This window comes from Bradyrhizobium sp. Gha (assembly GCF_900113735.1).
Taxonomy (GTDB): Bacteria; Pseudomonadota; Alphaproteobacteria; order Rhizobiales; family Xanthobacteraceae; genus Bradyrhizobium.
In genome coordinates, this window is record NZ_FOQM01000004.1 from 57,672 (window position 1) to 173,014 (window position 115,343).

Below are 115,343 nucleotides of genomic sequence, written 5' to 3' on the forward strand. Positions count from 1 at the left end.
CTACACCCTTGGCGTCGTCGATTTACTCTACCTCTATAACAAACTTGTGCAGCGCACGCTATCTGCTAACTTTCGAAAGGTTAAATTGAGAGGGGCTATGAAGGGGATCATTCTCGCCGGCGGCACGGGCTCGCGCCTCTATCCGGTCACGACCGTCGTATCCAAGCAATTGCTGCCCGTCTTCGACAAGCCGATGATCTACTACCCGCTGTCGACGCTGATGCTGGCGGGCATCCGCGACATTCTCGTCATCTCCACGCCGCAGGACAAACCCCTGTTTCAACGGCTGCTCGGCAATGGCTCCGAGATCGGGCTCCGCTTCGAATACGCGACGCAGGAGACCCCGCGCGGCCTCGCCGATGCTTTCATCGTCGGTCGCGACTTCGTCGGCTCGGATTCGGTGGCGCTGATCCTCGGCGACAACATCTTTTACGGCCACGGACTGCCGAGCCTGCTGTCCAGCGCGTCTGTGCGCAAGACAGGCGCCACCGTCTTCGGCTATGTCGTCAATGAGCCGCAAGCCTATGGCGTCGTCGAGCTCGACGGCACCGGCCGCGCCCTGTCGATCGAGGAGAAGCCCAAACAGCCGAAATCCAACGTCGCGGTGACCGGCCTGTATTTTTACGACAATGACGTGCTCGACATCGCAGCCAACGTCAAACCCTCGGCGCGCGGCGAGATCGAGATCACCGACGTCAACAGGGCCTACATGGAGCGCGGCGACCTGTTCGTCGAGGTGCTCGGCCGCGGCTTCGCCTGGCTCGACACCGGCACGCATGCCTCGCTGGTCGAGGCCAGTCATTTCGTGCAGATCCTGGAGCAGCGCCAGGGCCTGCGCATCGCCTGCCCCGAGGAGATCGCGCTCAGGCAGGGCTACATTTCGTTGCGGCAATTCGAAAACGTTGCCGAGAAGTCCGCCAAGAGCAGCTACGGCGAATATTTGAAATCGGTGGCGCGCAGCTATGCGCGCTGAACGAGCGGCAGGAGAAGCTTGATGCGCTTCAAGGGTTCCACGATCTTCGTCACCGGCGGCGCCGGCTTCATCGGGTCTGCCGTGATACGCCACCTCCTGCGCGACACGCATGCGCGAGTCGTCAACGTCGACAAGCTGACCTACGCGGCCAATCTGGAGTCGCTGCCGGGCGCAACGGGCAATCCGCATTACGCCTTCGAGCAGCAGTGCATCTGCGATGGCGCGGGCCTGAGGAAGCTGTTCGAGAAGTACCAGCCCGACGCGGTGATGAACCTCGCCGCCGAAAGCCATGTCGACCGCTCGATCGACGGGCCCGGCGAGTTCATCCAGACCAACATCGTCGGCACCTTCACGATCCTGCAGGAGGCGCTGCGCCACTGGCGCTCGCTCGCCGGCGAGAAGCGCGACAATTTCCGCTTCCTTCACATCTCGACCGACGAGGTGTTCGGATCGCTCGGCGCGGATGGCCTGTTCACGGAGAGCAGTCCTTACGCACCCAACTCGCCCTACTCGGCCAGCAAAGCCGCCTCCGACCATCTGGTGCGCGCCTGGCGGGAGACCTACGAGCTGCCGACGCTGCTGACCAACTGTTCCAACAATTACGGGCCCTATCACTTCCCGGAGAAGCTGATCCCGCACATGATCATCAAGGGCCTCGCGGGCGAGAAGCTGCCGGTCTACGGCGACGGCCAGAACATCCGCGACTGGCTCTATGTCGAGGACCACGCGCGTGCGCTCAGCCTGGTGCTGGAGCGCGGCGAAATCGGCGAGACCTACAATGTCGGCGGCCGCAACGAGCGCACCAACCTGCACGTCGTGGAGACGATCTGCGACCTGCTCGACCAATTCGCCTCCCGGCCCGAAGGCCGGCGCCGCGACCTGATCTCCTTCGTCACCGACCGCCCCGGCCACGACCGCCGCTACGCCATCGACGCCAGCAAGCTCGAGCGCGAGCTCGGCTGGCGCGCCGAAGAGACCTTCGAAAGCGGCATCGAAAAGACGGTGCGCTGGTACATCGACCAGCAGCCCTGGTGGCAGGCGATCCTGGAGCGGGGGTATCAGGCGAAGCGAGTGGGGTTGAGCAAGTAGGGGACTAGGCAGTTTGGTACTCAGCAAAAATGGAAAAACAACCCCATGCACAGTAGCCGTCAAGGCTGAATGCTGAATTTTGATATTCCGAAATATTATTGACCCGACGGGCAAAACAGGGATAAAGTTAGATCGTTGCGGATCCGTGACGGGCTCACGTCGCAACCATGTGTTGGCATACGATGCGGGCAACGACCGTTGGCGACACAACTATTCGGCCCAGAGAGGGATTTCGATGTCAGGTGCTCAACCGGGAGAGACTCAGTGCTTCGCAGGCTACTGCCCCGTCTGCGAGAAACAGACCACCTTCGTTCTTAGAAATCCCAACATCTACCGATCGACGCAGTGCCAAAATTGTCAATGTGGACCCCGGCAGCGCGCTTTATTTTGCACGTTGAACCGTTTCTTTCCGACATGGCGAACGATGGCAGTGCACGAGAGTTCTCCAGGCTGGGACAAAGTGAGTCAGCGGCTCGTCGCCGAGTGCAACAACTACACAGCGTCTCAGTGGGAGCCTGGGGTGCCTGGTGGGACCCTCGTCACAAATACGAAACTGCCTTGCAAGAAGTATTATGTTCAGAATCTCGAGGCGCAGACCTTTGACGACAATATTTTCGATCTGGTTATCACACAGGATGTGTTTGAGCACGTATTTAGCCCCGATAGAGCCATAGCGGAAATCGCGCGGACATTGAAGCCAGGCGGCGGGTACATCATGAGCGTACCTGTGGTGCGCCGAGCCCAGTCATCGCGTAGGCGCGCTCGGCTAACGAAAGAGGGATCAATAGAAAACATTCTTCCGCCGGAGTTTCATGGCAATCCTGTTAATGGTGAAGGCGCGATCGTAACGATCGACTGGGGCTTCGATATCGGCGCGTATTTAGCCGCCGCATCTGGAATGCACTTTCTTATGCTTGAGATCGACGATCTCGCGAGAGGCATCCGGGACGAATGTAATCTTACGCTAGTTGGGTTCAAGCGCCCGCTGCCCGATTTAAGTTGACGCGCCGGGAGTCGACGAGACCTTTACAGTTCAATAACAGATGCTCTCATCATCCTTTTATGACAAAGTGTCGCCTGGAGCATTTATCGTCCTCAATGACTATGGACCAGTTGTCGATGCTCGGCGCCCCGTCGATATTTTCAAGCCGAGCGCGGAATATGGAGCAGATGTACGTCGCGATGCCGACGGGGTATTCTGGAATACGCGATAGCAGTTCGCTCGTGGCCGCGATACTCTTAGAGGCGGATTGCTCTTGTTCCGCTCGAGAAATTCCCGATGACCTTAAATCCCAAAGAACTATGTCGCCGATCGGTATTGGCTGTGCTGGCCGCGCATGTCGCGCTGCCAAGAGCAGCTCGATCCGAACAGGTCGACTCACAGCGGCCTCTCGTAGGCGCGCTCCGATGGGACGCCTGGTACGCTCCCGGATCAACAACGACTGACGCTCTCCAAGAATCCTTGGCGCCAGAAAAGTACCGATGGCGCGTTCCCTTTTTTGCTGAAGTTCAGCCGGGGAAGATGCCCAAGTTTCCACCGATCTCACAAGCTGAGATGGATCTTGAGATCAGGCAGGCAAGCTTTGCCGGCCTCGATTACTGGGCATTCGTTGCGTACGGCAACGATGATTCAATGTCACTGGCGCTTTCGAAATACCTAACGAGTCGCAATCGAGACTTGGTTAAGTTCTGCCTGTTCACGGAGCTCAGCCATTGGGGAACTGTTAGTCATCCGGCCAAGTTGATTTCCGAGCACATCGCACTAATGGGCCGCAAAGAATACGTTAGGGTACAAGATGCGCGACCGCTTTATTTTCTTGGCTTTATTGACAAGAAATCTGTGACCGAGCGATGGGGCAGCAACGACGGCTTGCGAAACGAGATTCAAGATTTTCGAAGTCGCTGTGTGGCCTCAGGGGCCGGAAATCCATTCATAGTACTCGCGGGTACAGCTTCAGAGATCGAAGATTGGTCGTCTTTGCCAGGTGATGCGATTGGAGCTTACGTCGTCAGTGATCCGCGAGGAAGTGGCAGCTATGCCTCACTGACACAGTTGGTTGAGCGACGATGGCAATCGATGGCCCGCCACGGCCTTCCCGTCGTCCCCACAGTCGTTACAGGCTGGGATCGCAGACCAAGAGTTGAGCATCCGGTACCTTGGGAACACAACCAAAAGCCAGGCGAAGGCTCAGAATTTTATTTTGATGCACCAACAGCGGACCAAATAGCTGCGCACCTTCGAAAAGCAATTCAATTCGCGTCGGCGCGGACCGACGGCAAAAAGGCTCCAGCGATCCTAGTTTATGCTTGGAACGAAAATGACGAAGGCGGCTGGCTGGTGCCAACCAGCCCGTGCGATACTCAACGACTTGAAGCCTTCCATAGCGTCCTATCTACGGAGCCACTGAGTCACAATCCGAAATGTAAGATTATCGAATAGATTACTAAGGCCGGTATCTGTGGCCTGGCTAGGAGTACGCCAGAACGCAAAATACAGACTTTAGAAAATTCCCTCGAACTCCCGAGGAATGCGCCACAGCGCGTCGCTTCGAATATCAGCACCCACGCTCGCGTTGGACATTTGCTCCAATAGGGGCCTGATCGGCATGTCACCTATAGAGAACCGCTCAGGGATCAACTTCGGCATCTCCGACGCGGCCCTCATCAAGTTTGTAAAATCGGAGTCTGCGATACGCTGGTGAGCGGCAGCGCTCTCATCCCGTGATGTTGCCCTCGCCAACTCCCGCGTTTGGTTCAAGCGGCGCAAGCCGATAGCCAAATCAAAATAGCGGAGATGAAACAAATATACATCGGCGAAATTCGTAGGCTGATCGCAAGTATGAAATCCCCTCCCCCACTTGATGGGTGTACTCGTGATAAGGGGCTTACACATTGGCGAAACAAAGCGCACCCAATGCCGTTGTTGGGTTACAGGCCTTGCCAAATCGAGCATATCTTCGTCGCCGAGTACCTGATGCACGTTCAGTCCCACGGCCGTAACGGTTTTCACCTCAGTCTTCGAACAGAAGTCAAGTAATCCAGCATATTTGGTCGGACTTGGAACAACTATCTCATCAACATCTGTGTAAATGACAACATCGTAGTAATTCAGCAGCAATCCGGCGAGCCTCGACATGCTATCGACGCGCTTGATTTCGTCTTGAGGAGTACGGGGCAAATAGAACGTACTTGGATGAGAGAGGAGCCGAACTGATTGATCATCGGATCCGTGATCGACGACGAAACAGTTGTCCGCACCAATTTGAGACGAGTAGTATTTGAACCAGATGGGGAGATATTCTGGCTCGTTGTAAACCATAGTAACTGCAGCAATTTTCATCTGTACACGACCTGGGACTGATGGACGCATTGATCACGAGGATGTGGCCCCCCGCATAATCTTTAGAAGCGCAAATCCGAGAGGACCTTATTCGCCCGTCAAATTTCCGCGTCCTTGATTCGGAGTCCATTGCTCCCAAGGAACTCGACGTAAGAGGGCCACAGTTCGCCATAGCGGTCTAGGATGGCAACCGGATCAATCTTTGAATAGAGAGTAGCCACATCGATTTGTTCGACATTCAATATAGAAACCCAAGGGACTCCAAGAAATCGGCACATGTCCTCTGTCCTCGTATCATGACAGACAACCAGCGCAGGTACACCGCGCTGCAGAGCGATCATGCAACCGTGGAACCGAGTACCGAAAACGAAATCGAAGGCTTCAATCTCCTTGAGCCATTCGTCGACATCGAAAAACACTCGCATATGGGCCTTCGCCCAATCACACGCCTCATCATCAGGAACAACGTCGCGCATAAATCCGACGATCGTATTCAGTGATTCGCCGATGCCGATACCTGCACGATCCTCTGCAACTCTAATCTCCGCTAGCTCGCTTTGCGCAATGAAGTCAGCCTTCCAAGTCGCGCCTAGCTTGTAGATATCCAATACAACACGCCGCATTGTTTCTTTGTCGAAGGCATGACCAATGACGTCGCGCGACGCATTTACTGATATGCGCCTCAACTCTTCGAAGGGCCGCCTGACGATCTGAGGGCCTCTTGGCCCGCTCATGTAGTAGGATGGACAGCCGGTCACAGTCACATTGTGAACACCGCGATGGGCCAGGACATCCTTGGTGTATGGTCCCCGCACTCCGATGCTGACTGCACGCTCGGCAATCACTTTCACGAACCTTTCGGTCCCTGGCATTAGCTCGATATTGGGGTCGTAATTGTTCGATTGCGCACCAAGACCAACGATGGCCACGGGCAAATCGGCACGCTCGATGTAGTCAGCCATCCCGCCAAAGTCGAACTTCGGAAACAGGAAATTGGCGGCGGCAATGACGATCATGTCATAGCGCTCGTGCACCTCCTTCGGGTCGACACGATAGTCCCACGAGATATCGTTATATGCGATCTGACTCAGCAGCCCGTGCGCTATCAGCTGGTTTCCCGTATTGCCGCCCGTTTTCGCGAGCTTGGAGATCGGGTCCTCTCCAGGCTCCGCGGAAATGCTGGGCGTCGCTCCGAGCAGGAAAATATTCACAGGTCTCCTCCGGCCACCTTCAATCTAAAACCGGATCTTACCAGCTTTATTCCCACCGCGGCCCGGTGATCATCATCAGAAAGCATCGTTCTCAGCAAACGTCCCACAGCTAAGTCCCTTTAATGGCCGACTTCCACTGCGCGGCGTCGCCTTCATACTCCGGAGCCGGGCACCGGCCTTCTCCGCCGCCAATTGCATGGAAATGGGTCTCGGCAGACTTGATCTTGCCCTCACGTACCGCAGCAGCAACATCGGGGTACTGGCTGAGATACCAATCGTTATCGACAGAAGGACCGCCTCCACGCCGCCCCTCAAAGTACCCGAAACCGATATAGTGGAGGCGCGCACTCTCGACTTCTCCGCGAGCGATGGCTTTGGCGACGTCCGCATTTTCGCGTAGATAGGAATCTTCGTCGAACTCGGCAGCCGACAGCGCAATCTGCAGCAGCATCTTCAGGAGCCTGGCAGGTATTTTAACCTGACCATTTCCGTCAAGCACCGACTTGTTGCTGTTCAGCGCGCTCATCAAAGATTCAGCGGAAGGTACGAACATATTGCCCCCGAAATGCGTTATGTTTTTGACTGAGAGGTACGATCTTAACTGGCGCGTGCGCCCGCTTTGCTCGGCTTCTTTGGTGGCTCTGCGTCTGCTGGCGGTCCGAGGAGTTGCGCCGACACCTCCTCGAGATAAGTGGCCTGAGACTTTATCTCCGGACCTGAAAATTCAAACCGCTCCCGCGCGACGCGGTGCATGCTCTCGATTTCCTCGACGTGCTTCTGCGCCTTCAGCGAGTGCGTGACGCTGGCGGCATGGCGACGATGGACGTTGAGGGGGTCGGCGACATAGGCGATCCTGGCGCCGGGCACGGCCAGGCATTCCAGATAGATGCGCCAATCGCCGGCCATCCGCAAGTCCTTCAGATCCTTCCGGCAGGCAGCCAGCGCATGTAGCAGCGCCTCACGGCGCCACAGCACGGACGAGACGTTGAGGATGGTGTTCTTCACGCCGAGGAAACGGGCGACGAACTCGCGGCCCGCAAACACCTCGGTCTTCGACAGCGCGCCGGGCTCGATGCTGGCGTAATAGGGCTTGTAGCTCTCATAGACGTGCTGGCCCTCGGCGTCGATCGACTTGGAATCGGTAAAGCCGAAGGCGATGTTCGGGTCGGTCTTCATCTGCGCCAGGAGGCTCGACAGGAAGGTCGGCTCGGAGAGATCGTCGGCTTCGGCGATCCACAGGAATTCGCCCCTGGCCATCTCGGCCGCCTTGGTCCATTGCGCGAACACCGAGCCGGAATTCTCCTCGTTGACGACAAGCGTGAGATCACGCTGGCGCTCCTCCGCCACCTTCATGATGACGGAGATGCTGTCGTCCTTGGAACAGTCGTCGAGCACGATGACTTCCTCGACCGGATGGTTCTGGTCGAAGATGGTGTAGAGCCGCTCGGGCAGGCAGTGCGCGTAATTGTAGTTCGGGACAGCGACCGAAATGGACGGCAACGCCGGCACGGCAACGCGCAGGAGGTCGCGCACGTAGTCCGGGAAGTTGAAATTGTCCTCGATGATGGCCAACATCCGGCGCCGCTCGGCCTCCGACGGCGGCCACTGCAGGAACTCGACGATGGCGTCCGCCATCGCCGGCACGTCGCAATATGGCACGACCCGCCCCACCTTCTCCTTCAGCAGAAAGCCCGGAATGCCGCCGGAGTCGGCGAAGGCGACCACGGGCACCCCGACGCTCAGGGCTTCCAGCGCCACGGTCGGGAACGGATCCTCGCGGGACGTCAGCGCGTAGACGTCGGAGGCCGAGTAAAGCCCCTGCATGTCCGAACGATAGCCGGCGAAATGAAAACGTCCCGTCGCCTTGGCGCGTTCCAGCTCCGGCCCCAACCATTCCCGGAGTGCGGGATCGATGCCGCCCGCCCAACAGAAATGGACGTGCGGATGATCCTGCCGGATCGCGCTCCAGGCCTGGAGGAAGAGATCAATACCCTTGCGCAGATCGGCATAGCCGACGCCGAGCACCATCTTGTCACCGGGAACGAGGCCGAACTCCTTGCGGATCGCAGCCGCCTCTTCAGGCGCCGGCGCAATCTGCTTGTAGCTGCCCTGCGGCCGGATCAGGAAACGCTCGTCGGCCGGATCCAGCTCGAGCATTTCGACGAGCTTGTCGCGAACGAAATCGGAGGCGAACACGACGTGCTTCGCCTCGCTGACCGCCATGCGCGCGTCGTCCTCGAGGTTCTTTTCGCGGAGGATCCGAGGCAGCTCGTGCACCAGCGAAATGGCGCGGAACCCCATCTGGGTTGCCAGCTTCACGGCGCGGCCGCTCGCCGTCGTGTTGACGATCGCCGCAGTAAAGCCCTTGTCCTTGAAGTGCTGGAGGGCGGAAGGAAGATCGGACAGCTTGCCGAGCACGGTCAGCGGTCCGGAGGCGCGATAGTCGGGCTCCATCACACCTCCGGAGAGGAGGAGGTATTCGGTCTCGATGTTGAAGGCGCTGCGCAGGGTCTTGCCGATGTTGAGCAGCAGATGCTGCGCGCCGCTCGGGAACGCGTCGTGCCCGATCAGCAGAACCTTGGGTGACGACAGATCGCGGGTCAGGCCCGTCGCGGCCCGCGCCGTCGCATTCAGATAGGCCGAGCCGAAATGCAGATCGGGCTCGAGATACGCACCCTCGCACCATTCGTTCCACGCATTGACGCAGACGAACGATTCGCCGAAGAACGTGTGACGCTGCGCGCCCTCGACCAGGGCCGACAACCACGCTTCGTACTTCTGCGGCGTCGATCCCTGGATGACGAGGCCGGTGCCTTGCCGGCGCGCGTCGTTGTCCCAGCTCGGAACGGCGGTCTTGATCAATGGAAAATTCGGCCTGCTCTCGTCGAGCGAATATTTCACGACGTGGTCATAGCTGTAGATCTGTCCCGAAAACGTATCGTCCAGGATCTTCGCTTCGGACGTCACCAGCGGCGTGTATTTGGTGATCTTGTGCGGCGGAAACTCGATCGCGCCGTCGAGACCCATCACGGTCGGATCGAAATCATCGAAGCTCTGGCTCATGATGATGATGGGATCTTCGCGAAACTTCTTCGCGAAGATGGCGCGCCATCGCGCGATCACTTTCGCCGTGTCCGGGATGAGACGCGGGCGGTAGATCATCAGGAGCGGACGGCCCTGCACGCGAATATAGCGCGGATCCTTGAAGTGACGGCAGAAATCGGCAAGCAGACGCTCGTCGTCCTCACCGAGATAATCCTGCGAGATCAGGACTTCGCTCTCCATGCCGTCCCAGCGCCGGGTCCAATTCTCGTTGGCCCACATCAGGCAGAACGGCATCTTGATGTCGCGCGCCTTCAGGAACTGCTCCAACGGGCGCTCCATCAGGCGCTTTCCGTTGAACCAGTAGTAGTAATAGACGAAGCCGTGAATACCGGCCGCCAGCGCGAGCTTCACCTGCTGTCGCATCACCTCGATATCGAGCAATGAATAGAAACCGAGGTCCCGCGGCACGCGCGGCTGGTAGTGATCCTTGAAGCGCGGCACACCTCGCGTAATGTTCGTCCATTCCGTGAAGCCCGTGCCCCACCATTTGTCGTTCTCGGGGAAGGCATGGAATTGGGTGAGGTAATAGGCCAGCACTTTGGCGCGCGGCTTCGTGCCGGCAGGCAGCGGGCGCAACTCCTCGAACAGCGGACTCGGCTTGGTGAAGCGCTTGATCTCGGCCGGAATCGTCGCCTCGTTTTCCGGCGGCGAGGGATAAATACCTTCCTCATGCCGGTGCTCGAGATAATGCAGCAGCGGATTCTGGTCGGTTTTTCCCTTGAAATAGCGCTGGATGTAGAACTTCGTGTCGAACTCGGCGGAGGGATTACGTCCCTCCTTGTAGCCGTGGAAGATGAAGTGCTCGAACGGATCAACCCCGGCCGCCGCGACATCCTTGTAGGTGTCGAGATAATAAGCCGCATCGAATTCCGGAATGGGACCGAAGGGACCGAGCCGGTTCTTGAGATAATGAGCAAGCGGGCTCTCGTCCGCGGGAATGGCATACTTCTCGCGATACCAGGCCGGCTGGAAGTACGCGCTGGGCCTGCGACCCTCGGGTTCGCCATGCCGCGCATAATGCAACAGGGGCTGAACGTCGCCGTCCTGAACATCAGGATAGGTCGCAACGTACCACATGGGATCGAAGATCGGATTGGGCTTGCGACCTTCCTTGTAGCCGTAGAGGAAGAAGTGTTCGAACGGTTGCGCGCCGCCCGCGATGACGTCGGGATAAGTCTGTCCGTAGAACACCTCGTCGAACAAGCCGAGGCCTTCGAGATAGCGCCTGATGGCGGAAAGATCTTCCGCCGGTTTCGGAGCGGGAGCTTCCACGACGGCGGAGGACTCCTTCACGCCGTCGTCGTGCTTCTCCGTCTTCACGGCGATCTTCGCCTGTGAACGGCCATTCGCTGCGGCTGTCTTTCTGGGCTCTTTTTGTCCAGCGTCCCGAGCAAGTTTTGACAGGAAGTCAGCCATTTTCACACAATCACAGGTCGTTTATGGGTTTATTCCGCGAAGCCCACCGTAATGCAAGGTTGCTGTCACGGATATGAAAGGGAGCGTTAATCCTGCTCACAAAGCGGCTTTGAGTTGCCCGAACTCGCGTCGGTGAGCTCATAATTCGGGCCACGGCTTCGCAAAGGAAGCGGCACGCCGAAACTAGACTTTCGCATGAGCGGCTTCGCCGCCTGCCTGCGCCAGTGTCGACAATCTCTGTTTCGCAATTTCATTCCCCTGCTCCGCAGCCCTGCGATACCAGCCTTCCGCCGCGGCGGCATCGCGCGCCGTTCCCGCCGCCGTCATCAACGCATCACCCACCGAGACCTGCGCCGCTGCAAGCCCCTGCTCCGCGGCCTGCAAAAACCACTCGAACGCCTTTTGCGGATCGGCATCAACGCCCTGCCCCTTGGCGAGCATCACGGCGAGATTGTACTGGCCGATGGCGTGGCCCTGTCGCGCGGCGGCCTCGTACCAGGCAACCCCGCGGGCGAGGTCCTGCTCCACGCCGTTGCCGGTGCAATACATCACGCCGAGCTGGAATTGGGCGAGCGGCTGACCGGCCTGGGCCGCCTTCTCGAACCAGAACGCGGCGCGCCCGGGGTCGGCAAGGCCCGTCGATGCATCGAGATGGGCGCCGCCGAGCGCCAGCATGGCGTCGACGAGGCCCGCCTCGGCCGCACGCGCGTAGAGCCGCGCCGCCTCCGGCCAGTCGGCCGCGCCGCCGAAGCGGCCGGCGCGCAGCTGCGCGAGCTGGAGGGTCGCGCCGGCATGGCCACTGGCGGAGGCACGCTCCAGCAGCTCGGCGGCGCGCCCGCGCGCGGACTCATCCTGGCCCGATTGCAGCATGAACATCGCATAGGCAAGGCTCGCCTCGGCATCGCCGCCGGCTGCGGCCTTCTTGAGCCATTCCTCGGCACGGGCATGGTCGCGATCGACGCCGGTGCCGGCGGAATAGAGATGGCCAAGCTGGACCTGCGCGGCGGGAACGCCGGCATTGGCCGCGAACTCGAACCATTTCAGCGCGGCGGCGATGTCCTGCTTCAGGCCGGTGCCCTTGAGATGGAATACGGCAGCGTTGTAGGCGGCGGCGGCGTGACCGTTCTCGGCCGCCTTCAGGAACCATTTGCCGGCCTCGCGCAGGCTCGGCGCATGGCCCTGGCCGGTGGCATAGAAACGGCCGGTGAAGAACTGCGCCTGCACGTCGGCACGCTCGGCGGCCTGGAGATACCAATAGGCGGCCTCGCGCAGGTCGGGCTCGGTGCCGACGCCCTTGGAATAGAACTCGCCGAGCGCCTGGATCGCAGGCAGATGACCACGACGCGCAGCCTTGCGCAGCGCCGTCTCGGCCTTGTCCACCGAGCGCGGCACGCCCTCGCCGCGCAGATAGAGCTGGCCGATGTTGAAATGCGCCGTGACGTCGTCGTGACGGGCGGCATCCGCGAACAGGCGCGCGGCCTCGGTCACGTCCTTGGCAACGCCGTCACCGTTCAGATGCAGGTAGGCCAGCGCCACCTTGGCGCGGACATGGTCCTTTGCAACCGCCTTGCGATACCAGGCCGCGGCGGTCTCGGCGTCCTTGGGCACGCCGAGGCCCTGAAAATGGATGTCGCCGAGGCCGAACTCACCAGCGGCCGAGCCCTGCGCGGCCGCCTTCTCGTACCATTCGCGCGCCGCGCCATGATCCTGCGTACAGCCGCGCCCATGGCGTAGAAGCTCGCCGAGCAGCGCCTGCGCCTCGGCATCGCCGGATTGCGCGGCACGCTCGAGATAGGCGAAGGCGCGCTCCGGCTGCCTCTCCACCGCGAGGCCGCGCGGGAAGATGACGCGGGCGGTGGAGGATTCACCGACCTCCGCACTCCGAGCCTTGGCTTTTTCCTGGGCCGCCCGCCGCCAGACCTCGGGCGCATCCGGCCCGATCGGTGCCGCGATGCCTTCAAGCAGGAGACGCCCCAAAATGATCTGGGCCGCGGTGTGGCCGGCCTCCGCCGCCTGCTCATACCAAGCCACCGCCTCGGGGAAGACGCGGGAAACGCCCTGCCCGTTTCGGTACAACTCCCCAATACGGAAAGCCGCATCCGCCGAACCGCGCTCGGCGGCGTAGTGCCAGTGCTCGAACGCTTCCATGAACGCGCCGCGAGCATGCGCGGCTGCGCCGCGTTGAACCAGCGCCGCGGGGCCGAGCACGGCACGCGGGCGCAGGCGACGCAGCAACGTCGGCATACGCAGGTGAGCGGCCATGGTCACTGCGCCTCGCGCATGGCCTGGCCGAGCCCTCTCAGCATGTCGCCGATCACATACATCGCTACCGAACGTGTGCCGACATGGACATCGCCGGTGAGCGTCATGCCCGGGATCAGGCGGAAGCCCGCCGGCACATCGCGGAATTCGGTGCGGTCGACCGAGCAGCGCGCCTTGTAATAGGAGTCAGCCGGCTGGCCATTGTCGTCCACCGTGAAGGCGCCCTCGCTGATCCAGCGGATCTTGCCCTCGGCGGTGCCGTGTTCTGCGAAGTTGAAGGCGTCGATCTTCAGCGTGCAGCGATCGCCCGGCCGCACGAAACCAACGTCGCGCGAGGCGATCTTGATCTCGGCATCGAGCCGGGTCCTCAGCGGCATCAGGGTGATGAAGGGATCGCCCTGCTTCAGCACCGAGCCGACCGAGAGCTTGGCAAGCGTCAACACCACCGACGGCTCATCCGCGGTCAACCGCACCAGATCCTGATGCTTGACCGCCTTCTCGTAGGATGCGTTCGCTGCGTCCAGCGTGTTCTGCGTGGTGACGAGGTCCTGGCTGAGCTGGGCGTTCCACTGCTCGATGAACGCCTTCCGGTCGGCTTTGAGTGAATCGAGCTGATGTTGCGCCTCGAGCAGGCTGTTGTGGGTGTTGTCCATCGTGCGCAAGAGTTCGAGCCGGGCGTCCTGCGAGATGTACAGGTTGAGCTTCGAGCCGCTCCCGCTGTCCGCCAGCGTCGACCGCATGGACTCGATCTTCTGAAGGACATCGTCGCGCTGGGCATAGCGCTCGTCGTCCTTCTGCAGCTTTTGAATGGTCGCCTCGGTCTGGCTGATCTTGGAATCAAAGCTGGTGACCTGGGCGGCATATTGGGCCTTGCGCTGGCCGTACAGCGCCGTTTGAAGCGCCGCGTAGTTCTTGAATTCCTTGTCGCCGCGATCGGGGAACGACAGAGGCGTGCCGTCGAGTTCGGCCTTGTCACGCAACACCTGCGCCTCCAGGCTCGCGACCTGCTGCTTGTACTGCGTCACATCGGCAGACGCGAAGGTGGAGTCCAGCGTCGCGAGCAATTGTCCCGCCCGCACCTGCTCGCCCTCGCGGACATCGATGGTCTTGATGATGGAGGGATCAAGCGCCTGCAGCACGTTGATGGAATCCAGCGGCACGATCTTGCCGCCGACGCTGGAGACGACGCGGTCGAGCCGGGTCAGGAACATGATCGCGATCAGCGAAACCAGGAAGGCGACCAGCACCCAGAGCGTGATGCGCACCAGGATCGGCTCCGGCGCCTCGCGTATGGCGTCGGTCTCGGACTGGAACTGGCGGACGGTGGAGAGCGCCTGGGCGTTACGAGACAAGGGTCGGCCCTCCCGAAGCGGCGCGCGGACGGCGCGCCTGCATGGCGTGGTTGTTCTGCTGGTGCCAGAGGCTGGAATAGATGTCGTTGCGGGCGAGCAGCTCCTCGTGGCGGCCGATGTCGTCCACCGTGCCGCGGTTCAGCACCAGGATGGCATCGCAATCGACCAGCGAGGACAGCCGGTGCGAGATCACGATCATGGTGCGTCCATGGGCAATCCGCGAGATGTTGGCATTCACGATCGCCTCGCTCTCGGCGTCGAGCGCGCTGGTCGCCTCGTCCAGGATCAGGATCGGCGGATCGACGATCAGTGCGCGCGCGATCGCGAGGCGCTGCCGCTGACCGCCCGAGAGGTTCGGCGAACCTTCGTAGATGTAAGTCTCGTAACCGCGTGGCAGCTTGTCGATGAACTCCTCGGCGCCGGCGAGACGCGCCGCGCGCACCACCTCGTCGAAGGTCGCATCGGGCTTGGCCGCCGCAATGTTCTCGCGGATCGTGCCGGTGAACAGGAAGTTCTCCTGCAGCACGACGCCGATGCTGCGCCGCAGATGGTCAACGTCGTATTCGCGCACGTCGATTCCGTCGATCTTGATCAGCCCGCCGTAATCGGAGTGCAGCCGCTGCAGCAGCCGCGTGATCGTGGTCTTTCCCGAGCCGCTCTTGCCCATCACGCCGAGCGTCGTCCCTTGCGGGATCTCGAACGAGATGTTGTTCAGCGCCGGCGACACCGCGCCCTTGTACTTGAAGGTGACGCCCGAGAACTCGACATGCCCCTTCAACGGAAGCTGCACGCCGTGTCCGGTGCGACCTTCCTCTGGAGCCTGGTTGACCAGATTGCCCACCAGATTCACCGCCGTCCGCGCCTCGTCGAGCTGATTGACCAGTTGTGCCATCTGCATCAAGGGGGCGGCGACCCGCTGTGACAGCATCAGGAACGCGAACAAGGCGCCGATATAGACCGGATCGTTGGTCGTGATGGCAAGGTAGACTCCGACGGCATAGGGTCCGCTCACCGCCAGCCGCTCCAGGGGCTTGACGACAGCCTGGATCGTCACGCCGGCCAGACCTTCTGCAAGCCGCGCCTTGGCGACGCGCGCGACGTGGACGTCCCACATGTGCTTCTGCCGGGCATCCAGCGCAAGCGACTTCACCGTGCGGATACCGCTGAGATTCTGCACCATGAATGCGCCCTGAGCGCCTTCCGCAGCCATCACCGCACCGGATTTCTTGCGGTAGTTCGGCAGCATGAGCAACAACCACGCCAGGATCAGGCCAGCGACCCCGAGCACCATGAAGGTCAACAGCGGGCTGAAGAAAAACATCACCGGCAGGAAGAAGATCAGCGTCGCCGAATCCAGGATGGTACCGAACAACTGGCCAACCAAAAAGGTCCGCACCCGGAAGATCTCGCGCATGTCGCGCGCGATCAGGCCGATCTGGTTGCGCTCGAAATAGTCGATCGGCAGGCTCAGCACCTTGTCGAAGACATAGGTCGAGAGCTTGACGTCGAGCCGGGTGGTCAGCGTGTGCACCAGATATTGGCGCAGGAAGAAGAACATCGTCTCGAACGCGATGATCACCACCATGGCCAGACACAGCACGTAGAACGTGTTGAACGCCTTGTAGTAGATGACCTTGTCCGACAGGAGCCGCCAGAACATGATCGGCGCCAGCGCGAGCAGGCCAAGCACCAGCGCCGCCACCGCGACGTCGCGGACCATGCGCCTTTCGCGGAAGATCAGCGCCGTGATAAATCCGAAGCTGAAGGGCTGGGTCTCGTCCGATATGTCGTAGTCCCGCTTGGCAAGAATGACCTCACCGGTCCAGACATCCTGGAAGCGGACGCGGTCAATCACCAGAAGGGCGTCTTCGTCGACACTGGGATCGCGTAGCACGACGCGCGGATTGTTCACGTCGCCCTCGAGGCGCAGCAGCACCATCCTCGCACCGTCTTTGAGGCTGACGATGGCGGGCAGCGCCTTCTTCAAATGACCGAGCCCCTCCCAGTCGAGTTGCACGACCTTCGCCCGCATCCCGGAATTGTTGGCGCATTTGACGATCTCGGCGGTCGTGACCTCGCTGCCGCCAAGCACGTTGTCATGGATGAGTTGGGACGCGGTCAGGTGGAGCCCGTGCTGCCGCGCAACGATAACCAAGCATTCGAGACCGGTTGCAACCGCTGACTCGCGTACGTCATCGTTGTAAACCGATAGTTCAACGCTCATATCCGCCTCAAAGGTATTTTCTTGACATTCCGCCGCAGGCGGACTCCTAGGAGAGCATTATACCACTCAAATTTCGCAACCGCAGCAAATTTGACAACACGCTGAAATCTAAGGGTATTTGGTAAAGAAGGCCGCGCGAAGGGTGTGAGGCACCACAACCTTAGATGCAGAATCCAGCTGGCACCGCGCTTAATCCCCTGGCGGCTGCAAGGCGCTGGAGGCCGCACAGCCTCGGCGGTTCGAGGACCACTTTATAAACCGTTGGGTGCGCTTTGCAAAAACACCGACGAGAAAGAGACGGGATGTTCCTGGCTGCCTCCGAGGCAGATATCAAACCGGCCATGAACCCATGCCTATCGCCGAATGCAGCCGCAAAAATTGTCCTACCCCTTCGCTGCCGCACGGCTCCGAAAGACGCGAACCCGGCCGCTTCCGCTTCGGATCGGCTCCTTCGCCGGCGGCTCGGCCGCGCCAGGGCCTGAAGCAGCCTTTGCTGCCGAGCTGCGGGATTTGCCAGAAGCCGTCCGCGGCAATGCGGGTTGTGACAACGAAGGCGCCTTTGTCGATACAATCTGCAAGCGCAGCCCTACCAGGGGTTCGCGGCCAGTCGGGCCGGATACCACGACACGCTGACCGGTGACTTTCATTTGGGGGGAACCAAGAAAGATCGCGTCGGCCGTGATCTCATAGTGCTGAGCGGCGGCCCCGAAGACCTCAAAGGTAGCCGCGGTGAGCGGCAGCGCTCGTCCCCGGCTTCCCGAATACCCGCCAGCCTCTACAAACTCGGTAGCCCTGGGTTCCCCAGGGCCACCCAAACGAACTGCGTGCCGCAGGCCAAAGTTGTGTGGCCGCCCAGCCCAATCGATCCCAACCCCCTCGATCCGGGTTGGCGCCATGGGTCCGCCCAGCCACTCGCCGAGGCCGACAAGCGTATCACCTCGACCGGCCAAATGACCGAGCAGCCGAAGGCCGGAAAAATCGACCGGCGGCTCGTCCAAAGCGGCAAGGCCAAGCGGGTCGGTCGAAAGGGCGGCTGATTGGATACGGGCGCCGAGCGAACCTCCAGCCGACCGCGCACTGAGTTCAAGATGAAGGCGCGCTGGCGCGGTCACGCGAACGACGACATTGGCGCCCGGCGACCACAGCACCGGCTCCTCAACCTCGGGTGGAAGAAGGAATTCGACGTTTCGAGCGCTCTGGGGATCGAGCGAGAGGGTGACCTTGGGCGGTTGTGCTGTATCTTCGGCCGAGTCGTACCGAATGAGGAACAGCCCCTTCTGCAGATCGAGCGATTTCTGCAGCGATGTCGATGTCATGGAAGCCCCCTGGGAAAATATACCGCATCATAACCAAGGCGAGGTGGGCTAAGCAACATGCAGACCAGGCGTTGGCAAACGGACCGATTTTAGCGTTAAATTGTGTTGGCTCTGCAGGGCTCGATTTGCGGTGCTAAGACGGGTTGTCATATGCCGCCGCGAAGGACCTATGCAGAAGATTCTGTTTGTTCATAATAACTTTCCCGCCCAGTTTTTCCCGTTATGCAACGCGCTTTCGGGTCGGGACGACATTCAAATGGCATCGATCGGTTCGCCGACGGCGCGGGCCGTGCCGGGCGTCTCCTTGAAGAAGTACATGATCCCCGATGGCGAGCTGGCAGCCGCCCACCCCTTTGCGCGACGCTTTGAAGCGGAGTGCCGCCGGGCCGAACAGGTGCTCTATTCCGCCTCCAATCTGAAACAGCAGGGCTTCGATCCGGACCTCGTCGTCGCCCACCCCGGCTGGGGCGAAATGCTCCCGCTCCGCCCGCTCTTCCCCAAGTCTCGCATCGTCGCCTATTGCGAATTCTATTACCGCTCAGAGGGTCAGGACGTCGGCTTCGACTCCGAGTTCCCCGACATGGGCGTCGACGGCCATGTCCGGATTCACCTGAAGAACGCTGCGACACTTCTTGCCCTCGACGACGCCAATGCCGGTCTGTCTCCGACGCTATGGCAACGCGCCACTTATCCAGACGTCTTCCAGAGCCGAATCGAGGTCATCCATGACGGGATCGATACCGAGGCAATCCGCCCACGCGACGACGCAGCGTTAACACTGCGCTCGGGCAAGGTCCTGACCAAGGCAGACGAAGTCGTCACTTTCGCAACCCGAAGCCATGAGCCGCTCCGCGGCTTCCATTGCTTCCTGAGATCCTTGCCGGCCATCATGGCGGCCCGGCCCAAGGCTCAGATCCTGATCGTCGGCGGTTCCGGCACGGCTTACGGCTTTTCGCCGCCGGAGGGACAGACCTGGCGCTCCTACTTCTTCCGCGAGATCGAAGGCAAAGTCGACGCCAGCCGCATTCATTTCGCAGAGGACCTCAACCGCGAGGACTTCCTCAAGGCTTTCCAGATCTCGAGTGCTCATGTTTATTTTACCTATCCCTTCGTCCTATCGTGGTCACTTCTGGAAGCCATGAGCGCGGGATGCCTGGTGATCGGTTCGGACACCGCGCCGCTCCGTGAGGTCATCGATGGCAGCAACGGCATCCTAGTGCCGTTCTTCGATATTGCGCAGCTCTCCGAGAGGGTCATCGAGGCGCTTGCCAACCCCAAGCGCTTTGCCGGCATGCGTCGCGCGGCCCGCGAAACCATCGTAAGCCGATACGATCTCGAGACGGTCTGCCTGCCGCGCCTGATGGACTTCTACGGGATTGCAACTCAAGCCCGCGTCGCACGGCCCAGGCGGGCTGCGACCGCGCGCAAGCGCTAGCGCCGATGGGCGTTTTGCCCGAAAGAATTGCTGCACTCTTCGATCCGGAGCAACACGCGGCTGCGCTGGAGAAATCAGCCGTCGCAAGCCTTGCCCGCGGCGAGTTGAAGGACGCGTTTCGGCTCGCCGACCGGCGGTGCCGGACTCTCCCGGTTGCGCAGGCTCGTCACTATACGTTGCGCGCCGAGATCGCATACCGGCTCGACTTTGAGGCCGCGGCGCTCAGGGACATCATCAAAGCGCTGGAACTTGCGCCAGACGACCTCGCCGCGAACCGGCGCCTGTTGCAGTGGGGTACTCAAGAGCAACGTGCCGGCGCAGCACGTCGCCTGATCAGGCGCGATCGCGACATGAACGTGTTGGCAGAAGCGCTCACGATATTGAAGACTGCCGGCGAGACCACTCTCGGTGCGCTCCACCAGGTCGGCGAGGTCATGACCGGCTGGGCTGTCTGGCGAGGTCGCGGCAAGCTGATCCTGCGGATCGAAGACGGGGCCGACGTTTTTCATCATTCAGTTGAAAGCGATCCCCAGCATCTGCTAGCAGGCCGCGCAGAGCATGCAGCAAGCTTCGCTTTAGAGTTCCCGCCGTCAGCTGTGCGTCGCGTGGCGCGCCTGATGATTGGCAACCACACCATCACTGAAAGCACCTATCCTCCCCCGCTCGGGGGCCGTCTCCGAACCAAGGCGCCGGCCACGAGCAAGCTCGTGCGAGGACCAAAGAAGCGAGCTGCAGCGATCACGATCATCGTGCCGGTCTACGATGATTTCGAAGCGACTCGTCGATGCCTCAATAGCCTCAAGAGAGCGCTGCCCGCGGATGACACCATCGACGTGATCCTGGTCGACGACGCCACGCCCGACAAGCGCATCGCCTCGTTGCTCGATACTTTCGTGGCGCCGCCAGGATCTCAGTTTCGACTGCTGCGCAACATGCATAATCTGGGCTTCATTGGCGCCGTCAACCGCGCGCTCGAGGAGACTCCGTCCGGCGATGTAATCCTCCTCAACTCAGATACTGTCGTGCCGAAGGGCTTCGCAAGACGGCTCAGCGAAGCAGCCTGGGCCGCCCCGGACATCGGCACGGTGACACCGTTCTCCAACAACGGTGAAGCCACGAGCCTGCCGCAGCCCTTTACGGCCAATCCGTTGCCGTCGATCAAGGAGATCGAGCAGCTCGATGCGATCGCCGCGCGCGTCAATGCAGGTCGCGTGGTCGACATGCCTGATGGCATCGGCTTTTGCCTCTACATCACCCGTGCGTGTCTTGACGCTGTCGGAGGCCTGTCTGACCATTATCATCGCGGTTATTTGGAAGACGTGGATCTTTGCCTGCGCGCTCGGCAGCACGGCTTTCGCAATGTCTGCGCGACGTCTGTGTTTGTCGGACATGCGGGCTCGGCGTCGTTCAAGGGCGAAAAGCGCGCGCTGGTCGTTCTCAATCTTGAACGGCTCCGCCTTCGCTTTCCCAATTATCGCGTCGAAAGTGCAACGTTCAAAGCTCAGGATCCTCTGAGGCCAAGCCGCGGCGCTATCGAGCGGGAACTGATCTCCCGGAGGAAGGGGGCGGAGGTCATCCTCTCGAGCTCAGGCACGACGCTGGAAGTCGCAAGGCAGTTTGCTCTCGGAAGAGACGAGCCAGTCCTTCACGCAACGCTCGATCGGAGTGGCACCCGCTTGTGTCTGCGTGATTCCGAAGGCAGTTTTCCGCAATCGATCGAATTTTCGCTTTCTCCCTCTCAACGTGCTCTTGAAGATACACTTGCTGTCGTAGCCCCTTCACGCATCCTGCTTGCGGATCCCGGCGGCTGGCTTCGGAATCCCGCCGGTGCTCCAATGGCGATGTTGCGCGATCTGCTCGATAGGCCCGTTGTGCTCGATCTTCTTGTTGCGGATGCAAGTTTCTGGTGCCCGCGCGGCAGCATTGACGAGAAGGGGGATATTTGCCGCGCGATTTTGCTGAGCAAGGATTGCGCATGTGGGGGCGAGATCGGCAATGGGCTCGATCTTTTGAGCCGTGATAGCCTCATCTTCGCGCCCGACACATTCGCCAAAGCCTTCGTCAAACGTCTGCTGCCCCCAAACCGCGCCAAACAGATCCGGCTGGTCCATGATGCTCGCAGGCCGCATTCTTTGGCGAGCAGAGGCGCGGCGCTTGGCTTGCTTCCCGCAGGCCACGGCGCGTCCGAGTTTGCCTTCATGTGTGAGACCGTCAGGCAGTTACGCCGGCACCGTACGGACCTGGAGGTCGTGATCTTCGGCGAGACGCTCGACGATCTTGCGCTGATGGCGCTCGGCAATGTGACCGTTACGGGAGCCATTTCTTCAGACGAAGTGGACGACATTGCAACCTTGCACGGCATCGGTGGAATCCTGGCGGGGCGGCGTACCCCGTTGTTTGGCCATCCGCTCATGTTGTCGGCCTATGATCTCGATCTGCCGCTTGCGTTCTTCGACTGGTCGTCAGGCGAGGTGGATGCGCATCGATCGGACCTCGCTCTTGATCCAGCGCTGTCCGCCGCGGGTTTGGCGGAGGCAGTCCTCAAGTGGAGCAACGATCGATGGTAAAGCTCCGCCGACCGCCTCTCGCCACGGCTCCCGATGCGACCGCAGTGCCAGCTGCCCGTGAAGGACAACTGTGCCTGGCATTTGAGCGCACCGATGAGGCCGGTTTTTCGGGCTTCATCTACGATCCGAACGATCTGAGCCGGCGATTTGTCGTTGAGCTCCTGCTTGACGGCATTGCCCTTCGATTGGCCCGTGCTGAGGCCTACGTTCCCGAGCTTGCTTCCGAACTGATCGGTGATGGTTGCTACGGCTTCTCCTTTGTTTTGCCGCCTGACCAGGTCGGCGAAAACCAGATCGCCGAGGTTCGGCTCGCCAACATGCCGGGAACGCTGGGAACCTCGCTTCATCTTGGCAGCGGCTCCAAAGGATCCGTCGATAGCCGGGGTCCGGGGGCGGTCGAATGGTTGGGCGGCTTGCGCTTTCGGGGCTGGGTCCGCTGTCCGCCGGCCGAATCGCCGGTGGTCCGGGCCGTCGTCGATGGCGAGACCATTGCGGAGGGGCGCGCGAGTGGTTTCAGCCATGTCGGCGGCATCGAGAATGCCAACTTGGTCAAAGCATTCGATCTCCATTTGCCCTCCGATTGCGCCGATGGCCGGGTGCGGCGGGTCCACTTCATCACCGAGGACGAGGTGCAGTTGACGGCTGCGCCACTGACATTCGTCGCATTTCCGGACGCGGTAGAGCAATTTTTCGCCGACTTCAGTGAAGTCGAATCCGAGCGGCTGCGCGGTCGAATGCTCGATCGTCTGCTTCCGGCATCGGCACCCTTCACGGCGTACGAGGACTGGAGTTTGCGCTGGCCGTTCACCGGCTTCGGCGAACGAAACGATGGCAGGGTTGTCCGCGCCGCAGCGGTCGTGTTGATCGCCGGAGGCAACGAAGACGTCTCGCTCAGCAGTCTGGAACATCAGCAGCACGACAACTGGGTCGCAGCCGCTCTTCCTCCGCTCGATGGAAGCGGAACCTTTGACCCCGACGAGTTGCGCGATTTTCTGCTCAAGGACGGAAGTGCAGCCGAGATTGTCGTCTTCGCGTTAGCCGGCACGTTGTTCAAGGAGCACGCGCTGGCTGACTTGGCGGCGGCATTTGCTTCGCAGCCCGACGCCCACACCGCCTATTGCGACCTGGAGGTTGGAGGTGAAGACGGCCGTCCCTGGCCGCTGGCCCTTCCCGGCTTCGACTACGAGCGGATGTTGGAGCAAGGCTACTGCGCGCAGTTTTTTGCCATGGACCGCAGCACCGTCCTGGCCGCGCTCCGGACCCGGCCGACGAGCCTTTATCGCCTGTTCAATTGTCAGTTCGACCAGCAAGATCCCTCGCGAAAGCTGCAGGTTCTGCACCTACCCTCCCCGCTCGGGCGCTTGCCAAATCTCGACACTGTTGCGCATAGCCGTCTCCTGGCCAAAGCGAGCCTCGCTCACCTGTCGGCACGCGGCATGCGAGCAGACGTTCAGGCCCAGCGCGGAGCATTGTTGCCCGCGGCCCGCATCACGAGAGTGTCGACGTTGCGCACCCTCACCGTGATAATCCCGGTGCGCAACCGGAAGGACCTCCTGCAAGCGTGCCTTTCGAGCATCGCTCCGGCCCTGGCGGACACTCGGGCGAAGGTGCTGGTGGCCGACAACGATAGCAGCGATCCAGACATGCTCGAGTATCTGGAGACCATTCAACGCAGCGGCACAGGGGTGCTCGCCGTTCCCGGCCCTTTCAACTTTGCGCGCATCAACAATCTCGCCGTGGAGGCTTGCGGCAGCGACGACATTCTTTTGCTCAACAATGACGTCCGGGCAATGGAGGCGACCTGGCTCAGTGAGATGAGGAGCAGGCTCGCAGACGCTGATGTCGGCGCCGTCGGCGCCATGCTGCTGTGGCCGAGCAGCATGATTCAGCACGCAGGCGTTGCCTTAGGCCCGAGCTTCGCGGCCCAACACATCGGCAATGACAGGCTCGTCAGCGATCCCGGATATGGCGACATGCTGAAGGTGGCCCGAGAGTGCGGCTCCGTCACAGCTGCCTGCCTGTTGACCCGTCGCAGCGATTATTTAGCCGCCGGCGGCCTCGACGAATTGCTTTTTCCGGTCAATTTCAACGATGTCGATTACTGCCTGAAGCTGCGCGCTCAAGGAAAGCGCATCGTCTGGACGCCGTTTGCACGGCTTTATCATGATGAATCCGCAAGCCGCGGAAAGGATCAGCGTGACGATAAGGCGTCGCGCTTTGAGCGCGAACTGCGAAACCTGCGTAACAAGTGGGGCGAGCATTTGCTGGAGGACCCCTACTACAATCCGAATCTGTCGCTCGACGCCGTTCCGTATTCCGCGCTCAGCTGGCCTCCTCGCACAAGGACGCCTCGTCTCAATCATCCTCCCACACCTGTCGTTCTTCCGCCCGGATTTTGACCCAGAGCATTGAATCCACGATAAAATTCGACTACTCAGCTCTGCCCACGGGGTCGGCGAGAGCAACGTGTTAACTCCCGGGAATAGGGACCATGTGCATATTGTTCTTGGATTGATTGCAGAGATGGTTGGTTTTGTAGGTTCGGCGCTATGAAAAAGAAGGTACTCAACGCTGGAAGCGGGCCGGTGAACCCCGAGCGATTGCAGCGCAGCTTCCGCAGCGAAAACTGGCAGGAAGTCCGCATGGACGTCGACTCTCGCGTGTCGCCAGACATCGTTGGCTCGCTCGAGGACCTCAGCCCCGTAGCAGACAAGAGCTTTGACGCGGTCTATTGCTCGCACAGCCTCGAGCATCTTCATCCACATGACGTCCGCTCAGCGCTGCGGGGGATCTTCCGGGTGTTGAAGCAGGACGGGTTTGCGTTGATTACATCGCCGGATCTGGAGCCCGTGGCAGCTCTCGTCGCGCAGGGCCGCGGAGATGAGGTCGCCTACCAATCCCCACTCGGTCCGATCACTGCGCTCGACATGATCTACGGACACGCTGCCTCGATCGAGCGAGGCAACTTCTATATGGCGCATAATAGCGGCTTCACCGAAGAGCGTATCGCTCGCCTGCTCCTCGAGGCGCGCTTCGAGGAAGTGCTCGTCATCAAGGGAAATTGCTACGACTTCTATGCTCTGGCCCTGATGCCACAGGCCAATAGAGCTGAGATCCTGAGCGAATTGCTCAGAGGCGGCCTCAACTTCATGGAGTAATGACACTCAAGCAATTGACGTAGCCGCTGATGGAACAGCGGGCAAATTGACGTCTTCCCAATTCGATCGGCATCACATGAGTCCGATCCCATAGAACCCCGCCAAAACATACTTGTCGCCGTAAGGCTCTCGTCAGTCTGTCGCCCTAGTTTCCTCGAAGACGGGGGATCAACGTTGTATCGCGCCACGAGACGGCATGGCTGATTGTGCTCGGGCTGCTTGCGCTCGGCTTTGCCGTGGACTCGCCGTGCACCACGATCAATCGCTGAGGCGGCGACGCGTCGCGACAGTCTTTTCGACGCTCCTCGTGGAGTGGACAAGGCCCCTGGCTCAGGACAAACTTCCACCGACACAGACGGGAGATGAATGATGCCCGATGCACCAGGGTCAATCCGGGTCCTTTCGACGCGCGCCCCCATCGCGGACGAGGATGGCAAGGACATTACCATTCCACTTCAAACCGATCAGAACGGGATCATCGAGGCAGTCTTTTCCCGCGAAGCTTTGACGGAAGTTGCCTTCCAATTGGGTCAGGCCGCGCGGCAGCACGGCAGCCCGGCACGACTGTCGATGATTCCGCGTCGGATCAGTGTCATCAAGGATCACCGTTCCCCTGATACCTTTCTTCACATGGAAATCGACGACAGCACCACGTACATCGTGCCGGTCGGCCCACGGCTGCTCTCGACTTTAATCGATGGCTTGGACCGCGCACGACGGGTGACGCCACCTGTTTCGACGCGCCAATAGGCCGGCCTCTCTCAACATGGGGGCGCACGAGCCAAGGCGGCACTCCACGAAGGCCCGAACGAAAAAAAACGCCCCCTGAAGAGGGGGCGTTTTCGATCGACGGATAGTTAGGGTCAGGAAGGCTTGTAGTCGGTGTTGCCGAAAATAATATCCTGCACGTTCGTGAACGTCAGCGTGTGGCTGCCGTCCGTGACGGTGGTAACGCCAGCAGTCGTGTTGATCGTGACATCGGTCGTGTTGAGGCCGTCCATGTAGGCGACGTTGCTGCCCGCGCCGCCGTCGATCGTGCTGTTCGTAAGCGAGGTGACCTCGAATTGATCGTTGCCCGAACCGCCCGTGATCGACGCGCTGCCCGAACCGGTGATGAACAGGTTGTTGCCCGAGGACGTGCTGGCATTGATCGTGTCGCTGCCCGAACCGGCCCAGACCGTGTTGGCGCCGCTGCCGGTGATGGTCGCGCTCGCAACCGACGCACCGTCCAGATGAGCCTGGTTGCCCGAACCCGAGATGTTGATGACGTCGATGCCCGAACCACCGAACAGCGTGTCGTTGCCATTGAGCGTGAACGAGTCGGTACCGGAGCTGGCACCCGCATACATCAATGTTGCACCGGACCCCGCCACGAGAGTGTCGTTGCCGCTGCCGTTGGCGTACATCGTGTCGTTGCCGCTGCCACCGGTCATCGAAACGTTGCCTGAGCCGGATGCATAGAACGTGTCGTTGCCGCCACCACCGTTCATCGTGGTGTTGCCACCAGCACTGGAGATCAGCGACTCATTGCCGGTGCCGCCGGTGATCGTATCGTTACCGGAGCCGGCAATCAGCGTGCTGTTGCCGGAACCACCGACGATCGAATCGTTACCGCTGCTCGATGACTGGATACGGTCGTTACCACCGCCCGAAATCAGCGTGTTGTTGCCAGAACCAACCGACGTGATCACATCGTTGCCGGTGCCGCCTACCAGCGAGTCGTTGCCGGCACCACCGAACAGCGTATCGCCACCATTTCCAGCAATCAGGGTCTGGCTGCCGCTACCCGCATAAAGCTGGTTGTGGCCCGTGCCGCTCGCTTCAAGCGTATCGGCACCCGAACCGCCGTACATCGTATCGTTGCCGCCGCCACCGAAGAAATGATTGGCACCGCCATGCGTATCGACGAAGAGGTCGTTGCCCGTTCCACCATAGATCGAGCTGTTGCCCGTGCCTGCGATCAGGACGTTGTTGCCACCGGCGCCGTAGATGGTGTCGTTGCCACCGCCTGCGGTGATCGTGTCGTTACCTGACGATCCCCACACGATGTCATTACCGGTGTCGAGCAGCGTAATTTTGGCCGGCCCGCCATCCTCGATGACAATGCCGACGCTCTGGGAACCGTATACCGCGAGGTTTCCACCGGGCTCGACGCCGATCAGTGCGTCGTTGGCGTCAGTCGTGATGGCTGCGGGCGAGTCGCCATCGAAAATGACGTTCGCACTGGGATCAACCGGCTGATAGCCATTTACCCCTTGCACCGCGATCGTGCTGGTGGGGGTCCCGAAAAACCCTTTCGAAATCAGATAATTATCGATTTCCGTCAGGGTCTGTGAATCGACGTGAGCTCCAAGCAACGCGTTAAATTGAGCTTCGGTATAATCGTAGGTAGCCATAATCACTGCCCCATTCCAGCTCGAAGGCGAAACATGCCTATCGGCTCATTTCCAACGTCGGTCACCCAACGTCACTTAGCTCGTAGGCTGCACCTTCCGCCCGAAGAACGGGCGGATTACGAGCTATGCTTCATTTCCGACGTCGGTCACCCAACGCCACCTAACTCGTCAGCTGCACCTGTCCGCCCGAAGAACGGACGGATTACGAGTTATGCTTCATTTCCGACGTCGGTCGCCCAACGTCGCCCAACTCGTAAGCTGCACCTTCCGCCCGAAGAATGGACGGATTACGAGTTATGCTTAACTTGCCGTTACCTGGTCGCATAAATGCCGTATAGTTTCCAAGGAGTCAATGCTCGCGATTGTGCAGCGCGATCAAAAAAATTTCTATTTGATTTCAACCCGTTAGCTTCCGCCGCGCGTCGTCAATGCCTCAATCCCGCGCGCATCTGCCCAAGGGTGGAGCAGCGAATCTACGGATATGACAAATCCGTTCATTTACGGAAGTTTTACTTTTTGCTATGCGGCGGCTGCAAGGCAACGGGTTAACTAACCGGCAGGCACGATCCTCAGCTCACCTAATAGGCAGACGCCTTGAGTGCCACGACCGAGGTCTTGATCAAGATTTTGATGTCGAGCCAAGGGCTCCAATTGTCGATATACCAAAGATCGTGATCGACCCGTGCCTTCATCTGAGCGAGCGTCGTTTCCCCGCGAAAACCATTGACCTGGGCCCACCCTGTCAATCCGGGTTTGACATGATGGCGATGTGCATAATTGGCGATCAGCTGGCCGTAATGGTCGGTATGGGCCGCAGCATGCGGGCGCGGCCCGACAAGCGACATCTCACCTCGAAGAATGTTGATCAGTTGCGGCAATTCATCGAGACTGCTTCGACGCAGAAAGCGACCGACGCGGGTCACTCGGTCATCGTAGCGCGACACCTGACGCACGACCGGCCCGTCATCCATCGTCGTCAGCGTTCGAAATTTGAAAATCCGAAATGATGTCCCATTGAATCCGGTGCGCGTCTGCGTGAAAAAAACGGGCCCGCGCGAAGTCATTTTGACCAAGATCGCCGAGATCAACATCAAAGGCAGCGTCGCCATGAGCAAGGCGCTCGCCACCACAACGTCAAGAGCGCGCTTTGCAAGACGCTCCCAAAGGCTCAGCGGTGCACGCTGAATTTCCGCCGCCCACACACCACCAACCGCCCCATCTTGCTGCCCGAGGAAGCGCGCAAATTTGGGATCGGGAAAGAGTCGTATCGGCAGGGGTACCGCGCGAAGCAGCTCCGCCAGCTCGGCGATGCGATCGGGCCTTCCCCAGTCCATCAGGAGAAAATAGCTGTCGACACGATGGTGGGGCCGCGCAGCCTCGATCAGTTCATCACCCACCTCCGCGATCTTGGTCGATGGCGAAAGCACGAAGAAGCGCGCCACATCATACCCGTTGAGTGCAAGGTCCTCCAAATGAGGTCGCCCCTCCTCAATGCGCTGATCGCTGATGACAACCACCTGTCGGGGCGCAATGATTTGCCGGGCGCGGCGGCCGAGTTGTGCGCTAAGCAACCCGCGCGACGCCGCGATGGCACTCCACCCCGTGACGAAGAACGTGATTGTCGCCCCACGGGACACGTTGGGACCAACCTTGAGCAGGAACGCCAGCGTCACCAACATCAGAAACACGGCGACCCAGGCGATGCTGACCTCACGGCACTGCACGAGTGGCTGCATCAAGCGCCGAACCGAGTATCCGCCGCGATACGCGAGGAACGCCCCGACATAGAAAGCGACCGCGCAGGCAAGGCCGACGAAGGTCGAGAGGTCCCCAACTTCCTGCAGCATTACGCCGTGATAGCCAACAGCCGACGCGACGCTGGCCAGAACCAGCACGCAAAGGTCAGTGAAGAACACCGCCGGCCCAACCAGGTAGCCAGGAATTCCGAATCCTCGCCCCGCTCCTGTCTCGAGGCGGCCGGCCTCTCCCGAGACCCGATAGTCGGTAATATCAGCCACGACGAACAACCTGGTCCGGATGAAACCGAATTAAGGAATAATTAACCAGGCCTTATAGGACCAATTTTCATCCGTGGCGAGTCAAATGCCGCCGGCCGACAGTTCGTCTGCGCCTGCCGGCCGGTCACAAGATTGCAACACTCCGTTCTCAACGAGAAAGGCGCAATCAGCGGGACTTGAATATGAATATCATTCGTAAGATTGATGGAGACGGTCGGCGAAACCAGCGCGGCTCCAGGCAAGAGAATTAAGCAAATGCGCTCGGTGATATCAGTTGTCCAGCGGAAGGGCGGCGCAGGCAAGACGACGATCGCGATCAGCCTTGCCGGAGATCTTTACCGACGCGGCATGTTGGTAGACGTCATCGATGCCGATCCGCAACGGTCCGCCGCCGAATGGGCCGCACCAGGCCGGCTTCCGTTTCGTGTTTCGGAGGTCCCGTTGCAATACGGCCAAGCTGGTAACTGGGCAAACCTCATCCGCTCGGCGCCGGGATCGATCACGATCATCGATACTCCGCCTCATGAATATGCGGTCGGCGCGGCCGTCGCAGTCGCCGACGTGGTCGTCTTGCCGTGCACGCCGTCGGGTCTCGACCTGAGCGCGACGGAAGAAACCATCTCGGCTATCGCGTTCGCGCGCAGCAAGCGCGACGCAGACGTTCCAACCTTCCTGGTCCCCAATCGGGTCGATCCGCGCACCTTGGAGGGCCAGCAAATCGTTGACGCACTTAGCGATCTGGGCGAAATCGTCTGCAATCCCATTGCATCTCGGCTGGCCTACGTCAGAGCCTTCTCAGCCGGCATACTTCCCAAAGGTCAAGCCATATCGATTGAGCTCGCTGGACTGAGTGAGCCCGTGCTTGAAGTCATAGCGAGCTGAGGGGCCGTCAGCGGGTACGGTCTCGACTGCGGCGCGTTCGCTCGAGCGTCTCTGATGAAATCAACGTTCGGAGCGGTGAAGCCCCTGCCCTAGCTGCTGAGCCGTGGCTTGAAATCGGGAAAGCGGGAGAGCAGAGCTGCTTTGATGAACTTCAAATGTGACACCGTGGCCCCAAGCTCCTTGAGACGGCGCTGGCCGTTGGAAATGTCGGCTGCGAAGAGATCCTGATGGTGATTGTCGAGCGGCTCACGCTCCAGGTACTCATCCGAACCGTTGCCGAAAGTCACCGCAGCGCGCGCCAACGCATCATCGACCCGCCTGTTCAGGCCGGCTTGCTCGCGCTCTGCAGCGCCCAGCGCACCGTCAACGGCCGCAAATATGGACGCAATGCGCGCGTGATCGGTTTCAGCATCGCGTTCGGCCGATCGCGCCTTGAAGTGCTTCTCTCCAGCGCGATAGTTCAGAAGATTATGCGCGCGAGCTCTGAGAAAAAGCTGGAACATCTAGCAATTTCCGGTTCCGATGCCGTGGGCCAGGAGCATCAATCGGTTATGGTTAAGAATCCTTGAAGCTTTCTGCAGATCCAGCCCGGCTTTGTGCGATCCAGAGCCGCCAAGCTGCATCATGTTTGATGTAGAGCTCTGACCAGCGCATCTCGAGCATCTCCCGGGAACGGCCGTCGCGTTCTCCGCTCCGATCGTCCGCGGCTGAAACGTGCAAGCCATCCAAAGCCTCGAACTCGGTCGTCTCTTCGAGCGAAAGACCTATCATGACGCGTTGACCGAGACCGTCGACAAAATAGCGACGGGGCGCGTTAATCCTATAGTCAAGCATATTATAGCCTACATAAAAATTACGCCAGCTGTAGAGAAGGCCTCATCAAGGGGACCCTCACAAAACGTATGCCGTCAAGAGCTCGACGCCAAGACACGGGCGCATCTAAAATAGCCGGTGCTAAAAGCTCGAGTTGCAAAAACGTGCACACCCTAGAAGACCGGCGTCTTCCGGACAATCGGACTTTCGCGTTAGTGTAACTTCGCCGGGCAGTCCTATGGACGTTCAGGATGCGCTCGTGACGAGCGCATTGTCGAACGCGTGAACCGTTGTCTGCTGGGACGTGAACCATCATTCGCAGCCCACATTGGAGCGGCGTCTTCGAGCCAAGATGGTTACCTCACTCAACGCTCCTGCGGAGAATACTCGTACTTTTCCGGCCTTCCACGCCTGTTTTCAGTGCCGGTAAGGTTGAGCGGTTAGCTTAATCCGCGCTCTTTGTTGCGCGTTTTATCAGATCACTTATCCCTGTGCGCACCGGGCTTCCCCAAGGCTCGGCCCACCCGTCGAGCGAACATGGGTCTTGCTGGACGGCTTTGTACTTTGTGTCGCGAGAGAGGATTTCCAGCGTTATGGCGCGCAAGCCCTGGTCGTTCAAGGAAGACCGTCGATTGATTGAGCTGGCAAAGGGTTCGATCACATTGGAAGAGGCGGCCAAGCAACTCGGTCGATCGCCCGATGCCATCAAGAGGATGGCAATGCGCCTTGGCCTCTCCCTCAAATCCAAACTCGGCACGAAATAGACGTTCCCGGGCCTCGATCCGGATAGGTCCGAGCGGTCTAAACCTAATCTTAGCGCCTGGCGAGCTAAGGCTTGGGTCAACGGATTTAACCTCTCGGGCCGGATGACACTACGGCGGCCAAACCTCGTGCTGGCGGCGCTCGTCCTTGCGAGCACGGCTGCGTTTGGCTTGGCAGGTAACTTCGCCACGACCGGTTTCATCCATCATCAGCAGGCTCGCCAGCTCAACGAGCTGAGCGAGGTCGTGCTCCGCCGATCCGAGGTCGCGGTCGATCTGGCAGCGGCAAGTCTCGACGAACTGGCCGGGCGCGGTTTTGCGAATTGCGATCCGACCGCGTTGCAGGCGGTCCGCCTCCATATCTATCAGCGCTCCGCCATCAAGGACGTCCGGCTCGCCAATCCAGACGGTTCGGTGATCTGCTCGGCGTATTCCGAAACGCTCGAATTCGACAAGGGTTGGGTCGATCGCGCGGACATGCTGAGCTCAGACGACAAGAAGTTGTTGTTGTTCCGGGTCGAGCAATTCGGGGGCGATGCACTCGGCATATTGAGAGACATCGACGCGAAGAAGGCGTTGGTGGCCATTGTCCGCATCAATGCAACCCTGTTCGACATCATGCCGGCCGATTTACGGGACCATAGTGAAGTGTTGCTTGCCTTGAACAGCGGCGAGACCCTCGGCGAATTCGCTTTGGGTACGGACAAAGCACTTCCATCGCCGATCGAATTTCAGAAAACCTCCACGCGCTTTCCCCTTCGAACGACAATCCGCGTCGACCGTGCGGTGCTGTCGCATTGGAACGCCGAAGTCTATTGGCCTGCGATGGCAATCGTCCTGGTCCTGGGCGCGCTTTTCGGCCTGTTGCTCGCGCGGAGCCGGCGGACGGAAGGGCCAATCGCCGACCTCGACCGCGCAATTGCGCGCAGCGAGTTCAAGCCCTACTTCCAGCCGATCTTCGATCTAAGGACGGGCGCAATCAAAGGATGCGAAATCCTGGCACGTTGGCAGCGGGAGGATGGATCCGTGGTTCCTCCCATGAATTTCATTCCGCTCGCGGAGTCCAGCGGGCGCATCCAAGTCATGACGTGGCACCTCCTGCAGCGCGCTCTGTCCGATCTTCGACCACATCTGCGTGCCCACAAGGACTTCAAGCTGTCCCTCAATGTCGTTCCAAAGCATCTGCTGAGTGCCGGGTTCGTCGAAACGCTCCGCCGCACCGTTCTCTCAGCAAGGGTCTCGGCACGCCAGATCATGATCGAGGTCACCGAGCGCGACGAGCTCGACGATCTCGCCCGCGCAGCAGCTCTGGTCGCTCAGCTTCGCAGTTACGGGTTCCGCGTTGCCATAGACGACGTTGGCGTCGGTCACAGTGGCCTGTCGCGACTCAAGGGCTTGGGCGCGAACACAATCAAGATCGACAAATATTTCGTCGATACGATTGCGATCGACGCCTCGACCACCACGATTGTAGAAATGTTGGTCGTTCTGGCGAAGGACCTCGAGATGACGGTGGTTGCTGAAGGAATCGAGACCGAGGACCAGCGCCACGCGCTCATGGCTTGCGGCGTCGAGCAAGGCCAAGGTTATCTGGTCGCAGCACCCCTGCCGTATGCAAGATTCATGGAGCTTCTGGAAGAGCATGCCTCTCGGCGTCGATCGGAGACATCTCACTCAAGCAATGCCATGGTGGCCTAGGCAAGGCCCGAGCTCGCTCATCGGCGGAAAGGTCAAGCTATTTCCGCTTTCGCATCAACCTTGCAGTTCGCTCCGTGGTCCTCGCTGGGCCCGACTCGAGCGCCTCCAATATTCCGACGAGAAATTCCTGGAGCTTTTGATCGGAGCCGTGCCCCTTCTCGGTCGTTGCGCTCCGAGGGCGCGCGGCCTTCAATCGACCCGTCTGGTGCGCCTTTCGTCTCATTTTAAGTTGCTCAACATCGGTTGCGCCTCTCGCAGAGCGATCTGATGACAACGGCCTTGGCAGCACAAGTGCACATTCAGGAAATGATTAAACGGAACCCGGAATCAACAACACAGCGCTCTTGGCGAAGGCTTGCAGCTTGTTAATTCGCATTCGACATCAGCATCGCGGACAAGCTTGCCGCGAAGGCGGCGTCCCGCAGCTTTCTTAACCACGATACGTTCACCCCGCGCAGGTGCAGTTTCTAAATCTGCAGCGGTCGATGCCATTTAGCCGGCCCCTTCCAACGAACCGTCTCCATGGAGAAAAAATAAAGATCTCCTGCCGCTCGTGCTTTCGATCGACTCAAATCGTTCCGTCAAAGCTACAACGCACGGCCTCTGACGTCACGAGAAGACCGGACCGGGACTGCTTGTGGGCCTTTTGCCGGCTCTTGGCCATCTCTCCCTTAACTTTCTTGCGAAGTGAGTTGCTAGTCAAGATTGTCTGGCGCCCAGAGGAGTGGGAGATATATCCTGGATCAAGCCACCTTGCCGTTGAGCACCTTTGCCATGACAGACGCCCCGCCCAAACCTACTCGGCCACCCGTAAGGCTCGTATTGGTTCCGCGTCGCGTTGACGTGGTCAAAGATGGGAAGACCACCGACACCATTTTGCGCATGGAGGTGGACAACGATTTGGTGCTGGTCCCAATCGGCCCGAAACTCACGGCAACCCTCATCGAGGGATTGCAACGCGCACAGCAGATTGCAACAGAGCCTTCCTCCCAACCGCCAACCGACGAGTAGCGCTGGAACCTCAGCCCTTCATTTGGGTTGATGCAAAATGAGCCTGCGACCGTTGTTCCTGGTACTGGCGATGATGGCGATGATGATCGCGCCGTCCGGCGCAGCAGAGCAGATCGGCAGATCGGGGCAGCCGGTTCCGACCCAGCAGAACCGGATCTTCTCGAACCCTCTGGCCAACGTGGCCCCTCCCTGACGCCCTATTGTTCGGCCGCAAGGGGTTGCAGCTACAACCATCCCATGCCTGCACGGCGAAATAGGCCTGGATAGCCGAAGCCCGAGCTTTAACGATGTTCTCGCCTTTCAAAGCCAGACGTCGTCAAAGTGGCTACATTGGGCGATGCGCCGAAATCATCTCATCGCAGCAGCGGGCGTGTGCCTTGCACTCATCGTTTATGCGACGCTGGCAACGCTCTCAGGCAGGCCGGTGCTGATAGGCCATGCTGAGGCCTATTGGGTCGTCGTGATCGAGCGGTTCAGCGCCTATTGCCTGTTGGGCTTCCTTCTATCCTTCCTGCTGCCGGGACGCCTCAGGCTGGCTTGCGCTTTTGTGATCGCAGTCGCCATCGGACTCGAGGTCCTGCAGATGCTGGTGCCCGACCGCGATCCGCGATTCATCGACGTGATGCAAAAGTCAGCAGGCGGAATCGTCGGGGTCTTCCTCGCCCAGACCATTCTCACGTTTCTGCCCAGGCCGCCATCTTGACGGATAGCGGCGTCCATTCACACCGCAGGTGCGAGCGCCATTTCGTTCGACAGATTATTTTGCCATCTGTCCGCGCAGCTCACCGCCCGGATTAGCTGCGGTATGGATGTTCGCATACCATTTGCCAGCGAGCAGGTCCGCAGCCTGCGTCTCCGTGAGAGTTGCCGTGCCATGGATCGGGGTTTGTGCAGACTTGAACGGCAACACGATGCCGGCGTTCTTGCCCGGTTCACTTGGTCCGTGGAAATGCGCGCCCAGCGCGGGACCTGTCAGATCTGAATAGGTCACCGTATAGGTCAGAACCTTGGTGTCGGTGTCGAAAGAAGCCTCGGCCTTCCCAGAACCCTTGCTCGCATTTGGAGGCACCTCGTTGGCGCCCCTGAGATCGGCGTGCAATTTGACCACTTCGGCGCGGGCCGGCGCCGCAGGACAAAGCGGGAATGCAACGACCAACGCGCCCGCCAGGCATACGGCTCTATTCATGGCAACCTCCCAGGTCGGATTGCGTTGGCCTCGATCTGCTCCGGTGTGAAACACCACAGGTCGCCCCAAATTCCGGGCGAGCAATTATGCCTGATTCGAGCCAAAACACGGCGACGCGAAGGCGAGGCTGACGCAGGTGTTTCCATCTCGGCTCTCGCGATCCCCACAACCTTTTGGCTGCAATCGCCAATCAACCCGCTTGCGTGGGGAGCCGATCACTCTATGCTTCGGTGTGTGCTTGCCGGGGGCGCGCCCAGATTTCTTGATATCGAAGGGGATTCGGTTGAGGCTGCGCGAGCTTCGATCTGTTGGTGTTGCAGCGGCAGCCTCTTATCCAGGCCATATTCCCGTTGGAATAGCTCTCGCACGCGGCCGCTCAGCGCCCTTGCGCCGCAAGGAACCAGAGTGGCTCTCGATAGCGCTGCTCGTGTTTTGCGGCGGTCTGCTCGTGGCAAGGCTGGCCTGGATGATCGCTGCTTTTGCGTTGGGGTGAGGGAATATGACAGACCGACCGACTATCCTCGTCACGGGAGGCGCCGGCTATATTGGCTCGCACGCCTGCCGCGCGCTTGCCGCTGCCGGCTATCGGCCCGTCGTTTATGACAATCTGACAACAGGGCATCGCAGCTTCGTCGCCGGAGAGCTGGTGACGGGCGATCTGCTCGATGGCGCGACGCTGGCGCGCACCTTCGCCGACCACACGGTCACGGCGGTGATGCACTTCGCGGCGGCGAGTCTCGTCGGCGAGTCCATGATCGATCCGCAGAAATACTACGTCAACAACGTCCAGGGCACGCTGTCGCTGCTCGGGGCGATGCGCAACGCGGGCTGCCATCGCATCGTCTTCTCTTCGACCGGCGCCGTTTATGGCAATGCCGATTCCAAGGCGCTGTCCGAAGATTTTCCCTGTGCACCGATCAACCCCTACGGCGCTTCGAAATGGATGATCGAGCGCATGCTCGCCGATTATCGCGCCGCTTACGGCTTCGGTGCGTTCTGCCTGCGCTATTTCAATGCCAGCGGCGCCGATCCGGCCGGCGGCATCGGCGAATTGCGTGACAACGAGACGCACCTCATTCCGCGCGCCATGATGGCGTTGCAGGGCCACGCCGAGTTCGCGGTGTTCGGCGACGACTACGACACGCCCGACGGCACCGCGATCCGGGACTATATCCACGTCACCGACCTCGCCGCGGCTCATGTCGCTGCATTGAAACTGCTGGAATCGGGACATGTCGGCGGCAGCTTCAACCTGGGCACGGGCTCGGGCTTTTCGGTGCGCGAAATCCTCACCGCGATCAAGCAGGAGACCGGGCGCGAGGTGCCGCACACCGTGAAGCCGCGCCGCGCCGGCGATCCGACCTATCTGGTCGCCGACCCCACGGCTGCGCGAAAGGTGCTGGACTTCGTGCCGCGCCATTCCGACCTGCCGAGCGTGATCCGCACCGCCTGGGCCTGGCATCAGAAAGCGCATCCGCTGAAATAAGCCAGCCTGGCTTGTACACCGGTGGTGAGCGCCGCGCTTCTCGCGGCTTCAACGCGGTCAAGTTGCGCGCCACGGTATGCAGCCAATCTGGCTGTTGATCATACCGATCCGAGTGGCCCGGACGAGAAGGGCGACCGGAGCCGCGACCGGCCATCGAGCCCCTTCGGCAATTTGTCGGCGTTGAGCTTCACGGCCGCGCATTTGGCGTCAGCGGCCACGGAATCATCCTGGCTGTAGATCAGCGTACACTCGAACCTGACGTCAGGTGCCTCCCTTGCCGTCCCCCAGCACGTCGCCACTGCGCCGTTGCATTGGCCGGAAAGACGGGCCTCGACTTCATCAGGACCAAACACGCTCGTATTACCTTCTGCGTGCCGTTTCACCGTCAGCACGGCCGTGAAGCGCTGCTGATCGACCTGATAGGAGCCGCCATAGGTGAAGAAGCCATCGCGCCCCGAGATCCGCCCGTCTAGCAATTCGACAAGGCCTGTGCCTTGGCCACGCTGGGTCCTGAACCAGGCAGCGTATTTGCCGTCTCTGAGCATGAACAACATCCGTCGCAAAATTCAAACGTATTTGCGACCAACTCAGGGGCGCGACAATGACTGATATGACGCGTATTCCGCCAAGGTTAACGCCCGGCAAAACCATTTCGTCAAATTACCGGCGCGGCATGGCGGCAGTTCGACCCGGCCCGCGTCGAGGCTTTTCTCTCGCGCTGGGACGAGGTGGTGGCGATCCCCGCGCACACTGCGGCGTCATTGCAGAAATCCCAGGCCGGCTCGATACCCTTTGCATCGGACGTGATGGGGAGCGGTCCGAAGCTGGATCGCGCCCCCGAATCCGCTGCGGCGCATTGACATGCTTAGAGAGTAACCCTTTGCCACGGCGCTATTTTCTGCCATCACGGATTTGAACCTGTTCGTGCCAGTGGTGCACCAAGACCAAGAGTGATTTTCATCACTTGTCTGGGCCGTCTCCTGCTAGGCTCGCGCGACGTGGATTAGCGGGATCTGAATCAGTGGACTATCGTTCGAACTGGAAGAGAGAGACATGAGAAGCCTGATCGGCGCCGTGGTCGGCGTGTTTTGCCTCACGGCCCCCGCCATCGCGGAGAGCCCGGCCGCCATCGTCGAGGATGTGCAGGGCAAGGTCGACGGCGTCGAATTCATGGACTATGTGGCGCCCGGCAAGATCATCAAGCTCGGCCCAAAGGCGGGCATCACGCTCAGCTACCTGAAATCCTGTCTGCGCGAGACCATCAGCGAAGGCGTCGTCCTGGTCGGCACTGAGCAGAGCACCGTGCAACTCGGCAAGGTCGAGCGCATCAAGGTGCCGTGCGACACCAACGCCGCGCAGCTCTCCGAGCGCGAGGCGAACCAGAGCGCAGCGACCACGTTCCGCGGCTTGCGAGCCGAAGCCAACAGCCCGCCGGCAAAGTTGCCGACGATCTACGGTGTCGCGCCGCTGATTCAGGCCAAGGCTGGCAGCACCTTGGTGATCGAACGTACCGATGGCAAGGAGCCGATGATCACGCTGCCGCTCAAGAGCGACATCTTGGTCGCCAGAAAATTCTACGACCTTTCGAAAGCCGGCAAGTCGCTGACCGCTGGCGGCAGCTATCTCGCGAAGCTCGGCGCCAAACGCTACACGTTCCAGGTCGACGCCGGCGCCACCGCATCGCCGACGCCGATCGTCGGACGTCTGCTGCGGCTCGAATAGACGGCCCGCGACAGCAACGATGCGGCGGATCGGCAGGCGGGACATCGTTGCGGCGATCCTGATCGCGCTCGTCACGGGCGCGGCTTTTGCGTCCCCCCCGTTTCAGAGACTGCAAGGACTTTCGCTCGACATCCTCACGGCCTTGCGCTGGACCCTGATCGGCGATCACCGTGATCCCGCGACATCGCCGGTCGTCGTCGTCGCCATTGACGGGGAGACCTACGAGACGCCGCCTTTCAAGGGATCACCGACCCAGACCTGGACCCGTGAGATCGCCCGGGTGCTCAACAGCATCACCGAGGGTGGCGCCAAGGTCATCGGGTTCGACGTGATCTTTCCAAGCTCGATCGAGCAATCAGAGATTCCCTTTGGCGATGCATCGTTCGGCAGCCGGGTGAAGGGATTTGACCGCGACTATCTGATCGCGCTCAGGCGGCTCTCCGACGGCGGCAAACTCGTGCTCGGCGAGATTCTCAGCAATGATCATCCGGACAGGCCCGATCACGCGCAGCAACTGGCCGTGAACGGCAACATCCGCGCTCTCAACGTCGATACCGACCCCGACCACGTGATCCGGCGGATGCCCCTGAGCTTTTCCATCGAGGGTCAGCCGGTGCCCGCAATGGCCGTCGAACTTGCCGCAAAGTCGCTCGGCGCCAGGCCTGAGACCGGACCGACCGGCGTAACGGAACTGTCCGGCTACGCGATTCCAGGCACGGTGCCCAACACGCTCTCGCCCAACTTCCGCGGCATGGGCCGCGACATCCCCGCTTATTCCTTCGCCGATCTGCACGCCTGCGTCGAAAAGAGAGACACCGACTTCTTCCGCCGCGCCTTCGACGGCAAGATCGTGCTGCTCGGCAGCATCCTCAATTTCGAGGACCGTAAGCTGACCTCGATGCGCCTGGCCGGTGGATATGACGGGGGCCCGGCGGCGCGATGCGCGCTGCGCGCGCCGGCGAGCTCCGCGCAGCAAGCCCACGGTGCGGTTGCCGGCGTGTTCGTCCACGCCACGGTCGTGCGAAATCTGCTCGAGCATGATGCCGTTACGGAGTTAGGCTTCCCATCGCGGACCATGCTGACGATCACGTTCGCGGCAATCATTGCCTGCGCGGCCTGCATGCTGGCGCCGAGCGGCGCCCTGATGAGCTGGTTCGTGCTCTCCGTCGTCTATGCCGCCGTCGCCGTCGGCACGTTCGTCCATGCGCTTGCACTGCCCCTGACGGAACCCGTTCTGGCGAGTCTCGCAGCGCTCGCCATGATGATCGGCTACCGCTTCATGATCGCCGACCGCGAAGAGCGTTTCCTGCGCAAGAGCTTTGCGTTCTACCTCGCACCGGAGGTGATCGACGGCATGGTCGCCTCCGGCAAGATGCCGGTGCTCGGCGGAGAGACGCGTGACATCACCATGTTCTTCTCCGACCTCAGCGGCTTCTCCTCCGTTGCCGAGAAGATGACGCCGGGCGAGCTGGTCGCACTGATGAACGATTATCTGTCGGCAATGACCGATATCATCGAAAGCCATGGCGGCTATGTCGACAAATATATCGGCGATTCCGTCGTCGCCATGTTCGGCGCGCCCGCTGACGATCCCGATCATGCACGGAACGCGGTCGCGGCCGCGCTTGGATGCCGCGATCGGCTGGTCGAGCTCAACGAAAGCCATCCCGCGTTCCGGGGCCGCGGCCTCGCCCACCGCATCGGGCTGAACAGCGGCGAAGCCGTGGTCGGCAATATCGGCTCGCGCCGGCGCTTCAACTACACCGTCATGAGCGACACCGTAAACCTCGCCTCGCGGCTCGAAGGCGCCAACAAATATTTTGGCACCGTGATCATGGCGTCGGAGATGACCGTGAACCAGAGCCGCAGCGCCTATACCTGGCGCGAGCTCGACATGGTCAGGGTGCAGGGGCGCGACGAACCGATCAGGGTGTACGAGCCGCTAGCAGAGAAGAACCGGGAAACACCGAACCAAGGCATCCGCGCCGCGACTTACGCCCGAGCACTGGAATGCTGGCGCGCGCGCGACTTTGCCAAAGCGGCCGAACTGTTCGAAAGCGTCGCCGGCGACGATCCGCCGAGCCGATACTTCGCCAGGCGTGCCCGGCTATTGACTGAGAATCCACCGCCGGCGGACTGGACGCCGGTGAATGCCCTGGAAGGCAAGTAGGCGCCTCCTAGAACGGCAGTCCCACATAATTCTCCGCAAGCAACCGCTGCGCCGTGTCTGACGACAACAGGTATTCCAGCTCGGTCTGCTGGAGCCGATCTTCGTATTCGGAACGATCGGGAAAACGGTGCAACATCATCGTCATCCACCACGAGAATCGCTGCGCCTTCCAGATCCGCGCCAGCGCCTTGGCGGAATAGCCCTTCAGCCCGGAATCGTCGCCATCCTGATAGTGCGCGAGCATGGCGTGGTAGAGATAATAGATGTCGGAGCCTGCGCTGTTCAATCCGCGTGCGCCGGTCGGCGGCACGATGTGGGCGGCATCGCCGGCGAGGAACAGACGGCCATAGCTCATCGGCTCGGCGACGAAGCTGCGCAGGGGCGCGATGCTCTTCTCGATCGACGGGCCGGTGAGCAGCCGCGCCGCGACCTCATCAGGCAGACGGCGCTTCAGCTCGGCCCAGAACGCATCGTCCGACCAGCCCTCGACGTTGTCGGTCAGCGGCACCTGGACGTAATACCGGCTCAGCACCTGCGAGCGCAGCGAGCACAGCGCAAAGCCGCGTTCGTGCTTCACATAGATCAGCTCCGGCGACACCGGCTTGGTACGCGACAGCACTCCCAACCAGCCGAACGGGTAGACCTTCTCGTATTCGCGCAGCACATCCTTCGGGATCGATTTGCGGCTGACACCGTGAAAGCCGTCGGCGCCGACGATGTAGTCGCAATCGATGCGGATCGTCTGGCTGTTCGACCGGTACGTCACGTACGGCCGGTCCGACGTCAGTTCATGCGGTGTCACGTCCTCGGCATCGTGCACGACTTTGCCGCCGAGGCGATCCCGCGCCTCGTAGAGGTCACGCGTCAGCTCGGTCTGGCCGTAGACCAGCACCGAATTGCCGCCGGAATGCTTGTGCAGATCGATATGGGAGAGGACCCCGTCATGAGCGATCGCGAATCCATTATGGATCTCACCCTCGCGGTCCATCCGCTCGCCGCATTGCGCCTCGCGCATCAATCTGGCAAAACCGTGCTCGAGCACGCCGGCGCGGATGCGGGCCAGGACGTGGTCGCGGCTGTATTTCTCCAGCACGACGGTTTCGATGCCCTTGAGGTGCAGGAGCTGGGACAGCAGCAGCCCGGACGGCCCACCGCCGATGATGCAGACCTGAACTTTCATTTTTCCGTCCTCCATCCGGTATTTTTTGCAGATCACCAGGCCCGGACCGATGGAGGGATCGGCCTTTGTCTTGTACTATTCGAACATGAGAACCGCCGTCCCCGCCCCGGCCATCCGGGTCTATAATCTGTTCGGCGAAGCCGGCGACCTGCCTGACGTCGTCCATTGCGAGACGATTGCGGCGCGCTCGGTGCTGCACGACTGGACACTTGCCGTGCACCGGCATGCCCGGCTGCATCAGGTGCTGATGATCGAGCGCGGCGGTGGCGAGGCAACGCTCGACGGGCGCGTGGTGCCGTTGAAGCCGATGCAGATCGTCAACGTGCCGGTCGGCCATGTCCACGGCTTCCGCTTCGTGCCCGGCACCGAAGGCTGGTCCTGACCATCGCCGCGGAAATCCTCGACGAGGCGCTGCTGGCCGCCGAAGGCCTGCGCAGCGTGCTGTCGCGATCCGCCGTGGTGCGCGGCACGCCGCAGATCCGCGCCACCATGAAGCAGATCTTTGCCGAACACGCCGCGCGCGATTTCGGCCGCGCGCATGTGCTGCGCGCATTGTCGGCGGCCATGATCGGCCTCGTGGCACGTGCGCTCGCGGGTGAGAGCGGCAGCGGCGGCAACTCTGAATCGAACCTGTTCCGTCGCTTCGAAGGCTTGCTCGAACAACATCATCTCGAGCGCTGGACCGTGGCGGGCTACGCCGACGCGCTGGCGATCACGCCGACCCATCTCAACCGCATCACACGCGCGGCGACCGGCGACACAGCCTCGCACCTGATCCTGAACCGGCTGGTCCGCGAGGCACGGCGCAATCTCGTCTATACCAACCTGCCGGTCTCGACGATCGCCTACGCGCTCGGGTTCGAGGATCCCGCCTATTTCAGCCGGGTCTATGCCGCCGCCACCGGGCTGTCACCACGCGCTTTTCGGGCGCAACTCCACGGCGATGAAGGCTGACCCGCGCCCTATTGGTGCGCTCTTTCCGCAGACCCGGCCGATGCTTCATCCGGATGGCGCTTCTCATAATGCAGGAAGAGATCGAGGAGCGCCAGGAGCACGATGAAGACGCCGAAGCCGATGCTTAGATGCATCGCCCGCGTATGCGGAAATCCGAGCAGCCAGGGCGACGCGATGAGCCAGACGCCCATCAGAACGTTGATCCATTCCTCCCAGTCCCGGTAGGCGATTATCGCTGCCAGCGAAAGCACGACGATGATTGCGCTCGTAACCCAGAGGTCGACCTTGCCCTGGCTGTTGGTCAGCTTGAACAGCCACGGCGATATGAAGAGGACGGCGGCGAGAAACAGATTGTAGACGTCAGGGACGGTTTCGCGCTCTTGCAGCTTGCCCATGGCAAACCCTCCGCGAGAGATTTATGGAAGCCAAGATCGGGAAGGCGATTTGGTTCCCGTTCGGCGCGGGCCGGCTGGCTCGACTTTGGTCGCACCTCGCGCGCAACACCCGATTCTCGACGGCGGCCATTGCCGCCGCGTCCATCTACCTTGGTATAGAGGATCGAATCCTTGGGATGAGGCGCCGTTTACTTCCGTACAATTGAGCATGGAATGCGGACGCCTTAACGTGGATGCATTCGGCGCGCTGGCGTCGGTCGCCTCAACCTCCCTCCACCTTGGCGCATGACGGCCACACCCTGTCCGGCCGTCTGCGCCGCCTTTTTCAGTAAAGCCATCGCGACCTCAGTGTTTTTCGGCAGGCAGACAGTCCTCGGGGGGTGAACGTGCGGGCCCATAGGCAGAACCGGAGATCCGTGCACTATGTCTTCGTTTGAGAAGATCGCCCTCTTCATCGATGGCGCCAATCTCCACGCTACCGCAAAGGCACTCGGTTTCGATCTCGATTACAGACGTCTGCTCAGCGAATTTCAGGGCGGAGGTAACCTGCTGCGAGCGTTCTACTACACGACCGTCGTCGAGGATCAGGAATATTCATCAATCCGGCCGTTGATCGATTGGCTCGACTACAACGGTTACACTGTCGTCACCAAACCCGCCAAGGAGTTCGTGGACGCCACCACTGGCCGCCGCAAGATGAAGGGCAGCATGGATGTCGAACTCACCGTCAACGCGATGGAACTCGCCCGCCACGTGAATCACATCGTGCTGTTCTCGGGCGACGGGGATTTTCGTCCGTTGGTAGAAGCGGTGCAACGCCGCGGCGTGCGCGTGACGGTTGTCTCCACGCTAGCCAGCCAACCACCAATGGTCGCCGACGAGCTGCGCCGGCAGGCAGACGTATTCATTGATTTGGCGGGACTGAAGCCAAGGGTGGGACGCGCGCCCTCCGACCGACTCCGAGCGCGCGAGACAACAATGACTGAACAGTTCGCCCCGCGCGGTGGGATGGGTCGAGGCGACCGGGTGGAATGACCCTGCGGCGATGGCCGGATGTCAGACGTCGAAGAAGACCGTCTCCTCCGGCCCCTGCAAATTGATCGTGAAGGAATACACGACCTTGCCGGCACGCTCGCTACGCGTGGCGATCAGCGTCTTGCGACGCACCGGTGGCTCGACCAGATTGAGGACCGGGTCGGCGGCATTCGCAGCTTCCTCGTCGGAGAAATAAAGCCGCGTGTTGAGGCCGATATTGATGCCGCGGGCGACAATCCAGATGTTGACGTGCGGCGCGCATTTGCGCCCTGCCCTGTCGACGATCGCACCCGGCTTGATGGTCTCGAACGTCACCAGCCCGCTCTCGAAATCAGAGCCGGCGCGGCCCCAGCCACGAAACTCCTCGCCCACTGCGCCGGCGGAGCGATCGGCCGGATGATTGTAGCGGCCGGCCGCATTGGCCTGCCAGATTTCGAGCAAGACGTCGCGCAGCGGCGAGCCGCTGCCGTCGAGCACCCTGCCCTCCAGCGTGATGCGCTCGCCTTTCGCATCCGGTGTCACCAGCACGTTGGAGAAATTCTTCTCGAAGATGTCGAAGCCTGCCATGGCCGGGATCAGGCCGATATGGACGTAGGGGCCGGCGGTCTGTGACGCGGTTTCCTTGAGATAGTTGAGCGGCTGCGGCATGGCTCAGTTCCCCTCCGGGCGATTCTCGAAATAGGTGGAGCGCTGACCACGCAGCACGATGTCGAAGCGGTAAGCGAGCGAGTCGAGCGGGATCGAGGCGTTGAGGTCGAGCGGCGCCACCAGGCGATCGAGCGCGTCCTTGTCCGGGATCGTGGTCAGGATCGGGCAAATCGGAATCAAGGGATCGCCCTCGAAATACATCTGCGTGATCAGCCGCTGCGCGAAGCCTGAGCCAAACACCGAGAAGTGGATATGGGCAGGACGCCAGCTGTTGACGAAATTGCGCCAGGGATAGGGCCCGGGCTTCACGGTGCGGAAATAATAGTAGCCGGCATCGTCGGTCAGCGCGCGGCCGCAGCCGCCGAAATTGGGATCGACAGGCGCGAGATATGTGTCCTTCTTGTGCCGGTAGCGACCGCCGGCATTGGCCTGCCAGAACTCGACCAGCGTATTTGGGACACCACGGCCGGTCTCGTCCAGCACGCGGCCGTGGACGATGATGCGCTCGCCGACGGGATCGCCGTCCTTGGCGTAGTTGCGGATCAGATCGTTGTCGAGCGGACCGAGATCGTTGTGGCCGAACACCGGCCCCGTGATCTCGGAGACCGAGTTCTCGATCGAGAGCAGCGCCTGGCGCGGCGAGCGTAGCACCGAGGATTTGTAGCCCGGCGCGTAGGCCGGCGGATGGATCGTGCGGTCGCGCTGGAAGAAGCCGCCATCACGCGGCGTGAATGGCTCGGGGCTGTTGAGGCGGGGATCCCTTGAGGCTGGTGCCTGGGCATTCATCGGCGTTGTCTCTCCCTGCGGCCGCGACCGGGCGCGATCTGTTGACAGGATCATGGGCCGGCCTATTCCCCAAATAAATAGATCGATTATAATACGTTACATGAAGAAAATCGATCATTTGGCCCTCGATGGCCGTGCGCTCGAACTGTTCCTTGCCGTGCTGGAGGAGGGGTCGGTGACGGCGGCGGCGACGCGTCTCGGCTTGACGCAGTCCGCCGTCAGTCACGGGCTGAACAAGCTGCGGCGGATCGCCGGCGATCCTCTGTTCGCCAAATCAGGCCGCGGCATCGTCGCGACCGCCCATGCCCAGGCCTTGGCCGCGAAGGCGCGCGCGCTGATCGACGACATGCGCAGCTTTGCCGGCGGCGTCACGTTCGAGCCGGCAAGCGCGCAGCTATCGCTGACGATCGCCGCCAACGATTTCCAGCGCGACTTGCTGCTGCCGCACTTCTTCGACCATGTCGCCGCTCAGGTGAAAAGCCTGAACCTGCGCGTGATCCCGTCGCAGTCGCCCTCCCCCGGAATGCTGCGCGAAAATCGCTGCGATCTCCTGATCACGCCGCTGCCGCCTGTTGGCATCGACATCGTGCAGAAGCGACTGCTGAGCGATCATTACGTTTGCTATTTTGATCCCAACGCTCGTGCCGCGCCGAACGATCGCGGCGCTTATCTCGCAGCGCGCCACATCACCGTGGTCTACACCGACAACGAACGGCTCGACTTCGACCGCCGGCTCGCCGCGAACGGATTTCACCGCGACATCGCCATCTCCGTCCCGAGCTTCTCCGGCGTGCCGTCATTCCTGCGCGGCTCGCAGATGCTGGCGAGCATGCCGAGCCTGCTCGCCCCCGGCGTGATGCGCGGCTTCGCCCATGCGCGGATTCCGCTGGCCTCACGCACGCGCACGCTGGCGGAGTTGCCCATGTTCATGGTGTGGCACCAGCGTTATCAGAAGGACCCGGCGCATCGCTGGATCAGGAATCAGCTCGAGTCGGTTGCGGCAAGCGCCGCGAGCTGAATACGGCGCGCGGCGAGGTCGTTGCGCGCTTGCCGCGCGGGGGCCTGCCCTTCGCCAAACCCACTGGTTGCGCGCGCGCGACCACGCTAGAATTCGGCCATGACAGTGACCGACATTGCGAGCCGAACCTACAATCACAGCTGGCGGCTGGACCCCATCATCCGCAGCCTGCTCGATACCGACTTCTATAAGCTGTTGATGTTACAGATGATTCGAGAATCCTACCCGGATCAGCAAGTAACGTTCTCGGTCATCAATCGCTCGCGCCATGTGCGGCTTGCCGAGATCATCGACGAGGGCGAGTTGCGGGCCCAGCTCGACCATGCCCGCACCATCCGCTTCACCAAGAAAGAGCTGATCTGGCTTGCCGGCAACACCTTCTACGGCAAGACCCACATGTTCTCGGCGGACTTCATCCGCTGGCTCGCCGAATTCCGCCTTCCCGAATACGAGTTGCGCAGGGTCGAGGGCCAGTACGAGCTGCATTTCCACGGGCCGTGGACCCACACCACGATGTGGGAGATTCCGGCGCTCGCCATCCTCAACGAATTGCGCTCGCGCGCCGCGATGAAGGGGCGCGGCCGGTTCGAGCTCGACGTGCTCTATGCCCGCGCCAAGGCCAAGCTGTGGACCAAGGTCGAGCGGCTGCGCGCGCTGGAGAACTTGAAGCTTTCGGACTTCGGCACGCGCCGCCGTCACGGCTATCTGTGGCAGCGCTGGTGCGTCGAAGCGGTGAAGGAAGGGTTGGGACCGTCCTTCATCGGTACGTCCAATGTGCTGCTTGCGATGGACAACGATCTCGAGGCAATTGGTACCAATGCGCATGAGCTGCCGATGGTCGCGGCCGCGCTGGCCAAGGACGACGAGGAGCTGCGCTGGGCGCCCTATCGCATTCTCGACCAGTGGCGTCAGACCTATGGCGGCAATCTGCTGATTGCGCTGCCTGACGCCTTCGGCACGAAGGCCTTCCTGCGCGACGCACCGGAATGGGTGGCCGACTGGACCGGCTTCCGGCCCGACAGCGCGCCGGCGATCCAGGCCGGCGAAGAGATCGTCGCGTGGTGGCAGAAGAAGGGTCGCAATCCCAAGGACAAGCTGCTGGTCTTCTCCGACGCGATGGATGTCGGCTCGATCGAGGAGACCTATCACCACTTCGCCGGCCGCGTGCGGCTCTCGTTCGGCTGGGGCACCAACCTCACCAACGACTTCGTCGGCTGCGCACCGGATGGCACGTTCAATCTCGATCCGATCTCGCTGGTCTGCAAGGTGTCGTCGGTCGACGGACGCCCCGCCGTCAAGCTCTCCGACAATCCGGAGAAAGCAACCGGCGTGCCCTCCGAGATCGAGCGCTATTTGCGCGTGTTCGGCGATGCCGGCCGCGTGCGTCAGCCGGTGCTGGTCTGACGTCAGGCTGAAACTCTCTCGATCGGGTTAATCGCGAAGGCCGAATGCGTGACAGTGCCGCGCGAGTTCCGGCTCGGTAGCATTTGCGACGATCTGCGCGCATCGGCTTCATGGCGTTTTCACCCTGAGCCACGGTCTCTGCACCATTCTAGGTCGAGTTAAGCAGCGTTCCCGCGTAATCCGCGTTATCAGCCGACGCTCCGTTGGGATCGTTGAGTGGATTTGGGGAACGCAGAGTGTTTCGCAGAACAACAACCTCGGCGAAGGAACGCAGCTTCCTTCACGTCATCAAGCTTGTGTCGCCGTTCGTCATGGTCGTCGTGCTGCAAGCGATGATCTCGGGCTTCAGCCTGGAAGTCATGTCATCGGTCCGAGCCTATGTCGCGGGCGAGGCGATCTGGTCGCGCTCGCAAAAGAACGCCGTCTATTTCCTCAATCTCTATCTGCATTCGGGCAACGCCGGCCAGTTCGCGCAGTACCGGACCTCGCTCGCCGTCCCCATCGGCGACGAATATGCGAGATGGGCGCTCGAGCGCGATCCCGTCGATGTTGAGCTCGCGCGCATCGGTTTCCTGCAGGGCGGCAACCACCCCGATGACGTTCCTGGGCTGATCTGGCTGTTCCGCCATTTCAATCAGGTCAGCTTCCTCCGCGAAGCGATCCGGGAATGGGCAGCCACCGATCCAATGCTGCTGGAGCTCAGCGTCTTCGGTGAGGTCATCAAGAGCGAGCTGAGGGACGGCCCCATTGGGGACGGCGATCGCGTGCAATTCCTGTCGTCGCGGCTCTCCGAGCTGAACAGGCAGTTCACGCGGCATGCCGAACGGTTCTCGACGGTGCTGGGCGAAGGCTCCCGCGCCATCAAGCTGACGCTGACATGGCTGAACATCGCCACCGCCGCGACCTTGATCCTGCTGCTGATCTGGCTCACGAGGCGACTGGTGCTGCAGCGCCAGGCCTTCGAGGATGCGCTGCATGCCGAAAAAGAGCGGCTCGCCTTTCAAGCCTCGCATGACTGGCTGACCGGCATCGCCAACCGGCGAGCTTTCGAAGCCCGCCTGCAAAGCGAGCTCGATGGTCACAAGGAAGGTTCGCTCTGCCTGCTCCTGCTCGACCTCGACCAATTCAAGGGCGTCAACGACAGCTGCGGCCATCTCGCGGGCGACCGGCTGCTCTGCCACGTCGCGCAATTGCTGCAGCAGAACCGGGGAACGCGCGATGTGGTTGCCCGGCTCGGGGGTGACGAATTCGGATTGATCCTGCCGCAATGCGCTCCATACGAGGCAATGGACATCGCCGAACGGCTGCGGCGGTCGCTCGAACTGTTCAACTTCGCCTGGGATGATCGCTGCTTTGCTGTGACCGCCAGCATCGGCGTTGCCTGCATCGTCGACGGCAACACGACGCCCGAAGAGGCGATGCGTCGGGCGGATGCCGCCTGCTATCGCGCCAAGGAGAAGGGGCGCAACCGGGTTCAGGTCGACACTGGGAAACCGGAAATCATCCTCGTGGCGGCGAGACGGGAAGCGGCGCGCGCTTGACGGCACCCTTCGCCGTTAGCGTGCCGGCCGGATCCCGAGACCCAAAAGATGTGTGTCGAGAAACTGCGTAACCTGCTGGCGCAGCATCTGCGGCGGCACGGCGACCATGCGTTCTTCGAGGCCAAGCGAGATGATGCCGTGCACCGCGGAAAACAACGTGCGCGACAGCAGTGCGATCTTCACGTCGTCCGCATGCGGTAACACCCGCACCAAAGGCGGATGCATCAGCGCGAAGGCGTCCATGACCATCTGAAGAATGTCGTCGGGATAAGGACGATCGTCCTCCATCCGATGCTCGAACAACGAGCGCAACAAATTTGCGTTCGCGGAGAAGAACTCGAGATAGGTCTCAGCCAGACCATAGAGTTGGCCAACCGGATCCTCGGCCGGAACCGCGCGCAATCGCGCAGTCAGCGCCTGTACAGTCCCTCGGTTGACAGTCAGGATGACCCCGTCGAAATCGCCGAATTCATTGTAGACGCTGCCGACCGAGCAGCCGGCAGCCTCGGCAACGTCTCGAACCTTCAATGATCTCAATCCTTTAGATGCGATAATGCCGCGGGCGATCTCCAGGATCTGGAGCCGTCGCCGACTTTTTTTCTGGTGCCACAGCGATTCTTCTTGAACATTGTTCATTTTCAAGCTACTCATGTGAACATTGTTCAAATTAATCCGGAGATCGACAAAATGCAAACCTTGGCTGTTGATATCGCCTTCACCTTCGTCGACGACGCTGCGGCGCTCGCGAGCGGCTTCGTCCGAACAGTTCTGCGGCTTGTGATGGCCCCGATCGATCGCATCGCAAACGCCTGCGACATTGCCGGCGTGCTGACTGAGCGCCGCGCGACCTTCCGGATGTGGCGGGCCGACCGTGCCCGTGCCCGCCACGAGGGCCGCCGTTTCAGCCTGCTCGGCCGCATCAACCCCTTTCGCCATCTCGCTCACCTCACCTGAGGACATCAAGATGCGCATGCGGGTCCACTCGAATGCGAAGCCCCGTCGCAACCAAGGACTTACCATGTCCGGACATTCGGGCCGATCGCCCAACTGTCCACAGTTCGGTTCAGCTTTTCCTTATCAATCGGGGCGATATCCCCATAAACGCGGCATTTTCGCCCGAAGCTGCAGCCGCGACCGGATATTTGCGAACCTAACGAGACAAGCTGGAGACCAACGGGATCGGAGGAATCGCGGGGGCACAGCGAGCCGGGCGACCATCATAGGCCTGCAATCGCTCTTACAACGCTCTTTCGGTCCTGGCGTTTCATCGACAAATTAACAACCTCAGGCTGCCCTTCCAAAACAGGACTCGTCATGATCAGGGATCTGCTGTCGTCACGCCGCTTCGCGCCGTTGTTCTGGGCGCAATTCTTCTCGGCGCTCAATGACAACGTGCTCAAGAACGCGCTCGTCATCATCCTGCTTTACAGCGCCGCGACAGGCCACGGCGACGCCCTGGTGACGGTCGCGGGCGCCGTCTTCATCTTCCCCTATTTCATCCTGTCAGGCCTCGGCGGGCAGCTCGCCGACAAATACGTCAAATCCGTCGTCGCAAGGCGATTGAAATTCGCCGAGATCTTCGCGGCAGCCTTTGCTGCAGCGGGCTTCTTCCTGCACTCGGTGCCGCTGCTGTTCACCGCGCTCGCATTGTTCGGCATCATCGCAGCCCTGTTTGGCCCCGTGAAATACGCCATGCTGCCGGACCAGCTCGAGCTCGGCGAGCTCGCGACCGGCAACGCGCTGGTCGAAGGCGCGACCTTCATGGCGATCCTGCTCGGCACCGTCGCCGGCGGCCAGTTCGTGGCCGGCTCCGCACATATGGGCTGGGTCGCATCGGCCGTGGTCGTGCTCGCCCTGCTGTCCTGGGCCTTTGCCTCTCGCATTCCCGCGACCACGCCGTCCGCAGCGGATCTGCCAGTCGATGCCAATCCCTGGACATCGACGCTCGGCCTGTTGAAGACTCTGTATGCGGATCACCGTCTGTGGGACGGCACCGTGATCGTCTCCTGGTTTTGGCTGGTCGGCGCCATCGTGCTGTCGCTGCTGCCGGCGCTGGTCAAGGATGTGGTCGGTGGCAGCGAAGGCGTGGTGACACTGTGCCTCGCGATCTTCGCGATCGGCATTGCCATCGGCTCGCTGTTTGCTGCCAGCCTGAGCCACGTTCGGCCCAATCTTGCGCTGGTGCCGATCGGCGCCATCATGATGGGATTTGCCGGCATCGACCTTGCCTGGGCCATCGGCACCACGGTGAAAGGGAACGACATCGCCGCAATCGACTTCGCAACCTCTTTCGCCGGCTTGCGCATGCTGGTCGACTTCGTCGCCTTCGCCTTCGGCGGCGGCCTGTTCGTCGTGCCCTCCTTCGCCGCGGTGCAGGCGTGGTCGGAGCCAAACGAACGTGCCCGCATCATCGCCGCCGGCAACGTGCTGCAGGCCGCCTTCATGGTGGCCGGCTCGCTCTTCGTCGCGCTGCTGCAGGCAGGCGGCGTCCATATCGGCTGGATCTTCTTCGGGCTCGGCGTCGCCAGCTTCGGCGCGGTGTGGTTCGTCCTGACCAAGTGGGGCAAGGAAGGCGTGCGCGATTTCGGCGGCCTTCTGTTCCGCGCGCTGTTCCGCACCGAAGTGCGCGGCCTCGAGAACCTGCCGCCTCCGGGCACGCGCATGTTGATCGCGCCCAACCATGTCAGCCTGATCGACGGCCCGTTGCTGCACGCGGTGCTGCCGATCGACGCGAGCTTTGCAGTCGATACCGGCATCTCCAAGGCTTGGTGGGCGAAGCCGTTCCTGCGGGTGGTCAAGCATTACACCATGGACCCGAGCAAGCCGCTGGCCGCACGCGACCTGATCAAGCTCGTTGCCGCGGGCGAGCCGGTGGTGATCTTCCCGGAAGGACGCATCACCGTCTCCGGTTCGCTGATGAAGGTCTATGACGGCACCGCGATGATCGCCGATAAGGCCGACGCCGTGGTCGTGCCCGTTCGCATCGAGGGCGCGCAACGCTCTCATCTCAGCTACCTCAACTCCAGCCAGATCAAGCGCTCGTGGTTCCCGCGGGTGACCGTGACGATCCTGCCGCCGGTCAAGCTGCCGATCGACGACGCCCTCAAGGGCAAGGCACGCCGCAACGCTGCGGGCGCGGCCCTCCAGGACGTCATGATCGATGCAATGGTCAAGAACGCCATGCTCGATCACACGCTGTTCGAGGCGCTCGGACACGCCTGTCGCGACCGCGACACCGGCAAGGTGATCCTCGAGGACGCGCTAGGCACCAAGCTGACCTATCGCAAGCTGATCCTCGGCGCGCAGGTGCTGAGCCGCAAGCTCGAGACCGGTACCTCGACCGGCGAGAATGTCGGCGTGCTGCTGCCGAACTCCGCAGGCGTCGCCGTCGTCTTCATGGCACTGCAAAGCATCGGCCGCGTGCCGGCCATGCTCAACTTCTCGGCCGGGCCGGTCAACGTTCTCGCCGCCATGAAGGCCGCGCAGGTGAAGACCGTTCTGACATCGAAGGCCTTCATCGAGAAGGGCAAGCTCGACAAGCTGATGGCCGCGATCTCCGCAGAGGCGCGCGTCGTCTATCTCGAGGATGTCCGCGCCTCCATCGCCACGGCCGACAAGATCAAGGGCCTGCTCGCCGGCACCGCGCCGCGCGTCGCTCGCCAGGCCAACGATCCGGCCGTCGTGCTGTTCACGTCGGGCTCGGAAGGTACCCCCAAGGGCGTGGTGCTGTCCCACCGCAACATTCTCGCCAACGCGGCGCAGGCGCTGGCGCGGGTCGATGCCAACGCCGATGACAAGGTGTTTAACGTGCTGCCGGTGTTCCACTCTTTCGGCCTCACGGGCGGCATGATGATGCCTGTTCTCGCGGGCATTCCGATCTACATGTATCCCTCGCCACTACACTACCGCATCGTGCCGGAGTTGATCTACCAGACCGGCGCCACCATCCTGTTCGGCACTGATACCTTCCTCACCGGCTATGCTCGCTCGGCGCATGCCTACGACTTCCGCACCCTGCGCCTGGTGATCGCCGGCGCCGAGGCGGTCAAGGACCGGACACGCCAGGTGTTCATGGAGCGCTACGGGATCCGCATCCTCGAAGGCTATGGCGTCACCGAGACGGCGCCGGTGCTGGCGATGAACACGCCAATGGCCAACCGCCCCGGCACCGTCGGCCGCCTCTCGCCGCTGATGGAAAGCCGCCTCGATCCGGTCCCCGGCATCGAAGAGGGCGGACGCCTCTCGGTGCGCGGCCCGAACGTGATGCTCGGTTACCTCAGGGCCGAAAACCCTGGTGTGCTCGAAATGCTGCCCGAGGGCTGGCATGACACCGGCGACATCGTGGCGATCGATGCCGCGGGCTTCATCACCATCAAGGGCCGCGCCAAGCGTTTTGCCAAGATCGCAGGCGAAATGGTCTCGCTGTCGGCGGTCGAGAGCATCGCGACCACGCTGTGGCCGCAGGCTGGGTCGATCGCCGTGTCGATCCCGGACCAGCGCAAGGGCGAGCGCATCGTGCTGCTGACGACGGAGAAGAATGCCGAACGCAGCGCGATGCAGGCCCAGGCCAAGTCGATCGGTGCCTCCGAGCTAACCGTTCCGGCTACGATCATGGTGGTCGACAAGGTGCCGCTGCTCGGCACGGGCAAGACCGACTACGTCACGGCGACGACGATGGCGCGCGAGCAGGCGTCCTCGCCGGAGCGCGAGGTTGCGTAGCAGAGATGCGCGAGGCGCCTGAAATGGGCGGCGCGCGATGTCCAGGAGTGGTTCTGCTTCACGGCATCGCGCGCGGCTCCTCATCCCTGAAGAGGCTAGAGCAGGCGCTTCAGGTGGCGGGATTCGCAACGCTCAACATCGACTATGCCAGCCGCAAGAAGCCAATCGCGGCGCTCGCCGACGATATCCACCCGGCGATCGCCCGCTTCGCCGAACGTGAGGCTCCGCTCCATTTCGTCGCACATTCGATGGGCGGTCTCGTGACCCGCGCCTATATCGCGAAACACCGGCCGGACCGGCTCGGCGGCGTCGTGATGTTGGGCACGCCGAACGGCGGCAGCGAGATTGCCGATCTCCTGAGCGAGGCGCGGCTTTACCGCGCGTTCTACGGGCCAGCCGGGCTCGAGCTCACGACAGCGAACCGATCCGATGCCTTGCCCGTCGTGGACTATCCCGTCGGTGTGATCGCGGGTAGCCGCTTCATCGATCCCGTCGCCGGCCTCTTCGTTCTGCCGCAGCCGAATGACGGACGCGTGTCGGTGCAGAGCGCGATGCTTTCCGGCATGGCCGACCATATCGTCGTGAACGCTTCGCATACCGGACTGCCGCGTCACGGCGTTGCGATCACGCAGACCATTGCATTTCTTCAGCACGGCCGTTTCAGCCTGGCGTGAAGGTTAGGCAGCTGTCCGCCGCTCCTGCGCATAGCGCACCAGCGCCGCGAAGCGGTAGATGCCGTGCACAAACTTGCCATAGGGCATGGTGATGAACAACGCGAACACCGCGCCCAGATGCAACGCCAGCAGTGGCCCCATGGCGCCGGTTTCGCGCAGGACGAGAAGCAGCATGCCGGTGAGCCCGGTCAGCAACAGCATGGCGTTGAAGCCGACATCCATACCGTAGCGCTGCTCGTCGAGCAGCGCCGGATCGCGCCGCATCTTGGCCGCGAACAGGCCGACCGGTCCGATGACGAGACCGATGCCGCCGAGCGTGCCTAGCAGCACAGGCAGGTCCCACCACGGATACGGCGCCTCGCGTCCGAGCAGATAGTGATAGAGCGTCGCCACCGAAGTTGCGGCAAAGCACAGGACGAAGCCGTAGAACGTCAGGTGATGGAAGAGCTTGCGCCGGTCAGTCGGCTTGTCGTCCTCGTTGTAGCAGCCGACGCCGCCGCCATGAAGATAGCGCAGTTCGCCTGCATCGCGCATCGCCTGGAAGATTGAGCCGCCGTCGGCTCGGCCGCCGATCGGCGGGCCGATGTCACGCCAGAACGCGCGCACGCTCATCACCAGCGCAAGGACGGCATAGAGGAACGCAGCGCCGAACAGCGCGGCCATCGCATTGTGCGGCATCAGCTTGTAAAATGCGCCGGGGCCGGTGTGCACGCCGAACAGCACGCCTCGCTCGTTGAGCGCGGCGAAACCGAGGATGAAAGCTGCCATGCTGAGCGCAGCGACCATGCTGATGACGAGACCATTGCGGGCGAACGCGCCGGACAGCGCCTGCGGCCAGGCATAAGCCGCATAGGATTCCGCGCGCGCGACCGCCAGCGTCTTGGGAACGTTGACGTTGAACTCGTGCGGCGGCGAGAACTGGCAATCGACATAGCACGCGCCGCAGGCATGGCAGAGATTGGCGAGGTAGTTGAGATCGCCGTCGGAGAAGGCGCGCCGCATCTCCATCGCGGGGAACACCGCGCAAAGACCCTCGCAATAGCGGCATGAATTGCAGACCGTCATCAGACGGTCGGCTTCATCAAGAGTTCTAGTTCCGTGCATGTTTCGCCGCTTCCCGTCCTGCGATCCGCCCGAACACACTGCCGATGGTCATGCCCATGCCGGCGGCATACCCCTTCCCGAGCACGTTGCCGGCCATGATCTCGCCGGCCGCGAACATGTTGGCGGACGGTTTTCCGTCAGCCATCAGCATCCGTGCCTCCTTGTTCACGCGCGTGCCGAGATAGGTGAAGGTGATGCCGGGCCGCACCGGATAGGCGAGATAAGGCGGTGTCTCGATGCGCCGAGCCCAGTGGGTCTTGGGCGGCGTGATGCCTTCGGTCACGCAATCGTCCAGAATGGTGTGGTCGAAGGTGCCGTGCCGCACCGCGGCGTTGAATTCGGTGATGGTCTTCTCCAGCGCGGCCGGATCCAGCTCGAGCTTGCCGGCGAGCTCGGCGATCGTCTGTCCGGCGATCGGCGCGAACAGCGTCGGCATGAAGCTCGTAACGACGGTCGAATCGAAGATGATGTAGGCGATCTGATCCGGCTGCGCCGCGACCAGACGACCCCAGATCGCGTAGCGCTTCGGCCAGATGTCCTCGCCCTCATCATAGAAGCGTTGCGAATGCCTGTTGACGACGATGCCGAACACCACCGAGTCGTGGCGCGTAATGATGCCGCCGTCGAACTTCGGCGCGCGGGCGTCAATCGCGACTGCGTGGCACTGGGTGGGATCACCGACCTCCTGCACGCCTTTGTCGAGCAGCATCTTCAGGATCGAACCGCGGTTATAGGGCGTGCCGCGGATCAGGAAATTGTCGGCGGCCTCGCCCCAATATTGCTTCAGCCATTCGATGTTGGCTTCGAATCCGCCAGCCGCGGCGACGAGCGAGGTCGCCCGGATCTCGGTCTCGCCGTTGATCGGCCGTTTGAGGCGCGCAGCGAGGAACATGCCGTCCTCGATTGCGAGGTCCGTGACCTCGGCGTCGTATGCGACATCGACGCCGAGCCGCTCGGCGGTGAGATAGAGCGCATTCAGCATCGCGCGTCCGCCGCCGAGAAAGAACGAGTTGGTGCGACCGAGGCTCAGCGTGCCACCGAGCGAGGGCTGCCAGCGTACACCCTGTTCCACGATCCAGTTCAGGATGTCCTTGGACTCCCGGATCATGTGGCGGGCGAGAACCTCGTCGGTTTGCCCGCCGGTCACGCGCAACAAATCCTCCCAGAACTCCTCCTCGGTGTAGGGCCCGGTCAGGATTTCAGTCGCGGCATCATGGGCACAGCGCATGTTGCGGGTGTGGCGGGTGTTGCCGCCACGGTAGAACTTCGGCGCACCTTCGAGGACCAGCACGGATGCACCGCCACGGCGTGCCGAGATCGCCGCACACAGCGCCGCGTTGCCGCCGCCGATCACCAGCACATCGTATTTGCTGCCCATGCCGTCAGTCCGATGCGACGAAGTTGGAGACATTCTGCCCGCTGGCGGCCTTGGTCAACCCCGACAGCCATTGCGTACTTTTGTATACAAAGATATACATAAGCTCTGCAAGCGGCATCTCTGCATGGGCAGGATGCATATCGAGGATTCATGGCCAGACGCCCGGCAAAGGCAAGCGGATCGATCACGCGCGGCAGCGGCGTGGCACTCGGCGAAGCCGTGTTCCGCTCACTCTGCGAGGCGCTCCAGGCCGGCAGCTACCGCGCCGGCGACCGCCTGCGCGAGGAGGAAGTCGCGCAACGGCTGAAGGTCAGCCGTACGCCGGTCCGGGAGGCGCTGGGCCGGCTCGCCGCCCGCGGTTTCGTGGCGCCCGCCGCCGGCCGCGGGCTGATCGTGCGCAACCTCGACATATCAGAAGTGCTCGAGCTCTACGCCATGCGCGAGATCATGGAAGGCGCTGCCGCGCGCCTCGCCGCCGAGCACGCCTCTGCACCCGAGATCGACGCGCTCGGGGATATCGAGCAGGCCTTTGTGGAGGCCTCCGCGAGCAACGCTCCTGAAATGGCAAGGCTCAACCGTGCCTTTCACGAAGCGATCTGCCGCGCCGCGCGCAACCGCTATCTCGACAACGCCTCGCGCGAGCTACAGGACTGGATCGCCCTGCTTGGCCCGACCACGTTCACCGTGGCAGGACGTTCCGCAACCAGCCATAGCGAACATCTGGTCATCATCGAAGCCATCGCCGCGCGCGACGGCGACAAGGCGGAGCAGCTCGCGCGCGCGCATATCCGCGAGGCGCTGCGTTGCCGGCTCAAATTGTTGCAGAAGCAGTAGGCAAAACGCTCACGCCAACACGTCCGCGACGACCGCGTTCGCGATGTCCCGCACATCAATTGGCTTCATGCGCACCTGCAGGCCGCGCTGACCGCCATTGAGATAGACCAGCTCATGCGCAAGCGCACTCTGCTCCATCACCGTGCGGACCTGCTTGCGCTGCCCGAACGGACTGATGCCGCCGACCTTGTAGCCGGTGACGCGCTCAGCCTCTGGCGGCTTCATCATCTGCGCCGACTTGCTGCCGACGGAAGCGGCGAGCTTCTTCATCGAGACTTCCTGGTCGGACGGAACGATCACACAGACCGGCTTGCCATCCACCAGCGCCATCAGTGTCTTGAGGACACGCGCGGGATCCTCGGCCAACGCGGCGGCCGCCTGGAGGCCGATACTCTCGGCATCAGGGTCGTAGTCGTAATTATGGACCGTGAAGACCACGCCTGCGGCTGTGAGCGCGCGGGTGGCCGGGGTGACTTTGGACATGCGTCACATGTAGCATTGCCGGGCAGGCTCGCACTACACCCGCACTGTCATCGCCCGATTTAATCGGGCGATCCAGTATTCCAGAGGCGTGCGTTGAAGAGTTCGCTCTCGCTGCATTCGCCGCGGCGTACTGGATGCCCCGGTCAAGCCGGGGCATGACAGCAAATTCCGCAGCAGGCCTCGTGCAGGGCTAGCCCTTTTTACTCCGCCGCGTCCCGCATCTCCGCACGTTCGGCGCGCGCCGCGCAGAACTTGAATTCCGGGATCTTGCCGAACGGGTCGAGCGCCGGGTTGGTCAGCAGGTTCGCCGCCGCCTCCGCGTAGCAGAACGGCATGAACACCATGTTCTCCGGCACGTCGCGGTCGGAGCGGACCTTGACCTCGACGGCGCCGCGGCGGGTCTCCAGGCGAATGAAATCACCGGGCACGAGCTGCTTCTTGCGCATGTCCTTCGGCGACATGAACGCAACGGCTTCCGGCTCGATCTGGTCGAGCACCTGCGCGCGGCGGGTCATCGAGCCGGTGTGCCAGTGCTCCAGCACGCGGCCGGTCGAGAGAACCATCGGATATTCGGCATCAGGCAGCTCGTCCGGCGGAATGACCTTGGCCGGCACGATCTTGCCGCGGCCGCTTTCCGTCGGGAAGCCGGTGGTGAAGATGATCTCGTTGCCGGGCTTGTTCGGATCATCGGCCGGATAGGTGACGGCGCCTTCGCGCACCAGCCGCTCCCAGCTGATGTTCTTCAGCGACGGCATCAGCTCGGCCATCTCGGTGTAGACCTCGCCGGGGCCGGAGTAATTCCACGGCAGGCCCATGCGCTTGCCGATCTCCTGGATGATCCAGAGATCCTGCCGCGCATCGCCGGGGGGCTTGATCACCTGGCGTGCGAGCTGCACGCGGCGATCGGTGTTGGTGAAGGAGCCGTCCTTTTCCGCGAACGCCGAGGCCGGCAGGATCACGTCGGCATGGAACGCGGTCTCGGTGACGAAGAGATCCTGAACCACGAGATGATCGAGCTTGGCGAGCGCGCCGCGCGCATGCTGCAAATCGGGATCGGACATCGCAGGATTCTCGCCCTCGACATACATGCCCTTGATCTCGCCGGCATGGATCGCGTTCATGATCTCGACGACGGTCAGGCCGCGCACGGGATCGAGCTCCTGGCCCCACAGCTTCTCGAAGGCGCCGCGCATGTCGTCGCGGCCGACCGGCTGGTAGTCCGGCAGGAACATCGGGATCAGGCCGGCATCCGAAGCGCCCTGCACGTTGTTCTGGCCGCGCAGCGGATGTAGGCCCGTGCCGGGTCGGCCAACCTGGCCGGTGATCAGCGCCAGCGCGATCAGGCAGCGCGCATTATCGGTGCCGTGGACGTGCTGGCTGATGCCCATGCCCCAGAAGATGATCGAGGATTTTGCGCGGGCATAGGTCCGCGCCACCTCGCGCAGCGTTTGCGCCGGGATGCCGCAGATCGCCTGCATCTTCTCAGGCGTGAACTCCTTGATCTTCTCCTTGAGGTCCTCGAACCCCTCGGTGTAGCCGGCGATGTATTGATCGTCGGTGAGGCCTTCCGTGATGATCGTGTTGATCATCGCGTTCAGCATGGCGACGTCGGAGCCGGGCTTGAACTGCAGATGCTTGGTGGCATGACGCGACAACGTCTGCCGGCGAGGATCCATCACGAACAGCTTGGCGCCGTTCTGCTTGACCGCGTTCTTGATGAAGGTCGCAGCGACCGGATGGTTCACTGTCGGGTTGGCGCCGATCACCCAGATCACTTCCGCGTCCATCGCCGCCGAGAATGGTGCCGACACCGCGCCGGAGCTCAGGCCCTCGAACAGCGCCGCCACCGACGAGGCGTGGCACAGGCGGGTGCAATGATCGACATTGTTCGACCCAAAACCGGTGCGCACCAGCTTCTGGAACAGATAGGCCTCTTCGTTCGAGCCCTTGGCCGAGCCGAAGCCCGCCAGCGCCCTCACGCCCTTCTCGTCGCGGATCTTGACGAGGCCCTTCGCGGCGAGGTCGAGCGCCTCGTCCCAGCTTGCTTCACGGAAATGCGTGAAGGGATTGGCGGGATCGACCTGGTCGTTGGCGTCCTTCTTCGCATTCGGCAGCCGCACCAGCGGCTTGGTCAGGCGATGCGGATGATGGATGTAGTCGAAGCCGAAACGACCCTTGACGCAGAGGCGGTTGTGATTGGCGGGGCCGTCGCGGCCCGCGGCATAGATCACCTTATCGTCCTTGACCTCATAGGTCACCTGGCAGCCGACGCCGCAGAACGGGCAGAGTGAATCGACCTTCCTGTCGGCATAGGTGACGCGGGTCTGCGCCTCGTCCAGCATCACGGCCGGCATCAGCGCGCCGGTCGGGCAGGCCTGCACGCACTCGCCGCAGGCGACGCACGTGGACTCGCCCATGGGATCGTCGAAATCGAACACGATCTTGGCGCCGTGGTTACGGTAGGCCATGCCGATGACGTCGTTGACCTGGACCTCGCGGCAGGCGCGCACGCAGAGGCCGCACTGGATGCAGGCATCGAGATTGACCCGCATCGCCGGATGGCTGGCGTCGGTCTCCCAGCGCTCGGCCGCGGGAAAGCGGCTCTCGGTGACCCCTGTGGCTTCAGCCCAATGCCAGAACTTCGAATCCGGATCGTGGCTGGTCTCGCGCGCCGGCTGGTCGGCGACCAGCAGCTCCATCACCATCTTCTGCGCGGCCGTCGCGCGCGCGGATTCGGTCTTTACCTTCATGCCGACCGATGGTGTGCGCTTGCACGATGCCGCCAGCACGCGCTCGCCCTCGATCTCGACCATGCAGGCGCGGCAATTGCCGTCGGGGCGATAGTCGGGCGCAGGCGAATAGCAGAGATGCGGGATGTCGCGGCCCTGGCGTTTGGCGACCTGCCAGATCGTCTCGCCGGCATTGGCCTCGACCTGCTTGCCGTCGAGCTCGAACGTGATCTTCGTCATTCGGCCGCTTCCTTGAACTCGTCAGGGAAATATTTGATCACGGAGGACAGCGGATTCGAGGCCGCCTGTCCGAGGCCGCAGATCGAGGCATCGCGCATCGCCTGGCTCAATTCTTCCAGCAATGCGCGGTTCCAGACCGGCTTTTGCATCAGCTGCGCCGCCTTCTGGGTTCCGACCCGGCACGGCGTGCACTGACCGCAGCTCTCGTCCTCGAAGAACTTCATCAGGTTGAGCGCGGCTGCGCGCACGCTGTCTTTTTGCGACAGGATCACGATCGCGGCCGAACCGATGAAGCACCCGTATTTCTCCAGCGTGCCGAAATCGAGCGGGATGTCGTCCATCGTTGCGGGCAGGATGCCGCCGGAGGCGCCGCCCGGCAGGTACGCATAGAACTGATGGCCGTCCGCCATGCCGCCGCAATATTCGTCGATCAGCTCGCGCACGGTGATGCCCGCCGGCGCGAGCTTCATCCCGGGTTTTTTAACGCGGCCGGAGACCGAGAAGCTGCGCAGGCCATGTCGCTCATGACGGCCGTTGCCCTTCCACCAGTCGGCACCCTTCTCGACGATGTCGCGTACCCACCACAACGTTTCGATGTTGTTGATCAGCGTCGGCAGGCCGAACAGGCCGACCTGGAACGGATAAGGCGGCTTGTGCCGGGGCAGGCCGCGCTTGCCCTCGATGCTTTCGAGCAGCGAGGACTCTTCTCCGCAGATATAGGCACCTGCGCCGCGCCGCATGTGCAGCGTCGGGCCGCCTGCGGGAAGTTTTGCGATCTCGCGGGTCAGGATCTCGCGGGAGGCCGGATATTCATCGCGAATGTAGATGTAGACGTCGGAGGCCTGCACCACATGCGCACCGATCAGCATGCCCTCGATGAAGCGATGCGGATCGCTCTCCAGGTAAACACGATCCTTGAACGTACCGGGCTCGCCCTCGTCGCCATTGATCGCCATCAATCGCGGACCAGGCTCGCCGAGCACTGCGCGCCATTTGCGCCCGGTCGGGAAGCCGGCGCCGCCGAGGCCGCGCAGCGAGGCGTCGTCGAGCGCCTTCAAGAGATCGTCCTTCGACATCTCACCGGAGCGCACGCGATTGAGCAGCTTGTAGCCGCCGCCCGCAACATAGGCATCGTAGTCGACATACTTTGGCAGTTGCGCGTGGGTGTCGCCGGCCTGCGCCGCAGCCATCACGTCGGCAACGGTGGCATGGTCTACGAAATTGTGCCCGACTTCGGCAGCAGGCGCGGTATCGCAGCGACCGACGCAGGGGGCGCGCACGACGCGGATGCTGGGACCCGAGGCTCGTTGCAAATCCTCGAGCAGCTTTTCGCCGCCGAGCATGGCGCAGGTCAGCGAATCGCAGACACGGATCGTCAGCGGCGCGACGTCGGGCTCGCCCTCCTTCACCACATCGAAATGCGCGTAGAAGGTCGCGGTCTCGAACACTTCGGCGAAGGCAAGCTTCATCTCGTCTGCGAGCGCGGCAAGATGCGCAGCCGATATCTGGTGATACGTATCCTGGATCAGGTGCAGATATTCGATCAGGAGATCGCGCCGCCGCGGGCGATCGCCGAGCAATTGCTCGATCTCATGCAAAGCGGTCGGATCGACCTGCCTGCCCTTGGGCGTAGCCTTGGCGCGCCGGCGCCCCTCGCCCGGATGCTCGAAGTCCCTGACCTTGTGAACGTCGTCGTTGCTGCTCATGAAAACGTCGCGTTCTCCTCAAAAGCGCAATGATCTCGGAGCGAGATAACCCATCGCGATCCGCCCTTACCTCCACGCCTGACAATCGGGAACCGCATTGCCCGCCGCGCAGTTCAGGCCTCATTCCAGGCCAACTCTAGCGCCTGGCATACCAGATGCCAAGCGAATTTAGAGCGTCTCTGTAATCATTTAGGGGGCGGGCAGCCGCCCTGCCACGCCCCCCCGAAGCGAGTTGATCGCGAACCTCGTCAGGTCTTGTCCATGCAGTCCTGGATGTAGAACCAGCGGTCATCGCCGGCCAGTCCCTTGGCCTTCACCTCGGCGCGGCACGCCTTCAGCTTCGGTTTGTTGGCGGCCCATTTGGCCTTCATGTCCTTCAGCTTCTGCATGGTGAGCTTGATCTTGCCCGGCGGCTTCGCGGTGGTCGTCGCGGCAGGTGCCGGATTAGCCGGCGTGGTTGCCGTCTGTGCGGATGCGGTGTGAAGGCCTGCGGCCAGCAGCGCGGCGGCAAGGCAGATACGAGTACCAAGCATCGGAATCCCCTAGTCCCATGATCGATTTGGAAGTCAGGTGTCGCGGGATGCCGAACAGTCCGGCATCCTGCAACGATTTGGCTTCAGAATATCTGCCAGGCGCTCTGGAGCGTCTTGTACACACCCCAAATCAGCGGAACGCCGACGAAGAGCCAGAACAGCGCAGCCTTGCCATCCAGGCCGCCAGTGCCGATCCCGAACGAGCCGGTCTGGACCGGACCCGCGCCGGCCTTTGACGCCTGCAACTTCGCGACCTCCGCCTCGCTCATATACCACTTCGAGTGAACCGGCTTGATCAGGTAGTTGCAGATGATACCCGCGATCAGCATCGCGCAGAGAATGTACATGGTCGTGTTGTACAGCTGATCACGCGGTACGCCCGCCGCGAGCTGAAACTCGCGGATGTAGTTGACCACGACGGGGCCGATGATCCCCGCGGTGGACCATGCCGTCAGCAGCCGTCCATGGATGGCGCCGACGAACTGGGTCCCGAACATGTCGGCGAGATAGGCCGGCACGGTCGCAAAGCCGCCGCCATACATCGACAGGATGATGCCGAAGCCGAGCACGAAGAGCAGCTTCGAGCCCATCGCTGCGAAGGTCGGCGCCAGCGCGTAGAGCAGGATGCCGAGAATGAAGAACGTATAATACGTATTCTTGCGGCCGATATAGTCGGACAGCGACGCCCAGGCAAAACGGCCGCCGATGTTGAACAGCGAGAGCAGACCGGCGAAGCCCGCCGCAATGCCGGCGATAACGGTCTTCTGATCGGCCGAGAGCTGACTGAAGGTGAGCTCGGGATGTCCGATCAGCTTGCCGGCGAAGATTTCCTGCAGCATCGGCGAGGCCATGCCGATGACGCCGATACCGGCCGACACGTTCAAGCACAGCACCCACCAGATCAGCCAGAACTGCGGCGTCTTGTGCGCGTTGTCCAGGTGGACATGATGCTCGGTGATCATCGATTTCTTTTCGCTCGGCGGCGTCCAACCCTCAGGCTTCCAGCCAGCTGGCGTCACGCGATAGGCGAAGGCACCGATAGTCATGAAGATGAAATAGACGATACCCATGACGACAAAGGTCTGCCACACACCGACGTCGCTCGACGACTTGAAGTAGTTGATCAGCAGATTGGCGAATGGCGCGCCGATCATCGCACCACCGCCAAAGCCCATGATGGCCATGCCGGTCGCCATGCCGCGCCGATCGGGGAACCACTTGATCAGCGTCGAAACCGGCGAGATGTAGCCGAGGCCGAGCCCGACGCCGCCGATGACGCCAGCCCCGAGCCACATGATCCAGAGTTGATGGACGTAGATGCCGAGCGCGCCGATCAGGAGGCCGCCGCCCCAGCAAAGCGCGGCAACGAAGCCGGCCTTACGCGGACCGGCCCGCTCAAGCCAACCGCCCCAGATCGCGGCCGAGACGCCAAGCAGGACAAAGAACAGGGTGAACATCCACCCGAGGCTTGCGACTTTCCAGTCGCAGGTCGTGGTGAAGAGCTCTGACCACAGCGACATATCCGGGCAGGCCTTGGGCGCGGTCAATCCGATCGCGCGCGACAACGGCAACCAGAACACGGAGAAGCCATAGGCCATGCCGATGCAGAGATGGATGCACAGCGCCGCTGGCGGCACCAGCCAGCGATTGAAGCCTGCGGTCGCGATGGTTCGCTCGCGATCGAGAAAACCTGCGCCAGCGCCCGAAATTCTTCCAGCGCTCTCGATAGTCGTCATGCACTCCTCCCCTGCAGTTGCCCTTCTGAGCAAACCTGCCGCTACGATCCTGTTCCTCAGCCCGTTGCGGCTCAGCCGTTGTCCCTGCTGCTCCGCACAATCACCCGACACGCGCCAGGATCGTCACGCGCATCTGAAAAGTTAACCCCTCGACGGGGGCTCTATGCCCGATACGATATGCAGGCTTGCGTGCGTGGCCCGCTGCTCCGCACATCGCGGAAAAGACTGGGACCTCCGCGCCCGCGCGGACAAAGTCAATTGGGGCAGAAGCTGTGATCGATGTCGATAGATAAAAGGTCGGTATCGGCGCAGTGACGCGCCTAAGAACGCAGCGCAGCATTGGCGCTTTCTATCGAACCATTCGTCTTTTCTATCAAGAACACGATGCGCGCCTCGTTGCGCTCGGTGATCTCCACCGTGTCGCCCGTCTCGCGGACCAGGTTCGGAATGTCAATCACCGACAACGGATCCGTGCAGTGGACTTCAAGCTGATCGCCCGGCTGCAATGGTTTCAGCGCCTTGCGTGTCTTCAAGGCTGGGAGCGGGCATTTCAGCCCGGTGAGATCGAGCGTCGTTCTGGTCATGGGCGCAACATGGCGGGAGGGATCAAGGGCGTCAACGCAACGGTCTCAGATGAGAGCTGCATAGGACAGAAAACCTACGCTCTCGCCCGGCTCCACGCGCGCGATGTCCTCCCCCAGCTCGATCAGGCCGTCGGTCTCCACCAACGACGACAGGAGGCCGGCGCCTTCGCGCGGAAACTTGACGGCTTCGAGCGTACCATCTTGTCCACGCCGCAAGGAGGCACGCACATATTCGCGGCGGCCGAGCTTTTTCTTGTACGTGAACGCCGCGCGCAGGGGCATCGGCACCAGCGGCTCCGGCAGACTGCCGGCGAGCGCGAGCACCGTTGGCCGCACCACGTGGACGAAGGTGACAAAACTCGCGACGGGATTGCCGGGCAGCCCGATCAACGGCGTGCCATTGATGATGCCCATCGCCACGGGCCGGCCCGGCTTGATCGCCATCCGCCACAGCACCAGCGAACCGACGCTTTCGACCGCAGCCTTGACGTGATCCTCCTCGCCGGTCGAGACACCGCCGGTGGTGAGGATGAGATCATGGTCCCCCGCGACCTGCTTCAATCCGTTCGCCAGCGAGGTGCGTTCATCGCGCAGAATGCCAAGATCAGAGACCTCGCAGCCTAGACGGCGCAGCATCGCCATCAGCATGAAACGGTTGGAATCGAACAGCTGCGACGCCGCACGCGACTGGCCCGGCGAGGCCAGCTCATCGCCCGTGGAGAACACCGCCACGCGAATACGCCTGACGACATCGAGCCTGACAAGGCCGAATGCCGCCGCAAGCGCGACATGCTGCGGCCGCAGCCGCTGGCCGGCGCGGAGCGCGACGTGGCCAAGGGGAATGTCCTCCCCCGCCGGGCGGACATTGGCGCCGGGCTTCAGCCCGGACGGCAGCACGATCTTGCCTGCTGCATCGATTCGGACGTCCTCCTGCATGAAGACCGTCCCGGCCCCCGGCGGCATCGGCGCGCCGGTGAAAATGCGCGCGGTGTGACCAGGCTTGATCGGCGCTTGTGCAGAGCCGCCGGCCTGGATACGCCCGTCAACCGGGAATGCCTGTTCCGCTTCTTGCGGAACGTCGGCATTGCCGACTGCGTAACCATCGACCGCGGAGTTGGTGAAAGGCGGCAGCGGCAGCGGCGCTGCGATATCGTGCGCCAGCACGCGCCCGTCGGCATCATCAAGCGCCACCGTCTCGATGTCGGCAATCGCGCTGACGCGTGCCGTGATCAGGCTCACGGCCTCGTCGACCGACATCATCGGTCCGCCGAAAGCAAAGCAATCGTCCGACAGTTGCGCCATGGTGCCTCGTCAGCGCCTCGCCGCGCTTCTTGCCACCGCTTCCTCGGCCGGCATCGCCGCACGAAGCAGCAAAGCCGCCGCAGCCTCGATATCGTCGAGATGGACAGTGGGCAGCCGGGTTTCAACCGCAGCGTCGGTTGCAATTCCGACAATACCGGGATCGTCAGGAAACAGCAGCGGCTTGCCGTTGCCGGCGCGATGCACCTCGATCTTGCGATGCGGCTCACGCTTGAAACCCTCGACCACGACGAGATCGGCTCCGGACAGCTTGCTCAGCAGCTCCGGCAACCGCGGTTCGGCTGCACCGCGCAATTCATGCATCAGCGCCCAGCGCTTCGACGAGGCCACCAGCACCTCGGCCGCACCGGCCTCGCGATGGCGCCAGGAATCCTTGCCGGGCACATCGACGTCGAACTGGTGATGCGCATGCTTGATCACGGAGACGCGCAGGCCCTGCGCGTTGAAATGCGGGATCAGTCGCGTCAACAGCGTGGTCTTGCCCGCACCGCTCCAGCCTGCAAGGCCGATGACTTTCATAACAGTTCGATCTCCGCCAGCCGCATGACGCCGCTGGAACCGCCTACTCAATCGTTGTGGGCATGCTTATATCGGCTTGACCCGAATGTCATGCTAACGTCGCGGCCATGATGAAGATCGACAAAGCCCCGGTGCCCCTGATCGTTCCCAATCCTGACGACCCGCGCCTGACCCAGAGCGTGACCGGGACCGACCAGACCGGCGCCAGGGTCGAGATCAAGGTGCCGATGGAGCGGCCGCTGACGCTCTATCTGAATTCGCAGGAGATCGTCACCATGATGACGATCGGCGATTATCCCGAATACCTGGCCCTCGGCTACCTCCTGAACCAGAACATGCTGAAATACAATGACGCGGTCACCGAGGTCGAATACGACGACGACCTCCAGGTCGTGGTCGTGCGCACCGGGCACCACACCAATTTCGAGGCCAAGCTGAAGAAGCGGACGCAGACATCGGGCTGCGCGCAGGGCACCGCCTTCGGCGACCTGTTGGAAGCGGTCGAAAGCGTCGCACTGCCGAAGGCCGCGTTGCGCACCTCCTGGCTCTACCAGATGACCCAGACCATCAACACCATGCCCTCGCTCTATCTCGAGGCCGGCGCGATCCACGGCTGCGTGCTGTGCAGGGAGGGCGAGCCGCTCTGCTACACCGAGGACGTCGGCCGCCACAACGCCGTCGACAAGATCGCGGGCTGGATGTACCGCCACGGCGTCGATGCATCCGACAAGATCCTCTACACCACGGGACGCCTCACCTCGGAAATGGTGATCAAGACGGTGCGCATGGGCATTCCGATCCTGGTGTCGCGCTCCGGCTTCACCGCATGGGGCGTCGATCTCGCGCGACAAGTGGGCCTGACGCTGGTTGGACGCACCCGCGGAAAGCGCTTCATCGTACTCGCCGGCGAGGAGCGGATCGTCTACGACCAGAATCTCGCTTACATCGAGGAGGAATCGGCAAGGCATAAGCGCAAGGGTGAAAGCGGTGACGACTGAAATTCCGCTGACGCAAGGCGTCCTGCTCGCCGGCGGTCTCGCACGCCGCATGGGTGGCGGCGACAAGCCGATGCGCACGATCGGCGGACGCACCATTCTGGAGCGCGTGATCGCGCGCCTCGAGCCGCAGTGCGACGGGCTGATCCTCAACGCCAATGGTGACCCCGCACGCTTTGCTGCGTTCGGCTTGCAGGTCATTGCCGACGATGTGCCCGGGTTCCCCGGCCCGCTCGCCGGCATCCTCGCCGCACTCGACTGGACCGCGGCGAACCGGCCGCAAATCGAATGGGTGCTCAGCGCCGCCGGTGACTGCCCGTTCCTGCCGCGCGATCTCGTCGCGGCCCTGCATGACGGGCGCAAGCGAGAGAACGCCCAGCTCGCGGTCGCCGCATCAGGCAATCAGTCGCATCCGGTGATCGGCTTGTGGCGCGTCGCCTTGCGCGCCGAGCTGCGCCACGCATTAATCGTCGAGAATATCCGCAAGATCGACCGCTGGACCGCGCGCTATCCGCTGGCGACGGTGACCTGGCCTGCCGAGCCGCTCGATCCGTTCTTCAATGCCAACACGGTCGAGGACATCGCCGAAGCAGAGCGGCTGGCGGCGCTGGACGATGCGGCCTAATCGAGTTCAATGCGCACCGCCGCCGAAAGCCGGCTCTCTAAGCGGGTCGGAAGCCGGCTCGCTCCAGCGCCGTACGCGCCTCGCCCGAACCGAGGGCATCGATAAAGGCTTGCACCGCGGGCCGCTGCTTTCGCGCTGTCACCAGCGCGAAGTCATAATGCTCTTCCGCGAGCGGAATGAAACCGAGGCCGGCGGCATGGGCGACCGGCGCAATGGTCATCCCCCAGTCGGCGCGGTGCTGTGCGACGGCCGCCGCGACGGCATTGTGCGAACGAGGTTGGTTCCAGTATCCCTCAGGGCGCGCGCCACCGAGCAGCCGGTCGATCAGGATGCGCGTGCCGGCGCCCTGGTTTCGATTGACCATGATGCAGGTGGGATCGGCGAGCGCGGCGGCGACGGCCTCCTTCGCACCAAGCCCCTCAAAACGATTATCACCCTTGCGGAAGACGATACCCTGCATGCGCCGCCAGCCCGGCACCAGCTCGAGTCCTTCAACGAGATAAGGCGTGTTGTAGGTCTCGCTCTTGTCGTCGAACAGATGGATCGGCGCGAGATCGCATTCACCGCGCTTTGCGGCTGCAAGTCCGCCGAGGCTGCCGACCGCAATCGAGCGCACCATCAGACCCGCATGCGCGAGAGGAGCGGTGACGAGATCGAGGCCGGTGCAGTGGCTGCCGACGATGACGAGATCAGGCACGCGCACGTGCGGCGTGAACAGCGTCACCTCGGTCATCGTGCCGGCCGGCATATGGTCAGCGAGCGCGTCGATGCGCAAAAAGCCATCGGCCTGTGCGAACGATGTGATCGCGCCGGAGCCCTTGCCGGAGGGATAGGCGACCAATCCATCCTTGCCCTCGACCAGAGAAACCATGACGAATTCAGTCCGGCCAAGCTCCGACGCGACGCGCACCGGCACGGTCGCATTCACCTTGGCATCGGAGCGCGGCGGCAAGCGAGCCATCTTGCGCAGTGACGGCACGATCATGTCATGGAAGGTGAACATCGCCGATGTCGGAAAGCCCGGCAGGATCACCACCGGCTTGCCGTCGCACACCGCCAGACACAGCGGCTTGCCGGGCTTGAGGGCGACGCCGTGCGCAATAATGCCGGGGCTGCCGAGCCGGCCGATGATGCGATGGGACAGGTCGCCCGCGCCTTTCGACGTGCCGCCTGACAGCACCAGCATGTCGGCAGCCGCCAGCGCATCGCGCATTGCGGCTTCGAGCCTCGGTTCATCGTCGGGAATGGCGCCAAGAAAAACCGCCTCGCCGCCGTTCTCGCCGATCGCTGCCGCGACAATCGCCCCGTTGGTGTCGTAGATTGCGGCCGGCGGGAGCGTGTCGCCGGGCTGCACCAATTCGTCACCGGTCGAGATCACGGCAACGCGCGGCTTGCGCACGACCTTCACCTCGGCGATCCCGCAGGCCGCCAACATGCCGATCTCGCGCGAGCCGATGATCGTGCCGGCGCGCAGCAGCGTCTCGCCACGCGCGATGTCAGATCCGGCGTAGGACACGAACTGCCCCGGCGATATGGCGCGACGGACGTCGATCGCATCAGCGCCGGCCGGCTGGGTGTGCTCGACCATCACCACGGCATCGGCGCCGCGGGGAAGCGGACCGCCGGTTGCGATCGGCGTTGCGGTTCCCGCAGTCACTTGCAGCGCCGGCACGGTGCCGCAATGAATGGTCTCGCCGTTGAGGGTGAGCCGCACCGGCGCGCCCTCACCGGCCACTGAAAGATCCGCCGAGCGCACTGCAAACCCGTCGACATTGGAGCGATCGAATGGTGGCACGTCGATCGGCGCGGTGATGTCTTCTGCCAGCGCGGCGGCGATCGCGTCGGCAAGCTTGCGCGTTTCGCTCGGGACGGCGCGCGGGAACAGCGCATCGTCAAAGCGCGCCAGCGCCTCCTCGCGCGAGAGGATTTTGAGGAATTGCCCCTGTTCAAGTGCGCTTCGGTCTGGCGGCTTTGGGATCATCGTCATGCCGGAACCCATATCATTCCCGCATCAAATAAGCATCGACCGGCTCGCCCGCGGCAAATCCCTCGTGGCTGGCGGGAATGAGCAACCATGCATCCGCGCCGGCGATGGCCTGGAGCGGCCATTCGCCCACGGCAAGTGACCGCCACGTCTTATGTTCCTCGGCCAGCAGGGCGATCTCGGCAATGCCGACGCTGGACGCGATCTTGCGCGCAAGCGGCAGGGTCACTGCGCGGCGCGGCCGCCGAGCCGACAATCGATCGATCAGCGGAAGCACCAGCGCAAGCCAGGCCGCCAGCGCCTGAGCTGGCGATCCGGGCAAGACGACGACGGGAACTTTTCCGAGCCGGCCTGAGGCCGCGGTGCGTCCGGGCTGGAGCGCAAGGCCATGATCGAGCTGCGCTCCACGCCGAACCAGCGCCGCGACGGTGGCATCCGCATGACCGACCCCGCTGCCTCCGATCGTCAGCAGGAGATCGCAGGCGGAGGCATCGAGCGCCTCCCCGATCGATGCCGTATCGCGCGAGGCAGCTTGATGGGCGCTCACATCGAGTCCCGCCGTGCGTGCGAGGCTGGCGATCATCTGCATCGTCGCGGTCGCGCCGGGCACGTTGACGATGCGCAGCCGCGGCCGCCTGACACTTAGCTCGTCGCGCCCGGCGACGCTGGCGAGCAGCAGAGCCGCTGCGCCGACGGGATATCCCGCTGTGACCACGGGCGTGTTTCCCGCGATATCGCTACCGGCACGCGCGACGCCTTGTCCCGGAACGCCCTCCACCAGCACCTCGGCGAGTGGGCCCGATACCCCAACGCCATCAGCATCGAGCACGCAATCGCATCCCGCCGGCATCGCATCACCGGCCTCGACCCATACTGGAAGCTCGGCCAGAGGCAGCGGCGAATAGGAGGACGCGCCGACCAGATCGTTGGCGCACAACGCCCAGCCATCGACGGCCGCGATGTCTCGCGGCGGATGGGCCGGCAGCAACGGCATCCCCGCGGAGATACAGTCGGCCGCTTCATCCAGCGGCAATTCGACCGGCTCAACCGGATCAACGCCGCGCAAAAGCATAGCGAGCGCAGTGTCAAGCGGCGTCAGCGAGGGCGGCAGGCGCTGGGTCATGCCTCATGATGGACCACGCATCGCGCGGTTTGGCAACCGTTCGTGCCTCGTCTTCAGCCGCCTGGCTTCTCCGCGTTCGGAAAGAACACCTGTTGCCCGTCGACCTTGTAGTTGGCGATCGCCGCCTGCCCCTCCGGCGAGATCAGCCAGTCGATGAAGGCCTGTCCCAGCTCCTTCCTGACGTTCGGAAATTTTTCCGGGTTCACGAGCATCACGCCGTATTGGTTGAGCAGCCGCTTGTCGCCCTCGACGACGATGTCGAGATCGCCGCGGTCCTTATAGGCAATCCAGCTGCCGCGGTCTGCGAGCACATAGGCATTGGCCGTGCGCGCCGCGTCGAGGGCGGCAGTCATGCCGTACCCGCTCTCGCGATACCAGGCGCCCTTGACGCTCGCGATATCGATGCCGGCGACGATCCAGAGTGCAAGCTCCGCCGCATGGGTGCCGGACCGATCGCCGCGCGTCACGAACGGTGCCCCCTTCGCCTCGATGGCCTTTAGCGCAGTCGCGATGTCCTTGCCCTTCACTCCGGCAGGATCGCTCTTCGGCCCGACCAAAACGAAATCGCTGTACATGACGTCGAATCGCTTCGCGCCAAAGCCGTCGGCGACGAACTTCTCCTCCTGCGGCCGGGCATGCATCAACACGACGTCGACCTCGCCTCGGCGTGCAACGTCGAGCACCTCGACGCTGCGGCGCGCGATCACCGTCACCTCGATGCCGGTCCTGTCGCGGACAATAGGCAATAGATAATCGAGCAGGCCGGTGTCCTGTGTCGATGTCGTCGAGCCCAGGACAATCGCACGCTCCGCGGCAGACGAGGCCGCAACGCCCCCGGCGAGGCCGAAGAGCAGCGCAAATGCAACGGTCAGTCGGCGAACGGCCATGGCGGGTTTCCATTGAAAACGAGGCGATCATGATCATCGATTGCGCCACACTCGTGACGGATTTGGCGGTCGCGCGGGCAACAAGCAATAGGACGACTTGGTTTGAGCCACGACCGGAAGGCAAGTTCACGATGCGCGGGTCGGCGCGCCGAAGCAGGCCATTGGGAAGTTTCGCTCCAATCAACCGGCACGTTGATTGCACGCGCCGAGGGACCTACCGGCTACGATCCCTCCCGCGCCAGGCAGATCCGCTCCGTCGGCTGAGATTGACGCCCACCCCCAAATAGTTGCAAAAGAAACCAATTCAGCCGGGCCGTACCCGGGACAGGCAACTTTCGGCCAACGTGCCGGACCAGGGGAGGACAATCGTGAATCCAGCGAGATTTGGACTGCCGGTCGCCGCCGCCTTGACGGCGGCGCTGTTGACGGGTGCGGCGTCGGCGCAGGTGTCCGACGACATCGTCAAGATCGGCGTGCTCACCGACATGAACGGCCCGGCCTCGGCGCCAACCGGCCAGGGCTCGGTGACGGCTGCGCAGATGGCAATCGACGATTTCGGTGGCTCGGTGCTCGGCAAGCCGATCAGCATCGTGGTCGGCGACCACCAGCTCAAGGCCGATATCGGCGGCGCGATCGCGCGGCGCTGGTACGACGTCGACCAGGTCGATCTGATCGTCGACGTGCCGGTCTCGGCCGTTGGCCTCGCGGTGCAGAACATGGCCAACGAGAAGAAGCGGCTGTTCATCACCCACTCCACCGGCACCGCCGATTTCCACGGCAAGTTCTGCTCGCCCTATGCGATACAATGGGTGTTCGACACCCGGGCGCTCGCGGTCGGCACCGCGGACGCCGTGGTCAAGCGCGGCGGTGACAGCTGGTTCTTCATCACCGACGACTACGCCTTCGGCCATTCGCTGGAGCGTGATGCCTCCAGCGTCATCACCGCCAATGGAGGCAAGGTGCTGGGCTCGGTGAGGCCGCCGCTGGCGACGCCCGACCTCTCCTCCTTCGTGCTGCAGGCGCAGGCCTCCAAGGCCAAGATCATCGGCATCGCGGCCGGCCCGCCCAACAACATGAACGAGATCAAGACCGGCTCGGAATTCGGCGTCTTCAAGGGCGGCCAGCAGATGGCCGCACTGCTCGCGCTGATCACCGATATCCACGGCCTCGGCCTGCAGGCGGCGCAAGGCCTGTTGCTGACGACCTCGTTCTATTGGGACATGGACGACAAGACCCGCGAATGGTCGAAGCGCTATTTCGCCAAGATGAAGAAGATGCCGACGATGTGGCAGGCCGGCGTCTATTCCAGCGTGATGCACTATCTCAACGCCATCAAGGCGACCGGCACCGACGATCCGCTCAAGGTCGCGGCGAAAATGCGCGAGACGCCGGTCGAGGATTTCTTCGCCCGCAACGGCCGCATACGCGACGACAATCTGATGGTGCACGACCTCTGGCTGGTGCAGGTGAAGACGCCTGAGGAAAGCAAATATCCGTGGGACTATTACAAGATCCTCGCGACGATTTCCGGCGACAAGGCCTTTGGGCCGCCGGACCCGGCGTGCCCGCTGGTGAAGAAGTGAGAGCGTGACGGTCGCCTCAGCGACCGTCACTTCACCACGCCAATCTCGCGAAAATATTTCATCACGCCCGGATGAATCAGCTCCGGCCTCGGTGCTGCCGCGACCGTGTTCGCCGCCGTCGTCTCGCAGGCCTGCGCCAGCTTGTTGCAGAAGATCACTTCCACGCCGTGCAGCGTCTTTGCCAGACGATAGGCGACGTCGTCGGGCAGATCCTCGCGCGTCAGCACAAAGCTCCAGGAGCCGAGCGAGGCGATCGGCTCGGATTGGTTTGGATAGGAGCCGGCCGGCACGGTCAGCGGTTTAAGGAACGCGTGCCTGGCACGGATGCGCCTGATCTCGTCGGCATCGGGCGCGATGAAGCGCGCGCCTGACGCGCTCGACGCGACCGCGGCAAATCCGGGCCAGCCGATGCCCGCACCCCAGAGCGCGGCGACGCGGCCGTCCTCGACCATTGCAGGGCCGTCGCCGGCGCGGTCCAGATAGATGGCCTTGAAGTCCTGATCCTGCTTCAGGCCGAGGCCCTCGAGGACGTAGCGCGCCAGGATCGGCAGGCCCGAGCCTTTGGCGCCGAACGCGATCGGCTGTCCGACGAGATCGTGAATGGTCCTGTAGGGGCTGTCGGCCCGCACCACGAACATGCCGGGGTTGGAATAGATGGCCGTCAGAATCTTCAACCGCACCTTCGCCCGGCCGATGCCGGCAAAGGCCTCATAGGCCGGCTCGCCCGCCACCAAAGCGAGATCGAGTTCGCCCTTCTCCAGGAGCGGAATGTTTTCGTTGCTGCCCTTGGTGTTGCGGGGTGCGATGGTGAGCGAGCCATCCGCTGCGTTCATCACCTCGGCGAAGGCGTTGCCATAAAGCGGGAAGCCGCCGCCCGGCGTTGCGGTACCCAAACTGATCGTGGCGGTCGGAATGGCGTTGCCTCCGGTTTGAGCGGCGGCGGGGCTTGCGAGCAGTGCCGCGCCGAGAAGGATGGGACAAGCGAATTTCATGATCGTTCCGGCTGCGCCTGCGTCAACATCGACTGGAGGCAATGTAGGCAGCGGGGGTTTTTTGTGAAAGCATGCCGACAACGACAATAGAACAATGGGAGGCGACATGTTGCGACTTTTGCGGTGCGCTGTTTTCGGGCTGGTCTTTCTGTCAGGTCTTTTCGCCGCCACCCCGCCCGCCTCCGCCGCCTATCCTGATCGCCCCGTGCACTGGCTGATCGGCTTTGCCGCCGGAGGCCCGGTCGACATCGTCGCGCGCATCATGGCGCAGTGGCTGTCGGACCATCTCGGCCAGCAATTCATCGTCGAGAACCGCACCGGCTCCGGCGGCAACATCGCGGCCGCGGCGGCGATCAACGCAGCCCCCGACGGCTACACGCTGCTGTTCGTCGCGCCCAACAACGCGATCTCGACCTCGCTCTACAAGAAGCTGCCGTTCGACTTCCTGCGCGACACCACGCCGGTCGCGAGCATCATGCAACTCACCAACATGCTGGTCGTCTCCAACGCGATGCCGGTGAAGACGGTTCAGGAGTTCATCGACTATTGCAAGGCCAATCCGGGCAAGATCTCGTTCGCCTCGTCGGGCAACGGCACCTCGGTGCACATGTCGGCGGAGCTGTTCAAGGCGATGACCAAGTGCGACATGGTGCACGTGCCCTATCGCGGATCGGCGATCGCCTTCCCCGACATCATCTCCAACAAGGTGCAGCTGATCTTCGACAACCTGCCTTCCGCGCTCGAGCAGTCGAAGGGCGGCAGCGTCCGCGCGCTCGGCGTGACCTCGCCGCAGCGCTGGCCCGCCCTGCCCGACGTGCCCGCCATCGCCGAGACCGTGCCGGGCTTCGAATCGGTCGGATTCTACGGCATCTCCGCGCCGAAGGGCACGCCGGCCGAGATCGTCGAGATCCTCAACAAGGCGGTCGGCGAAGCGCTGAAGGACCCGAAGCTGGTCGCGCGCCTCGCCGAGACCGGCGGCATCCCCAAGCCGATGACACCGGCCGAGTTCGGCAAGCTCGTCGCCGACGAGACCGAGAAGTGGCGCAAGGTCGTGGAGTTCGCCGGGGTCTCGGTGGACTGAGCGGGCGGCCGGCCGCCGGTCATTCGCCGGGGGCCGGGACCCCTCCCACCAAAACGCGAAAACAACCCCATGCACAGTAGAAAGGCAGGGGATTTCAGCGGGTTACGGCAGCGAAAACCAAAACCACCGGGAGGCGGTTGACTCGTCGGGCAAAACAGGCGCATAACGCCACCATGGCAAAATTCGGCAATTCAGAAATCGCGTCGCCGTCCCCACCATCCGCCCGCCCCGGCATTGCACCCCCGCCTCCATCCCTGTAAACGAACCGCGCACCGTTGCCGGCCGCACATTCCCGCGAGCCGTCTCGCGGCGGGGCCTGTAGCTCAATGGTTAGAGCCGGCCGCTCATAACGGTCTGGTTGCAGGTTCGAGTCCTGCCGGGCCCACCAAAGAAATCAATAAGTTATCAGCCACCAAGTCGCCAGACTGAAATCACCGCACCAGAAACCGCACCAGATACGTGCGCTTTTCGTTCACTGGGTGGGTCGCTCTTGTCGACGGCATCGCACAAATAGTCGGAATGTGGCGGCTAACTTGTTGAGCAGCACCTGCAGCGGCATTCTGAGATAGCGCGCTAGGCGCCCTTTGGGTACGGGCCAAATCGATGCTGTGTGTCGCGTAAAGGCGATCGCCCAGGCTCATGTCAAGACCGATAAGATCGATGCCGGCGTCAGGCACGCCGAAAAGATCCATGCCATTGTCCCGGATTAGGTTTGAAGGAATGAAAAATGACCTGGCGTGCCCAGAATTGGGTTAGTTGCCGTTGAAGCGAGCATGGCTCAAAGGTGCGGCAAATGCGTAGCTCGCGCGTTGGAATTCGATGCGCGCACTCAGGATTCCGCGAGCAAGCGAAGGCGAGCTTTGCGACTTACCATCTCTTCGAGGCTCTCAATGTTCTCGACGGCGAGATCGAGCTTGACAAAGTCTCATGCCGACACCCTCCTACCGTTCCTGGTGAACTGAAGTTTCTCGCCAAATGCTAGAAGCCCGGAACCTCTGACTGTGCCTACCAGACGCATGCTGTGATGGTGCGCCAATCACCCGCCTGGCGCGATGAACTCAGAGTGGATGGCAGATGCGGTATTGATGGCTGCATCGACTGACAGATTTCCAAATGCAGGCTGACAAAGGAGATAATTAGCGCCGGCCTCTTCCAGATGTTGAAGAACGATCTGCCGCACAGAAGCGCGTGTTCCTACGACGCATAGTTCGCTTGCGATTGCGGCCTCGAAGGTCGGAGGAAGGTTGGCGGGCAGCGGTATGTCGTTCATTTCGTAAAGGAACTTAAAGTTAGTGAGCCACCGCTCGCAAGCAGGTGCGGCAAGCAAATAGGCCTCTGCCTCGGAACGTCCGATCACAATCATGCGGAGCAAAGCAATAAACAGGTCCCCACCGTCGGCCGGGCGCCTAAGGTTTCCATGAGCGCGAAATACGTCGGTGACTTTGCGAACAACAGAAGACGGTCCGACACAGGCAAGGTTTGCGCCATTGGCCGCAGCCCAACCGGCCGACTCTGGCCGGTTTGTGGCGACCCACGTCGGGGGGTGCGGACGCTGATGAGACGGAAGAGTTAAGGGAACATCGTCCAAAACAAAATGCTGGCCCCTATAGTTTAGAACGCCGCCATTCATTGCATTGACAAGGATCTGAGATGCTTCCTCGTAGCGACTAGAAGCCACATCCGGATTTACGTCGAAATAGGTCAGCTCCATTGGGAGTGAACCACGACCAATACCGACTTCAAGTCTGCCATTACTCAAGTGGTCCAACATGCAGATCTCCTCGAAGGCACGCAGCGGGTGGTACAGGTTAAGCAGCATGACCAACTGGTTGACGCGAAGCCGGCGGGTGCGCTGTATGACGCTGGACAGAAACACGTTCGGGGACGGCCTTCCTCCATGGGGGGTACAGTGATGCTCGGCCAGATGATAGGCGTAGAATCCGAGCCGATCGTAGGCCTCGGCCAACACTAAACGGTCTGCGTATTGCTCGGTGATGTTGCGCCCACTATCATCAAAATGATCGAAGATGCCGCAAGTTGGGTTTGAAGCAGTGGTGTTAGTCACTTGATTATCTCCAGCTTGGGAGTTTGAGTCCGCGGGCTTGCAAACGATTGGAGTAGTAGGCGCGGTGTGTTGCTTGTGATGCAGACCAGTATTGATTGCCCGGCGGCGATGGGATTCAAGGCGCTCGTCCAGTAGACGTCGAGGCGTCTCAGCTCGGGACAAGAGCAGGCGGCGCAGAACCTCTCGTGCACGTGCCAGACGCCAGTAGAATGATGATCAAGTGTAGCGATCTGCAGCACGGCGAACCTTGCTGACGGCAGCAAGAAAGGCCTCCATCTGCTCACTTGTGCCGACGCTAACGCGAATGCAATCTTCCAGGCCGTCATCCGGAAAGGTGGCAACGAGGATCTTCTGACGTTCCAAAGCGCTTCCCACCATCTTCCGTCCCGACCGGCAGGGACACAGGCAAGCAGAAAATTTGCGTGTGAGGGCAGTATCGAGAAGCCGAAGCCGGAAAGGGCGTTCGAAATCCGCTGCCGCTCATTCTTGATATGCTTATGGTTCTCGTCGTAAGCGCTGCGGTGGGCAAGGACACTCATACCGACGGCATGAGCCACCACATTCATGTTAAACATATTCTGAAGGGCGCGAAGTCTTCCAATCAGCTCGGGATGGCCGAACGCGAAGCCAATGCGAATTCCCGCGACCGCGTAGCTCTTAGAGAACGTGCGCAACACCAGAACATTCGAATAGCGATCGACCAGATGCAGCCCGTTCTCCGGTGCGAAATCAATATAGGACTCATCCAGGACGACCAGCCGGTCATATTGCGCTACGAGTCGCTCGATCTCAGCAATAGGCACGAACGAGCCCGTGGGGTTGTTCGGATTAGCCAGCAGAATGAACTTGGCATGTTTTGCAGGGCCGAAGAGCAGATTATGACAATTCCCGAATGTAGAGGCGAGATTCTGCAAAGAGATACGTATCCAGCGTCCACCGGATATTTCAGTAACTTATCAGGCGTCATTTCGCCGAATCGGAATAACCGCACCAGATATCGGACTAGAAACGTGCGATTTTCTTTCCCCAGCCGGATCGCGACTGGCGATTTTTTCCACCGCATCCGACAAATAGTCGGGATGGTGATGGCCGTAAGTGTTGAGCAGCACCTCGAGCGACATTCCGAGATAGCCCGCCGCTTGCCACGGATCTGCCCCTCGCTGCATAAGCCAAGTCGCTGCGGTGTGCCGCAAAGTGTGAGGGGAGATTCCCGGGCCTAGGCCTGCGAGCCTGACAGCACTCTTGAATGCCGTCTTGACCGAGGTCACAGCATTCCCGTTGTACTCCACGAAATGCTTCGCCTCTGGATTAGCTCGGTGCCAGCGCCGCAGGTGCGCAAGCAAGCGCAAGGGGATTGGCACGGTTGGCTGCCGTTTGTTGGTTTTCGCGCTGCCCTGCTTCAGGCGGTAGTAGCGGCCGCGCTCTAAGTCGACGTAAGAGCGACCAATAGCCGGAATGGGAGATGCAGCTGCGATAGCTCCAGCACGAGTACCGCTGTAGATCCCCAATAAAATAAACCGTGCAAGATGGCGCAGTGGACGCTTGCTTGTCGGGACCTTCACATCGTCGGTCGGCCGACGAGAGCCCTTTTGCATTTCGCGATAGCGCCAGCAGGTCCAAATCAGTTTCGCCGCATCGCTCCGCGTCAACCACTTGTCCCGAGGTCGGCCCTTCTGTGGCAGCGATATCTTGACGATTTCCCGATGAAATCCTTCGGCCGCATGGTGACCAATGGCTGCGCGGAGGTCTTCAAGGTCTCGGCGCGAGCCTCCCCTCGTGGCGCGCTTCTTGACAAACGAGCGACACGCCTCCCCATTTACTTCGCCTAGCATTTTTGCTCCCCACCAGTCGTTCAACCGCTCGATCCGCTTTTTGAACTTGCGGATATCGGGGATGGCATTTTCGCTCTCGCCATCGACGCTGAAACGGTCGCGAAGTTTGTCCAATTGCGCGTCTAAATAGATCGAGAGCACGTCCGCAACTGCGATGTCATCTATGTGGCGAATTCGTCGCTTCGGCGTGTGTTTAGACGTTATGTAGTCCTTTAGTTTTTCCTCGGCGGCCGCAATCTCATCTGCAGCGCAGCCTGTGCTGACATCCCGGCCGTTGTCTCTGATGATCCAGGTTGCCTGGTGAGTGATCTTTCCGCTCTTATTTCGGCGGGCAGCCTTGAGCTGAAGTCGGGCTCCCTTAGTTCTTCGCGGCATAGCTCTCTCATCCGTTGGATATGAGCCAGGGTTGTAAATTCCTTGCCCGCAATCTTCTCGGTGACCAATCGGTTACGATCGCGCTCGCGACGTAGACCAGCGACCGAAATTCCACCCATAGGAAACGCGATCTTCACGGCATCAACGAGGCGAAGAGGGGTATCGAGTGTAATTTCGGGTTGCGTTCGACTTGGCATAGACGCCCATGGCGCGACCGTTAAAGAGTGGACTAAGATGTCGGCGCATGGCGGGGAGTAAAGCTCTCTTTCGTTCCATCGCAGGATTGGCGGTCTCCTCGCAAAACTGAGCAGAGGAGCTGCGCAGCACCACCTGCTTCTTGGACCTGCTTTGGCCGTGCGGTAAACGGACCGTCCGATCTGGCGAAACGGGCCTCTCCTGTCGCCGGACAGCGGTAACGTCAGCAGCGAGTTGGCTTCCGTCCCGGCGGCCGCTCCTTCACGACCCAGCCTTCACCCTCCAGAGCATGGCCTACCCTGCTGAGAGCGTTGGGGAAAAGGATCGCTGGCAGGGTGACGCGCTTGGCCTTTTGAGGTAGGTGCAGAAGACGTCCGTGATCTGCCCGGCGTGGCGCTCGGGCTTGCACTAGCCGAACCACCCTGTTGAGCTCGAAGTCGATCTCAACGTCGTAGTTCGTCCCTTTTCCGAAGCGCCGCCCGGGATCGATCACCGCGGCGGCGTCCGCGCGGTAGGCTCAGACGGGGCGTCTTGACCGTATTTCGCGCTATTCTGGGGTTGCAGTTCGATGTTGCCGGAATCGCCAGATAGTTCAATGTGACAGGCATTCCGGTCTAGCAAATTCCGCGTACCGCTCGGTATGAAAAAAAGCTTTTATTTTCAGTTTATCCGATTGGTCGCGACCACTCCGTGATACACGGATGAAACACGGGTGTTTCGATTTTGTTCGCTCCTCAATGGTTCCCTGCGCCCGCGGCGCGGGCTTCGAAAAACGAATGGGAAACACGACACTCGTCCGCGCTGATCTCGATGCCTAGACTCTTCGCTTTTTCGTAAGCATCAAACCTGTGGTGTTGGAGCCTGAACACGTCGGCATAGGGGACGTCGCGCGCGAGCAGATAGCCCTTGGCCATTAGCTCAAGGCTATGGCCAAGACTACGTTGGTGGGGCTGTCCAACGCATCGCGAACGAGAACTTCGGCTGCGCGCAAGTAGGCTGCAAGAACTGGTTCGCCAGAATTCCGAGCGGCACAAGCTTAGCCATTCCCGACTCCGCAGATCTATAAATTTTAGTTATGCCTTCTTTCGACTCTTCGGCGGGTCCACTGTTTCAGTGTGATGGATTGCATCACGACGTGCCGCCCGATCTCAGCACCCGTCTCGTCCAACACCAACACGACCGTGCCGCTAACGGGGTCGAACTCCGGATCGCTGCCAATATCCTGAGCGACACGAGCGCCGTATTTCACCGCGAGATCAGCCGAGCCAAATAGCTCTCCCATCTCGTCCGGCTGTGCCTGGCCATTGTGGAGTATCGGGAAGTAGTAACGCTGCATGGCCACGGCCCTCGTCTATGAGTTCATCGTGCGCTATCTAAGGGTGCGCCGCACCTGTCAAAAATGACAGGTCCAAACGGGGGGTTGCGCTTGGTCGCTACCCGCGCCGCCGCGAGCTGAGCTGATCTGGACGTCAATCGCTTGGTTAAAGGTCGAGCTGTGGCTGCGATGCCAATGGACTAGCAACAGGGCTCAGGGAACAGTGCAGGACTTACCCAGTTTTCCCGGTAGCCCAGTTCGTGATGCTGGGCTCGAAGGTGCCTTGCCCCAGTTCACTTCCCGTTGGTGATGCTGGGGTTTTTTCCGGCTTAGGGCGGCCTTTAGGCAAGTGCCATCGGCAGGGGTGCGAGGGGGGCGGTGGTCAGCCCCGTGCCAATGCGTACAGTATCTCAGGGCTGCACCATCACGCCGCTCGGTGCTCCTGCCGAGACAGGCAGTACTTGTCCGACGCGCGCTACTTGAGATGGATCAAACGCCGAACAGGAGCATCGCGGCGACCGGCTCGCCCCGAGCTAGCTCTTTGCCCATGCCCGAAATCTAACTTGGGTGGGACCGTGTGCAATTCGTGCCATTCCCAAGCCAACTGAGGCGGCATTACTCGCCAGCCTCTTTGGTCTGCATTTCGGCTAATGCACGCTCCAGCTCGGCGGCTAAAACCTTGTAGTGCGCCGCCGCGCGGCGGAAGACATTTCGCTTGATGTCGCTCTTAGCCGATCGTCCAAGCTCCTCGCAGTTGGCGATGTTCGCCCGGAGCCTCTCAAGGTGGACAAGGATATCTTTCATGGAACCGTCCCGATCATGCCGAGCGCGTTAGCAGATCGCTGATGACTGGGATAGTACAAATGGCACCGTGCTCCGCAGGATACCTGCTCGGTAACTTTGGATAACCCGAAGTGTGCTCTTCGGGGCAGTCATCATTCCAGGCGATCTGCTCGCTGCGCATGGTAAGGCGGAAGTCGGCGTAAAGTGAACATGATAGCGCGGCCGGCGAGCGAGCCACGCCTTGACCTTTGGTGTCTTGTGGGTGGCGTAGTTGTCCATGACGATATGGACATCGAGCCCTTCGGGGACCTGACCATCGATCTCTTTGAGGAACTTCAAGAACTCGATTGCCCGGTGGCGCTTGTAGCATTTGCCGATGACGAACCCTGACGCGACATCGAGTGCTGCAAACAGCGTGGTCGTGCCATGCCGCACATAGCTGTGCGTGCGACGTTCCGGTACCCAGGCATCATCGGCAAGACTGGCTGCCCGCGATCGAGTGCCTGGATCTGACTTTTCTCATCGATGCTGAGGACAAGGGCTCGGTTCGGCGTGGACATGTAAAGGCCGACGATATCGCGCACCTTGTCGACGAACAGTGGATCACTCGACAGCTTGAATGTCTGGCTCCGGTGAGGCTGCAGACCGAACGCCATCCACATTCGGCGAATCGTGGTGTGGGAAAAGCCAGTTTCCTCAGCCATCGAGCGGATCGACCAGTGCGTCGCATCGGCCGGCGTCGTGCGCAAAGTCCGCTCGATTACGGCAGCAACACCTGATCGTCGTTGATGGTGCGAGGGCGCCCAGGGCGGGCCTCGTCAAGCAGGCCATCACAGCGGTCTTTCAAAAATCGGCGGCGCCATTTGCCAACGGTGTGTTCGTGAATGCCGAGTTCGGCGGCTACAGGCTTGCTTGGTAATCCATCCGCACACCGCAGGATCGCCCGGCACCGCTCAGATAGCGACCGGGCAACACGGTGACGACGAACTTGCCTCTCCAAGTACGTACGCTCCTGCGGACTCAGCACCAACGGTGCGATCGGCCGGCCTTTCAAATTCGTCACAAGCGCCCCCCTTTATTGAGATTCGCGCCATCAACTAATGTGACGAACTTTCGTTCCAGATGACTAGGGCCTGCAACCGTCGCGCTCGCCGTACCACTCTATGAAAATCGCAAGCTGGCCACCGCCGCAATCTTTCCCATGCTGGCCGCTTTGGTTGTCGGCTCCGTTACAGCTGTCACATCTGTGGTCTTGCTTTCCGAGGCCGCCGGGCTTCCTCGCGAAATTACTCTATCTCTTGCACCAAAGTCAGTCACGGCCGGCGTTGCAATGGGAATCAGCGAAACGCTACATGCGGATCCGTCGTTGACTGCTGTCGCGGTCATTCTTACTGGTATCATGGGCGCCATCATCGTGACCCCCTTAATGAACTGGACAGGCATCATCGATTTTCGGGCTCGAGGCTTTGCCGCAGGCATCGCGGCGCACGGCATTGGTACAGCGCGCGCTTTCCAGATTGACGCGATCGCTGGTGTGTTCTTGAGCCTTGGCATGGGCCTGAATGCCCTTGTGACATCCTTCCTGGTGCCGTTCGTAGTAACGGTCCTAATAAAATGATGCGCGAGTCGAAGGCCAGGACGGGGCCTTATGACCGCGACGCGCTTGCAATCACCATCGCCGAAATGAATTGCCCCAGTTCCCAACTTATGGGAGCGGCGTGAACTTCAGCTGACTGAGCGGCGCGACCTTGTCGGTACGTGTCATCTTGAATTCGGTGCTCGGACCAAGCCACTTGTCCCAGATCTGGTTGATCTCCCCAGCCTTGTCCATGGCCAGCAGCGTCTCGTTGACCTTTGCGAGCAGCGCCGGCTCGCCCTTTTTCATACCGATGTGCCGATCGGCTGCAGCACCATAGGCTCCTCGATCATCTTCAGCGGCTGCCCCGCCTCCTTGGACTGGCTGACGAGCTTGGTAATTGTCATGGTGTTCGCTACCATTCCGACCGCCTTGTTCTGTTGAACCGCCATGAAAGCCGAACCTGTATCGACGAAAGTCAGCGGGTCGGATTCGTTCATCTTGATCGCGAGTTCCGACGTCGATCCTTTGGTCGATGCCAGCCGCTTACCCCTAAAGTCGGCTTTAGTAGTTCCCGGGTCGCTTGCTTTCACTGCCAACATTTCCTTGGCGATGTAATAGGGATCTGAAAACTGGATCTGCTCGGCGCGCCCCAGCGTGTAGGCGAGGTTCGCCACGGTGATATCGACGTGACCGAGCTTGACCTCTGGCACACGCGCCTCGACCGAAAGCGGCGTGACCTTTGCGACAACGCCCCAGTGTTGGGCGATGGCCTTGCAAAGGTCGACGTCAAAGCCGACCATCTCGCGTGTCTTGGCGTCCGGCGCCGCAAACGGCGGCACGTCCGCGAAGGTCCCGCAGCGCAGCTCCTTGCGCTGGATGATGTCCGAGAGCTGGTCGGCATACGCCGCCGACGCAATCCCGACAAGGGCTGCGATCGCGGCCGCCAGCCTGATTGAACGATTCTTGAAAGACATTTGTGTTCTCCTCCAGATTGAAGTCAGCCGCGCTCACCTCGTGTGTAGGTCCGACAGGAAGCGCTGCGCACGCGGATGTTGTGGTGAGCGGAAGAAGTCGACCGGAGCCCCCGTCTCGAGCACCCTCCCAGCGTCCATGAACCAGACACGATCGGCGACATCACGGGCGAAGTTCATCTCGTGGGTCACGCACATCATGGTCATTCCATCCCGCGCAAGCCCACGCATGACGGACAGCACCTCGCCCACCATCTCCGGATCGAGAGCGCTGGTCGGCTCGTCGAACAGCATCGCCGGCGGCTCCATCGCGAGCGCGCGCGCGATTGCCACGCGCTGCTGCTGCCCGCCGGACAGCTGGCCCGGATAGTTCTGCGCCTTGGCCGCGAGGCCGACGCGGTCCAGCAACCGAAGGGCCATTTCGCGCGCGTCACTGCGCTTGACACCGTTCACTTTCATCGGCGAGAGCATGACGTTGTCGAGCGCACTCAAATGTGGAAACAAATTGAAGCTCTGGAAAACGAATCCGATCCGGCTCCGCAAGTGATTCAGCGCCGCGCCACCCAGCTTGCCATGAACGTCTCTGCCCTCGAACAGCACCGAGCCCGACTGGATTTCCTCTAGCCTGTTGACGGTACGGATGAGCGTCGACTTGCCCGAGCCGGACGGCCCGCAGACCACCACCACCTCGCCCTTCCTCACCTCGGCGTTGACATCAGTCAACGCGGCGAGTGCTCCAAAGAATTTGTGCACAGCGACGAATTTGATCATCGGATCGGCATCCCGGGATGGAGTCTCATGCGACATGGTCATGCCCCCGATACGCTTGCGGCTGTGGTAGGCAGTGCAGACACGGCAACCGGGCCTGCGGTTCGGCCCGCGGCAATCCGCCGCTCGACCATGTTGATGGCTTGCGTCAGGGTCCAGCAAACGATGAAGTAGCTGATGGCAAGAATGAAGTAGACTTCAAACGGCTTCGTCAGCAACCGGTTGTTGATCTGGCCGGCTGCAAAGGTGAGCTCCGGGACGTTGATGATGTAGCCGAGCGTGGTCTCCTTGATGGTCGAGACGAACTGACTGAGGATGCTCGGGATCATGTTGAACAGTGCCTGCGGCAGAATAACGTAGCGCATCGCGCCGAGACGGCTGTGCCCGAGCGCGCGGGCTGCGTCCATCTGACCTGTTGGCAATGCCTGAATTCCGGCACGCACGATCTCGCTCAGGAATGCGGCCTCATAGCCGACCAGCGTGACCAGCATGGTCGCGAACGCCGGCACGCTATGGCCGATCAAAAGCGGCAGCACGAAATAGACCCACAGAATGATCAGCAGCAGCGGAACGCCGCGGGTGATGTAGACCAGGGCCATGACCGGCCAGCGCAGTGCCAGCCACGGCGACAGGCTGGCCAGCGCCATCACGACGCTTAGCGGAAAGGCCAGGGCAATGCCGAGGATTGAGAGAATAAGGGTGGCCGCGATACCGCCAAGCGGGCCGTTCGGATACTGGCCGACGAGCAGCAACAGCCAATTGTCCCTGACGATCTCGATCATGCTCGGGAGCAGCGACATGATCAGACCGCTCCGGCCAAGCGACTGCGCTGCTCCAGATGGTGACCAAGCCACATCAGCAGCAGCGAGCAAATGAGATAGACGAGCGTGGCAATCAGGTAGGTCTCGAACGTACGAAAACTCTGGTTCTCCACCTCTTTGACCGCGTGGGTCAGCTCGGCGACGCCGATCGCCATCGCAAGGCTGGAGTTCTTGAAGAGGAAGACCGTATGGTTCACCAGCGCCGGCATCGCGTTGCGGACGGCCTGCGGCAGCAGGATGTAGGTCATGGCTGCGAAATAGCTATGCCCCAGGGCACGGGCGGCTTCCCACTGCCCCCTAGGCACGCCACGCAGGCCGGAGCGTTGATCCTCGCTGAAATATGCGGCCTGACACAATCCCAAGGCGATAACAGCGAATACCGCTTCGCCATTGTGATCGCCGAGCCATATCTGAACCGAGTCCGGCAGCAAGCTCGAAATGCCGAAATACCAGAGCATGAGCTGCACCAGCGTCGGCACATTGCGATGGTAGGAGACGTAGATGGCGACAAAACCACTGGCGATTCGGCTCGGCAGCATCCGGATCGCAAGCAGGAGCATTCCAAGACTCATCGCCAGAAGCCATGAGCCGATGAACATGATGAAGGTCATCTTCACCCCATGGACCAGCATCCGGCTGAACTCCGGATTGAGCAGGACGGCCATGAGGCCGAAACCCTTCATCGCGCGCCCCTCGTCTAGCTCGAGAGAACCGGTTTTGGGGAACCCTCGGGGCGAGTGGTCGACAAGCCGCCCGGCACCTGCAAGGTCGGTGTGATCTCGATGTAGCCGACATTTACCGCGACCGGCGCGGCGATCGCGAACGCGATCGCGTCGGCGATGTCCTTTGCCTCGGGCAATTCAAAGCCTTCGATGAAGTTCGCGCGCGTTTCGGCGCTGTCGCCGTGGACATGGGCGAAGATATCGGTTGCTACCCGGCCAGGGCAGATCTCGGTGACGCGCACGCGCTTGCCGAAGCAATCGACCGGCGGCGGTCGCGGGATGCGGATGGTCGAGAGCGAGAGCGGCTTGCGCGACGCGCTGCTCGTGACCCGGGAAGAAGCGCGACGCGCGTTCGGCAACAGCGCCATCTATGTCGAGAAATTCCTTGGCCGCCCGCGGCACGTCGAGATCCAGGTGATCGCCGATATGCACGGTAACGCGGTCTGGCTTGGCAGCCGCGATTGCTCGCTCCAACGCCGTCATCAGAAGGTGATCGAGGAAGCGCCAGCCCCGCAGATCGAGGATGCGTTAGTCCGTGAAATCGGCGAGCGCTGCTCGGAGGCTTGCCGGCAAATCAGCTATCGCGGCGTCGGCACCTTCGAATTCCTGGTCGAAGATCCCGCGTTCTACTTCATTGAGATGAATACCCGTCTCCAGGTCGAGCATCCCGTCCGCCGGACGCGCCTGTCTTCGTTTCGGTCGGCCAAACTGTGACGGCGGGAACGCCGCTCTTTGTCATCGAGGCAATGAAGATGTTCCACGAGGTTCGCGCCGAACGGGACGGCACGGTGTCGGCGATTCTGGTTGCTTCCGGTCAGGAAGTCGAAGCCGGCCAAGAACTGATAAGGTTCGCGTGACCCCATGTTTGGATCGGTTCTCATAGCCAACCGGGGAGAGATTGCCCTACGCATCCAGCGGACGTGCCGGCGTCTCGGGCTGCGAACGATCGTGGTCCACTCCGAGGCCGATCGGGAGGCGCCCTATGTGCGACATGCCGACCTCGCTCTGTGCATCAGGCCCGCAGCGGCACCTGAGCTGGCTGGTTAGCATGCTGACAGCCGCCTTGGTCGCGTGATAGCTCGAATTGCCCGCGAAGTTGTAAGCGCCGGCGATCGATGTGATGTTCACCACGTGATCGCGATCGCGCTCCGCCATGCCAGGCACGAGCAGACGACAGAGATGCAGAATCGCACGCAGATTGACGTCGACTAGAAGATCGATGTCCTCCGGATCCGCTTGGAGAAACTTCTTCGGCCGGTCGACTCCCGCGCAGTTAACGAGCACATCCGCCTCGATACCCTGAGCGAGCTTGGTAACAGCCGCAATATCTCTGACGTCGATCGCGTGCGAGATGCAGCCAACGCGACGCGCCAGAGCTCTCAGCGCGTCCGCGCTACGTGCGACCGCATGAACCTTCAGGCCCTCACGCGCAAGGCGCTCGACCACCGCCAAGCCGATACCAGACGAGGCACCGGTAACGAGAGCAGTCCTGTAATCTGAGAATGGCATCGGGCTCCTCACCTTTTCAACACGCTAAACGATCGCGCAACTTCCTCGCCAAGACGGATTAACTTTGGTGGGATAAGGTCTCCTTATGATCACCGGGCCGCTCCGCCGGAGATGAGGGCGGCGGGCGTTCCGTGTGTCCCCGGTCCCGATGCGGCCCTACTTGACGATCTTGATGTCGTGCGCGCGGCCGCACGCGAGATTGGCTATCCCGTGATCCTAAAGGCGGCCGGCGCGCTGGTTGGAGATAGACAATTCCGAACAACGGCGCCGCGACATCCGCCTCTCGCTTCGGCGCGACATCAGCTTCGGGGCGAGTTGACGGCCGCCCGGATGGTGCCACCTTCACCGGCACCCGAACCACACCGTCCGGCTGCACCCGACGAACCAGCCTGAGCGACCAGCCGTTTTCGCTGAATTCCATCTCGTTCAGATCAGACGCAGCCATCGCGTCGATCAGGGTCTTGACCCGGTCCAAATCCATGTTCCACCACCACACGGGATCGTGGCGCTGCACCTGCAACGCCGGGCTCGACGCTAGCGCCATCGATTCCTGCCGACCAAGACGGATTGGCTTTGCCCCTATAAAGGACCGCTATGACGCCTTTTGAGACCGCTCTTCATGCGCAAGGAGGTTTCCCGGCAGAACGGCCACCAGCTCCAGCAGGATTTCTTTGATCGCCTGTGCCGGTTCGGAAAGCGGCAAGTGGTCGGACTGGCACAAGCGGCGCCTCGATCACCGGGTCGATGATGCAGGATTGCCAAGCATCGCAGGACGATGCGACCTGCCGCGCCATCGATTCGGGCAAGATGGTGGCGCCAAGCCCGTCCGAGATTACGGCAGTCAGCGTGCTGGCGGATTCGATTTCCGCAACGACGTTTGGGACCTTGCCGATGGCCGCGAAAGCGTCGTTCACCATCTTGCGGACGACATTGTAGGGGCGCGCCAGGTAAAGGTCGGTGTCAACAAGCATTGCGAGCGGCACTTCGGATGGCGGCGCCACCATGCTGCCGCGGCCGACGAGGTAAAGCGGCTCTCGCAGCAACGGCTGGAATGAGAGGCCGTGGACGGCAGTCTTGCCGCCGTAGAGAACCGCCAGGAGCGGCAGCGCCAGCCCTGCCGCTGCAGTCCCTGGCGCGAGTCCTACCGCTACGGCGCCGGAGATATTCTTTGCGGCCGCGTTCATGTCGGCGCGCGCCTGTTCGCATTGCCGCAGGATGAGCTGGGCGTGGCGATACAGCACTTTTCCGGCCTCGGTCGGCACCACGCCGCTTTTGGTTCGCACGAGAAGCTGCTGACGCACCTCGCCTTCGAGCGTTGCGAGCTGTTGACTGAGCGCCGGCTGCGCCACATGCAACACGTCGGCGGCTTGCGTCAGGCTGCCGACGTCGACGATCTTCACGAAGTACTGCAGTCGCCTGAGATTCACGTCCTCTCCTCAGACTGCCGTCTGCTCCAGCCCGGAGCAGAGCATCCATAAGAAATGCCTATCAGGCCAGATTGAACTCGTGTTGGCCAGTGCCGGGCTCAATCTCTAGCGTCGCACCTCGCTTAGCCAGGGTCAATCACTATGAACCATCCTCGTATTTCCGCACGGGTGAGGCGCATCAAGCCCTCGCCCAGCTCGGCGGCAGCCGATCGGGCAACGGCGCTGAAGCGGGAGGGCCGGAACATCGTCAGCCTCGTCGTCGGCGAGCCGGACTTCGATACGCCGGCGAACATTCGCGCCGCGGCCTCAAAGGCGATGGACAAGGGCGCCACCCGCTACACGATGCTGCCTGGATCCATCGATCTGCGCGAGGCGATTGCAGCCAAACTGAAGCGCGAGAACAACCTCGTCTACGCACCTTCCGACATCATCGTCACCAACGGTTGCAAGAGCGGCATCTATAGCGCGCTGGAGGCGACGGTTGAGGCCGGCGACGAGGTGATCATCCCGGCTCCCTACTGGGTCTCGTACCCCGACATGGTAATCGCCTGCGAGGGCGTTCCGAAGATCCTCGAATGCCCGGAGAGCCAGGGCTTCAAGATCTCGCCAAGACAGCTTGAAGCCGCGATCACGGACAAGACGCGATGGCTAATCATCAACTCACCGTCGAATCCGACGGGCGCGAGCTACTCGGCGGCGGAATATCGCAAGCTTGCCGACATTCTTGGACGGCATCCCCACGTGCTGGTTATGACCGATGACATTTATGAACACATCCGCTTCGATGGCCGCGCAACGCCGCACCTGCTGAACGCTGCCCCCGAACTGGCGGACCGCGTGCTTGCGGTCAACGGCGTCTCGAAGACCTACGCGATGACCGGCTGGCGGATCGGCTGGATCGCCGGCCCCTCCGATCTGATTGGTGCGCTGAACACGCTGCTGTCACAGGCCGCCGGCAACGCCTGCTCGATCAGTCAGGCCGCCGCGGTCGAAGCGCTCAACGGCGACCAGAGCTTCGTTACCGAAAGCGTCGCGATCTACCGCACCCGCCGCGATCGCATGCTGACGCGCATCAACCAGATCGAGGGCTTGAGCTGCCTCCCGCCCGACGGAGCGTTCTATCTTTACGTCAATTGCGCCGGGTTGATCGGTCGAAAAACTCCATCCGGTGCGCACCTCGGAACTGACGGCGATGTCGCGATGTACCTGCTCGAAAGCGTTGGCGTCGCCGTGGTTCAAGGTAGCGCCTACGGCCTGTCGCCGTACTTCCGCCTCTCGATCGCCACGTCGCTCGATGTGCTCGACGACGGCATCAATCGAATCGCTCACGCTGTCTCCGAACTCCGCTAGCAGCCCGATCGGAAGCACCTGATGTCAAACACCGGCATCGAAAAGAATCCCTCGGCTCCGCAAGCGGATCCCGCGGTGATCGCAAAATTGCGGACTATCGCAGTTGCTCTGCTCAGCGACCAGCTGCACCGCAATTGCGGCAGCATTGGGCTAATCCCCTATCACTCGCCGGCGCCGATGGTGGGCACTGCGGTGACCGTGAAGACGCGCGGCGGCGACAACCTCGCCATTCTTCGTGCCTACGACTTCTGCCGCCCCGGCGACGTGATGGTCGTCGATGCTGGCGGTGACGTCTCCAACGCACTGGTCGGTGGCATCATGACGCTCGGAGCAGCCTCGCTCGGGCTCGCCGGCATGGTGCTCGATGGCGCCATTCGCGACGTCGCGGAGATTCGTCAGCGCACTTTCCCTGTGTACGCGCGCGGTGTCACCCATCGCGGCCCCTACAAGGATGGTCCTGGCGGGATCAATGTCCCGATCACCGTCGGCGGCATGCCCGTGAACGCGGGTGATATCGTCGTCGGCGATCAGGACGGCCTGCTCGCATTTCCGCGGTCCGTGGCTGCATCGGTCATCGAGAAAGCATTGGCGCAGGAGCAAAAAGAACAAGGCACCATCGATGCAATCCGCGAGGGTCGATGGGACCGCGCCTTCGTCGATGCGCTCGAGGCGCGTTGCGCGAACTGAGCACTACGCGCTATTGCACGCTCCCGAGCGGCGTCACTTGGCGCCGTTGCCTTGAGGGCCGATCGCATTGCCAGTCAGCACCAGCCGCGCTCGGAAACGCCGACCATTCTTGACCTCCCGGTGCACACATCGTGAACACGCGGCCGCCTAACTGGGTGAAAGATTTTGATTGGACCGCAGCCGCATTCGTGGATCGCATCCACTGATTGCCGGTCAGGCTTTACTCACACGACGAACGGCTGAGCTGTCGCGCGATGCGTCCCTTCACCGGACTTTGTTGGTTGTCCGCTTCAAAAATACCGTTTGAAAAATCAGCCGGGATCTGCAGCGCTCTCTCGAGCACGGCGGGATAATTGCCACTGTCGTAGAGATTACCGGTGGGGATGGTCACGCTGGGTGTGCCAGTCCACAAGCTCAACATTGTGCCCACAATCGCTGGCGGTAGCGGCCGCGGGATCTGCGATGCAAATGTTGCCACCAAGCGTCCCGCGATTGCGGATTGTGTGATGTGCCACGCTCTGATAGGCGAGAATGAGCATCGGGCAAACCAGTGCGGAGGGGGCCGCCCCTATGACGGCGTTGTGGGTCACCAGCGCGCCGATCCGAAGAATCCCATCTTCAAATCGGACATACCTCAGATCGGGGACATTCCCGACGTCAACGAGCAGATCCGGCGTCGCCAGCCCCAAGTTCATCATCGGAATTAGACTTTGTCCGCCGGCCAGCCCGCGCCCCGTCTCCATGCTGGCAAGCGCCGCGATCGCATCCTCGATGGAACTAGCACGATGGTATTCGAAGGGCCGCGGCTTCATTCGGATCCTCTAGGCGATCTATCAATGAATCCTTTTCTCATCCTCAAGAGTCCGACCAATTGCCGGAGCGGCTTCGCCCGCTTCCTGTCGTGCATCAAGCAAGGTACCGGCGCCGTGAACAACATTACGATGGACGACAGCCCTAGTCGACGAGCGCAGTGGCATTGTCGCCTCGGCAGCTCGCCTTCCGCTTGATGAAACACAAGCCTACTTCATCATTGCTTCGACCTCTGCGCGAAATGCCTGCCGCGAGGCGTCGCGTGAATAGAACATGTGGCCGCCCGAATAGGTCACGAGTTTGACGCGATCCACCGCCGAGGCGAAGGGCGGCAATTGGTCGAGCGCCAACTTCGAGCCGAAATAGGGCGTGACAAAATCGAATAGGCCGTGTCCGACTAGGACGTTCATTTTCGGGTCAGTCGCAAGCATCTGGCGCAGCTCTGAAAGCGATTCCGGGGGCTACCATTGCCAAAATTCCAGGCCGGCCTGACGCCGCGGTTGAGCAATTCATAAGAGCCGTCCGGCCGCCAGTTAAGCTTGCGCGTCAAGACATTAACGGCGGCACTCGCCAGCGGCGCAGCCACAGCATCCCCCGAGGGATCGCCGAAGCGGTGGCGATCGGAGTCTGGATAGGGATCGAGGCCGCGCGCGGAGGCGTCATAGCCGCCAATCACCTTACCGCTCTTGCGATCTAACTTGCGGCGGAATTCGCCGACGCCAAAGCGCCCGGCCAGCCGTCGGCTTACGGCCTGGTCGATGCCGGTCAAGGCGGCGACTTTCTGGGCTAGACTATTGGTGGAGTCCCTGTCTGCCTGCCCTTTGACGAGGTCAGCCAAGAATTCACCACGCGCGTAGGCTTCGACATCTGCGAGATCGGCGCGTGTGATCGCTCCCCTGCGTTCGCCCTTGGCTTCGCGGGCCACGGGGACATAGCTTGGCAGCGTCGCGACATATTGCAGAAGGCTCGTGCCTGCGACGCGGTAGTCGAACAGCGGCGAGACCAAGATCAGGCCCTTCACGCCGACGCCCTGCTGAATCTGCAGATTGCGCACTACCTTGGGTCCGCGAATGCCGCCATAGCTTTCCCCCGCGACATATTTCGGCGAGGAGAGCCGCTCGTGCTTTTCGAGCCAGCGGCGGATCACAAGCGCGATCGAACCGGCGTCGCCATCGACCGAATAGAACTGCTTGCGTACATTCTCGCCAGTCGCCACGAAACGGCTATACCCGGTGCTGACGGGATCTATGAACACGAGGTCGGTAAAATTGAGCCAGGTCTCGGCGTTGGGCCTGACCTCCGGCGAGGCCGACGGCGTGACGGTCTCCGCATCGATTGGCAGCCGCCAGGGCCCAGCACTGCCGAACTGCAGCCAAGCGGAGGATGAGCCGGGGCCACCATTGAAGAGAAACGTCACAGGACGCGTGGCCCGATCTGTCCCGTCGAGCTGATAGGATGTGTAGGCGATATCGGCCTGCGGCTCGCCTTTGTCGTCTAACACGCAGATCGAGCCCGCAGTCGCGACGAAATGAAGCGTTCGGCTCAGTAGCTCCAGCGTCTGTTTAGTGATGGAATCCCGCGGCAGGCGATGCTGATCGGCGATCGCTGGCGAACTCGGCGTGCTGCCGCTGCGCGCCCCTAGCTCGCCCTTCGGGCCGACCGGCATCGGGGAGCCAAGGCGCGGCCGTAAATCGTCGGCCCGGGCGCTGCCCATTACGGCGCAGGCAAAGAGGACTAGCCCAAGAGAGGCGCGGCGCAGCGCGATCAAGTTGAACTGCATTGAGTTTCTCCCGGTCCGGCCGCACCTTGCTCGTCACCCAAAAAGCAACTGGTGCGGGCCGGAGTCGAGTTGCCATTGCGTTGCGGCAAATCCGGTCTCGCACAACTATGTTGCACAATGAGTGTTTCCCAAGCGGCTTTAGTCACTTAGCTGAAAACCGGGAACAACAGACCTACTAAGGCCAGTAGTCTCTATTGTTGGGCAACGCGTCGGCGGATTCGCCTGGCCTCGTGTTCAGTATTCACATTTACCCATCAGATCGAAAGGGCGGCACGGCGGATGAGCGCTGTTGATGCTCAGGTCTGTACCTTTCGGGAAGTACTGCCGCAACAAAACGTTGGTGTTCTCGCTAGTGCCACGCTGCCAAGGCGTTTGCGGGTCGCAGAAGCAGACTTGGATACCCGTCCGGCGCTCTTCATGCCAGACGAGAGAAAATCTCAGCAAGTTCGAGCCCGTTCCCCGCCGCGAATGAAATCGCTGCCGAGAACAGCTGAAAGACACAGGCTAAGGCGATCGTCGACGGCCTATTCAAGGCGATCGCCATCGCAGCTTCGAAGAAGCTGACCTTCACGCCAGCCAAAGCAATCGAGAACGTTCTCAACGGATGAGCGGAGCCGTTACACGGAGTGCCGTAAATTGCTAGACGATAGAGCCTACGCCCCTCATCCATTGCCCGCCACGATCGTCCCCGTCGAGCGCCAACGCAGAAATGCGATCGGTGACGGGATGCATAGAAAAGACAGAAAACGGGGTAGTTCAAGAAGTATTCAGCCGTTGTGGGGAGCCAGCGTTGAGTAGAGAAGATACAATCCCCATTGAGGTCTCCTGAAGATCATTCGCTGCCAGCAGATGACTTTGCGTGGCCCAACCAGCTCTGCGCCTCATCGGCCACGATATCGTCACCTGGCAAATCCGTGGCCCCGTCGGGCATCGGCCAGGGCTCCCGGGTACAAACTCAGATTTGAAATGTTTGACATCACAAGTCGTGTGGTGTCGACTGAAAATCGAGCACAAATCCAGCACTGCGATGGATGTTTGACCGGGGAGCCATAGCAGTCGTTAGTGACGTGGGTCATGGCATCTGCTCCTGCGCAACCGAAGCTCGCGTCCTCAGGGCGCTTGAGGCGGCGGGCTCCTCCTTAACCGAGCCAGATTGCCCAGCGTCTAGCCCGCCACCGGCGCAGAGATAACCGTGCAGCTCGCCAAGACAAGCATCCGCGCTTTTGAGTTCCCGCCGGTCCTGTGGGGCAATCGTGAGATTGGCGAGCTTATACACAGGATTGCGCTGCTCCATCAGCTTTGTGATCATCTCGTCCCGGTCTGCGGTTTGTATTTTCGGACGGTTGGTGTCGTGTCGCAGGTTGCGCCTGATCACGTCCTCGTTGGTATTAAGCCAGATCGAGACCGCCTTCTCGCCGACACGACGCCGGACTTCTTCGGTCATGAAGGCTCCGCCCCCGGTTGCGAGCACAAGCGGCCCCCGATCGAGCAGCCGGCTGATCTCATTCGCCTCGAGATTCCTGAAATGCGCCTCGCCGTCCTCCGCGAAAATCCTGGTTATGGACTTGCCAGTCTTCGCCTCGATCTCTTTATCGGAGTCGACGAACGTCAGGCCCAGCTGCTTTGCGAGTTCAGGTCCCACAGTGGATTTTCCGGCCCCCATCATGCCAACGAGCACGATCGGGCGGTTGTGGAGGGCGCCAACAATCTCTGTTGCGCGTGCCGACCGCGCTGCGCGTGTCGGCCGGGCCACGTTCGACACACGAGCAGAGCTAGCGCCAACGCTGTTGCGGGCTTCGGCTTCCCAATGGGGGATCTCTGTGGCACCCTCGGGGATAACAACCTTGTTGCACGCCCGTCGCACGCGCTCCAGGAGTTGCTCGGCTATAGACTCATCCGCGGGCTCTTCGCGCCCTCGCTGCAGCCGTCTTAGCTTCTGCAGCTCCTTGTACGTCTCATGATTGTCGAGCTTGGCCTTGTAGCTGTCTGCCGTGTGAAACTCGAGCTCAAAACGGTAACCGCCAGGCGTGGCGAGCACTGTCTTAATGCCAGCGAAGGTCCGCGATCGCGTCCTGAACCAGTTAGTCGTGCTGACGTCGCTATACCCGCTCTCGCCGAACGCTAGAATGGCTTTCTTGAAGGCACGTGTAAAATCCCTGTCAGAGAATTCGAAGACGTGCCGTACAGCGTTATTGAAAAGCTGGACACCGGTCTCAGAGCTGGCCTGGATTCCGGTGAGCTCGTCTGTCATTGAGCTTGTCGATCTAAGACGCTTAGCCAAATGGGGCATCTTCACCTCGATGCCGGCTCCCTTAAGGGCTTCGGCAACCGACATTGCCATCCGGGTGATATCCTTCTCTTCGGCTTGAGCGCGGGAAGTCTCCATTTGGGCGCGCTGTGCCGCCTCCTCGCGAGTCAACGTGATTGTGGTGGCGACATCTTCGGCAGCAAGCGTTAGGGTCGAGGGTTCGTGCAGAATCCCCCGCTCGGCAGCAAGCTTGATCGCGGCTTGCATGACCGAAGCCGCCAGCGTCGGATTGTCCTTGAGATCCTCCAATGCCGCATCGACATCGAAACGACCTTGGTTGAGGGTCGCCGCCAAGCTCTTGGTGTATGGAGCCGATTTCAACCCGGGTGTCTGTTGCAGCAGGCGCTGAAGCTGCCTGCTCTTGATCATAAAGGCGTAAGCGCCAGTATCGGATTTGTACGCGTCAGTTCCGACCTTGATGCCGATGCTCAGCAGGTTTTTTGCACTTTGCACGAGATCGTGCGGCATGTAACCATCCGGTCGGGGGGCGATGCGCGTAGGATAACGATCGACCAGAAGCTGGACGCGGTCCCGTGGGTGAGACGTTGCCGGATAGGTCTCGGCTAGCGGCGGAAACAGCTCGCAAAGCTCTTGGCTCATTGCGAGCTGTCTCTCACTCCCAGTGGCGACTGTTGCGGGCAGGAGTTCGGGCGAAACTTGCTCGTCGAGACCAGCCGCCCAAGCCTCGAGTTCGGTGAGAAGCAACTCGGCCGTCTCGCGCGCGACGGGATGGTGTGCCAGCTCGATATCGTGCCGCGCCTTCTCGAGCTTGTCCCTGACGTCATGAGCACTAACCTGTTCCTGCTCCAGCAGGCCGCGGATGTCTCGCTTGAGCTCTCGGTCAATGCCTTCGTACGTGCCGAATATGGCACGTTCGGCAAACCACTGCCGGGCTTCATGTGATTGAGCCAGAAAACCTCGCTGCAGGCCGGTATAGGTTTCCAGAACGTTCCGCGTTGCGGCGAGAATCTGGCTGGCGCGACCGAAATTATAGCGACCGCCCTCAATCGCCGGGGTATGGGATTTTGGTGGCTTGAGCGAGCGGAGGCCTCGAGCTTGCTCCTCTTGGTCGAATTGCCTGACATGCTCGTAGAGCTGCGGCCGGTCGGCAATGATAATGGCCGTATCGCCATCGAAGTCGCCGTCGAGTTTTTTCTGCTCATCAGGCGGGATGGCAACCAGGGACCCCGGAGCGAAGATCTCAGTGGCCTGCAGGATCCCGATACAATCGAGCGCGCTGTCCGCGGTTACGCGGTCCTTGCCCTTGATCCAGCTCGAATGGCACTTGACGTCCTCGGCGGACATCACCAAGCCACGGTCGGCGAAGTCGGCCGGCCACATTTCATCAGGCACCACGATCAGAAGCCCCTTGGCAAAGAAAGTCGGATCATCGACTGCCAGCTCCTCCCCCGACTTCTGCGCGACGTTGAAGCTGTATTGTATGGTCACGCACTGATCGAGAAACGCCGCAGTCGGGTCCCCATCCGCGGCTGACCTGACCCGATCGGGGGCGAACGGGCGGAGGTTGGGCTTGTCGTAGGGCGATCGCCCGATCAGCACGCCGCCACCGGTCAATGTTTCGCTCTTGAGCCTCGGCACATGAAGACAGCAATCACCGGATGGGATGGCCACGGCGCCGGGACCATTGATGTTCGCGGCTGTTACGACGCGAAAAAGCTCCTCCGGCGTCAGTTCTTGCTTTACCCGGCTTTCAAGCCAGCTCATCGCCTTCTGTCGGGCCTCATCCGCTACTTGCTCGCTGCGCGGATAATGTTGCAAGGCCAACGCTGGCAAGGATGCTCTCGTTCCCTCGGCAAAGGCATGCACACGGTCAGGACCTTCCCGCTCGCCGGCCCGGCGAACAGCTGGCATAAGCGTGGCCAGCGAGGCGCGGATGAAGCCGCAGCCGTCGTGCGGTCGCAATGCAATGGGTCCCGCCGGCCCCCTCAGCTGGAAGGGATGCTCCTCGTTGGCAGGGCGGTCCGGCAGCAGCACCAGTTTGAAGGCGCCTTCCAGCGCGGAGTCGTGGGGTGACAGACCTTTGATCGCCGGAGGCGCCGCGAAGCCTCTGCGCTGAGTATAATAATAGGCCTCTTTGAAAGGGGCCCACGCCCGCGACAGTTGCTCGAATGCTGTACCCGGCGCGGTTTCGGCATAGGGAATCGCCAGCAGCTTTCCCGCCAAAGGCTTCGCTTGCTCGTCTGGAGCGCGGCTCGCAATTTGAGACACAGTCAATCGCGGCGGCTTTAACCTGCTGCCTCCGAACAGGTCCATCCGGTATGGGATACCGTTTACATTTATCGTACGCGCAAGCATGAAGGCGCTCGGGGGTGCCGGCAGTTGTACCGCGACGACGGGCAGGACCCCCGAAGTCATGCGATGGAAAATCGAGTACCGCGTCTCCGGCTCCGTGGCCAACGGCCGCCCATGCATGTCCACGACTGGCAACTGCATCTTTCCCGCCTCACCCTGCGGCGACCTCGGGGCGTGGTCCATGGCTCGCAATACCTGATGCATGTCGAACACCGACGGAGGATGTTGCGCCTGGATCGTCGCCGGATCCTGCTCCATGAACAAGTCCAGCGCATCCACTGGACTGTCCGCCTCGATCTGCGCAATCAGATTCCAGCTCATGCTGGACAGATCGCCTTGAATCAGCTCGCGAGCGCCAGCCAGGATCTCTCTCGTGCCGCGCTGCAGCTCTTTCTGCCTGGCCCGTAAATTTGCCCCGTTGCCCTCGACATAGGGTGACCTGAACAATCTCTCCAGCGCCGCACGGGCCTTGAGCGTCTGATAGATCGATAAAGCGGGCCTCCGGCTCGCAAGGGGCCCACGGCTCCGCTCCGCATCACCCGCGTTCAGATGCGCCTTGATCTTTTGCTCGAGCAAGGGCTGAAGATCGTTGAGCACGTTGAGGGCCTGCCTGCGGTGCCAGCGCAGTGGCTTCTCTAGGCCGCGCGCCAGCGGCAGCAGAGCAGCACTCAGATTACCCATGGTTTCTAGGTTGTTCTCGGAGGAAAAACCAGGAGCTGAACGCAATTCAGAGAGCCGACTCAAGCCTGTCGGCGCGAGCAAACCGAGATCATCGAATAGGCCAGCCTTACCCAGCGCCTTGAAAATGTTCGTGATGCTCAGAACCTCAGCCTTCAACAGGCGATCACTATCATAGTGCAGGTAGTGGGCGAGCTTGTGCAACCGACCCTTCGGCAGAGCGGCATCCGTAATCTCCCCACTCTCCTCCGCCCTCATGATCGTTCGGGACAGAGCATTGGCGAGCATAGCCAGCTCAGGCGTGGTGAACACACCAAATCGCTGCGCTCCAGCCCCCAATTCGCGCGCGATGTCCATGGTGGACTGACAGCATATCGGCTCCTCAGGCCACTTGCTGAAGCCGTTCAGAAGGTTCGCCACTGCCTGCGGGGGGAAATTAGAGAGCTGATGCTGACGGGTTTCCCCGGCGATTGCCATCGTGGCTTTGAGACAATCCTCACTCTCCGGCCATTTGCCGAAGCCGTGTACGAGGTTCGCCAACCCCTGCGCAGTAAAATCAGACAGCCGGACATCGCGGCGAAGGACCTCGCCCGCAATGGCAAACGCAGCCTTGCGACAGTCCGGCGCCTCCGGCCACTTGCCGAAGCCGTTCACCAGGTTTGCCAATCCCTGCGGGGTAAAATCAGAGAGTTCGGCGCGGCGAAAGACCTCATGCGCGATCGCACACGTCGCGCCGCGACAGTCCGGCGCGTCCGGCCATTTGCTGAACCCGTTCACTAGGTTTGCCAGTGCCTGCGGGGCAAAATCGGAGAGTTCGGCGCGAACTACCTCACGCGCGATCGCAAAAGTGGCCTCGGGACAGTCCGGCGCGTCCGGCCATTTGCTGAAACCGTTCACCAGATTCGACAAGTGCTGGTGGCTAAAATGCCGGACACCGCGACGAAGGACCTCACCCGCGATCGCAACCGTGGCGCCGCGGCAGGCCGGCGCATTCGGCCATTTGCTGAAGGCGTTCACCAGGTGCGCACAGTCCCGACGATTGAAACCAAAGAGTGCGAACTCACCGCGCGCGCCGCGGCGAACGACCTCACCCGCGATTGCAACCGTAGCGTCGCCACAGTCCGGCGCGTCAGGCCACTTGCTGAAGCCGTTCGCTAGGTTCGCCAGTTCCTGCGGAGTAAAATGAGAGAGCCGGGCGCCGCGGCGAAGGACCTCATGCGCGATCGCAAACGTGGCCTCGCGACAGTCCCGCGCGTCCGGCCACTTGCTGAAACCGTTCACCAGATTAGCGAGGTGCTGTTGGGAAAAATGAGAGAGTTCGGCACGGCAAAGGACCTCACCCGCGATCGCAAACGTCGCCTCCCGACAGTCCGGCGAGTCCGGCCACTTGCTGAAGCCGTTCACGAGGTTTCCCAGCTCCTGCGGAGTAAAATGCGAGAGCCGCTCGCCGCGCCGAAGGACCTCGCCCGCGATCGCAACCGTGGCGCCGCGACAGTCCGGCGCATCCGCCCACTTGCTGAGCCCGTTCACCAGGTTAGCCAGTTCCTGGTAGGTGAATTCAGAGAGCCGGACATGGCGGTCGCGGCGAAGGATCTCACCCGCGATCGCAAACGTGGCGTCGCGCGTATCCGCCTCGTCCGGCCACTTGCTAAAGCCGTTCACCAGGTTGGCCACTTGCTGGTGAGTGAGTTTAGAGAGCGAGGCATAACGGTCGCGGCGAAGGACCTCACCCGCGATCGCAAGCGTAGCGTTATGACAGTCCCGCGCGTCCGGCCATTTGCTGAAGCCGTTCACAAGCATCGCCAAGTGCTGGCTCTCAAAATGCCGGGCACCGCGGCGCAGGACCTCGCCCGCGATCGCAAACGTCGCATCGCGCGAGTCCGGCGCGTCCGACCACTTGATGAAACCGTTCACCAGACTTGCCAGTTCCTGCGGTTTAAAATGGAAGAGCTCGTGGAGGCGAAGGACCTCACCCGCGATCGCAAGCGTAGCGTCACGACAGTCCCGCGCGTCCGGCCATTTGCTGAAGCCGTTCACCAGGTTAGCCAGATTCTGGTGATTGAACTCCGAGAGCCGAGCACGGCGGTCGCGGCGGAGCACCTCACTCGCGATCGCCAACGTGGCCTCGCGCGAGTCCGCCTCGTCCGGCCACTTGCTGAAGCCACTTACCAGATTCGCCAGTGTCTGCGGCTCAAAACCGGACAGAGCGAACTCACGGCGGCGAAGAACCTCAGACGCGACCGCAAACGTGCCGTCGCGACAGTCTGGCGCGTCCGGCCATTTGCTGAACCCGTTCACAAGCATCGCCAAATGTTTCTGCTCAAAATCAGAGAGCTCGCTGTTGCGGCCGGCACGACGGACAACGCGAGCGATAGCTTCCGTGCCCTCACGAGTTCCCGCCTCCTGCGTCCACTTGCTGAAACCGTTCACCAGCAGCGCGAGATTTTGGCTATTCGCCGCGACAAGTACGTTGGGTTCATCGCGACAAAACTCGGCAATTCTGATGACTCCATTGCGGCATGTCTTCGACTGCTGTTGCCGGCCGAATGATGTCGCGAACAGCGCAAGAGCAGCGGGCTTAAGTTCGCGCAGTAACGTATTGGAAAGCTGCGACACCCGAGATGCCACCGCCTTGCAAGCTTCAAGGCCTTCCTGACCGCCGGCCTCGCGAGTCACAGCGTTGCATGCCGTGGCATGACCGAAGGATTCCCTGCGCCGGATATCGTCCTCGAAGTGGGCGACAAATTGGCTTCTGAACTGGGCGGCAGCCTTTTGTATAAAGGCCGCATGGATCTTCTTGTCCACCCGCTGCAGCCGCTTGTCGTTTTCCACCACTGCACGTGAGAATTCGGCAATGTCGCGAGCGAAATAAATGGCGTCCAGAGCGGCGTTACATTGCTGTTCTGAAATCGCAGCTTGCGTGCCCTGCGGGGCGACATAATCCAGACGCCGCCGCTTTGGCCCTGCCTCCAGGTCCGATATAGATTGCCCGTGCGAGGAAGAGGCACCTCGTGAACTCCTGGGCTGTTCGGCACGGCGGCTCTCGGCACCTGAACGCGACGAACTTTCTTCCCAATTTGGCGCGCCGCGAGGCGCCAAATACCGCAAAGCTGGCTCGTCGACATGCGTATTTACGGAAGGATCGGTTGACGTGCGGCGTCGGGCATCGCTGGCCGAAGTCGGCCTTCCGGCCGAGCCCGCAGCCAGGTCCTGATTTTCAGGGCGCAATTTCTGCAAGACAGAACTGAACTCGGAGCGATCGTTTCCGCCGCCAAGATCTGCTTCAGGACTGGACCAGTCCATCTCTGATCCGCCGGCTCCCTTCGCTCTCCAGTCGGGTCTCGTCAAAATCAATCTCCCATGCGAGCTAGAATGCGCCGATTACGATGGTGGCATAGAGGCCCGTGGCGACGGCCTCAAAGACTATTGTTTCAGAGCGGAGCTCCTTCGCCGCGTCGACAGGACCGCACTCGCCACAAACCTGACGTGCGAGTCAGCTTTGTACGATTGTACGCTGCAATGCCGGAATATGCCCCGCACCTGACGTAAATCTGACTAGATAGTCACGCGACTCTAAAGTTCGTCACATAAAGTCTGGTGGGCTTTGTGGCAGAAGCGTTTGACGAAAGCCAAAATCTGGTCAGCAGACTTGGTCCACTTGAAGGGCTTCGGATTTTTGTTGTGCAGGTCGATGAAGGTACGGACGTCGGCCTCGAGTTGTCTGACTGAGGTGTGCACACCTCGCTGGATTTGCCGCCGCCCGCGGCGTGGACGAAGGCGTGGAGGAGCTGAATCAATCGCCGTTTTCTGGAACGCAGTGAGCCGCAGAGCCGCTGGCAAAAGATCGGTGCGCTGCACTCGTGCGACACCTAATGTCTTTCGGATGATCTCACCGCCTGCGGATCTTTACTTTGACGCCACGCTCCAGTTGTTGAAATTGAAGTTCATTCCCCCTGGGGACGAGGTGACCTCGACTCCGTATTGAACGCTACCGACGTTGATGTCGCCGAAGTAGCCCTTCGACTTGATCCACTGCAGGATGCTCTTGATGTCCACTGTCCCGCTGTTGGTCTTTGACGTGCACAGGAGTGAGATGACCTTATGACCGTTAAAGCCTTCAAACACGTTCCAGGTAGCTCCGCCCACGTTGACATTGGTGTAGACCGGAATCGCCGCCCCAGATGGATCCTGCCGATAATGAAAAGAAATTGGTTTGACGTTACCGCTGCCGTCGGGATTTCCGGTGTAATTGGTCCAGAGCATTATCTCATGCTGGTTTGAGCTGTCCCAAATATCGTAGGCGACGTCCCAGGCGCCCTGAGCAGGAACATCCTGATTAAAGCTTGACTGGAGAGCGTTGATTGAACTGAGCGGTTTCCCGATGTTGAAAGCCTCGTGCGGATAGCTCTTGATGCCAGCAGTATTAGGCTGGTCTGACCACACGCTCCACTGGTTGACTGCACGCACAGAAATCGTCTGAGGCCCAGCGCCAGCGCCCCACACGTCGTTGTTCCAAGAGTAGCCCGCACGTGAGAAGTTCCCGTACGGATCGCTCGAACTCCAGATCGGAGCCTTTGCCGGTACAGGCGCCGCAGACAATGATCTGGCTTCATTCAATGCCTGCCTAAATAGATCATGATCCTCCCGTCTAGAGACGTAGGCCTCGGACTCTGGCGAACCGCCACCGTTTATTCGATTCGAATCCATTATGCTCTCCCTGCGAGTAGCAAAGCGTCTTGCCAATCCGCCGAGCGGGTACGTTGGGTTCGACCAGTTCAGTCATGGGCGAGATCGGCATCTAGAGACCGAATGGTACGAAGGTTACCTTTCGAGAAGCTGATTGCTCCTCCGGCACACAGGTTGATTCGCTGAAATTTGCGTGATTTGGTTGAGGGCGTTAGACGGAACGCGCGCCATTTTTGCGCGGGTCCGGTTCTGAACAACCATTTGACAGCGGACTACCGTCGTTATCTGCAGAACAGAAGCAAGTATCGCTTGGTCGGTTATCGGACTTAATTTCTGAAGAAAAAATCCCCACTATCTCCGATGAAACACTAAACGAGCACGCGTTTTTCAGAAACCGGATCGGACCTGAAGGTGCGGATCGAATGCGCCGCTCGATGACTTCGCAGACATTCATAGAACCAACTAATATTTGCGGCCGCTTGAAGCTGACCAGATGCATGAGTGACAATTATCGCGAAAATTGTGCCATTCCCTCCCTGAGCGATGCTCCTCATCAAAGCAGTGCAGCGCGTCCGATTTTCAGTTCAAAAAAGGCCACGTGCGAATGCCGGGTGACGATGGAAGCGACCGGGAGATCGCCCGTGCAGGTCACGCCAGAACTAACTAGCCATCAATGCCGGGCGAGACTACAAGATGGGAGGCAAGGTCCTGATCGAACTCGACAGCGTGGATGAATATCATCTTCGCTGCCAAGGGTCGAAACGAGAGCAAAGGTAGGCCACCTATCTCGGAGTGAAATGTTCGGCGCGATGTGCGATCGTCCCGAGGAATATCTGGCGAAACATTGCCATTTTTGCGGTACGCCGATCATCAACGGCGGCAAAATAAACTCGCCTATCTGCAGGCCGAAGTTGCCGCCAGGAAGTAGCGGTGTGCTTTCTTGCGAGGAAACTCGGAAGCTCTTGAAAAATAGGCCTTCTCGACCCTGTCTCACCACGAGGAGATCAAGGATGCGAAGGCATGGGATGGCGATGCTGTCGAGTTGCAGCTTGCGCATCTCGACAACTCAACCCTGGAAGGTCTGTACAAGAGGCATGCACCGCTCGCGCTGATTGGCTCGCGCGCGAAGCTGATGCAACATTGGGCGGATCGGATCGACTACTGGCGCTCGATACCAAGAAGGTGATGCCGATTAAGGGAGGGGCGCAGACTCGAGCCTGCGCCGATATCGTAAGAACCTGTGGTTGCGGGGGGATGCGCAACCACCGATACCAGCATTCGGTGCTGGTTGCGATCTGACGATAGCCGTCTCCGCACGTGCTGCGGCCGCCGCGCCGTCCGCGCGATGTCAGGGCGCCAGGCGTCTGCGCGCAAAGACGGCCGGCTCCTCGATCGAGGCCATGGCTTCGTCGAGCATCGGCGCGAACAGTTGCCACGAATGGCACATGCCGTCCCAGATCTTCAGTTCGGCTGCACCGTCCGCCTGTCGCAGTCGCTCTGCGAGCTGCACGCTGTCGTCGCGCAGGAGCTCCCATGATCCGGCATGAATCAGCGTCGCAGGTAATTTTGACAGGTCGCCGTTCAGCGGCGCCAGATAGGGCGAGGTCGGCTCGCTGTCACCGAAATAGACGTTCTTGAACAGCTCGATCAGTTGCGGCGTGAGCAGCGGAGCGTCCGTCATGGTGCGGAACGACTCTCTCTCACCGCTGAAATCGAGCGCTGGCGACATCACGACCAACGCGGCCGGTCCGGGCAGGCGCTCGTCGCGAGCCCGCATGGCCGTCGATATCGCGAGATTGCCGCCCGCCGAATCGCCCGACAGGCAGATCGCCGCTGGCGCAAGGCCTTGCGCCAGCGCCCATTTGTAGACGGCAAGGGCATCGTCATGCGCGGTGGGCGCCGGATGCTCTGGCGCTAGCCGGTAGTCGGCGGCGAGAACGCTGAAGCCTGACGCGCGCGCCAGATTGGCGGCGACGACACGGTGCGAGCGCGACGAGCCGAAGAAGAAGCCACCGCCGTGGAAGTAGACGATCAGGCGCTTGCCGTCCGAATTCGGGTAGCGGATCAGATCGCCGCCGACAGGGCCCGCCAGCACCCGCTCGATCACGGCGCCGTCCGGGATCGGAGTCCGCGCGTTGATCGCCTCGAACCAGGCGCGCATATCCGCCGGGCTGCCACCAGCGGGCGGCGGGAATTGCGCGCTCACCTGCAGAATCGCTTCGAGTTGCTGTTTGGACATGCTTCCTCCAGTTGCGTTCAGTGCATCCGCACGATTCGCTTGATCACGGCACCGGCTTCGGTATCGTGGATCGCCGCATTGATCTGATCGAGCGTGTAGAACTTGACGATCCTATCGAACGGGAAACGGCCACGCCGGTAGAGATCGATCAGCGTCGGGATGAAGACGTCAGGATTGGAGTCGCCCTCGACGATGCCGATCAAACGACGGCCGGCGCTCATGAAATGCATCTCGTTGAGCACGATCTCCGCGTCCGGCCCGGACGCGCCGAGAATGCCACAGGCGCCGCGAGCACCAAGGCTCTCCACGGCATTGCGGATCACCGCCGAAGCCGGTGGTGTCGAGGGCGAAATTGACCCCCGAGCCGGTGATCCGCATGATCTGCTCGACTGCATTGGCCCGGCGCGGATCGATCACATCCGTTGCGCCGAGCGACTTGGCGATATCGGGTCTCGTCGGATTGGTGTCGACCGCGATTATGGTCGTGGCGCCAACCACATGCGCCGCCATCAGCGCTGAGAGCCCGACCGATCCGGACCCGAACACGGCAAAAGACTTTCCAGCCGAAATTTTCAGCGCGTTTATCACCGCGCCGGCGCCGGTCTGAACGCCGCAAGCGAGCGGACCGAGCAATTCGAGCGGAACGTCCGTCGCGACCTTCACCACATTGACCTCGTGGCAGATCGCATAGGTCGCAAACGACGACTGGAAGAAATTGCCGTTGATCCGCGCACCGTCGGTCGACAGGGCGCTCGATCCGTCCGCGCGCGCGGCGAAGAGTTTGCGCGGGAAGAATTCATGGCAATAACTTGCGGCATGGTCCTGGCAGCTCGGGCACGCGCCGCAGGAGTTAAACGTCATCACCACGTGATCGCCGGGCTTCACCTTGGTGACGGCAGCGCCAACCGCCTCGACCACGCCGGCACCTTCATGGCCCAGGACGACTGGCAGCGGCGTCGGCAACATGCCCTCGCGGACGACGAGATCGGTATGACAGACGCCCGTAGCCTTCACCATAACGAGGATCTCGTCGGGACGCGGGGCTTCGAGGTCGATGGTTTCAAGCGTTAGAGGCGCGCCCTTTTCGCGGGCGACGGCGGCACGGATCTTCATCCTGGTCTCCAGTAATCGGACGTTTTGAATTGGAAGGCTTGCGGCACGGGGGCGGCAGGCCGTGCAGGGTTGCGAAGCAGTTCAGAACGGGTAAGGCGTCGCTTGCGGCTTCTCGGAGGTCCACACCCACTGCGTGAACTCTTCCCAGATCGCCGGCCCGCTGATGCGGCTGCCGTTGCCAGAACGGCCGCGTCCGCCGAACGGCGCGAACGGCCCGCCATTGACCGTCTGGTCATTGATGTGGAGCTGACCGACGGCAAGGCGATCACCGACTGCGCGCGCCCGGGCGATTGAGCCGGAGATCACGCCGGCGGCGAGACCGTAGTCGGATCGGTTGGCAAGCTCGACCGCTTCGTCGTCGGTCGCGCAGGAGACGAGGCAGGCAACAGGTCCAAAAATCTCCTCTTCGAAAGCGCGCATGCCGGGTTTTACGTCGGCGAGCACGGTCGCCCGGTAATAGCGTCCGTCGTGGCCGCCGCCGGCCAGGAGCCGCCCACCCTTCGCCACCGCGTCGTCGACGATCGCCTGGATCTTCGCCACCTGCGCGTCGCTGATGATCGGGCCGAGCGCAACCTGACCGGGCGAGGGATCGCCCGCTGGCAGATGCCGCGCCTTTTCGGCGATCTTTGTCGCCAGCGCGTCGGCTATATCGGCATGCGCCAGCACGAGGCCTGTCGATATGCAGATCTGCCCCTGATCAGAAAGGCACCCCAGGCGGCATTGGACGCCGCGACGTCGATATCGGCATCGTCGAGCACGATCAGCGAGTTCTTGCCGCCGAGTTCGAGCTGCACCTTCTTGAGATGCCGGCCGGCGACCTCACCGACCTTGCTGCCGCCTTCCGCCGAGCCGGTGAAGGAGATCATCGCGATGTTGGGATCGGAGCACATCGCCTCATCCGCTGCAGCTCCGCCAGGAACGACCTGCAGCACGCCCTTGGGCAGACCGGCGTCCTCGAAGATGCGAGCGATGATGATGCCGCCTGATACTGCCGCGCGAGAATCGGGCTTATGGACGACGGCGTTGCCGAGCGCGAGCGCTGCGGCAATAGCGCGGATCGAGAGGACCAGCGGGAAGTTGAACGGCGAGATCACCCCGACCACGCCATGGGGCACGCGCTTCGCGGTTGCCTCAGCGAATATCTGTCGCATCTCGCCAAGACCCTGCTGCTGGCGGAGGCCGAAGGGCACCGCACCATCGGCCTGCTCTATGGCGGCAGCGCGGCCGGCGCGTTCATCGTCACCGCGCTTGCGACCGGCACACTGGTGGCGCTGCCCGGTGCGCATCCGTCGGTGATGGATCTGCCCTCCATGGCACGCGTCACCAAGCTTCCGATCGAGGTGATCAAGGCCAAGGCGGAAGCGACGCCGGTGTTCGCGCCCGGGCTCGACAACATGGTGATGTCAGGCGGCTCCACATCGTCTGGGACGACGCCACGCCTCTGGCGCCACAACTGGCCGCCCTGCTGCGACGGCCACACGGCCCGGATGATCGCGGCCGGCTCGGCGCCGAGCGCGGCGGACGGAGGAAGGCCGCCGACTTGCCGAGCGCGTTGCGCGAGCTGCTGCTTCTCACCAGGGGGCGTAAGATGCTCGAACCTCTCGCACGTCACAGCATGGTGAAGGCTTCGACCGCGGGATGGGCTGCGGTGATGAACCGCTATCCCGAACTTGCCAGCGAGCCGATCGTCGCGAGCTGGGCGCATGCGGGACGCCCGCTCGTCGCCCGCCGTCCCGACTGCAGCGATACTGAAGGTCTCGTTCCGCTCGGATTGCCGCTGCCGCCGAGCCATGGCAAGCGGCGCATTGCAGTCTCGCTCGCCGCGATCGATATCGTCGCGTCCGCGCCGCCGCCTCTCTTGGCCGATGCCGCCGCCGCGGCGCCAGCTTCCTGGCACCCTACCATCGACAAGCTCCTCACGCTTCTGCCGGAGACCCGCAGCTATGGCAGCCTTGCCTGGCAGCACCTCACCCGCCCTATCTCTCAGACAGTTCGGATCTCGATCTGCTGTGGCCCCTGGCATCAGTGAAGCAGGCGGAAATCCTGTTGTCCGGCATTGGGGGAATCGCAAAGCAGGCACCGATGCGGCTAGATGGCGAGATCATGGGTCCAGCCGGTGGCGTTCAATGGCGCGAACTGACCGGTGCTGACGAGGACGAAGTCCTTGTGAAAGGGCCGGCAGGCGCACCACCACGACGCCCGCGGCCTTCCTCGCGGGTCAGGTGTCATGACCCCAGTGCTGAGATGGCAATCGCGGCCGGGACGCGCGCTCCATGCGGAGCAGCTCGGCCATCTCGCGTCACTCTCTCTGAAACTCGAAGTCGAGACTTATCCAAAGCCCGGCCTCGTCAGTCATGTCGACAACGGCGCGCATCGCGACATGGACGCCGCGCTGCTGTGCCGGAGCGCCACAACCCTGATGCCGTTTTTCAGCGAACTCGCCGCCGCGGGCGCCGAGGGCGCTGGCATGAACCGGCTGCGCGCGATCGGCGTTGGCGCCGAGCGCGCGATGCTTGCCGCAACAGATGGCGTGAATACCCACCGGGGCGCGATCTTCGGGCTGGGTCTACTCTGCGCCGCGGCTGGCTATCGCAATTCTGTCGGCATCCGCAAGTCGCTCGGACGGATGGTGAGGGAGCGCTGGGGCGCCGACATCCTGTCGGGCCCTATCTCGCTGCGCAGCCATGGCACAATGGCCGGACGGCGCTACGGAGCCGGCGGCGCCAGGGCGGAAGCCGCCGACGGCTTTCCGTCGATGTATGATATCGCCCTGCCCGCGCTGCATGCCGCGCGCAAGCTTGCGCCGCATGACGAAGAAGCCGCGCGCGTTCAGACTTGCATGCGGCTTATCTCCGAGGTCATCGACACCAACCTGCTGCATCGGGGCGGAGCGGACGGATTGCGCTTCGCGCAAGAGAGCGCTGCGAGCTTCCTCGCGGCCGGCGGCGTTGGGTCGCCGGATTGGCGCTGGCGTGCGGGCGACATTCACGATGCGTTCGTTGCCCGCAATCTCAGTCCCGGGGGCTCCGCCGACCTGCTGGCGATGGTGCTGTTCGTCGATCGGCTGGAGGTCTGATGCTGGCCCTGCTCTGCGGCGGACAAGGGACGCTCTCGTGTAATATATTTGATCTTGTCGCGGACGAGCCCGCAGCCGAGCCGATCTTCGCTGCGGCCACCACCCTTCTAGGAGCGGATCCGCGGGAGTTCATCAGGAGAAGAAGTGCGGACGAACTCTGTGCCAATCATCCCAGCCAGATCCTGACTGTCACGTCGACGCTCGCGATCCATGCCTGCATCGCGGACCTGTTGACTGAGCAGACCGCGGTCACGGGCTACAGCGTCGGCGAGATGGCGGCCTGGAGCATCGCCGGGATCTGGACCGCCGATGAAGCCTTGCGGCTCACGGATATTCGCGCCCGCTTGATGCAAGATGCGGCGGTGCTGGATGGCCGCCTGGGCTATGTTCGCGGGCTCAATCGGGCGAAGCTCGAACCGCTGCTTACGACGCATCGTTGCGAGATCGCGATCAGGAACCCCGACCTTCTCTATGTGATCGGCGGTCCGGAGGAGGAGGTCATCGCGATCTGCGACGAGACCGCCAAGGAAGGCGCGCGCACGGGCCTTCTCACCGTGAAGATCGCATCGCACACGACAAGACTCGTGCGGGCCTGCAAGCCCCTTCAGCACGCGCTCGATGCCAGCAGGCACGCGGCCGTCGCAAGCGGTCGCGTGCTGCTTGCCGGCGGCGATGGCGAACGTATCTTCGCCGCCCAAGATGCCACGACGAAATTGGCCAACCAAGTCGCGCATCCCATCGACTGGGCGGCAACGCTGGAGGCGCTCGCAGAGTTGGGCGTCACCCACGTGCTGGACCTCGGCCCTGGCCATGCGCTCGCAGAGATGATGCGAGCCTCCCACCCGTTCATGCGCTGCTACGCCGCCGGCGGATTTCGCACTACAGCCGGCCTGCGCAAGTGGATCGCTGCGGCCTAGGTCTTCGATCGTCTTACCCCCGCGACAATTGCCCTCGATCGCGGCGGCATTCACTCGCTGTTCATATCAATAGACGGCAGGTACAACTTCATCTCATGTCCGGGCGCGACCGCCCCGCAGCGTTCTCCATGAACTGCGGCACCACACGCCAGTCAATCCCACCACCACAAGCTTTGATGTTGCAGACCCCGGGAAGCCGCTCTGGCGGAAGCTCCTGTTCGTCCACGAAGAAGAGGTCGTAGTTGAACGCTGGCAAGAAAACGACTGAATGCCCCCGCTCGCGATCGCGCTCAAATCCACGCTCGTCAAAAGGGCCCGCAGATAAACGGATGGATTCCAGAAGCTGCGACCCTCGATCGCAAATGGAGGAATTCCTACAACTCGATCCAGAAATCCTTCACGGACACATACACCGTCGTCGGTTCGGTATTCGGCCGAAAATAGGCATTCGCCGCACGATCATGGTACTTCGCTGCATTGGCCTGGATCACGTGCGCAGATTGAACACCACCGACAGAACGCGGACCGTCGGCGTCAGCAATTTTTCATGGCCGTGCACAAAGTTGGCGTCGAATACAAGCGTATCTCCGTGATGAAGCTCCATCACTGCGTCGCCATAACGGTAGATCATCGACCCTTCCAG

At 61.7% G+C, this 115,343-nt stretch carries 89 protein-coding genes, 1 tRNA gene and 17 pseudogenes (1 of these 107 only partly in view); 45 read left to right on the plus strand and 62 right to left on the minus strand.

The features are described 5' to 3' along the window. Positions 1 to 97: 97 nt before the first annotated feature. The 5 genes from rfbA (at position 98) to BM222_RS08365 (ending at position 4,502) form a co-directional block, all read left to right on the plus strand. Positions 98 to 973: a glucose-1-phosphate thymidylyltransferase RfbA gene (rfbA, locus tag BM222_RS08350; protein WP_092227817.1), complete on the plus strand. Its 876-nt coding sequence runs from the start codon at positions 98 to 100 to the stop codon at positions 971 to 973. A 21-nt stretch (positions 974 to 994) separates the two neighbouring features. Continuing rightward, positions 995 to 2,062, plus strand: a complete 1,068-nt coding sequence (rfbB, locus tag BM222_RS08355; RefSeq protein WP_092227818.1) for a dTDP-glucose 4,6-dehydratase — start codon at positions 995 to 997, stop codon at positions 2,060 to 2,062. Positions 2,063 to 2,582: 520 nt separating this feature from the next. Then, on the plus strand, positions 2,583 to 3,065 hold the full coding sequence (locus tag BM222_RS40930; protein WP_177243082.1) for a class I SAM-dependent methyltransferase: 483 nt from the start codon (positions 2,583 to 2,585) through the stop codon (positions 3,063 to 3,065). A gap of 40 nt (positions 3,066 to 3,105) precedes the next feature. After that, positions 3,106 to 3,276 carry a TylF/MycF/NovP-related O-methyltransferase gene (locus tag BM222_RS43235; RefSeq protein ID WP_143105917.1) on the plus strand — a complete coding sequence of 57 codons (171 nt, stop codon included), beginning with the start codon at positions 3,106 to 3,108 and terminating at the stop codon, positions 3,274 to 3,276. Between the two features lie 248 nt (positions 3,277 to 3,524). Next, complete coding sequence (locus BM222_RS08365; RefSeq protein WP_177243083.1) at positions 3,525 to 4,502, plus strand: glycoside hydrolase family 71/99 protein; 978 nt, start codon at positions 3,525 to 3,527, stop codon at positions 4,500 to 4,502. 60 nt (positions 4,503 to 4,562) lie between these two features. On the opposite strand, the gene BM222_RS08370 is transcribed toward BM222_RS08365, so the two are convergent. From BM222_RS08370 to BM222_RS08405, 8 genes are all read right to left on the minus strand, one after another. Continuing rightward, on the minus strand, positions 4,563 to 5,402 hold the full coding sequence (locus BM222_RS08370) for a glycosyltransferase family 2 protein (protein WP_177243084.1): 840 nt from the start codon (positions 5,400 to 5,402) through the stop codon (positions 4,563 to 4,565). Positions 5,403 to 5,500: 98 nt separating this feature from the next. Further along, positions 5,501 to 6,613 carry a polysaccharide pyruvyl transferase family protein gene (locus BM222_RS08375; protein WP_177243085.1) on the minus strand — a complete coding sequence of 371 codons (1,113 nt, stop codon included), beginning with the start codon at positions 6,611 to 6,613 and terminating at the stop codon, positions 5,501 to 5,503. A 109-nt stretch (positions 6,614 to 6,722) separates the two neighbouring features. Further along, positions 6,723 to 7,139 (minus strand): hypothetical protein, encoded by a 417-nt coding sequence (locus BM222_RS08380; protein ID WP_244547047.1) that lies wholly within the window; start codon positions 7,137 to 7,139, stop codon positions 6,723 to 6,725. A gap of 71 nt (positions 7,140 to 7,210) precedes the next feature. Continuing rightward, positions 7,211 to 11,038 carry a glycoside hydrolase family 99-like domain-containing protein gene (locus BM222_RS08385; RefSeq protein ID WP_244547048.1) on the minus strand — a complete coding sequence of 1,276 codons (3,828 nt, stop codon included), beginning with the start codon at positions 11,036 to 11,038 and terminating at the stop codon, positions 7,211 to 7,213. 279 nt (positions 11,039 to 11,317) lie between these two features. Next, positions 11,318 to 13,396, minus strand: coding sequence for a tetratricopeptide repeat protein (locus BM222_RS08390; RefSeq protein ID WP_244547049.1), 2,079 nt, complete (start codon positions 13,394 to 13,396; stop codon positions 11,318 to 11,320). 2 nt (positions 13,397 to 13,398) lie between these two features. Further along, the gene (locus BM222_RS08395) at positions 13,399 to 14,748 is read right to left on the minus strand and encodes an HlyD family type I secretion periplasmic adaptor subunit (RefSeq protein ID WP_092227824.1); all 1,350 of its coding nucleotides are present in this window, start codon (positions 14,746 to 14,748) and stop codon (positions 13,399 to 13,401) included. Beyond that, positions 14,738 to 16,972 carry a peptidase domain-containing ABC transporter gene (locus BM222_RS08400; RefSeq protein WP_092227825.1) on the minus strand — a complete coding sequence of 745 codons (2,235 nt, stop codon included), beginning with the start codon at positions 16,970 to 16,972 and terminating at the stop codon, positions 14,738 to 14,740. Before BM222_RS08400 ends, BM222_RS08395 begins: the two co-directional genes overlap by 11 nt. A gap of 383 nt (positions 16,973 to 17,355) precedes the next feature. Then, entirely contained in the window at positions 17,356 to 18,288 is a 933-nt protein-coding gene (locus BM222_RS08405; RefSeq protein ID WP_092227826.1) for a hypothetical protein, read from the minus strand. Positions 18,289 to 18,544: 256 nt separating this feature from the next. Between BM222_RS08405 and BM222_RS08410 the strand changes: the two genes are divergently transcribed. The 5 genes from BM222_RS08410 to BM222_RS08430 all read left to right on the plus strand — a co-directional run bounded on the left by BM222_RS08410 (position 18,545) and on the right by BM222_RS08430 (position 26,198). Further along, positions 18,545 to 19,723 (plus strand): glycosyltransferase, encoded by a 1,179-nt coding sequence (locus tag BM222_RS08410; protein ID WP_244547050.1) that lies wholly within the window; start codon positions 18,545 to 18,547, stop codon positions 19,721 to 19,723. 104 nt (positions 19,724 to 19,827) lie between these two features. After that, positions 19,828 to 22,290, plus strand: a complete 2,463-nt coding sequence (locus tag BM222_RS08415; RefSeq protein ID WP_177243086.1) for a glycosyltransferase family 2 protein — start codon at positions 19,828 to 19,830, stop codon at positions 22,288 to 22,290. Then, positions 22,284 to 24,689 (plus strand): glycosyltransferase family 2 protein, encoded by a 2,406-nt coding sequence (locus BM222_RS08420; RefSeq protein WP_092227829.1) that lies wholly within the window; start codon positions 22,284 to 22,286, stop codon positions 24,687 to 24,689. The genes BM222_RS08415 and BM222_RS08420 overlap by 7 nt, the downstream gene beginning before the upstream one ends. A 111-nt stretch (positions 24,690 to 24,800) precedes the next feature. Next, entirely contained in the window at positions 24,801 to 25,448 is a 648-nt protein-coding gene (locus BM222_RS08425; RefSeq protein ID WP_502690877.1) for a class I SAM-dependent methyltransferase, read from the plus strand. A 366-nt stretch (positions 25,449 to 25,814) separates the two neighbouring features. Continuing rightward, a complete protein-coding gene (locus tag BM222_RS08430) occupies positions 25,815 to 26,198 on the plus strand; it encodes a hypothetical protein (protein ID WP_092227831.1) in 384 nt (127 codons plus the stop codon). Positions 26,199 to 26,311: 113 nt separating this feature from the next. On the opposite strand, the gene BM222_RS08435 is transcribed toward BM222_RS08430, so the two are convergent. Together BM222_RS08435 and BM222_RS08440 are read right to left on the minus strand one after the other, a co-directional pair. Beyond that, positions 26,312 to 27,844 carry a calcium-binding protein gene (locus BM222_RS08435; protein WP_092227832.1) on the minus strand — a complete coding sequence of 511 codons (1,533 nt, stop codon included), beginning with the start codon at positions 27,842 to 27,844 and terminating at the stop codon, positions 26,312 to 26,314. A gap of 578 nt (positions 27,845 to 28,422) precedes the next feature. Next, positions 28,423 to 29,862, minus strand: a complete 1,440-nt coding sequence (locus tag BM222_RS08440; protein WP_177243087.1) for an undecaprenyl-phosphate glucose phosphotransferase — start codon at positions 29,860 to 29,862, stop codon at positions 28,423 to 28,425. 204 nt (positions 29,863 to 30,066) lie between these two features. Between BM222_RS08440 and BM222_RS08445 the strand changes: the two genes are divergently transcribed. After that, complete coding sequence (locus BM222_RS08445; protein WP_092227834.1) at positions 30,067 to 30,744, plus strand: nucleotide-binding protein; 678 nt, start codon at positions 30,067 to 30,069, stop codon at positions 30,742 to 30,744. Between the two features lie 89 nt (positions 30,745 to 30,833). Here the strand turns inward: BM222_RS08445 and BM222_RS08450 are convergent, their stop codons facing one another. Continuing rightward, positions 30,834 to 31,247 carry a hypothetical protein gene (locus BM222_RS08450; protein ID WP_092227835.1) on the minus strand — a complete coding sequence of 138 codons (414 nt, stop codon included), beginning with the start codon at positions 31,245 to 31,247 and terminating at the stop codon, positions 30,834 to 30,836. Positions 31,248 to 31,299: 52 nt separating this feature from the next. After that, entirely contained in the window at positions 31,300 to 31,578 is a 279-nt protein-coding gene (locus BM222_RS08455) for a hypothetical protein (protein WP_092227836.1), read from the minus strand. Between the two features lie 572 nt (positions 31,579 to 32,150). Between BM222_RS08455 and BM222_RS40935 the strand changes: the two genes are divergently transcribed. After that, positions 32,151 to 32,321: a hypothetical protein gene (locus BM222_RS40935; protein ID WP_177243088.1), complete on the plus strand. Its 171-nt coding sequence runs from the start codon at positions 32,151 to 32,153 to the stop codon at positions 32,319 to 32,321. A 108-nt stretch (positions 32,322 to 32,429) separates the two neighbouring features. Here BM222_RS40935 and BM222_RS41955 read toward each other — a convergent pair whose 3' ends face one another. Next, positions 32,430 to 32,678: a hypothetical protein gene (locus BM222_RS41955; protein WP_244547072.1), complete on the minus strand. Its 249-nt coding sequence runs from the start codon at positions 32,676 to 32,678 to the stop codon at positions 32,430 to 32,432. Here BM222_RS41955 and BM222_RS08460 point away from each other — a divergent pair. The 3 genes from BM222_RS08460 (at position 32,565) to BM222_RS08465 (ending at position 35,730) form a co-directional block, all read left to right on the plus strand. After that, a complete protein-coding gene (locus tag BM222_RS08460) occupies positions 32,565 to 34,016 on the plus strand; it encodes an EAL domain-containing protein (protein WP_244547066.1) in 1,452 nt (483 codons plus the stop codon). The genes BM222_RS41955 and BM222_RS08460 overlap by 114 nt on opposite strands. Before the next feature lie 1,048 nt (positions 34,017 to 35,064). Next, positions 35,065 to 35,220 carry a hypothetical protein gene (locus tag BM222_RS40940; RefSeq protein WP_177243089.1) on the plus strand — a complete coding sequence of 52 codons (156 nt, stop codon included), beginning with the start codon at positions 35,065 to 35,067 and terminating at the stop codon, positions 35,218 to 35,220. A 144-nt stretch (positions 35,221 to 35,364) separates the two neighbouring features. Beyond that, positions 35,365 to 35,730 (plus strand): VanZ family protein, encoded by a 366-nt coding sequence (locus tag BM222_RS08465; RefSeq protein ID WP_092227838.1) that lies wholly within the window; start codon positions 35,365 to 35,367, stop codon positions 35,728 to 35,730. A gap of 54 nt (positions 35,731 to 35,784) precedes the next feature. Here the strand turns inward: BM222_RS08465 and BM222_RS08470 are convergent, their stop codons facing one another. Further along, positions 35,785 to 36,213, minus strand: a complete 429-nt coding sequence (locus BM222_RS08470) for a CHRD domain-containing protein (protein WP_092227967.1) — start codon at positions 36,211 to 36,213, stop codon at positions 35,785 to 35,787. 499 nt (positions 36,214 to 36,712) lie between these two features. Here BM222_RS08470 and galE point away from each other — a divergent pair, with 499 nt between their 5' ends. Further along, positions 36,713 to 37,699 carry a UDP-glucose 4-epimerase GalE gene (gene galE / locus BM222_RS08475; protein ID WP_092227839.1) on the plus strand — a complete coding sequence of 329 codons (987 nt, stop codon included), beginning with the start codon at positions 36,713 to 36,715 and terminating at the stop codon, positions 37,697 to 37,699. 98 nt (positions 37,700 to 37,797) lie between these two features. Here the strand turns inward: galE and BM222_RS08480 are convergent, their stop codons facing one another. Beyond that, the gene (locus BM222_RS08480) at positions 37,798 to 38,244 is read right to left on the minus strand and encodes a hypothetical protein (RefSeq protein WP_092227968.1); all 447 of its coding nucleotides are present in this window, start codon (positions 38,242 to 38,244) and stop codon (positions 37,798 to 37,800) included. Positions 38,245 to 38,752: 508 nt separating this feature from the next. On the opposite strand from BM222_RS08480, the gene BM222_RS08485 reads away from it, so the two are divergent. Together BM222_RS08485 and BM222_RS08490 are read left to right on the plus strand one after the other, a co-directional pair. Continuing rightward, entirely contained in the window at positions 38,753 to 39,421 is a 669-nt protein-coding gene (locus BM222_RS08485; RefSeq protein ID WP_092227840.1) for a hypothetical protein, read from the plus strand. 19 nt (positions 39,422 to 39,440) lie between these two features. Further along, positions 39,441 to 41,591, plus strand: coding sequence for a CHASE2 domain-containing protein (locus BM222_RS08490; RefSeq protein ID WP_092227841.1), 2,151 nt, complete (start codon positions 39,441 to 39,443; stop codon positions 41,589 to 41,591). Positions 41,592 to 41,598: 7 nt separating this feature from the next. Here BM222_RS08490 and pobA read toward each other — a convergent pair whose 3' ends face one another. After that, positions 41,599 to 42,771 carry a 4-hydroxybenzoate 3-monooxygenase gene (gene pobA, locus BM222_RS08495; RefSeq protein WP_092227969.1) on the minus strand — a complete coding sequence of 391 codons (1,173 nt, stop codon included), beginning with the start codon at positions 42,769 to 42,771 and terminating at the stop codon, positions 41,599 to 41,601. A 49-nt stretch (positions 42,772 to 42,820) separates the two neighbouring features. Here pobA and BM222_RS08500 point away from each other — a divergent pair. Then, a pseudogene (locus BM222_RS08500) lies at positions 42,821 to 43,725 on the plus strand (helix-turn-helix domain-containing protein). 8 nt (positions 43,726 to 43,733) lie between these two features. On the opposite strand, the gene BM222_RS08505 reads toward BM222_RS08500, so the two are convergent. After that, positions 43,734 to 44,120: an SPW repeat protein gene (locus BM222_RS08505; protein ID WP_092227842.1), complete on the minus strand. Its 387-nt coding sequence runs from the start codon at positions 44,118 to 44,120 to the stop codon at positions 43,734 to 43,736. 23 nt (positions 44,121 to 44,143) lie between these two features. On the opposite strand from BM222_RS08505, the gene BM222_RS08510 reads away from it, so the two are divergent. Further along, on the plus strand, positions 44,144 to 44,326 hold the full coding sequence (locus BM222_RS08510) for a hypothetical protein (protein WP_092227843.1): 183 nt from the start codon (positions 44,144 to 44,146) through the stop codon (positions 44,324 to 44,326). 217 nt (positions 44,327 to 44,543) lie between these two features. Continuing rightward, positions 44,544 to 45,155 carry a LabA-like NYN domain-containing protein gene (locus tag BM222_RS08515; RefSeq protein WP_092227844.1) on the plus strand — a complete coding sequence of 204 codons (612 nt, stop codon included), beginning with the start codon at positions 44,544 to 44,546 and terminating at the stop codon, positions 45,153 to 45,155. A gap of 21 nt (positions 45,156 to 45,176) precedes the next feature. Here the strand turns inward: BM222_RS08515 and pcaG are convergent, their stop codons facing one another. Together pcaG and pcaH are read right to left on the minus strand one after the other, a co-directional pair. Next, a complete protein-coding gene (gene pcaG / locus BM222_RS08520; RefSeq protein ID WP_092227845.1) occupies positions 45,177 to 45,803 on the minus strand; it encodes a protocatechuate 3,4-dioxygenase subunit alpha in 627 nt (208 codons plus the stop codon). Positions 45,804 to 45,806: 3 nt separating this feature from the next. Continuing rightward, entirely contained in the window at positions 45,807 to 46,589 is a 783-nt protein-coding gene (pcaH, locus tag BM222_RS08525; protein ID WP_092227846.1) for a protocatechuate 3,4-dioxygenase subunit beta, read from the minus strand. 100 nt (positions 46,590 to 46,689) lie between these two features. On the opposite strand from pcaH, the gene BM222_RS08530 reads away from it, so the two are divergent. From BM222_RS08530 to BM222_RS08540, 3 genes are all read left to right on the plus strand, one after another. Further along, positions 46,690 to 47,607: a LysR family transcriptional regulator gene (locus BM222_RS08530; protein WP_177243090.1), complete on the plus strand. Its 918-nt coding sequence runs from the start codon at positions 46,690 to 46,692 to the stop codon at positions 47,605 to 47,607. 99 nt (positions 47,608 to 47,706) lie between these two features. After that, complete coding sequence (pncB, locus tag BM222_RS08535; protein WP_092227848.1) at positions 47,707 to 49,011, plus strand: nicotinate phosphoribosyltransferase; 1,305 nt, start codon at positions 47,707 to 47,709, stop codon at positions 49,009 to 49,011. Positions 49,012 to 49,247: 236 nt separating this feature from the next. Beyond that, positions 49,248 to 50,552, plus strand: a complete 1,305-nt coding sequence (locus BM222_RS08540) for a GGDEF domain-containing protein (RefSeq protein ID WP_092227849.1) — start codon at positions 49,248 to 49,250, stop codon at positions 50,550 to 50,552. Positions 50,553 to 50,567: 15 nt separating this feature from the next. On the opposite strand, the gene BM222_RS08545 is transcribed toward BM222_RS08540, so the two are convergent. Beyond that, entirely contained in the window at positions 50,568 to 51,188 is a 621-nt protein-coding gene (locus BM222_RS08545) for a TetR/AcrR family transcriptional regulator (RefSeq protein ID WP_177243098.1), read from the minus strand. A gap of 51 nt (positions 51,189 to 51,239) precedes the next feature. Here BM222_RS08545 and BM222_RS42995 point away from each other — a divergent pair, with 51 nt between their 5' ends. From BM222_RS42995 to BM222_RS08555, 3 genes are all read left to right on the plus strand, one after another. Then, positions 51,240 to 51,506 (plus strand): hypothetical protein, encoded by a 267-nt coding sequence (locus BM222_RS42995; RefSeq protein WP_349509851.1) that lies wholly within the window; start codon positions 51,240 to 51,242, stop codon positions 51,504 to 51,506. Between the two features lie 360 nt (positions 51,507 to 51,866). Then, positions 51,867 to 55,271 (plus strand): acyl-[ACP]--phospholipid O-acyltransferase, encoded by a 3,405-nt coding sequence (locus tag BM222_RS08550; protein ID WP_092227850.1) that lies wholly within the window; start codon positions 51,867 to 51,869, stop codon positions 55,269 to 55,271. A gap of 5 nt (positions 55,272 to 55,276) precedes the next feature. Then, positions 55,277 to 55,945, plus strand: a complete 669-nt coding sequence (locus tag BM222_RS08555) for an esterase/lipase family protein (protein ID WP_092227851.1) — start codon at positions 55,277 to 55,279, stop codon at positions 55,943 to 55,945. A 3-nt stretch (positions 55,946 to 55,948) separates the two neighbouring features. Here the strand turns inward: BM222_RS08555 and tcuB are convergent, their stop codons facing one another. Further along, positions 55,949 to 57,049, minus strand: a complete 1,101-nt coding sequence (tcuB, locus tag BM222_RS08560; protein ID WP_092227852.1) for a tricarballylate utilization 4Fe-4S protein TcuB — start codon at positions 57,047 to 57,049, stop codon at positions 55,949 to 55,951. Further along, positions 57,036 to 58,427 (minus strand): FAD-dependent tricarballylate dehydrogenase TcuA, encoded by a 1,392-nt coding sequence (gene tcuA / locus BM222_RS08565; protein ID WP_092227853.1) that lies wholly within the window; start codon positions 58,425 to 58,427, stop codon positions 57,036 to 57,038. The genes tcuB and tcuA overlap by 14 nt, the downstream gene beginning before the upstream one ends. Before the next feature lie 150 nt (positions 58,428 to 58,577). Here tcuA and BM222_RS08570 point away from each other — a divergent pair, with 150 nt between their 5' ends. Continuing rightward, positions 58,578 to 59,261, plus strand: coding sequence for a GntR family transcriptional regulator (locus BM222_RS08570; protein ID WP_092227854.1), 684 nt, complete (start codon positions 58,578 to 58,580; stop codon positions 59,259 to 59,261). 9 nt (positions 59,262 to 59,270) lie between these two features. On the opposite strand, the gene ybaK is transcribed toward BM222_RS08570, so the two are convergent. The 8 genes from ybaK to mobB form a co-directional block, all read right to left on the minus strand. Further along, the gene (ybaK, locus tag BM222_RS08575; protein WP_092227855.1) at positions 59,271 to 59,744 is read right to left on the minus strand and encodes a Cys-tRNA(Pro) deacylase; all 474 of its coding nucleotides are present in this window, start codon (positions 59,742 to 59,744) and stop codon (positions 59,271 to 59,273) included. Positions 59,745 to 59,944: 200 nt separating this feature from the next. Next, on the minus strand, positions 59,945 to 62,713 hold the full coding sequence (gene fdhF / locus BM222_RS08580; protein WP_092227856.1) for a formate dehydrogenase subunit alpha: 2,769 nt from the start codon (positions 62,711 to 62,713) through the stop codon (positions 59,945 to 59,947). Then, positions 62,710 to 64,419 (minus strand): NADH-ubiquinone oxidoreductase-F iron-sulfur binding region domain-containing protein, encoded by a 1,710-nt coding sequence (locus BM222_RS08585; protein WP_092227857.1) that lies wholly within the window; start codon positions 64,417 to 64,419, stop codon positions 62,710 to 62,712. The genes fdhF and BM222_RS08585 overlap by 4 nt, the downstream gene beginning before the upstream one ends. A 248-nt stretch (positions 64,420 to 64,667) precedes the next feature. Further along, positions 64,668 to 64,952 carry a hypothetical protein gene (locus BM222_RS08590; RefSeq protein ID WP_092227858.1) on the minus strand — a complete coding sequence of 95 codons (285 nt, stop codon included), beginning with the start codon at positions 64,950 to 64,952 and terminating at the stop codon, positions 64,668 to 64,670. 83 nt (positions 64,953 to 65,035) lie between these two features. After that, positions 65,036 to 66,688 (minus strand): OFA family MFS transporter, encoded by a 1,653-nt coding sequence (locus BM222_RS08595; RefSeq protein ID WP_092227859.1) that lies wholly within the window; start codon positions 66,686 to 66,688, stop codon positions 65,036 to 65,038. Between the two features lie 320 nt (positions 66,689 to 67,008). Then, positions 67,009 to 67,272 (minus strand): sulfurtransferase TusA family protein, encoded by a 264-nt coding sequence (locus BM222_RS08600; RefSeq protein ID WP_092227860.1) that lies wholly within the window; start codon positions 67,270 to 67,272, stop codon positions 67,009 to 67,011. A 45-nt stretch (positions 67,273 to 67,317) separates the two neighbouring features. Beyond that, positions 67,318 to 68,574, minus strand: coding sequence for a molybdopterin molybdotransferase MoeA (locus BM222_RS08605; protein ID WP_092227861.1), 1,257 nt, complete (start codon positions 68,572 to 68,574; stop codon positions 67,318 to 67,320). Between the two features lie 9 nt (positions 68,575 to 68,583). Then, positions 68,584 to 69,111, minus strand: coding sequence for a molybdopterin-guanine dinucleotide biosynthesis protein B (mobB, locus tag BM222_RS08610; protein WP_092227862.1), 528 nt, complete (start codon positions 69,109 to 69,111; stop codon positions 68,584 to 68,586). A gap of 107 nt (positions 69,112 to 69,218) precedes the next feature. On the opposite strand from mobB, the gene fdhD reads away from it, so the two are divergent. Next, complete coding sequence (gene fdhD, locus BM222_RS08615) at positions 69,219 to 70,109, plus strand: formate dehydrogenase accessory sulfurtransferase FdhD (protein ID WP_092227863.1); 891 nt, start codon at positions 69,219 to 69,221, stop codon at positions 70,107 to 70,109. Further along, entirely contained in the window at positions 70,090 to 70,731 is a 642-nt protein-coding gene (mobA, locus tag BM222_RS08620; RefSeq protein ID WP_092227864.1) for a molybdenum cofactor guanylyltransferase MobA, read from the plus strand. The genes fdhD and mobA overlap by 20 nt, the downstream gene beginning before the upstream one ends. Before the next feature lie 37 nt (positions 70,732 to 70,768). On the opposite strand, the gene BM222_RS08625 is transcribed toward mobA, so the two are convergent. From BM222_RS08625 to BM222_RS08635, 3 genes are read right to left on the minus strand one after another with little or no spacing between them, the layout of a single operon-like run. Continuing rightward, complete coding sequence (locus tag BM222_RS08625) at positions 70,769 to 72,718, minus strand: molybdopterin biosynthesis protein (protein WP_244547051.1); 1,950 nt, start codon at positions 72,716 to 72,718, stop codon at positions 70,769 to 70,771. A gap of 13 nt (positions 72,719 to 72,731) precedes the next feature. Further along, complete coding sequence (locus BM222_RS08630; protein WP_092227866.1) at positions 72,732 to 73,838, minus strand: molybdopterin-binding protein; 1,107 nt, start codon at positions 73,836 to 73,838, stop codon at positions 72,732 to 72,734. Positions 73,839 to 73,891: 53 nt separating this feature from the next. Next, positions 73,892 to 74,725 (minus strand): ABC transporter substrate-binding protein, encoded by an 834-nt coding sequence (locus BM222_RS08635; RefSeq protein ID WP_092227867.1) that lies wholly within the window; start codon positions 74,723 to 74,725, stop codon positions 73,892 to 73,894. A 368-nt stretch (positions 74,726 to 75,093) separates the two neighbouring features. Here BM222_RS08635 and BM222_RS08640 point away from each other — a divergent pair, with 368 nt between their 5' ends. Further along, positions 75,094 to 76,308, plus strand: coding sequence for an ABC transporter substrate-binding protein (locus BM222_RS08640; RefSeq protein WP_092227868.1), 1,215 nt, complete (start codon positions 75,094 to 75,096; stop codon positions 76,306 to 76,308). Positions 76,309 to 76,334: 26 nt separating this feature from the next. On the opposite strand, the gene BM222_RS08645 is transcribed toward BM222_RS08640, so the two are convergent. Beyond that, positions 76,335 to 77,300, minus strand: a complete 966-nt coding sequence (locus tag BM222_RS08645; protein WP_092227869.1) for a TAXI family TRAP transporter solute-binding subunit — start codon at positions 77,298 to 77,300, stop codon at positions 76,335 to 76,337. A gap of 106 nt (positions 77,301 to 77,406) precedes the next feature. Here BM222_RS08645 and BM222_RS08650 point away from each other — a divergent pair, with 106 nt between their 5' ends. Next, on the plus strand, positions 77,407 to 78,381 hold the full coding sequence (locus BM222_RS08650) for a Bug family tripartite tricarboxylate transporter substrate binding protein (RefSeq protein ID WP_092227971.1): 975 nt from the start codon (positions 77,407 to 77,409) through the stop codon (positions 78,379 to 78,381). Positions 78,382 to 78,693: 312 nt separating this feature from the next. After that, positions 78,694 to 78,769, plus strand: a tRNA-Ile gene (locus BM222_RS08655). A gap of 43 nt (positions 78,770 to 78,812) precedes the next feature. On the opposite strand, the gene BM222_RS39875 is transcribed toward BM222_RS08655, so the two are convergent. From BM222_RS39875 to BM222_RS08700, 8 genes and pseudogenes are all read right to left on the minus strand, one after another. Beyond that, complete coding sequence (locus BM222_RS39875; protein ID WP_143105919.1) at positions 78,813 to 79,073, minus strand: hypothetical protein; 261 nt, start codon at positions 79,071 to 79,073, stop codon at positions 78,813 to 78,815. Between the two features lie 344 nt (positions 79,074 to 79,417). Further along, positions 79,418 to 80,446, minus strand: coding sequence for an LLM class flavin-dependent oxidoreductase (locus BM222_RS08660; protein WP_092227870.1), 1,029 nt, complete (start codon positions 80,444 to 80,446; stop codon positions 79,418 to 79,420). Positions 80,447 to 80,662: 216 nt separating this feature from the next. Further along, positions 80,663 to 81,327 (minus strand): annotated as a pseudogene (locus tag BM222_RS08665) (pyridoxal phosphate-dependent aminotransferase); the annotation flags it as partial. Positions 81,328 to 81,402: 75 nt separating this feature from the next. Continuing rightward, on the minus strand, positions 81,403 to 82,653 hold the full coding sequence (locus tag BM222_RS08670; RefSeq protein ID WP_177243091.1) for a tyrosine-type recombinase/integrase: 1,251 nt from the start codon (positions 82,651 to 82,653) through the stop codon (positions 81,403 to 81,405). Positions 82,654 to 83,582: 929 nt separating this feature from the next. Then, positions 83,583 to 83,762, minus strand: coding sequence for a hypothetical protein (locus BM222_RS08685; protein ID WP_092227872.1), 180 nt, complete (start codon positions 83,760 to 83,762; stop codon positions 83,583 to 83,585). A 155-nt stretch (positions 83,763 to 83,917) separates the two neighbouring features. Next, positions 83,918 to 84,184, minus strand: coding sequence for a DUF6894 family protein (locus BM222_RS08690; RefSeq protein WP_092227873.1), 267 nt, complete (start codon positions 84,182 to 84,184; stop codon positions 83,918 to 83,920). 594 nt (positions 84,185 to 84,778) lie between these two features. Next, on the minus strand, positions 84,779 to 84,967 hold the full coding sequence (locus BM222_RS08695) for a hypothetical protein (protein WP_092227874.1): 189 nt from the start codon (positions 84,965 to 84,967) through the stop codon (positions 84,779 to 84,781). Between the two features lie 27 nt (positions 84,968 to 84,994). Continuing rightward, a pseudogene (locus BM222_RS08700) lies at positions 84,995 to 86,009 on the minus strand (IS630 family transposase). 63 nt (positions 86,010 to 86,072) lie between these two features. On the opposite strand from BM222_RS08700, the pseudogene BM222_RS08705 reads away from it, so the two are divergent. Then, positions 86,073 to 86,564, plus strand: a pseudogene (locus tag BM222_RS08705) (LrgB family protein); the annotation flags it as partial. Between the two features lie 87 nt (positions 86,565 to 86,651). On the opposite strand, the gene BM222_RS43240 reads toward BM222_RS08705, so the two are convergent. From BM222_RS43240 to BM222_RS08730, 6 genes and pseudogenes are all read right to left on the minus strand, one after another. After that, positions 86,652 to 87,059, minus strand: coding sequence for a transporter substrate-binding domain-containing protein (locus tag BM222_RS43240; RefSeq protein ID WP_502690878.1), 408 nt, complete (start codon positions 87,057 to 87,059; stop codon positions 86,652 to 86,654). Between the two features lie 95 nt (positions 87,060 to 87,154). Then, positions 87,155 to 87,499: pseudogene (locus tag BM222_RS43245) on the minus strand (transporter substrate-binding domain-containing protein); the annotation flags it as partial. 33 nt (positions 87,500 to 87,532) lie between these two features. Next, positions 87,533 to 88,309 (minus strand): amino acid ABC transporter ATP-binding protein, encoded by a 777-nt coding sequence (locus BM222_RS08715; RefSeq protein WP_502690875.1) that lies wholly within the window; start codon positions 88,307 to 88,309, stop codon positions 87,533 to 87,535. Continuing rightward, the gene (locus BM222_RS08720) at positions 88,306 to 89,064 is read right to left on the minus strand and encodes an amino acid ABC transporter permease (RefSeq protein ID WP_502690876.1); all 759 of its coding nucleotides are present in this window, start codon (positions 89,062 to 89,064) and stop codon (positions 88,306 to 88,308) included. Before BM222_RS08720 ends, BM222_RS08715 begins: the two co-directional genes overlap by 4 nt. 2 nt (positions 89,065 to 89,066) lie before the next feature. Beyond that, the gene (locus BM222_RS08725; RefSeq protein WP_092227875.1) at positions 89,067 to 89,768 is read right to left on the minus strand and encodes an amino acid ABC transporter permease; all 702 of its coding nucleotides are present in this window, start codon (positions 89,766 to 89,768) and stop codon (positions 89,067 to 89,069) included. A gap of 14 nt (positions 89,769 to 89,782) precedes the next feature. After that, positions 89,783 to 90,070: pseudogene (locus BM222_RS08730) on the minus strand (SDR family NAD(P)-dependent oxidoreductase); the annotation flags it as partial. 1 nt (position 90,071) lies between these two features. Between BM222_RS08730 and BM222_RS08735 the strand changes: the two are divergent. The 3 pseudogenes from BM222_RS08735 to BM222_RS08745 all read left to right on the plus strand — a co-directional run. Continuing rightward, a pseudogene (locus BM222_RS08735) lies at positions 90,072 to 90,479 on the plus strand (ATP-binding protein); the annotation flags it as partial. 32 nt (positions 90,480 to 90,511) lie between these two features. Beyond that, positions 90,512 to 90,664 (plus strand): annotated as a pseudogene (locus tag BM222_RS08740) (acyl-CoA carboxylase biotin carboxyl carrier protein subunit); the annotation flags it as partial. A gap of 4 nt (positions 90,665 to 90,668) precedes the next feature. Continuing rightward, positions 90,669 to 90,836, plus strand: a pseudogene (locus BM222_RS08745) (biotin carboxylase N-terminal domain-containing protein); the annotation flags it as partial. Here the strand turns inward: BM222_RS08745 and BM222_RS08750 are convergent. Further along, positions 90,837 to 91,316 (minus strand): annotated as a pseudogene (locus tag BM222_RS08750) (SDR family oxidoreductase); the annotation flags it as partial. It abuts the pseudogene before it with no gap. 111 nt (positions 91,317 to 91,427) lie between these two features. Here BM222_RS08750 and BM222_RS43250 point away from each other — a divergent pair. Continuing rightward, positions 91,428 to 91,709: an ATP-binding protein gene (locus BM222_RS43250; RefSeq protein ID WP_092227876.1), complete on the plus strand. Its 282-nt coding sequence runs from the start codon at positions 91,428 to 91,430 to the stop codon at positions 91,707 to 91,709. Positions 91,710 to 91,933: 224 nt separating this feature from the next. Here BM222_RS43250 and BM222_RS08760 read toward each other — a convergent pair whose 3' ends face one another. Then, entirely contained in the window at positions 91,934 to 92,743 is an 810-nt protein-coding gene (locus tag BM222_RS08760) for a LysR family transcriptional regulator (protein WP_244547052.1), read from the minus strand. A 141-nt stretch (positions 92,744 to 92,884) separates the two neighbouring features. Between BM222_RS08760 and BM222_RS08765 the strand changes: the two genes are divergently transcribed. Further along, positions 92,885 to 94,093: an aspartate transaminase gene (locus BM222_RS08765; protein ID WP_092227877.1), complete on the plus strand. Its 1,209-nt coding sequence runs from the start codon at positions 92,885 to 92,887 to the stop codon at positions 94,091 to 94,093. A gap of 21 nt (positions 94,094 to 94,114) precedes the next feature. After that, a complete protein-coding gene (locus BM222_RS08770) occupies positions 94,115 to 94,780 on the plus strand; it encodes an RraA family protein (RefSeq protein WP_092227878.1) in 666 nt (221 codons plus the stop codon). 220 nt (positions 94,781 to 95,000) lie between these two features. On the opposite strand, the gene BM222_RS40945 is transcribed toward BM222_RS08770, so the two are convergent. The 11 genes and pseudogenes from BM222_RS40945 to BM222_RS43255 all read right to left on the minus strand — a co-directional run bounded on the left by BM222_RS40945 (position 95,001) and on the right by BM222_RS43255 (position 111,858). Further along, complete coding sequence (locus BM222_RS40945) at positions 95,001 to 95,171, minus strand: hypothetical protein (protein WP_177243092.1); 171 nt, start codon at positions 95,169 to 95,171, stop codon at positions 95,001 to 95,003. Next, complete coding sequence (locus BM222_RS08775; protein WP_092227879.1) at positions 95,152 to 95,592, minus strand: FAD binding domain-containing protein; 441 nt, start codon at positions 95,590 to 95,592, stop codon at positions 95,152 to 95,154. The genes BM222_RS40945 and BM222_RS08775 overlap by 20 nt, the downstream gene beginning before the upstream one ends. Positions 95,593 to 95,799: 207 nt before the next feature. After that, a pseudogene (locus tag BM222_RS08780) lies at positions 95,800 to 97,370 on the minus strand (S10 family peptidase). A gap of 285 nt (positions 97,371 to 97,655) precedes the next feature. Further along, a pseudogene (locus BM222_RS41960) lies at positions 97,656 to 97,781 on the minus strand (IS30 family transposase); the annotation flags it as partial. A 4-nt stretch (positions 97,782 to 97,785) separates the two neighbouring features. After that, entirely contained in the window at positions 97,786 to 98,040 is a 255-nt protein-coding gene (locus BM222_RS40950) for a hypothetical protein (protein WP_177243077.1), read from the minus strand. 402 nt (positions 98,041 to 98,442) lie between these two features. After that, positions 98,443 to 105,972: a shikimate kinase gene (locus tag BM222_RS08790; RefSeq protein ID WP_092227975.1), complete on the minus strand. Its 7,530-nt coding sequence runs from the start codon at positions 105,970 to 105,972 to the stop codon at positions 98,443 to 98,445. Between the two features lie 270 nt (positions 105,973 to 106,242). Further along, a pseudogene (locus BM222_RS39890) lies at positions 106,243 to 106,428 on the minus strand (IS630 family transposase); the annotation flags it as partial. A gap of 147 nt (positions 106,429 to 106,575) precedes the next feature. Further along, positions 106,576 to 107,376, minus strand: a complete 801-nt coding sequence (locus BM222_RS08795) for a glycoside hydrolase family 12 protein (RefSeq protein ID WP_092227881.1) — start codon at positions 107,374 to 107,376, stop codon at positions 106,576 to 106,578. A 1,327-nt stretch (positions 107,377 to 108,703) separates the two neighbouring features. Beyond that, positions 108,704 to 109,594, minus strand: coding sequence for an alpha/beta hydrolase (locus BM222_RS08805; protein ID WP_092227882.1), 891 nt, complete (start codon positions 109,592 to 109,594; stop codon positions 108,704 to 108,706). A 17-nt stretch (positions 109,595 to 109,611) separates the two neighbouring features. Then, positions 109,612 to 110,707 (minus strand): annotated as a pseudogene (locus tag BM222_RS08810) (NAD(P)-dependent alcohol dehydrogenase). A gap of 81 nt (positions 110,708 to 110,788) precedes the next feature. Then, positions 110,789 to 111,858: pseudogene (locus tag BM222_RS43255) on the minus strand (aldehyde dehydrogenase family protein). Here BM222_RS43255 and BM222_RS08820 point away from each other — a divergent pair. The 5 genes and pseudogenes from BM222_RS08820 to BM222_RS08835 form a co-directional block, all read left to right on the plus strand. After that, positions 111,772 to 112,250: pseudogene (locus BM222_RS08820) on the plus strand (biotin-independent malonate decarboxylase subunit gamma); the annotation flags it as partial. The pseudogenes BM222_RS43255 and BM222_RS08820 sit on opposite strands and share 87 nt — an antisense overlap. A 45-nt stretch (positions 112,251 to 112,295) precedes the next feature. Continuing rightward, positions 112,296 to 112,736: a malonate decarboxylase holo-[acyl-carrier-protein] synthase gene (mdcG, locus tag BM222_RS08825; protein WP_349509852.1), complete on the plus strand. Its 441-nt coding sequence runs from the start codon at positions 112,296 to 112,298 to the stop codon at positions 112,734 to 112,736. Further along, positions 112,733 to 112,831, plus strand: a pseudogene (locus tag BM222_RS43000) (malonate decarboxylase holo-[acyl-carrier-protein] synthase); the annotation flags it as partial. The gene mdcG and the pseudogene BM222_RS43000, both read left to right, overlap by 4 nt. A gap of 103 nt (positions 112,832 to 112,934) precedes the next feature. Then, positions 112,935 to 113,783 carry a triphosphoribosyl-dephospho-CoA synthase MdcB gene (gene mdcB / locus BM222_RS08830; RefSeq protein WP_092227883.1) on the plus strand — a complete coding sequence of 283 codons (849 nt, stop codon included), beginning with the start codon at positions 112,935 to 112,937 and terminating at the stop codon, positions 113,781 to 113,783. Next, positions 113,783 to 114,700 carry an acyltransferase domain-containing protein gene (locus BM222_RS08835; RefSeq protein WP_092227884.1) on the plus strand — a complete coding sequence of 306 codons (918 nt, stop codon included), beginning with the start codon at positions 113,783 to 113,785 and terminating at the stop codon, positions 114,698 to 114,700. The genes mdcB and BM222_RS08835 overlap by 1 nt, the downstream gene beginning before the upstream one ends. Positions 114,701 to 115,187: 487 nt before the next feature. On the opposite strand, the gene BM222_RS08840 is transcribed toward BM222_RS08835, so the two are convergent. After that, a protein-coding gene (locus BM222_RS08840; RefSeq protein WP_092227885.1) for a helix-turn-helix domain-containing protein crosses the window boundary here: on the minus strand, positions 115,188 to 115,343 show its 3' end. It continues 477 nt past the right edge of the window; 156 of the gene's 633 nt are visible here — the last part of the coding sequence; its start codon lies off the right edge, out of view; it ends in the stop codon at positions 115,188 to 115,190.

Excerpts from the sequence above, each read along its gene's own strand:
- rfbA (WP_092227817.1), top strand. The coding sequence starts at position 98 with ATGAAGGGGATCATTCTCGCCGGCGGCACGGGCTCGCGCCTCTATCCG.
- rfbB (WP_092227818.1), top strand. The coding sequence starts at position 995 with ATGCGCTTCAAGGGTTCCACGATCTTCGTCACCGGCGGCGCCGGCTTC.
- BM222_RS43235 (WP_143105917.1), top strand. The coding sequence starts at position 3,106 with ATGCTCTCATCATCCTTTTATGACAAAGTGTCGCCTGGAGCATTTATC.
- BM222_RS08370 (WP_177243084.1), bottom strand. The coding sequence starts at position 5,402 with ATGAAAATTGCTGCAGTTACTATGGTTTACAACGAGCCAGAATATCTC.
- BM222_RS08380 (WP_244547047.1), bottom strand. The coding sequence starts at position 7,139 with ATGAGCGCGCTGAACAGCAACAAGTCGGTGCTTGACGGAAATGGTCAG.
- BM222_RS08390 (WP_244547049.1), bottom strand. The coding sequence starts at position 13,396 with ATGGCCGCTCACCTGCGTATGCCGACGTTGCTGCGTCGCCTGCGCCCG.
- BM222_RS08400 (WP_092227825.1), bottom strand. The coding sequence starts at position 16,972 with ATGAGCGTTGAACTATCGGTTTACAACGATGACGTACGCGAGTCAGCG.
- BM222_RS08405 (WP_092227826.1), bottom strand. The coding sequence starts at position 18,288 with ATGACATCGACATCGCTGCAGAAATCGCTCGATCTGCAGAAGGGGCTG.
- BM222_RS08410 (WP_244547050.1), top strand. The coding sequence starts at position 18,545 with ATGGCATCGATCGGTTCGCCGACGGCGCGGGCCGTGCCGGGCGTCTCC.
- BM222_RS08420 (WP_092227829.1), top strand. The coding sequence starts at position 22,284 with ATGGTAAAGCTCCGCCGACCGCCTCTCGCCACGGCTCCCGATGCGACC.
- BM222_RS08430 (WP_092227831.1), top strand. The coding sequence starts at position 25,815 with ATGATGCCCGATGCACCAGGGTCAATCCGGGTCCTTTCGACGCGCGCC.
- BM222_RS08435 (WP_092227832.1), bottom strand. The coding sequence starts at position 27,844 with ATGGCTACCTACGATTATACCGAAGCTCAATTTAACGCGTTGCTTGGA.
- BM222_RS08445 (WP_092227834.1), top strand. The coding sequence starts at position 30,067 with ATGGAGACGGTCGGCGAAACCAGCGCGGCTCCAGGCAAGAGAATTAAG.
- BM222_RS08450 (WP_092227835.1), bottom strand. The coding sequence starts at position 31,247 with ATGTTCCAGCTTTTTCTCAGAGCTCGCGCGCATAATCTTCTGAACTAT.
- BM222_RS08455 (WP_092227836.1), bottom strand. The coding sequence starts at position 31,578 with ATGCTTGACTATAGGATTAACGCGCCCCGTCGCTATTTTGTCGACGGT.
- BM222_RS40935 (WP_177243088.1), top strand. The coding sequence starts at position 32,151 with ATGGCGCGCAAGCCCTGGTCGTTCAAGGAAGACCGTCGATTGATTGAG.
- BM222_RS41955 (WP_244547072.1), bottom strand. The coding sequence starts at position 32,678 with ATGGAGGCGGACCGCCTGCAACGCGGTCGGATCGCAATTCGCAAAACC.
- BM222_RS40940 (WP_177243089.1), top strand. The coding sequence starts at position 35,065 with ATGAGCCTGCGACCGTTGTTCCTGGTACTGGCGATGATGGCGATGATG.
- BM222_RS08465 (WP_092227838.1), top strand. The coding sequence starts at position 35,365 with ATGCGCCGAAATCATCTCATCGCAGCAGCGGGCGTGTGCCTTGCACTC.
- BM222_RS08470 (WP_092227967.1), bottom strand. The coding sequence starts at position 36,213 with ATGAATAGAGCCGTATGCCTGGCGGGCGCGTTGGTCGTTGCATTCCCG.
- galE (WP_092227839.1), top strand. The coding sequence starts at position 36,713 with ATGACAGACCGACCGACTATCCTCGTCACGGGAGGCGCCGGCTATATT.
- BM222_RS08480 (WP_092227968.1), bottom strand. The coding sequence starts at position 38,244 with ATGCTCAGAGACGGCAAATACGCTGCCTGGTTCAGGACCCAGCGTGGC.
- BM222_RS08485 (WP_092227840.1), top strand. The coding sequence starts at position 38,753 with ATGAGAAGCCTGATCGGCGCCGTGGTCGGCGTGTTTTGCCTCACGGCC.
- BM222_RS08490 (WP_092227841.1), top strand. The coding sequence starts at position 39,441 with ATGCGGCGGATCGGCAGGCGGGACATCGTTGCGGCGATCCTGATCGCG.
- pobA (WP_092227969.1), bottom strand. The coding sequence starts at position 42,771 with ATGAAAGTTCAGGTCTGCATCATCGGCGGTGGGCCGTCCGGGCTGCTG.
- BM222_RS08505 (WP_092227842.1), bottom strand. The coding sequence starts at position 44,120 with ATGGGCAAGCTGCAAGAGCGCGAAACCGTCCCTGACGTCTACAATCTG.
- BM222_RS08510 (WP_092227843.1), top strand. The coding sequence starts at position 44,144 with ATGGAAGCCAAGATCGGGAAGGCGATTTGGTTCCCGTTCGGCGCGGGC.
- BM222_RS08515 (WP_092227844.1), top strand. The coding sequence starts at position 44,544 with ATGTCTTCGTTTGAGAAGATCGCCCTCTTCATCGATGGCGCCAATCTC.
- pcaG (WP_092227845.1), bottom strand. The coding sequence starts at position 45,803 with ATGCCGCAGCCGCTCAACTATCTCAAGGAAACCGCGTCACAGACCGCC.
- pcaH (WP_092227846.1), bottom strand. The coding sequence starts at position 46,589 with ATGAATGCCCAGGCACCAGCCTCAAGGGATCCCCGCCTCAACAGCCCC.
- BM222_RS08530 (WP_177243090.1), top strand. The coding sequence starts at position 46,690 with ATGAAGAAAATCGATCATTTGGCCCTCGATGGCCGTGCGCTCGAACTG.
- pncB (WP_092227848.1), top strand. The coding sequence starts at position 47,707 with ATGACAGTGACCGACATTGCGAGCCGAACCTACAATCACAGCTGGCGG.
- BM222_RS08545 (WP_177243098.1), bottom strand. The coding sequence starts at position 51,188 with ATGAACAATGTTCAAGAAGAATCGCTGTGGCACCAGAAAAAAAGTCGG.
- BM222_RS42995 (WP_349509851.1), top strand. The coding sequence starts at position 51,240 with ATGCAAACCTTGGCTGTTGATATCGCCTTCACCTTCGTCGACGACGCT.
- BM222_RS08550 (WP_092227850.1), top strand. The coding sequence starts at position 51,867 with ATGATCAGGGATCTGCTGTCGTCACGCCGCTTCGCGCCGTTGTTCTGG.
- BM222_RS08555 (WP_092227851.1), top strand. The coding sequence starts at position 55,277 with ATGCGCGAGGCGCCTGAAATGGGCGGCGCGCGATGTCCAGGAGTGGTT.
- tcuB (WP_092227852.1), bottom strand. The coding sequence starts at position 57,049 with ATGCACGGAACTAGAACTCTTGATGAAGCCGACCGTCTGATGACGGTC.
- tcuA (WP_092227853.1), bottom strand. The coding sequence starts at position 58,427 with ATGGGCAGCAAATACGATGTGCTGGTGATCGGCGGCGGCAACGCGGCG.
- BM222_RS08570 (WP_092227854.1), top strand. The coding sequence starts at position 58,578 with ATGGCCAGACGCCCGGCAAAGGCAAGCGGATCGATCACGCGCGGCAGC.
- ybaK (WP_092227855.1), bottom strand. The coding sequence starts at position 59,744 with ATGTCCAAAGTCACCCCGGCCACCCGCGCGCTCACAGCCGCAGGCGTG.
- fdhF (WP_092227856.1), bottom strand. The coding sequence starts at position 62,713 with ATGACGAAGATCACGTTCGAGCTCGACGGCAAGCAGGTCGAGGCCAAT.
- BM222_RS08585 (WP_092227857.1), bottom strand. The coding sequence starts at position 64,419 with ATGAGCAGCAACGACGACGTTCACAAGGTCAGGGACTTCGAGCATCCG.
- BM222_RS08590 (WP_092227858.1), bottom strand. The coding sequence starts at position 64,952 with ATGCTTGGTACTCGTATCTGCCTTGCCGCCGCGCTGCTGGCCGCAGGC.
- BM222_RS08595 (WP_092227859.1), bottom strand. The coding sequence starts at position 66,688 with ATGACGACTATCGAGAGCGCTGGAAGAATTTCGGGCGCTGGCGCAGGT.
- BM222_RS08600 (WP_092227860.1), bottom strand. The coding sequence starts at position 67,272 with ATGACCAGAACGACGCTCGATCTCACCGGGCTGAAATGCCCGCTCCCA.
- BM222_RS08605 (WP_092227861.1), bottom strand. The coding sequence starts at position 68,574 with ATGGCGCAACTGTCGGACGATTGCTTTGCTTTCGGCGGACCGATGATG.
- mobB (WP_092227862.1), bottom strand. The coding sequence starts at position 69,111 with ATGAAAGTCATCGGCCTTGCAGGCTGGAGCGGTGCGGGCAAGACCACG.
- fdhD (WP_092227863.1), top strand. The coding sequence starts at position 69,219 with ATGATGAAGATCGACAAAGCCCCGGTGCCCCTGATCGTTCCCAATCCT.
- BM222_RS08625 (WP_244547051.1), bottom strand. The coding sequence starts at position 72,718 with ATGACGATGATCCCAAAGCCGCCAGACCGAAGCGCACTTGAACAGGGG.
- BM222_RS08630 (WP_092227866.1), bottom strand. The coding sequence starts at position 73,838 with ATGACCCAGCGCCTGCCGCCCTCGCTGACGCCGCTTGACACTGCGCTC.
- BM222_RS08635 (WP_092227867.1), bottom strand. The coding sequence starts at position 74,725 with ATGGCCGTTCGCCGACTGACCGTTGCATTTGCGCTGCTCTTCGGCCTC.
- BM222_RS08645 (WP_092227869.1), bottom strand. The coding sequence starts at position 77,300 with ATGAAATTCGCTTGTCCCATCCTTCTCGGCGCGGCACTGCTCGCAAGC.
- BM222_RS08650 (WP_092227971.1), top strand. The coding sequence starts at position 77,407 with ATGTTGCGACTTTTGCGGTGCGCTGTTTTCGGGCTGGTCTTTCTGTCA.
- BM222_RS39875 (WP_143105919.1), bottom strand. The coding sequence starts at position 79,073 with ATGGATCTTTTCGGCGTGCCTGACGCCGGCATCGATCTTATCGGTCTT.
- BM222_RS08670 (WP_177243091.1), bottom strand. The coding sequence starts at position 82,653 with ATGCCGCGAAGAACTAAGGGAGCCCGACTTCAGCTCAAGGCTGCCCGC.
- BM222_RS08685 (WP_092227872.1), bottom strand. The coding sequence starts at position 83,762 with ATGGCCAAGGGCTATCTGCTCGCGCGCGACGTCCCCTATGCCGACGTG.
- BM222_RS08690 (WP_092227873.1), bottom strand. The coding sequence starts at position 84,184 with ATGCAGCGTTACTACTTCCCGATACTCCACAATGGCCAGGCACAGCCG.
- BM222_RS08695 (WP_092227874.1), bottom strand. The coding sequence starts at position 84,967 with ATGAAAGATATCCTTGTCCACCTTGAGAGGCTCCGGGCGAACATCGCC.
- BM222_RS08715 (WP_502690875.1), bottom strand. The coding sequence starts at position 88,309 with ATGACCATGTCGCATGAGACTCCATCCCGGGATGCCGATCCGATGATC.
- BM222_RS08720 (WP_502690876.1), bottom strand. The coding sequence starts at position 89,064 with ATGTCGCTGCTCCCGAGCATGATCGAGATCGTCAGGGACAATTGGCTG.
- BM222_RS08725 (WP_092227875.1), bottom strand. The coding sequence starts at position 89,768 with ATGAAGGGTTTCGGCCTCATGGCCGTCCTGCTCAATCCGGAGTTCAGC.
- BM222_RS43250 (WP_092227876.1), top strand. The coding sequence starts at position 91,428 with ATGAGGGCGGCGGGCGTTCCGTGTGTCCCCGGTCCCGATGCGGCCCTA.
- BM222_RS08765 (WP_092227877.1), top strand. The coding sequence starts at position 92,885 with ATGAACCATCCTCGTATTTCCGCACGGGTGAGGCGCATCAAGCCCTCG.
- BM222_RS08770 (WP_092227878.1), top strand. The coding sequence starts at position 94,115 with ATGTCAAACACCGGCATCGAAAAGAATCCCTCGGCTCCGCAAGCGGAT.
- BM222_RS08775 (WP_092227879.1), bottom strand. The coding sequence starts at position 95,592 with ATGAAGCCGCGGCCCTTCGAATACCATCGTGCTAGTTCCATCGAGGAT.
- BM222_RS40950 (WP_177243077.1), bottom strand. The coding sequence starts at position 98,040 with ATGGATGAGGGGCGTAGGCTCTATCGTCTAGCAATTTACGGCACTCCG.
- BM222_RS08790 (WP_092227975.1), bottom strand. The coding sequence starts at position 105,972 with ATGGACTGGTCCAGTCCTGAAGCAGATCTTGGCGGCGGAAACGATCGC.
- BM222_RS08795 (WP_092227881.1), bottom strand. The coding sequence starts at position 107,376 with ATGGATTCGAATCGAATAAACGGTGGCGGTTCGCCAGAGTCCGAGGCC.
- BM222_RS08805 (WP_092227882.1), bottom strand. The coding sequence starts at position 109,594 with ATGTCCAAACAGCAACTCGAAGCGATTCTGCAGGTGAGCGCGCAATTC.
- mdcG (WP_349509852.1), top strand. The coding sequence starts at position 112,296 with ATGCTCGAACCTCTCGCACGTCACAGCATGGTGAAGGCTTCGACCGCG.
- mdcB (WP_092227883.1), top strand. The coding sequence starts at position 112,935 with ATGACCCCAGTGCTGAGATGGCAATCGCGGCCGGGACGCGCGCTCCAT.
- BM222_RS08835 (WP_092227884.1), top strand. The coding sequence starts at position 113,783 with ATGCTGGCCCTGCTCTGCGGCGGACAAGGGACGCTCTCGTGTAATATA.